Source organism: Streptomyces sp. NPDC060064 (assembly GCF_042736455.1).
Taxonomy (GTDB): Bacteria; Actinomycetota; Actinomycetes; order Streptomycetales; family Streptomycetaceae; genus Streptomyces.
The window spans coordinates 1-111,145 of the sequence record NZ_JBHWWF010000020.1; the positions used below are offsets into that span (position 1 = coordinate 1).

Below are 111,145 nucleotides of genomic sequence, written 5' to 3' on the forward strand. Positions count from 1 at the left end.
ACTATCTGGGTGTCCGTCGCCCCGGGGTGGGGTGCGGGGACGGCCCCGCCCCGCCGGGGGGTGCGGGCCCTTCCGCGAACAGGGGGCCTCTCAGACGCCCAGGTCCTTGATGATCTTGGCTACATGGCCCGTCGCCTTCACGTTGTACAGCGCGCGCTCGACCTTGCCCTCCTCGTCGACCACGATCGTCGAGCGGATCACGCCGGTCACCGTCTTGCCGTACAGCTTCTTCTCGCCGAAGGCGCCGTAAGCCTCCAGCGTCTCCTTGGACGGGTCGCCGACCAGCGTGACCTTCAGGCTCTCCTTCTCGCGGAACTTCGCCAGCTTCTCCGGCTTGTCCGGGGACACGCCGATCACGTCGTAGCCGGCGCCCGTCAGCAGCTCCAGATTGTCCGTGAAGTCGCAGGCCTGCTTGGTGCAGCCGGGGGTCAGAGCCGCCGGGTAGAAGTAGACGATCACCTTCCGGCCCTTGTGCTCCGCGAGCGAGACCTCGTTGCCGTCCGCGTCGGGCAGGGTGAAGTCGGGGGCGATGTCGCCGGGCTGGAGTCGCTCGCTCATGGTTCTCCTTGAGGGGACGTGACGGTGTACGCCGTCGAGCGTAATAGGGGTGCCGTTGGGTGCGGTGGCGGCCGAGCTGACAGACTGTCGAGGAAGGACTACCGGAAACGACCACGGAGGCAGCGCGGTGTCGGATGCCAGGACCCCTGCGCAGATCGAGGCGGATATCGTCCGCAGGCGCGACCAGCTTGCCGAGACGCTCGACGAGATCGGGGTGCGCGTTCACCCGAAGACGGTCATCGGCGACGCGAAGGCGAGGCTCGCCTCGACCGTGGATCACACCGCAGGGCGCGCGGTCGTCGCCGTGAACCGCGCCGTGTCCGACGTCAAGGCGCAGTTCGTCTCGGAGGACGGCGGGCCTCGGCTGGAGCGACTGGTGCCGGTGGCCCTGGTGACCGTGGCGGTTGTGGGGCTGCTCGCCTTCTCGGTGAGAAGGCGCCGGGCGTGACTCAGCGGCGTACGGAACGGTCCCGGGCAGGTAGGTTCGAGGCGTGAGCGACAACACCACCCATGACAAGCTGCCCATCCGCATGCTGCACGACCGCGTGCTGGTGAGGACCGACATCCCGGAGGGTGAGCGGCGTTCCAGCGGCGGCATCGTCATTCCGGCGACCGCCGCGGTCGGCCGGCGCCTCGCCTGGGCCGGAGTGGTCGCGGTGGGGCAGAACGTACGGACCGTGGAGCCGGGTGACCGGGTGCTGTACGACCCCGAGGACCGCGCCGAGGTCGAGGTGCGCGGTGTGGCGTACGTGCTGATGCGGGAGCGCGATCTGCACGCGGTCGCCGCGGACCGTTTCCAGGGGTCCGAGGATTCCACCGGGCTGTACTTGTAGGACGCGCGAAAGGCCTGGTCAGAGGCCGGACTGCAGACAGAAAGTGGGCGGAAGGAGGGCTGGTGGCAGACGTCGCCAGCCCTTTCTGATGGGTCCTTTACGCCGCCTTTGCTAGGTTTGGCCGATCCCGACGAGACGCGCCGTACCGGGTAACGCAAAGACGACGCACCCCGCTGAAAGTCCGCGTCTCGGAGGTGCCGTCATGGCCTGGGTTCTGCTTGTTGTCGCCGGTCTGCTCGAAGTCGGCTGGTCGATCGGAATGAAGTTCACCGACGGGTTCACCCGGCTGTGGCCGAGTCTGTTCACCGGGCTCGGGATCGTCGCGAGCATGCTGCTGCTGTCGCACGCCGCCAGGACCCTGCCGATCGGTACCGCCTACGGCGTCTGGGTCGGTATCGGTGCGGCCGGTGCGGCGGTGGTCGGCATGCTGGTGCTGAACGAGCCGCTGACCGCCGCCCGGATCTTCTTCGTCTGTCTGCTGCTGGTCGCGGTGGTGGGGCTGAAGGCGACCTCGGGTCACTGACGACGGGCCGCGCGGGTGGGCTTGCTGCCCGCCCTGCCATCGGCCGTACCGCCGGTGTCCGTACCATCGTCGTCCCTACCGCCGTCGCTCATCCGTCTACGGGTCGTGGTGCCGCCGCCGTCCGTGCCGCCGCCGTCCGTGCCGCCGTCGGTCTCGCCGCCGGCGTCCGTGCCACCGTCGGTCTCGTCGCCGGTCTCCGTGCTGCCCTCGGTCGGTTCCTGCGTGTCCGGGGTCTCCGGCGTCTCGGACGGTTCCTCCGAAGACTCGGTCGGCTCCGGGGATTCCTCGGGCTCCTCCGATTCCCACGGGGGCCGCACCTCTTCCGCGCCCTCCTGCAGCTTCAGGTCGAACTCCTCGACCTCGGAGCCCTCGAGCGCAGCACCCGTGAACTGGCCCCAGATCTTCGCCGGCGCACCGCCGCCGTTGATCCGCGGCAGCCCGAGCGCCCCGTACAGCGGCTTGTGCACGCCCGTGACCGGGTCCTGGCCCATCACCGCGACCACCGTCGCCAGATCCGGGGTGTAGCCGGCGAACCAGGCGGCCTGGTCCTCTTCCGCCGTGCCGGTCTTGCCTGCCGCGGGGCGTCCCGCGGACTGTGCCGCGGTGCCGGTGCCGCCGTCGACCACGCTCTGCAGCATCGAGGTTGTCGTGTCGGCGGCCTCCCGGCTGACGGCATGCTCCTCGGCCGCCTTGGGGACCGGTACGTTCTCGCCGCCCTTGGTCACCCTCTCGACCAGCGTGTACGTGCCGTGCCTGCCGTGGTTGGCGAGGGTCGCGTACGCCTCCGTCATATCGAGGACGCTGGCGGTGGCCGGGCCCAGCGCGATGGAGGGGGAGGCGGTCAGGTCCGGGGTGTTCTCGGGGATTCCGAGGTGGATCGCGGTCTGCTTGACCTTGCCGGGGCCGACGTCCATGGCCATCTGCGCGTAGACCGCGTTGACGGACTTGTCGGTGGCGGTGCGCACGGTGATGGGGCCGTACGAGAACTCGTCCTCGTTGGCGGGGCTGTAGGGCTTGCCGCTCCAGCCCCGCACGTAACGCCTGTTGGTGCCGTCGTAGACGGTGTTGGGGGTGATGGTTTCGTCGTCCTGGGTGGTGGACTCGTTCTGGACGGCGGCGGTGAAGACGAACGGCTTGAAGGTGGAGCCGACTTGGTAGTCGCGGCGGGTGGCGTTGTTGACGTACTGCTTGGTGTAGTCGACGCCGCCGTACATGGCGACGACCTTGCCGGTGGCCGGGTCGATGGAAGCGCCGCCGACGCGGACGTTGCGGTCGGCCTCGCGGCCCTTGTCGAGCTTGGACATCACCTGGTCGTCGACGGCTTTGGCGAAGGCCTTCTGCTTCTTGCGCTCGAGCGTGGTGGTGATCCGGTAGCCCCCGGCGGCCAGGGTGTTCTCATCGATGATCTTGTTGTTGGTGAGGTAGTCCTCGACGGCCTGGACGAGGTAGCCGCGCTGGCCGGAGAGGTTCGTCGCGGGCTTCGCCGTCTGCGGCACGGGGAACTTCATGGCCGCGCGGTCGGCGGGGCTGAGCCACTTCTCCTTGACCATGCCGTCGAGCACATAGTGCCAGCGCCGCAGCGCCGCGGCCCTGTTCTCGGGGTGGGTGGCGACGTCGTACGCGCTCGGGGCGTTGAGGAGCGAGGCCAGATAGGCGCCCTTCGCGGTGTCGATGTCCTTGATGTCCTGGCCGTAGTACGCCTGGGCCGCGGCCTGGATGCCGTACGCGTTGCGTCCGAAGTAGCTGGTGTTGAGATAGCCCTCGAGGATGTCGCTCTTGCTCTCCTCACGGCCCAGCTTGATCGAGATGAAGAACTCCTTGACCTTCCGGGAGACGGTCTGCTCCTGACCCAGGTAGTAGTTCTTGACGTACTGCTGGGTGATGGTGGAGCCGGACTGCTTGCCCTTGCCGGTCAGCGTGTTCCAGCCGGCGCGGACCATCGCCTGGGGGTCGACGGCGCGTTCGGAGTAGAACTCCCGGTCCTCGGCGGCGAGTACGGTCCGCTGCACCGTCAGCGGAATCTGCGCGAGCTTGACGTTCTCGCGGTTGATCTCGCCGTCGCGGGCGATCTGCGTGCCGTCCTTGAAGAAGTAGACATTGGACTGGCCGGTGGCCGCGGCGTTGGCGGGTGGGATGTCGACGAGCATGTAGCCGGCCAGGAAGCCGCCGATCAGCAGCAGTGCGACGATCAGGAATGTGCCGAGCACCATCCGCCAGGTCGGAATGACACGGCGCCAGCCGGTGCGCCCGGTGCGGCCCTTGCCGGCGTTCTTGCCCCTCTTCTCCTGCTTCCCGGGGGCGGACGCGGGCCCCAGTCCGACGACGGTCGCGTCCTTGGGTGTCCAGCCCTGTTGCTGTGGCTCGTCGCTCATGTCACTCATATTGCCCGTTTCCCCGGCGCAACCCCTGGACCTTGGCGGCCGTAAAGCGGTCGCGGCGGCCGCCCGCCCTGGGCTAGGGTCGTGCGCTTTGGTGCCCGGCGGCGGAGGGGGTCGACATGCGGCTTTACGCGGTCGTTGCGGCGGGTGCGTTCCGGCGCTATGCGACGTACCGGGTGGCCACGGCGGCAGGCGTGTTCACCAACACCGTCTTCGGCTTCATCATGGCGTACACCTATATCGCCCTGTGGGACGAGCGTCCGCACCTGGGCGGGTACGACCTCTCCCAGGCCCTCACCTATGTGTGGCTGGGACAGGCACTGCTGATGACCTGCGCCATGATGGGCGGCGGTTTCGAGGACGAGTTGGTCGAGCGGATCCGTACCGGCGATGTCGCGATCGACCTGTACCGGCCCGCCGACCTTCAACTGTGGTGGCTGGCCGGCGACTTGGGGCGGGCGGCCTTCCACCTCATGGGTCGCGGGATCGTGCCGATGGTGCTCGGTGCGCTCGCCTTCGATCTGGCGCTGCCGCTCTCGCCGTTGACGTGGCTCGCCTTCCTGGTGTCGGTGACCCTGGGCGTGGTGGTGAGTTTCGCGGTCAGGTTCCTGGTGGCGCTCTCCGCGTTCTGGCTGATGGACGGGGCCGGGGTGATGCAGATCTGCGGGCTGGCGGGGATGTTCTTCTCCGGGATGCTGCTGCCGCTGAACCTGTTTCCGGGCACGCTGGGTGAGGTGGCACGGGCGCTGCCCTGGTCGTCGCTGCTGCAGGTCCCGGCGGATGTCTTCCTCGGCAGGCGCACCGGGTGGGGGCTGGTCGAGGCGTACGCCTTCCAGGGCGGCTGGGCGCTGGCGCTGCTGGCCGCGGGGCGGGCGCTTCAGACGATCGCGACACGCAGGGTGGTGGTCCAGGGTGGCTGAGGCGCCGTCGGTGCTGTCGAACGGGCTGCGGGCGTACGGCCTGATCGCGGCGATGTGGATCCGCTCCACGATGACGTACCGCGCGTCGTTCGTGATGACGGCGTTCGGGAACTTCGCGGCGACCGCCTTCGACTTCGTCGCGATCCTGCTGATGTTCTCGCACGTCGACGCGCTGGGCGGCTACTCGCTGCCCGAGATCGCCTTTCTGTACGGGGCGGCGGGCACCTCCTTCGGCCTCGCCGATCTGGTGATGGGGTCGATGGACCGGCTGGGGCGGCGGGTGCGCGACGGGACGCTGGACACGCTGCTGGTGCGGCCCGTTCCGGTGCTCGCGCAGGTGGCCGCGGACCGGTTCGCGCTGCGCCGGCTGGGACGGATCACTCAGGGGCTGCTGGTGCTGGGGTACGGCCTGCTCGTCCTGGACATCGACTGGACGCCGCTGCGGGTGCTGATGCTGCCGCTGATGGTGCTCAGCGGCGGGGCGATCTTCTCGGCGCTGTTCGTGGGCGGGGCGGCGTTCCAGTTCATCGCGCAGGACGCCTCGGAGGTGCAGAACTCCTTCACGTACGGCGGGAACACGCTGCTCCAGTATCCGCCGACGATCTTCGCGAAGGACCTGGTGCGTGGCGTGACGTACGTCGTGCCGCTGGCCTTCGTCAACTGGCTGCCCGCGCTGTATGTGCTGGGCCGGCCCTATCCGCTGGATCTGCCGCAGTGGCTGGCCTTCCTGCCGCCGGTGGTCGCGGCGGTGTGCTGTTGGCTGGCCGGGCTCGCGTGGCGGGTGGGCCTTCGTTCGTACCGGAGCACGGGGAGCTGAGGGGGGACTTCATGGATTTCATCGAGCTCGAGGGCGTCGAGAAGGTCTTCGACGTACGGCGCAGGACGGGCAGGCTGCGCCGCGAGAAGCATCAGGTGCGGGCGGTCGACGGGATCAGCTTCCGTGTGCCGCGCGGTGAGATGGTCGGCTACATCGGTCCGAACGGGGCCGGGAAGTCCACCACCATCAAGATGCTGACGGGGATTCTGACGCCGAGCGGCGGGCGGCTGCGGGTCGCGGGCATCGATCCGTCCCGGGAGCGTACGAGGCTGGCGCAGCGGATCGGCGTGGTGTTCGGGCAGCGCACGACGCTGTGGTGGGACCTGCCGCTGAAGGACTCGTACCGGCTGGTGCACCGGATGTACCGGATCCCCGACAAGCGGTTCCGGGAGAACCTGGACCGCTGTGTCGAACTCCTCGATCTGGCCGAGTTGTTGGACGTGCCGGTGCGGCAGCTCTCGCTGGGGCAGCGGATGCGCGGGGACATTGCGGCGGCGCTGCTGCACGATCCCGAGGTGCTGTATCTCGACGAGCCGACGATCGGGCTCGATGTGATCTCCAAGGCGAAGGTGCGGGAATTCCTGCGGGACCTGAATGCCGAGCGGTCGACGACGGTGCTGCTGACCACGCACGATCTGACCGATATAGAGCAGCTGTGCAAGCGGGTGATGGTGATCGACCACGGACGGCTGATGTACGACGGGGCGCTCGCCGGACTGCACGAGGTGGGCGAGAGCGAGCGGACCCTGGTGGTGGACTTCGAGCGCGAACTGCCGCCGGTGGCACTGGACTCCGCCCGCGCGGTGAAGGTGGAGGGGCCTCGGCAGTGGCTGGCCTTCCCCGCCTCCCAGTCGGCGGCGCCACTGGTGGCGGCGCTGGCGGCGGAGTACCCGCTGGTGGATCTGTCGGTGCGGGAGCCGGACATCGAGGCCGTGATCGCGAAAATGTACGCGGAGAGATCAGGTCTGTGACTGCGTGGCTCCGTGGCTCCGTGGCTCCGTGACTTCGTGACTTCGTGACTCTTTGACTGTGTGACTCTGTGACCGGCACTGGGAGGGCGGATCGGCCTTGACTAGGCTGCCGGTATGACGAGCGAACTCCCTGAGATGCGTGCCTCCGACTCCGAGCGCGAACGGGTGGCCGAGCGGCTGCGTGAGGCGGTGGCGGAGGGGCGGCTCGACATGGAGGAGTTCGAGCAGCGCCTGGACGCGGCCTACAGGGCGCGTACGCACGGCGAGTTGGAGCCGCTGGTCAGCGACCTTCCGGTGGGCGGCCTGCCGGTGGTGGGCACGGCGCCGTCGCCGGTGGCCACCGGGTCCGGTGGCTGGGCGCAGCGTGTCGGCGGACCGGCGACGTCGAACGGGGCGTTCGCGTTCTGGGGCGGGTTCGGGCGGAAGGGCACCTGGACGGTGGGCCGGAAGTTCACCACCTTCACTTTGATGGGCGGCGGCGAACTCGACCTGCGCGAGGCCCGTTTCGAGGACCGCGAGACCGTGATCCGCTGCTTCGCGATCATGGGCGGTGTCCACATCGTCGTACCGCCGGACCTGAACGTCGAGGTCGGCGGTTTCGGCCTGATGGGCGGCTTCGGCGAGCAGGGCCAGAGCGAGGGCCTGCCGGACCCGGCGGCGCCGCGGGTGAGGATCACGGGCTTCGCGATCATGGGCGGCGTGGGCGTGGAGCGCAAGCGCACCCGGGCGGAGAAGCAGCGGCTGAAGGCGGAACGGGCGGAGCGGGCCGAGCTGGAGAAGCAGCCGAGGCTGAAGAAGGGGCTGGAGAAGGACGAGCGCGACGGGCGCAAGGAGCTCGGCTGAGGCCGTTCCGGCGGGCGTTACAGCCGCGCCGGGTCCACGGCCCTGGCCATCCGCGCGTAGCCGGCGTCGCTGGGGTGGAGATGGTCGCCCGAGTCGTACGCCGGGCGCAGCCGGTCGGGTGCGTACGGATCGCGCAGCGCCCGGTCGAAGTCGACGACCGAGTCGAAGATCCGGCCGGTGCGGATGGCCGCGTTGACCTTGTCGCGTACGGCTTCGAGGGCCCGGGTGCAGTGGCGGTGCCCGGCGCAGGGCATCAGGGTCGCGCCGACGACGCGGAGGCCGCGCGCGTGGGCCTGCCGGGTGAGCTCGGCGTAGCCGGCCGTGAGCCGGTCGGCGCTTGTGTCCGGCCCGCGCAGCAGGTCGTTGATGCCGATCGCGACGATCACCGTCCTGACGCCGGCCCGCGCGAGCACATCGCGGTCGAAGCGGGCCAGCGTGCTGGGGCCGCGGCCGTCGGTCAGCAGGCGGTTCCCGCTGATGCCCTGGTTGAGCACGCCGTAGTGGTGCCTGCTGTGGCGGTTGAGCCGGTCGGCGAGTACGTCCGGCCAGCGGCGGTTGGCGTCGGAGGTGGAGGTGACCCCGTCGGTGATCGAGTCGCCGATGGCGACGACCGCGCCGCGTGTGTCCCGGGTCAGCACGTCGACGCCGCTGAGGTGCTGCCAGGCGCCGGTCCGCCGGGTGTACGCGTCTCCGCCGGCGTCCTGCGTACGGTCGCCGTCCGCGATGTACGAGGTCTGGCGCGCCTGCGGGTGGACGGTGACCGGCTCGCCGGGGGAGGTGGTGGCGACGGTGACGAGGAGATCGCCGTCGTACGGGATCCCGAGCGCGACGGGGTCGCTGACGCGCTGCCCGCCGACCGCGAGGGTGACGGCACCCGCGCCCTGGAACGTCACCCGTCGCAGAGTCCCGGCCACGGCCGCGGGACCGTGGCCCGCGCGCACGGCCAGCGAGACCTGGGCGATCTTGAGCGGCTGCTCGCCGAGGAGGTTGGTGAGGGTGATCCGGGCGGCGGTCCCGCCGATACTGGTGTGCACCACATTGCGTACGGACCGGCCGGCGTGGCCTCCGACGGCGGGGGCGGCCTTGGCGGGTGCGGCGGCCCAGGTCCCGACCCAGACCGCGGGCGCGGCGACGGGCGCACGGGCGGCGGTCCGGCCCTGGGCGGCCCCGACGCCGAGGTATATCGCGCCGCTGACGAGGGCGACCACGGTGGTGAGGGCGGCGAGCGTCGCGTACCCACGGCGTTTGTTCATGAGCACATCATCCGACATGGCGCGGGAACTCGATGTGCGCCCCAGGAGTACCTGAGGTAGGGACAATGCGTACGAGGCGCGCGCGGACGGGAGGACCGGATGGAACGTACAGAACCGGATCAGCCGGACCAGCCGAGCGAGTCGGCCGAGCCGGGCCTGAAGGGGCAGTCGGCCGAGCCGAGCGGTGCAGGCGAGCCGGGCCAGGCGGGTGAGGCGGGCCAGTCGGCGCGGCCGCGGCCGACAGAGCAGCCGATCCGGACAGGCCGGCCGGGCGGGCCGGGCCTGACGGGGCAGTCGGCCGAGCTGAGCCAGGCAGGCCAGCCGGGCGGTGCGGGCGAGGCGGGCCAGTCGGCGCAGCCGCAGCCGACAGATCAGCCGGGCCGGTCGTCCGAGCCGAGCCAGGCAGGCCAGCCGGGCCGGGCGGCCGAGCCGGGCCGGGCGGACCAGTCGGGCGTGGCAGACGGCGAGTCGGCGCAGCCGCAGCCGACGGATCAGCCGAGCCGGACAGGCCGGACAGGCGGGCCGGGCCTGACGGGCCAGTCGGCGCAGCTGCGGCCGACAGATCAGCCGAGCCGGACAGGGAGGCCGGGCCAGACCCCCGAGCTGAGCGGGGCAGACCAGCCGAGCCGGTCGGCCGGGCCGGGCCCGGCAGCGGGGCCGGGTCCTCGCCCCCGTATCCCCCTTCCCTCCTTCGCGTACACCGAGGCCGACGCCGAAAAGCAGCGCGGCGTACGACGCATGAAGCTGACCGCGACCGGCCTGCTCCTCCTCGTCGCGGTGATCTTCGCGCTCGCCACCTGGGCGAAGAACTCCGGCGCCGGCCCCTGGGCCGGCTACATCGCCGCCGCCGCCGAAGCCGGCATGGTCGGCGCCCTCGCCGACTGGTTCGCCGTCACCGCGCTCTTCCGGCATCCCCTCGGCCTGCCCATCCCGCACACCGCGATCATCCCGAACAAGAAGGACCAGCTCGGCGCCTCGCTCGGCTCCTTCGTCGGTGAGAACTTCCTCTCCGGCGACGTCGTACGGACCCGGCTGCACGCCCTCGGCATCGGCGGCCGCCTCGGCGCCTGGCTCGCCGAGCCCGCCCACGCAGACAGGGTCACCGCCGAGCTGTCCACCGCGCTGCGCGGCGCGCTCACCGTGCTGCGCGACTCCGACGTCCAGGCGGTCGTCGGCGAGGCGATCACCCGCCGCGCCGACAGTGCCGAGATCGCCCCCGGCGTCGGCAAGACCCTGGAGAAGGTCGTCGCCGACGGCGCACACCACCGCGCCGTCGACCTGATCTGCGGCCGTGCCCACGACTGGCTGGTCCTGCACTCGGACTCGGTGATGGACGCGGTCGAGGGCGGGGCGCCGGGCTGGACCCCGCGCTTCGTGGACAAGAAGGTCGGCGAACGCGTCTACAAGGAACTGCTGCGCTTCGTCACCGAGATGCGTGACATGCCGGGCCACCCGGCGCGCGGCGCGATCGACCGCTTCCTGACCGACTTCGCGGCCGACCTCCAGTCGGACACGGACACCCGCGCCCGGGTGGAGCGTATGAAGTCGGAGCTGCTGTCCCGTTCCGAGGTGCAGGACGTGATCGCCTCGGCCTGGTCCTCCATACGGGGCATGATCATCTCGGCGGCGGAGGACGACCACAGCGAGCTGCGGCTGCGCGCCCGCGCCTCGCTGCTGACGCTGGGCGCGCGGCTGGCGACGGACGGCCGGCTGCAGTCGAAGCTGGAGGGCTGGCTGGAGGACGCGGCGGTGTACGTGGTGACCACGTACCGCGCCGAGATCACCTCGCTGATCTCGGACACGGTCGCGAGCTGGGACGCGGAGCACACCTCGCGCAAGATCGAGGCGCACATCGGCCGCGACCTGCAGTTCATCCGGATCAACGGCACGGTGGTCGGCGCACTGGCGGGCCTGGTCATCTACACGGTGGCACACGCGCTGGGCGCGTGACCGGTTCCCTGCCGTACCCGTACGGTCACGCGCCCAGCCACCTGGGGAGGTGCTGTTGAGTACGTACGGCGGGACGGAAGTGTTCAGTACGGCTGCGGGCCGACGGGCCCACGGGCCGGGCTGCGAGCCGGGCCGGGTGACCGCCCAGGAATCGGCGGCCACCCCTTCCGCGGGGACCGACCGGGCTCAGTGGAGGAGCTGTCCGCGCACCGCACCGTCCGGGAACTCGGCGGTGTGGATGTTGGCGTAGTAGTTGCGCGGGTTGGCGCGGACACGCTTCACCACGTCGGCGTTCTGTCCCTCCAGCTTCCCGGAGACCGCGAAGATCCCGTCCGGCACGGGCCGGTTGAAGAAGTTGAAGACGACGTCGCCGTTCTTCCCGAACGCGCCCTTGTGGATATGGCCGTTGGTGGGGCTCTTGATGTTGACCCAGGCGAGCGAGTAGTCGACGTTCGTCCCCTTCGGCTGCAGGAACGTCACCGCGTGCCCGTCCGGGTCGCCGACCTTGGACGCGTCGTTCTTCGGGACTTCCTGGTCGCCGTCGGACAGCGCCCGCAGCTTGCCGCCCTTGATGATGTCGAGCGGGTTGACGTTCTTGTGCAGCGGCTTCAACTGGCCCCGCACCGCGCCGCCCGGGAACTCCGCGCTGTGCAGGTTCACATAGAAGCCGGAAGGGTTGCTCCGGATGCTGTCGGCCAGCTTGGCGTCGGTGATGGCCACCTGCCCGGCCGCCGAGTGGACGGAGTCCGGCATCGCGGTGCCGAAGAGCGGGACCTTCACATCGCCGTTCTTCCCGGCGGCACCCTGGTGAATGTGCCCGAGGCTCGGCACGAACCCCTTCCACTGCAGGGCGAAGGTCACCCGGTCGCCCTTGACCTTGACGAGGGCAACGGCCCTGCCGTCGGGGTCGTTCACGGCGGGCCCGCCCTTGACCGGCACCTCGTTGGCGCCGGAGAGGTGGGCGGCGAAGGCGAGCGCGTGCCCGCTGGAGGGCTTGGTGAAGGTACTGGCGTCGCCGGCCGAAGCCTGGCCGCCGGCCGATGCGTGCTCCCCGTGGCCGTCATGACCGCTGTGTGCGAGCGCCGGAGTAACACCTGCAACACCAAGCACAATTGCGGCGGCGGTAACAGCCGCATAACGCTTCTGCATTGTTTTGATCCTCCCGTTGGGACCGACTCCGTCTTGGGTCGGTCGCGATGGAGTACGCGGCCCGCAGTCGGCTCGTTCAAAAGAAGATTTCTTGAATTCGATTGAACCGTGGGTCAGTTGCCGTCGTACAACTCTGCGTAACCATCACTCTCGCACCCACTCACCAAACCGGGGGAACCACCATGCGCAGCACCCGTAAAACTTCACTGCTCGCGGCACCGCTCGTAACGGCCGCGCTGCTGACCCTGTCGGCCTGCGGCGGCTCCACGGACGGCTCCGGGGACGACGCGGCCAAGCCCGCGCGGAAGCCCGCGGCCGCCGCCTCCGTCAAGACCGCGGACTCGGCGCTCGGCAAGATCCTTGTCGACGATTCGGGCCGTACGCTGTACGGATTCACCAAGGACAAGCCCGGCGCGGGCAATTGCGACGCCGACTGCATCGCCGTCTGGCCGGCCCTCACCTCCGCGAAGGACGTGAAGGCGGGCGCCGGCGCCGACGCCGCCCTGCTGAAGGAGACGAAGCTCGGCGAGGGCGCGGAACAGGCGACGTACGGAGACTGGCCGCTGTACTACTACGTGGGCGACGCGACGCCCGGGGACGTGAACGGCCAGGGCCTGGACGGGGAGTGGTTCGTGATCGCGGCGGACGGAAAGCTCATCAAGAAGGCGGTCTGACGTCCGCCTGAAGGGCTGCGGAATTTAATCTTCCCTTCATAAACCGTGAGCCTATTGCTCATCGGTTTCGCATTCTCCTTATCTCTCCCATGAACCTGCGACGGCCGTGGCCCATCCCCGGCCGTCGCGGCGATGCCCATTCCCGGTAGTCGCGCGTCCCATCCCCTCGGCGGGTGACTACCGGGAATGCGGTACGCGGATCACTCGCAGCCGACGCCGTCCCCGTCGCGGTCGAGGTGCCGCCCATAGCCGGGATCCCCGGCATGAACGGGAGCGGCACCGGCGGCCCGTGCGGCGGCGCAGTTGGCGTAGTACGTGCCCCCGGACCCGCCTCCGCTGCCGCCCCCACTGCCTCCACTGCCTCCGGTCGTGCCGCCGCTTCCTCCGCCGGACGACTCGCAGCCGACGCCGTCGCCGTCCCGGTCGAGGTGCGGCGCGTAGCCGGGCTCCCCTTCGCGGACGGGATCGGCGCCGGCCGCTCGTACGGCGTCGCAGTTCGCGTAATAGACCTTGGGCGGCGCGGGCTTCTTCGCCTTCGCCTTCGCGGGCGTGGGTGTCGGCGTGGGCGCCGGCGCGGCCACGGTGATCCGTACGACGGCGGTCCCGGTCAGCGCCGGCGAGCCCTGCACATCCACCTGGTACGTGAACTCGTCCGCGCCGCCGTATCCCTTGGCGGACCTATAGACGATGGTCGACCCGTCGACCTTCGCGGTGCCATGACCCGGCAGGGTGGCCAAGTCGATCGTGAACTCACCAGCACTCAGGGCGACTTCCAGGGTGCTGGGCGTACCGCCCTTGCGTGTGAGTGTGTCGTTGTCCAGCACCTTCACCACGACCGGCTTCGCGGAGTCGGCGCTCTCCTCGTCATCGACGAGTGCGAGAGCCGACGCGGGCGAAGGCGTCGCGGCCGGGGCCTTCTTGGGCGCCGCGCTCGTCGTGGCCGCCTCGGACTTCGCGTCGTCGGCAGTGCCCCCACACCCCACGAGCCCGACCGCCATCACCACGGCGCAGGCCGCGATCGCGCTGTTCGCGCGGATACTTCCTCTCCCAGACATGTGCCCCCCAAGGCAGTTGGTTCCGAACTGAGGGCCCGAGCTTGGCACTCCGACGAAGGCCAGGAAGGGGAAATGTGATGGAACGTCGTCCAATTGTGATGAAAGTGTGTGCACAACGGGTGTGCCGCCCGCGACGCCGCAGCCACGGCAGAACAGGCCGCCAAGGACGCACGCGCAGCCGCAACACGTGCCGACGTGGCCGCGACCGCGGCAGAAGAAGCGGCGAAAGACGCCCAGAAGTACGCAGATGACGCGCAGAAAGCCGCGGAATCCGCCGAGCGGAAGGAGGCCAACCAGCAGGTCGCGGCGGGCGCCGGGACGGGGATCGCAGGCACGTTCTACATCGTCGACAAGGTCACCGAGGCGGGACCGGCCAAGCAGCTCAACGCATGCGACTATGTGCCCCAGGGCTGCACGGTGACGTACGAGCTGCGCCTCGATATCACGGTCAGCTACTACTACTGCCTCAACCCCGACGTCCCCGCCACCGAGGCCGGCTGCCCGAAGCCGGACACGCTGTTCCTCGGGACGGAGACGCTCAAGGACCAGAAGAACAACTGGACCCATCACTTCAGCTTCGGTGACATCACCCGGATCGGCTGGCAGAACCTCTTCGGGGAGACGGCTGGCGCCATCCTGTACGAGCTTGTGCTGGGTGACGTCGCCCGGTGCTACCACCACGACAAGTCCAGCTGCGCTTGGGCCGCCGCGATGGTCGTGCCGCCCTCGATGTTCACGAAGCTCGCCGAAGCGGTCAAGCTGGCCGGACGGGTCGAGCAGGCCATCAAGACCGGTGAGAACGCCGCGCAGGTACTCGCAGATCTGAAGAAGATCTACGGGGAGAAGGGCGCCCTCGAGGTCGGCGACGCCGCCAGCGCGGCGGGCATGGGGCTGCGTATCGCGGCCGGCGTGGCGGAACGGGCCAAGATCGCCCGGGGCGCCCTCGACCCCAAGCTGCTGGACAGGCTCAAGGACGCCGGCGTGAAGTTCAACAAGGCGGACACGATCTGGGTGATCGAGTACGCCAAGCCCGGCGTGCCCCTCGCCTGGCTCGAGAAGGGCACCGTCAACGCGGGCCTGATCCACATCATGTTCCGGCACGCGGGAGAGTTCGCGACCGCGGGGGTCCGGGTGGAGGACATCCCGGCCCTCGTGAAGACGGCCCTGACCGAGGGCACGAGGGTCGGGACCCAGGGGGCGGGAAGGCCGATCTACGAGGTCGCCTTCAATGGCAAGACCCAGCGCCTGGCCATTAGCGTGGGCGACAACGGATACGTGATCGGAGCCAACCCCGTATGACCCTCGAAGAACCGCGGCACGTGCTTGTGCAGGCCCGGGGTGAGCCGTCTGCGCTGTACGAGCCGGAGGACCCCGGGGCCTACGAGGACCTCGGCGCCTTCACCCGCAATGTCCCGCTGGACGACAACCGATTGGTTCTCCCGACAGATCTGGCGGAAGCGCTGCGCTCCTGGTCGCTGTCCCGCCCGCTGGAGGGTTTCACCGCCCGCCCGGACCTGCGCAAGCACGTCAAGCAGGGCCTGGCGGTCGCCCAGCGACTGGCCAGGCAGCTCGGGCCATCGTGGTCGGTGCGCTACTGGGACGAGCGCCACCGGACGGCGAAGTGGGTGTGCTGGGGCTGCGACCGCCTCCACTGGGAGCGCGACAGCCACGGCACACCGGCGCACCCGGTCGACCTCACGGTCGAAGGCGAGTACAAGTACGGTCCACTGCGCTCCGACGGATTCGGGGACTTCTTCCCCGACGATCCCGCCGCCGCGCTGGACTTGTCCGACGACCTCGTCGCCGATCTGTACACGTGGGCGAAGAGCATCAACACCACGCTCAACCTGTACCTGCAAGACCGGGAGGAGAGCAAGTACGAGGACGAGTGGCAACGGCTGTTCCGTGAAGGGATGGAGCTGGCGAGACGCGTCGCCCACGAGGTCGGCCCTGCCCGGAAAGTGACCTACAAAGGCATGGCACATGGTGGTCTGGCGGCGCTGACGTCAATCACCTGGCAAGGGGACCGGCAGTTGTAGGCGCGAGCTGAATGTGGCCGGTGGAGGGGAGAGAAGAATCATGGACCTCCGCTCCACCGGCCACACTGCTTCAGCCTCGATGCCAGCACTTTCTTCGTGTTGGCCGGCTCAATGGCGGGTTCTCGCGCTCCGGGATGCGCTGCCGCTCCATCCGCGCCGCAACCCGGGTATCGAGGCTGCCCTCGGTCCGGACGCCGAGCGCAGCACGCGCACACGCCTCCGTCTGCAGCAAGCCGTAAACCAACTGCGCCTGGAACGTGGAGATGTACGCCGCCCGCGCCTGATCCGCTGGAGCGACGGAAAGCGCACCCTCCACCCGGACCTTTCCCCGTCCGGCTTCGGCAGGGCGGTCGAGATGCAGGCCGCCAACTCCCTGTGGAACGCCCAGGTGATGACCGCCGGCAACTACAACACCAACGGCCACCCGACGACCTCGTCATCCGCTGGTCTGGCTTTGTACGCGAGCAATGGGTTCTGGCACAGATCTTGGGGAGCGAACGCGGAGGGTGACCGCAGTGTTCGATTGCGGTACACGGCTCGAGCGTGAGACCGCGTACGCCGTACCGCCGAACAACGAGTAGTGACGCACCGTCAGGTATCTGTAGATCTCCCTCATTTGTGGTAGCAGCCGGTGATGGTGCTGGTCATGCAGGCCGACGCATCGTTTTGGGCTCGGGTCGGCCGCACGGGTGGCCGACCCGCCGCCGTGTCCGCCCGGCTACGGCCTCACGGTCGCCGTGGCGGTGAAGCCGCAGCACTGGAAGGTCTGCACGGGCGCGCCCGACGTCCGCTTGATCCGTACACCGTCGAGCAGCGCGTTCGTGTCGACCGACGACGCGACGACCGCGACCCCGTGGACGCCGCCCTCGATCCGGTCCTTGCGGGCTGTGAACCGGCCGTCCTGAAGTGCCATGCCGACGAACGAACTCCGCACGATGTCGTTGCGGCCGATGTCGATCGACCCGCCGACGGCGTAAATGCCGACCTGGTTGCCGACGAGGCTGTTGTGCTGCACCACGGTGCCCGGCGTGTCGGCGACGATGCCCGAGTGCTGGAACTCGTTGAAGAAGTCGGGGCCGCAGTCCGGATCGGGCTCCCGGCACTCATTGCCCCTGACGACGTTGCGGGTGACGCGTCCGACCGCGCCGGCCACGAACTCGATGCCGTCGGTCGACAGCTGCCGGTGTCCGGTGACGGTGCTGTGGTCGACGGTGGCCCTCGACCCCGAGTTGAGGACGACCACGCCCGCGCCCTGGTAGCCCGAGATCTCGGTGTCGTGGATGGTCGCCGAGCCCGTACCGGTCGGCAGGTCCCCGACGAGGACGGCGTTCGCGCTGCGGAAACAGCGCGCGGCGGGAGTGTCGGTGATGTGGGTGACGGCGGCGCGGCCGAGGTCGAGGTGGGCGCCCCCGAGCACCCGAATGCCGGAGCCGAGCGCACCGGCAGTGCATGTGCCGGAGCCCGGTCCGCTGACGGCGAGTCGGGACAGCTTGACGGATGCGCCGTTGTGGATCTCGACGATCGAGGTGCCGCCGTCGTCGCCGGGGGCCAGCGTTTGCGGGGCCAGAATCGTCGTCCTCCGGGCGCCCGAGCCGGTGATCGTCAGATCCTTGCCGATCACCACCTGCTCACGGAAGACGCCCGGCGGGACAGTGATCCGGTCACCGGGCCGGGCGGCGTCGACCGCCGCCTGGATCGACGGAAAGCCCTTGGCCTTGGAGACAACCAGGTCGCGTGACGGGCCGGCTGACGCCGACCCCGACCCCGACGCCGACGCCGACGCCGACGCCGACGCCGACGCCGGCACCAGCTGGCAGGCGATTGCGGTGACGACGCAGAGGCCCAGACGGGCGGCCGTCCTGATGTGGGGGATTGCCATTCCGAATCCGTTCCCGTGCGGTACTCACACCATGGGTCCGGGGCATTCCGGGACCCGCCTGCCGGACGACCCGGCCGCGCGGTCAACGTATCCACGGCCGTGAGGGCGGGCACTCCGGGACGTCCGACAGGGTTTCCGGCTCCCTCTGACGGCCGATCGACGGGCCCGTCCGGGGGACGAGCACGCGCGCGTCGGCCGTGGGTGCGGTCACCGGACGGCCGTCCCCGGGAGCAGACCGCCCCGACCAGGCCGGACGGTGACCTGGCCTTCGACTGGGAGATGGTGCCGGCCGTCAGGAGGCAGATCGACGTGCCTGACCCCAGGTGGCTGGAGCGACTCAGCGGGATCACCGCCGAGACCCTCGTGGTGGTCGGCGGCCCACGCAGCCATGTGCCCCAGGACGGCATCGTCGAGCTGGCCCGCCGCGTCCCCGGCGGACGGGTGGTCACCATCCCGGTTGGACACCTGATCCACCATGCGGCGCCGGAGGAGTTCACGGAGGCGGTGTCGACCAAGGAGTGGGCCCGTACGGCCCGTCCAGCCGGTCCCGTACCCATGTCGCCGTCGTGCCACCGGGATTGCTCGCCCGCGCCGCCCGCGCCGCCCGCGAAGCCCGCGCCGCCCGCGCCGCCCGCGCGGTCCGGGGCGGAATCCGCGCACCAGAGTGGGGATGGAGAGGCACCGGCTCACCTCAGGGTCGACGGTCGTCCCTCGAAGCCGGCATGAGCCTGCCCAGCGATCACGTAGTTCCGTCCGGGAATCTCAAGGTCCCCGACAGGATCGCTTTCTGACGAGACATCAGTTTCTTCTGTTGCTTGCATCCCTCTTTCACTGCCATGTGAACTGTGAAATTGTACGGTCACACTTTCCGCGGGCATGACAGCTCCGGAAGTGCTCAACTTCCGTTGCCATCACGGTCCGCAACCCCCCACCGCCGTGCCCCACGCACGGCTGCCGACCGGCCTGGAGGCCATCGCCATGCGCAGACCCCCCACCCTCAGGAAGCTCGCCCAACTGCTGATACCCACCGTGGCCGCCGCCGGCCTGGGGCTCACGATGCTCGCCCCCAATGGCGCGGCGGCCCCGGCCGGCGCCGGGGCACCCAAGCCCGCACCGAGGTCCGCCCCCGCTCCACAGCCCGCCTCCGCCACCGTGCTTGCCGCCGATCTCGCACCCGGACACGCCGTCGACCCCGCGCGATCGGCCACGAAGACCTCGAACCCCGCGCAACGCCCTCCGCTCCCCGCGGCCCAGAACGCCGCGGAGCGCAAGCGGGCCCGCTCTGCGGCGAAGGCCGCGGCGGACTGCAACGTCAGCGACTTCACCTCGAAGACCGGCGCCGCCCTGGTCGAGCAGATCAAGCAGTCGGAGACCACCTGCATCAACACGCTGTTCAGCGTGACCGGTGAGGACTCCAAGGCCCTCTTCCGCGAGGAACAGATGGTCACGGTGGCGAACGCACTCAAGGATGTCGCGACCAACTACCCGGGGGACAACAGCACTTTCGCGACCCAGGTGGTGCTGTATCTGCGCGCCGGCTACTACATCCAGTACAACCAGCCGGAGAACGTCGGCGAATACGGCCCGACGCTGAAGAGCGCCATTCAGGGCGCCCTGGATGCCTTCTTCGGCTCGTCCCACGCCTTTGACGTCACCGAGGCCAACGGGGAAACCCTGGCAGAGACGGTCACCCTGATCGACAGCTCCGGGGAGAACACCCGCCACCTCGACGTGGTCAAGCGCCTGCAGAAGGACTACAACTCGTCGTACGACCAGTTCTACGGGATGCTCGCGGCGGTCAACAACACCTACACCGTGCTCTTCCGCGGCCACCAGCTGCCGGAGTTCGTGGAAGCCGTGAAGGCGGACCCGAGCGTCCTCACCGGACTGCGTGACTTCGCCGTCGCCCACGACGATCTGCTCGGCACCGACAAGTCCTACCTGGCCAGCAACGCCGGACGCGAACTCAGCCGCTTCCTGCGGCACGCCGACCTCAAGGACACCGTCAAGCCGTTGGTCAAGGAGCTGCTCGGCCGCAGCGAGATCACTGGACGCACCGCCCCGCTCTGGGTCGGCCTTGCCGAGATGACGGATGAGTTCGACAAGGAGAACTGCGCCGAGTACGACACCTGTGACCTGCAGAACCGCGTGCGCGGCGCCGTGCTGACGGTCAAGCACGTATGCGGTCCGAGCGTGAAGATCCTCGCACAGGAGCTGACCGCGTCCGAACTGTCGGCCACGTGCGACAGCGTCCTCAAGCAGGACCCGGTCTTCCACAACATCGTCAAGGACAACGGTCCGGTCAAGGACGACAACAACACCAGCATCGAGATCGTCGCCTTCAACTCCAGTACCGACTACAAGACCTACGCCGGTGTCGTCTTCGGCGTCGACACCAACAACGGCGGCATATACATGGAGGGCGACCCGGCCGCTGAGGGCAACCAGCCGCGCTTCATCGCCTACGAGCAGCGGGCCCAGGACGGCGCCTTCCAGATCTGGAACCTCAACCACGAGTACACCCACTACCTCGACGGCCGCTTCGACATGTACGGCGACTTCGCGGCCGGGCAGACCACCCCGACCGTGATGTGGATCGAGGGTTTCGCCGAGTACGTCTCCTACTCGTACCGCGGCGTCACCTACGACAGGGCGATCGAGGAGGCGGGCAAGAACACCTACAAGCTCAGCGAGCTCTTCGGGACCACCTACGACAACGCCGACACCACCCGTATCTACCAGTGGGGCTATCTGGGCGTCCGTTACATGCTCCAGTCGCACCCCGAGGACGTGGCCACCCTGCTCGGCCACTACCGCGCCGGCGAGTACGACGCGGCTCACAGCCTGCTCCGCGACACCATCGGCACCAAGTACGACATCGACTTCGCCGACTGGCTGAGCAAGTGCGCCGGCGGCGACTGCGGCCAACTGCCGTCCCGGAGCGGCCGGTGACCGGGGCCTCGGTCACCGGCAAGAACTGAGCCAGGAGAGCCTGGTGTCCCGCGCATCGTTCGTGCGCGGGACACCGGGCTTCTCCACTGTCGACGGCCCGTCCGCGGGCCGGCACCGAACCTGACGGCTCGGACAGACCCGCGCCGGCGGACCGCTCGAGCCGTCATTCGATGGTGAGACGACCCGTGCGCAGGATGTCGTGGTTGGCGAAGAGGCCGTCGAGCTGGACCTCGCGGGTCAGGTGGCCGGTCCACTTCGCGTCAGGCAGATCACGGTACGAGAGGGCCCTGACGGCTCGGGCCCTGGTGCATTGGGTGAGGATCCACCGGGCCTGCGTCTGGCCGGTGGGCGGGTTGGTGTACATGCTCGCGGCCAGCCGCCACAGGTGGTCGCCGGTCGCGGTGTCCGACTCGATGACGCCGACGATGGCGATGTCGCCGAGGCTGCGGGAGTCGCTCGACTGTGTGGTGTACGCGACGGTCAGGCCCTCCAGCGGGAAGACGGTGAGGCGGCTGCGTGCGGAGAGCAGGGTGGCCACGGGGCGGGTTTCCGTTCTGCGCTCGAGGGTGCGCGGCCCGCTGGGGGAGACGGGCCGCGCGGGGGATCGGGTCAGCAGCCGTCGCCGTCGCCGCAGAGGTGACGAGCCGTTCGAAGAGCTCGGCGTCGACGAGCTGTCGGCCGGTGATCTGTTCCGTTGCGAGAGCGGTCATGTGATGCTCCTTGGGTGCGTCCTCGGCGCGAGGCCTCCCCTCACGCCGTCGTGCACGCGGGTCCCTCAGGGGGTCCCGTCACCGCCTCGGCCGGGGTTCCTGGCCGGAGTCGTCGGCCGAGGCGGAGCTCAGATGTCGGTGGCTACGGGCAGCACGGGCCCGCGTACACCTCGATGTCGAGGACGTGGACGCCTTCCCGGCCGCGTGCTGTGCCGACACTGCGCGCGCCGACGGTCAACGGCTTGCCGCACCAGACGCAGGCTCGCCCGGCGTACTGCTCCCAACTCAGATCTCCGGCCGCGGGCAGCACGCGCGCGTCGGCCGTGGACGCGGTCACCGGGCGGCCCTGCAGCGGGGGCAGGCGCACGGCGGGAAGGCGAGGGAATCCGGTAGCCGCTCGGGGTCACCCGTCGGAACTGTGAGCCGCCATGCCTCGCGCCGCCGTCTGGATGCGGCGTCCGCCCGGTACACCTTGATCGTCATCACAGGCCGTCCCCTGTCGAGTCGTCAGAAGCGATGACTCGAACGTAGGGAGGGCATGCACGCGCACACCAGTAATGTGCATCGATGTGCACACAGCCACCCTGGTAGTCGAGTTGACTGATTCGCGGTCTTGACCCAGCGCAACCGATGAATGACGGTGGTGCACATCAGCGCACAATCCGACCGTGGAGGACAGCCATGGCCTTACAGTTCATCGGCATCGACCCGGAGTCAGGACAGACCGGCTCACCGACTGCCTGGGTCGACCTGGAGAACGCAGACATCGTGCTCCAGAGCTACACCGCCGACGACGAGACACGAGACCAGTGCGTCAAGAACACGGCGCCCGGACACGACAAGGGGATCCCCGCCCACGAGTCGGTGATCCGTATCCCCGCCCGCCTGGTCCCCATGCTGAGGGAGGCCTGCGATGCCGCAGAACGAGCTGCGCTTTAACGACCTGCTGGAAGCCGCGCAGCACTCCGCCGTCCACTTGGAGATGCGGGACGTGTACGGAGTCGGCGACGAGGCGGACGACTTCACTCGATGGCAGGAGACCGGATGGCGGGACGGAGACCCCGGCTCCGCCTACTGGGCACCCTGGGTCGATTTGATCTCCCGGGCCAAGGACCGCGGTGTTGCCGTGCGACGGGCGCGCATCGTGTCCGAGCCGGTCACCGACTACATCCGATACGAGCACGCTGGGACTCACGTCAACGTGCACGCCGGCGAGCAGGTGCGCTGGCTGCCGCGCCGGCGGGCAGTCGATCTGATGCTTCCCGGCTGTGACCTGTGGATCTTCGATGAAGCGCAGGTACTGTTCAACCACTTCACTGGCCAGGGGGATTGGGCGTCACCGCCGCTCGAACTGCGCACCGAGCCCGGGATCGTCAAGCAGTGCCTGGATTCCTTCGAGGCGGTATGGGACCGAGCCATACCGCACGACCAATACGAGATCCGCTAACAGAAAGCACCGGACCGGCCAGCTCATGCCCAACTCCCCTTCGTCCTCGGCCCAGGCTGCCCGCAAGAACGTGGCGCGGCAGCTACGCGACCTCCGAAAGGACGCCTGTCTCACGGTCGTCGAGCTGGCCACACGGTGCGGGTGGCACCACGCCAAGACATCCCGTATCGAGAACGCGAGGACGCCGCCGTCGCCGACGGACATTCGACTGTGGTGCCGCACCTGCAACGCCGTCGACCGGGCTCCGGATCTGATCGCGGCGTCGCGGCACGCGGAGTCGCTGTACACGGAGTGGCGGCGCCGGACCCGTGCCGGGCTGCGGCAGCTGCAGGACAGCTACGTGCAGCTGTACCGGTCCACCGGCTTGTTCCGGGTGTACTCCCCGACGCTGGTGCCCGGACTGCTACAGACGGAGGGCTACGCGCGAGCCCTCTTGAGCGCGAACGCCCGTCTCCTCGACGTGCCAGACGATGCCGATCAGGCCGCGGCGGCACGCCTCGAACGCTCACAGATCATCCACGAGCCGGGGCACCGCTTCGTTCTGCTCATCGAAGAGAGCGTCCTCTACTACCAGTTGGGCGACTCGGACGCGATGGCAGCCCAGTTGGGCTACCTGCTGACCGCGGGCGCGCTGCCGGCGGTGTCGCTCGGCGTCGTCCCGATGGCGGCCCGGGAGCGGGTTCTGTGGCCGCAGGAGGTGTTCCACGTGTACGACGACACGCTCGTGTCGGTGGAGCTGCTGTCGGCGCAGGTGAACATCACGCAGCCGAGCGAGATCGCCCTGTACCTGAAGGCATTCGAAGAGCTGCGGAGCATGGCCGTGTACGGGCAGGCGGCACGCGCGCTGATCGTGAAAGTAATCGATGCCCTGAACTGACCCGGATGCATGAATGCGCCCCTCTTACCCGAACGTGGGGGCGTGCCGTGCTCTCGGCCTTCCCGAGCCAACTCCGGGACACCCTTGTGGAGATCACAGCTGGCGCTGCTCCTGCCCCGTGGGGGACGGGGCCGCCGCCGCTATCGGTCAGTGGCGTGGAAGGTCAGCTTCCGGCGTTCCGGCGGCGGCGCCATGAGACCAGGGCTCCACCGGCAGCGGTGAGGGCCGCCGCAATGGCGGCGATCAGAGGTTCCTGTGTCGACTGGGACAAACAGGTTGTTGACGCGGCATGTCTCAACCGGCCTGGAAGGAAAGTCAGTTCGGCCCGTGGTCGGCAGCCCTCTTTACGATGGCAGGCCGTCGCCGTGAGGACGACCCTGCGGCGCGTGTGCATGGAGTCGCAGGACAGACAGGAGTTTGACGACAGGACCTAGCGCGCCACGCGGTAGCGGAGGTAGACGAATCTCGAGCTGAAGGTGCGGGTCTCGACGAGTTCGAGATCCACCCGGCGCTCGCGCTGGGGAAAGAACGGAATGCCACCGCCAACCAGCACCGGGTAGACCATGGCCCGGTACTCGTCGATCAGACCCAACGCGGCCGCCTCGGCGGCGAGAGTCGCGCCGCCGATCGCGATGTCGCCCTCCCCCGGCTCGGCTCGCAACCGCTCGATCTCCTCCGCCAGGCCGCCGGAGGCCAGGCGGGCATTGCCCTGCACCGCCGACAGCGTGGTGGAGAACACCACCTTTGGGAGCGGCTTCCAGAGCGCGGTCCACTCGCGATCTGAGTCGTCGAGCGTTGGATCCTGGTCGGCGGTCTCCCAGTACAGCATCGTCTCGTACAGCCGTCGTCCCAACAGGTGGATGCCGACCTGTCGAATCTCGTCGATCCAGAAGCGAAAGACCTCTTCGTCGGGGGCAGACCAGTCGAAGTCGCCGTCCGGCCCGACGATGTAGCCGTCGAGTGAGACGTTCATCGAATAGGTCACGCTGCGCATCAGAAGTCCTCCTCGGGAACGGGTTCGACAGTCTGACCGCCGGACGCCGCAGGACTCATCGCGGCTCGCGGGATCCCCTGGGCCAAGGCGGTTCCTTCTGGGCCTGGCCGTCCCGGCGTGCCCCGGCGGCGTGCTGGTGAGTCCGGCAGATCGTGGAGTCGACGTTCACCGTCCGCCCGATGCGACCACGCGCGTTGGCTCGCGCCCGGAGCTTGGTGAGCAGCCCTGCCCACACTCCCAGGTGCTGCCAGCGGCGGAACAGTCCGTGGACCGTCTGCCAGGGCCCATAGCAGGGCGGGAGATCCCGCCACGGAGCCCCGGTCCGCACTCGCCACCGGATTCCGTCGATCAGCATCCGCTTCGACCTGGACGGCCTGCCCGTCGTCGCTGCAGCCGGCAGAAGCGGCTCCGGCACGGCCCATTGATCATCTGACAGATCTCCCCGCCCCACGTGAGAGCGACGCCCCGTGCGGGTGACGATGGCGGGGGCGGCTACTCCAGCAGCCGCTGCCTGATCAGCTCCATCACTTCCGCGCGGCTGCGCTTGCCGTTGTCGGCGGCGTTGAAGTGGTTGCCGATGCGCACCGAGACGGCGAGCAGGCAGCGGACCTCGACCTCGTCCTCGTCGGGGCAGAAGGAGGAGAACAGGGAACGCAGGTAGTCCATACGGCGGTTGTCGACGCGGCGCAGGCGCTCGGCGACGGCCGCGTCGCGGCGGGCCCAGTCGCGGATCGCCATATCGGCGGTGGTGCCCCGCACCGGCCCGTCGGTGGTGGCGGCGACGATGGCGAACAGCCGCTCCAGTCTGGCCCTGGCGTCTCCCCCGCCGCTCTCAACCTGCTCGATCACGCTCTCGGCGACCTCGTACTCCCAGGTGTCGAGCATTTCGGTGAGCAGCGCGCCCCGGTTGCGGAAGTACCCGTAGAAGCCACCCTTGCTGACGCCGAGTGCCTGCGCCAGTGCCTCGATCCGGACGGCTTCGGGGCCGCCCGCGACCAGTGCCCGCAAGCCTTCCTCGATCCACTTGCCGCGTGGCGTGCGGGTCGCGCCCATGGTGTGTGCCTCCTCACGTCCATGCCGAGTATACGGGGGCGTATAGATGGGTCTACGCTCGATATATACGCCACCGTATAGACAGGGGCCTGCTCATGCGACTTCCCCGGACCGCCCACACCGACCGCCCCTGGCGGATCCACGAGATCGCCGACGACTTCACGGTCGAGGACGTGTGGGCACTGCCCACCCCCGGCGGACCCGACGACCTTGTGTGGCTGGTGCGCCAGTTCGCCGAAGGACTCAGGAGCGGGGTGAAGGGAGAAGGTCCCGTCTCCCGCGTGCTCTTCGCCGTCCGCTGGAAGCTCGGAGCACTGCTCGGCTGGGACAAGCCCGGTACCGGCATCAGCACCCGGCTGCCTTCCCTGCGCGACCGGTTGCCGGCGGACCTTCGCGAGGGCGCCCAGGGTCCCGACCTCGGCTCGTCCTCGTTCACCTCCCTCTATCAGAGGGACGACGAGTGGGCCGCCGAGATGGGCAACAAGACCGTGCACGCGGTGATGCACATCGGCTGGGTCCCGGACGGGTCCGGCGGCTACCGCGGCCAGATGGCCGTCCTGGTGAAGCCGAACGGGCTGTTCGGCATCCTCTACATGGCCGCCATCAAGCCCTTCCGGTACATCGGGGTGTACCCGGCGCTGATCCGCTCCATCGGCCGCGAGTGGCAGGCGAACGCCGCCGGGCGGAGCCTGCGCTGACCGGCTCCGTCCTCAGCCAACGCGCGGCGCATCTCCGGCAGGTGGTTCACGAACGCAGCCAGAGCCGGATTGACGCAAGAGGCCGCAGGCCGCGTCAGGCTGAGGCGCGTTCGCGAATCCAGGACGCGGCCAAGGTTGTCCAGGTCTCGACGTCCCCCGCGCCTTCCGCCAGGCCGAGACTGTGCGGCCCGTGCGCGAACACGTGAACGGCATGCGGGACGTTGTGGACCGCAAGCGCGGCAGCGAATCGGTAGGTGTGCTCGGGAGGGACGTAGATATCCTCCGCGGTGTGCCACACGAAGAACGGCGGTGACTCAGGCGTCACCAGCGCATCCAAAGATGTGGAGCGTCGCAGCGCCGGGCCGGCTTCCTCCCCCAGCAGGACCAGCCTGGCGGGGCGGTAGGTCTCGGTCTCCATCGACGTGATCGCATATCCGAGGACCACGAACTGCACGGGTTGCGCCTCGGCACCGGTTGCCAGGGCAGCAAGGCCGGCAAGGTGACCGCCCGCGGAGAATCCCATCAGGCCGATGTGCTCCGCTCCACTCGCGCGGAGGCGCCGGATCTCGGCACGGAGGGCATCGAGCGGCACCGGGTGTCTTGCGTTGAGCGGATAGCGGAAGACGCTCGCCTGCACCCCGAGCCCGCTGAGCCAGTCGACGATCGGCTCGGCCTCGTGTGGCACATGCTCGGCGTACCCACCGCCCGGGAGGACGATCACGTGAATTCTTGCCACTGTCGGTCCCTCGCTCCAGTAGCGGTGGCTAAGGCGCCACGGCCACCGCGGCCCGTTTGATGAGGTCGGCCACTGCAGCCGGTTGTGACACGAAGACGGAATGGCTGCCCACGGCCTCGACGGTGGTCGAGCCGGCTCGGCCGGCCATGGTGCGCTGGGCAGGCGGGGGGATCATCTTGTCCTCGGTGGTGAACATGTACCAGCTCGGCTTGGTCCGCCAAGCGGCCTCCGTGACCTGCTGGCCGAGGGCGTCCACCCCCCAGGGGACCTGCGAGTCGGCCATGAACGCGGCCAGATCGGCGGGCAGGTCACCGGCGAACGATGCCGGGAATTTGTCCCGGTCGAGGAAGAGGAAGCCGTCCCTGGGCGGCAAGATCGGCGGTCCGGGCAGGTCGGTGGGGAATCCGGAGATGAGCGTGTTGACCGACTCGCCCGTGTCCGGCACGAACGCCGCGATGTAGACCAGGGCCACCACGTTCGGGCTGGTGCCCGCTTCGGTGATGACTGCGCCGCCGTAGGAATGACCGACCAGTACGACCGGGCTGTCCTGCGCGTCGATGATCAGCCGCGCTGCGGCGGTGTCGCCCTGCAGCGACAGGGTCGGGTTCTGCACCACGCAGACGCGGTAGCCGTCGCGGGTGAGCAGGTCGTAGACCGGCCGCCAGCCGGACCCGTCCACGAAACCGCCGTGTACCAGAACGATTGCGGGTCTGTCAGCCATGGAACGGTGTCCTTTCGCTGGCGACGGAGGTGTCGACCCACCAAGCAAATCTCGGCCGGGCGGCCACCGCACGCTGAGCCCCCCTGGGAGAGCAGCTGAAAGATGGACTTTGCCGGCGCTTCCCCCGCCATCACCTCGGCCCGCCCCTGGACTGCGCAACACCGCTGACGCCGTCGTCGGCGCCGTCACCGGCTCCCGGCAGTTTCCATCCAGTTGGATATGGCTGGCACACCCCCGGGAGGCCCTTCATGACGACCCACGCGAGGCTCCAGACGCTGACTCTCGCCGACGACCTGACCATCACTCGCATGGGATACGGCGCCATGCGGCTGGCCGGACCCGGCGCCTTCGGTCCGCCCAAGGACCGAGATCAGGCGATCGCCGTACTGCGCGAGGCGGTCGAGCTCGGCCTCACCCACATCGACACCAGCGACTTCTACGGCCCGGTCATCGTCAACGAACTGATCAAGGAAGCCCTGCACCCCTACCCTGCGTGCCGAGGTCGCGAGGTCTGCCACCCGCAATGACCCGGAGTTTGTCGGGGTTGGCGACGTTGTGGATCGTGGTGATGCGCCCATCGGCGTCGAAATCGAAGGTGACAGTGGCGATCACGCGGCCCGAACCGCTGAACACCATGCCTGGACCGCCATTGATCTCGACCAACTCGGCCTTCATGTCGGCGGGGTCGACACCCTGGTAGGTGACGGTGCCGATGGCTGCGAACCAGGCAGCCACCGTCTGTGCGCCCACAACCGGGCGCAGGGCCTGCCGGACCTTGCCGCCGCCGTCGGTCCACAGGGTGACGTCCGGGGACAGCAGTTCCATGAGGGTGTTGATGTCACCACCGGTTGCGGCGTCGAGGAACCGCTCGGTGACCTCGCTCTGCCGCGACCGGTCCACGGTGAAGCGTGGCCGCCGGGCCTGCACGTGCTAGCGAGCACGGTGCACGGCCTGCCGCACCGCGGGCTCGGAACGCTCCACCGCCTCCGCGATCTCGGCGTGGCTGAATCCGAAGACCTCCTTCAGTACGAACACCGCGCGCTCGAGCGGGCTCAGCGACTCCAGCACCACCAGCATCGCCATCGACACCGACTCGGCGTTCGTGACGGCGTCGGCCGTGTCGGCGATGGTGAGAATCGGCTCCGGAAGCCACGGCCCGACGTAGGTCTCCCGCTTGTGCCGGGTGGAGCGCAGCCGTTCCATCGCCAGATTCGACACGATCCGCGTCAGATACGCCTTGGGTTCGGCCACCTGCGAGCGGTCGGCGGCCGACCATTTGATCCAGGCGTCCTGTACTGCGTCCTCGGCATCGACCGCGGTGCCGAGGATGCGGTACGCCACCGAGAACAGCAGATTGCGATGGTCGTTGAACACCTGCTGGCCGGGGTCCGGGTACGGATGCGTCATCGCGCGTCCCGGACCCGGGTGAAGCGGCCGCCGCGGGGCCAGAACGCTCCCGAGGAGGGCATCTTCTTCATACGGCCGAAGGTCGGCCAGGGTGAGGCAGTCACCGTCTCCTTGTACCAGGCCGCCTTGCGGCCGGTCAGGTGCACCCGCCTGGGGGTGTCGTCGGGGTGGGTGAACTGGACGACCGCGTCATGCCGCCCCAGGCTCACCGGGGTGTGGTAATAGCCGAAGCGGAACGGCTTGGGCTGCTTGCCCTTCAGCGTGCGGGCGATCGACACAGCGGCATGCACACCGGTCGGCATGCCTCCCTGGCAGGTTCCGTGCATGATGCCGTAGCCCTGACGGATCGCGGCCGCATCGCCCACGGCGTACACGTCGGGGTGGGACACCGACCGAAGTGAATCCTCGGTGACGATGCGACCGCGGCCGTCGACGCTCAGGCCGGCGGCGGCCGCCAGCGGCGAGACCCGCGTACCACTTGTCCACAGGACGGCATCGGCGGCGATGTTCTCCCCGCCTGCCAGCTCGACCGAAGCGGGCAGCACCTTCACCACCTCGCTCCCGCTGCGCACCTGGACACCCAGGCGCCGGAGCGCGGATTGCAGATACGCCTTGGCCTTCGGGTTCATGGTCGCACCGGGTTCCTGCCGGCCCACCAGGACGACCTTGAGCTCCGGGTGCCGCTCGGCGATCTCCGCGGCCGCCTCGATGCCGGTCAACCCGCTGCCCCCGACCACCACCGTGCCACTGCCCAACCGCGCCAACCGGTCGGCCAGCAACTCGGCGTCCTGGGCGCTGTTCAGGGTGTAGGCGTGATCCTCGACGCCCGGCACGGCCGCCGTGTCGGCCACGCTGCCCAACCCGTACACCAGCGTGTCGTAGCGCAGTATCCGGTCGTCGTCGATCCGCACGGTCCTCGCATTCGCATCCACCGCCGTGACCCAGCCGCGCACGAACTGCGCACCCGTACCCTCCAGCAGCTCCGGGATGCTCATCTCGGCGAGCTGCTGCCTGGTCGCCGTCATATGCAGCCGCAGCCGTTCGGTGAACCGCTCCTGCGGATTCACCAAGGTCACCTGCACATCCTGATGCCGCCTGACCCGAGCCGCGAGCTGGATCGCCGCGGACATACCCGCGTACCCCGCCCCCAGGACCAGAATGCGGTGGGTCGTCGCCGGGCCGGTTCCGTTCTGTGCGCTCATCGTTCCGCCTCTCTCCTCTTGCTGACGACCACCAGATGCAAGCTGACCCCGCATTCGTGACATGGAACCGATGTGACGGGCGACACAGTCGACTTCATGGCGGCCCCCGATCCGCACCGCCGACGAGGAACCGGCGATACGTGTCCCCGGCCTTGGTGCCGGCCGGCTGTCGGGCGGCCCCCCGAAGTGCGGCGCCGGTCCGGGAGATTTGGTGCACAACGCGATGGAGAGCCACCTGTCCTGACCGTGTGTGACATGCCGCGTTTGGCGTAATGGGCTCTCCGGGCTGATGAGCCACGTCACTCTGTGCGGGTTGATCACGGTCGTGTCAGGAGCCGTGTGTACGGATCACGTGAGCGGGTCGAGCGGATCCGCCGGGACCGCCGGATGGACCCGAGCGTGTCGGGGCGGGCGCCGGCTCCGCGGCACGAGGTGAGCAGGACACGGTGGCCGAGACTTTGAAGACGCCGGTGCAGGGGTGCGGCTATGGCAGAAGGTGAGCGGCGGCCCGACAAGGGCATGTTGGACCGGTCGGAAGGGTTCGGTGAGCGGCTGCTGGGGGTGCTGCTGGACCGGGCACACGAGATGCCGCCGCAGCTGATCGCCCCGCTGATCGCGGAAGAGGTGTCCAGGGTCGGCGGCCGCGAACTCTCGATCCTGCTGCAGGACTATGCGCAGCTGCTGCTGGTGCCGTTGCCGGGTCGGCGGCTAGTGGTCGGCGAGCCTGAGCCGATCGATGACTCTCCCGCCGGCGCGGCCTTCCTGTACGCGACGACTGTCGAGGTGGCGCAGGCCGGCGGGGTCCGGATGTACCTACCGCTGCTGGACGGCAGCGACCAGGTGGGAGTAATGGCCCTCACCCTGGACACCGTCGATGACGACGACCGGCGCCTGCTGCGCCGGCTCGCCGGCCTGGTCGCCGACATGCTGGTCACCAAGCACAGCTACACCGACCAGTTCTTCCTGGCCCGGCGCCGCGAACCGATGAGCGTGGCTGCGGAGATCCAGTGGTCCCTGCTGCCGCCGCTGGCGATGTCCGTCCCGCAGGTCGCGGTGGCCGGAATCCTGGAGCCCGCCTACAACGTCGGCGGCGACAGCTTCGACTACGCCCTCAACGACGACATCCTGCACGTGGCCATGGTCGATGCGATGGGCCACGGTCTGGACGCCGCCACGATGGCGACCGTCGCCGTCGGCGCCTACCGGCACGCCAGACGTGCCGACATCGGTCTGTCCGAGATCTACACGTTCATGGACCGGGCCATCGCCGGGCAGTTCGGGCCCGACCACTTCGTCACCGCGCAGATGATGCGCCTGAACATCACAACGGGCCACCTGCAGTGGGTCAACGCGGGCCACCCTGCACCGCTGCTGATCCGCAACCACCAGGTCGTCGGGCAACTTCAGGGCCCGACCACGCTGCCGGTCGGCTTCGGCGGTGAAGAGCCCCGGATCAGCGAACAGATGCTGGAACGCGGCGACCGGGTGCTGTGCTTCACCGACGGCCTGATCGAGGAGCACCAAGCCGGCGAAGAGCCGTTCGGCGAGGAACAACTCATCAGCTGGGTCAACCGCATCGAGCCCGAAGAGAAGGGAGTGCGGGCGGTGGTGCGCTCGATCTCCCACACGCTGAAGCAGCAACGGGGCGGGAGCACCAGCGACGACGCGACCCTCTTCCTGATCGAGTGGCGCGGAGGCGCCGCCGACCACCTCGCCGTCCTGGAGTGAGCCGACAACCGCACCACCATGGACAAAGCCGACGGCACGCAGACCAGCTGCCTGGCCAACCGCGGTGCGCACTCGCCACTGACTGTCCGCCGGTGCGCCCCTGACCGCGGCCGGCGCTGATCGTGAAGGCCGTCGACGCTCTGAATCGACCCGGACGCACGAGTGCGCCCGCCACCCCGACGTCCTCGCGGCCCAACAGCGTGAGCGTGTCCGCATCCGCAGAGAGAAGGGCATCCGCTGGGGCGGCAGACCGGCCCTCGCGGCGTGATCAAGAACCCTGCAAGCCTTCTTGGCTAGAGGCGGCGTGCCGCAACAACCGCTGAACTGGCTGGTGTTGTGAGTATTTCAGTGGCGTCCAGGGCTGGATGAGTGAGGTAGAACAGGCGGAGCTCGTCCACTTCGCCTTCGAAGCGAGGCGGCCAGTGGGGCGAGGGGGTGAAGTCGTCCAGGATGAGAAGGCCACCGGGAGCGAGCTGCTCGACCACCCCCTGGGGGTCGTCACGCTTGCCCCCGCCGTCGCAGAAAAAGACGTCGAAGGGGGCATGCTGCTCAAGCAGCCGCCAGTCCCCAGTGAGAACGCTGACGCGCTTGTCGTCCGCGAAGATACTGGCCGCTCGACGGGCCAGCTCCTCGTCACGCTCTACGGTAACCAGGCGTGCACCGGCACCAAGGCCGCTGTGCAGCCAGGCGGTGCCCACTCCCGAGCCGGTGCCGCTCTCCGCAATGATTCCGTGGGGCTTCGCAGCAGCGGCCAGCCTGAGCAGCCTGCCCACTTCAGGGATGCAACTCTTCTTGAATCCGGCCTCGGAGGCGACACGCTCTGCGGCCACCACGCGAGGCGGAACCGCACGTTCTGCCATGATCACGCCTCCTTCACCGTGAACATGACGCTATCCGCCAGCAGACGCGTCCGCACGGAGTTTCGCCTGTCCGGACCCGGCGAACCATCGACGGGCAGGACGAGGGCCAGACCGGCGGTGAGCCTGGGCCCGCCTAGCTGAGGCGTCCCTCGCGCAGGGCGTCCACGAATTCCCCCCAGGCACCCGGTAGAAGGTCGAGTCGCGCCCCGTGCGGGACTTTGGAGTCCCGCACGGATATGTCCACAGCGGACACGGCGACCTCAACGCACTCGGTACCGCTTCCTCCGCTGTACGACGACTTGATCCAGCGGATGTCTTCGTGACCCATCACAGCTCCTTGCAGACCCGATCCAGGAGCGCAGCTGACGCCCCGATGTCCAGCGCCTGCGCGCGCAGGTACTCGAACGCCAACTTATAGCGCTCAAGTTCTTGCGGCTTCTCCATGAACAGCCCGCCGCCGATGATGTCCACGTATACGACGTCGAGTTCGGGCGTAGGCCCACCCAGGAGGACGAAGCTCCCGACTGCGGCAGCATGGGCTCCGGCGGCAAACGGCAGTATCTGAACGGTCACTTGAGGCTCCTCGGCACGCGCGAGCAAGAGACTCAACTGGTCGCGCATGACCTTGCGACCGCCGACCATACGCCGGATAACTGCCTCGTCGATCACGGCCCAGATATGTGGGGGTTCTTCACGATCGAGGAGCTCCTGCCGCTTCATCCGGATGTCGACCATGTGAGAGATCTCTTGATCTGTGCAGCGCATCTCGGATGCGCGGTGCACCGCTTCCGCGTACGCACGGGTCTGAAGCAGGCCGGGTACGTACATGCAGGCGTAGTGGTCCTCACGTACGACCTCGTCCTCGAGGGTCAGCATGAGGTTCATCGAGTCGGGGATCGGGTCGGCGAGCGAGCGCCACCAGCCCTGAATCTTGGCGCCCTTGGCCAACTCGACCAACGTCTCGCGCTCCTGGTCCGACGCCCCGTACTCGCGGCAGAGCGCATCGACAGCGGGCCACTTGACGGTGCCTTCCTTGGTCTCGTAGCGACTCAAGGTGGCCTTGGAGACGCCAACCAACGCCCCGGCTTCCTCCAACGTGAGGCCCTTGCGCTCGCGCAGGCGGCGTAGGTCGGCGCCAAGTTGGCGTCTGCGGGTGGTCGGTCCAACTGCCATGGTCGAGGCCCTTCGTGTCGATCTCCCTGAGCGTGCACGCTGCATGCGAGGCGTACAAGACAGCGCACGCTGGGGGCGCGCGTTAATCGGCGTACACCCTCAAACCCACAATGAGAGTTCCATTTTGAGAGTCTCGCTGTCACTCTCTAGATGCACCGCTCTACGCAGTGCGATCAAGAAGGCTACGGGAAGGGGCGCTTGGCATGGATGGATGTCGATTTGGGGTCCGCAGGAAGCCTTGGGATCTTCCCTTCATGGCAACGCCTGAAGAGTTGGGGGGATTGCGTCGGGTGGTACGAGTGCACCTGGGAGTCTGGGGCCTGCCTGACCTGGTGGACTCTGCACAGTTGTGCGTGACGGAGCTGGTGACCAACGTCATCACGCACGTCGGTCCCGGGACGCCAACAACCCTTGCTGTCTCTATGAATGGAACTCATCTCCGCATCGAGATCCACGATCCTGATCCCCAAGCGCTTCCGACGCTCGTAGCGGCGAAGGGGGAGGCGGAGGCTGGGCGCGGTTTGGTGCTGGTGGATGCGACTGCGGAGCGCTGGGGCGTGATTCTGCGTGCCGACAGCAAGGTCACGTGGTGCGAGTTGGCAACGGGGCTCCCATCCCCAAATGGCCACATGGAGGGTCCGAGAGTCGCCAAGGCTGAGGCACTGCTGGGGCTCTACTGTTGGGACAGTCACCTGCCGGCGCCAGGTGCCGGTCAACTCGGTGTAGGCCGGGCCCAGCAAGCCGCGATTGGCATGATTGTTGACATCCTTCACTGGTTTCGCGCCCATGGCTGCGATCCGGACGAAGCTCTGGACCGTGCCCAGTCCCATTTTGAGGAAGAGATCAGCGAACGGACTTGCAGTGTCTAACAGCTGATGCCAGACGGTGGGTATGGGAAGGGAAGTTTGCCTATGTGCTTTCGGTGGTAGTCGAGGTGAACGTCGCTGATCTCATGCTCGGGCACAGTGCGGAGGCTTGTACGTTCCCCGGAAGCGTTTCTTACGACCGTCATGTCGCTGCAAATGGTCAACATCCCGAAGTCGAATTCCACGTGGTGATTCGGGCAAAGGCAGAGGATGTTGTCTGGTTCGTCCGGCCCCTCGTGAGGCTGTCCCAATGGGCGTATGTGGGCAGCCTCGGAGTAAGCGCCGGTTGGCGTCTCGATTCGCAATCCGCATATTTGACATGTGTGCCCGTGAGCACGCTTCACCCAGTTCGCCCTCGCCGTGCTTCGGACTATCCGCTGCACCTCAGTCTTTCGACGGTCGGGCTTGGAGTTCCCCCCAGTGGGCGGTGGGTCGACGGGTAAGGGAGTCGTCGTGGGTACCTTCGTGGGATCCGTCGTGGGCTCAGGCCATACCTTGCGCAGTCGAAATCGCCAGATGACGAATCCCTCGGCGCACTTGTCCTGCCAATGTGCCTCAACTCGGAAGAGCCCGTCGTATCTCATGCCGGAGGGCGGGGCGTGCTCCGAGTGGCTGCCAGCACCTCGTAGAACCCGGACGGGGCGACCGGATGCGATGCTGTTCACCAGCGATGCGTTGCCACGGGTGAGGGTTTGGTCGTGCGTATGTCGTCCGTCTGTTAGGCCGCCTTGGCCGGTGTAGATGATTTCGTCGCCGTAGTCCCTGTCATCGACGTAACCGCCAGACAGGACTATGGACTTTGCATCCTCGCTTTGTTTGCCAGATATTCCCCCTTGTCTCTGGCCATGTACCTTGGCCTCGAATGCGGCGACCTGGCCAGCAAAGACTGAGCCAACCGGGATGTGCGGGGGGTGCCCGTAGCCGTCAAACTCCTTTTCCTGTAGACCAACTTCGAGCAGTATCTCTTCCCACGAGATCGCTGGGAAGTATGTCTTTAGGAGGGAGTAGGTTGCCTCTTGGCGAAAGGTTTCGTCTGAGCCGATCAGGTTGTAGAGACTCTCCTCAAGACCCCCTTGCGGGTTGTGCTGATCGAGCCATGGGCGGACGCTCGAGCCGCGGGCTTGCGGAACCTCTGATTTTACGTCTTCGAGTCGCCAGAGCGGAGATCGGTGCAGCGCGACGAAGGGATAGGCGGGCTCAGCCGTCGAGCCGGGGTGGCCGTGCCTTTCAAGGAGCGGTCGTAAAGACTTCTGCGCATCACGCCAGAAAAGGAGTCGCTGCTTACGTTGAAATGCACGCCCCATCGCCCAGAGGAGGACGATTGGCTGATGGCGCGCTGGGGTTCCGCTGGATCGGTCGACTTTCAGGGAATCGAAGGCATGCAAGTAGCCAGTTGTGCTGCTGGTGGGAGCATCAGGCACGGTTGAACTATCCTCCTCGCTTCGGGGCGGCTGTTAAGCCCCAACGGCAGATTGGAACTCTGGAGACCTGAGCCGACGGTCGCCGCTCACCCCTGGACCGTACCCCCGTGGCAATCCCGGTACGCCGCCCCCGACCCGCACCAGCACGCCGCCCCCTTCGCCGGCGGCCATGCCACCGCACGGCCCCGCGCCGCCAGTGTCGTTGCGTACTGCGGGAGCAGGTCCGCGTTCGCCGGCGAGGACTGTTCCGAGGCCGCGAACGCCTCGTACGACGGGACCGTCGCCGTCACGATGCCCAGGTTCTCCGTGCCCGTCGACGACAGGTCCCGCAGCGAGGCCTCGATGTCCGTCAGGTGGGCCGTCTGGGTCGGGTACTCCGATTCCAACTCGGGGTAGGCCGCGAGCAGTTCGTTCAGTTCGGCCTCGGGCCAGTGGAGGACGGCCACCGGAAACGGGCGCGACAACGCCGAGCGGTACGAGCCCAGTTCGGACCTCAGGCGGGCGATTTCCGCCTTGAGTTCGGCCGGGTTTTCCGAGCCCAGGGCCCACAGGCGTTTCGGGTCGTGGAGTTCGTCCAGGGAGATGTCCGCCGTGTGGGCCGTGTGGATCGTGTCGGCCAGGGCGTCCCGCTCGTCGTGCGGCAGGCCCAGGAGGCGGCGGACACGGTGGCGGCCCGTGAGGAGGGACTGGGTCGCGTAGGGGACCTCGTCCTCTCCCGGGGGGAGGAGCAGGGTGAGGGCCGCGGTGAAGCAGTCGTGGGACGCCTCGAGCTCGTCGTGGGACTCCAGCGTCTCCGCGACGATCTCCCAGGGCGCCGGGTCGGCCGGGGCCGAAGTGCGGATGCCGCTGATCAGGGCGCGGGCCTCCGCCTCGTGGCCGTACTCCCAGAGGTTCGCCGCCTGCAGGGCCTTGATCAGCAGAGGGTGCTCGGGGTCGGCCGCGAGCAGGCGGTCGTAGAGGGTGGAGGCCTGTTCGCGGTCGCCCGCCAGTTCCAGGTGGGCCGCGGCCTGGAGCAGCAGTGGCTCATGGTCCTCGGGGTACTGCGCCGCGGTACGCAGCAGGCGCTCGGCTTCGGTGGTGTGATCGGCAGGCGTGTCGGGGCGCATGGTGGACACCGTACTGCTGTACGGGGGTTCAGAGGGATGAGCCGATTCTCACGAGTACCGCCATGAGCGATCCGAGCCAGAGCGCCGTGCCCAGGGCCAGCGTGAGGAGCGCCGACGAGCGGGCGGCCGGCGAGTCGATCTGGGCGTGTTGCGGATTGTGCGGGGTGTAGAGGACGCGGACCTGCGAGCCCTCGGGGAGCCGGTGCGGGCTGCCGCTGTTGTCGATCAGCGGCTGCTCGACCTCCGTGCCGTCGTCCGTCGTCCAGCGCACGACGGGATGAGCCGTGGAGTAGGAAGCCTCGCGCGTGGCTATGTGGCCCGTCACCGTGCCGAGCGCGCTGCGGCCGGTGCTGCGTACGAGCTCCGCAAGGATGTAGTTCGTGCCTTGCACGGCGCAGATCGCCAGGCCTGCGAGGAAGGGCACGAGGGTCAGAAGCCAGAAGGGACTCATACGGCGCCATCGTAGGAGGTCGTGGCTCTGGTGAGTTGGCGGACCAGCACCTATCGTGCCGCCGTGCGGCAGCGGGCGAGGGAGCGGGAACGGATACCGGTCGTGGTGCAGGGGCGCGGCTCGCGGCGTCGGGCCCGGTTCGCCCGTGGGCTGTGGACGAGTGCCGAGGTCACCGTCACCCTCGGGGTCGTCGTACTCCTCCTCGTCGTACATCAGCTGTGGTGGACCAATCGGCAGGCCCGGCAGGGCGCCGAGCACAAGGTCCAGGCCCTGGAGCGGGAGTGGGGGAGAGAAGGGGGACGGGGGAGAGAAGGGGAAGGGGAGGCGCGGTCCGTCGAGGTGCCGGGCCGGCCCCTTCCGGTCGGGACGCCCACGGCCGGGGAGGCAGGGAGCGGCACCGGGACCGAAGCGCCCGACGCGCCGGCCGCCCGCGCTCCCCGCTGGGACCAGGCCTACGCCGTCCTCCGCATCCCACGGCTCGGCGTCGTCGCGCCCGTCGCCCAGGGCATCGCGAAGAGGGGCGTACTCGACAAGGGGTACGTCGGGCACTATCCGCAGACCGCCCAGCCCGGCCAGGCCGGGAACTTCGCCGTCGCCGGGCACCGCAACACCCACGGAGAGCCCTTCCGGTACATCAACCGGCTGCGCGGCGGTGACGAGGTACAGGTCGAGACCCGGGAGGGGGTCTATGTGTATGTGGTGGACAAGGGGGTGGCGCAGACCTCGAGCCGGGACACCGGAGTGATCGCGGCCGTGCCGCGCAGTCTCGTGAAGACCGGCGCCGGGTACAGCGCGCCCGGGTACTACCTCACTCTCACCACCTGCACGCCGGAGTACTCCTCCACGTACCGGCTCGTCGTGTGGGCGAAGTTGACGTCGATGCGGCCGCGCTAGGGTCCCGGACGGCTCAAACGCCGCCCTCAGCTGGTGTGGCTGCTCGGCCGGAGCGGTGAGCGGGCTCGCGGCCGGAGTGGCGATCGTCTGCGTGCTGGTCTTCACCGGGCGCGATCCGGTGTGGGGCGTGAACGCGGGGATCGTCGGGCTCGCCGCCAACCTGGTCGTGGCGCCGGCGGTGACGTACGCCGGTCCGCCCGATCGTGATCCGCGGCCGGACGAGGACGTACTTGCGGAGGATCCGCTCCCCGATGCCGATCGTGTATAACGGCTGGAGGTTCGAATTCGACAAGTGCGTCAGTGACGAGTACGTCAGTGACGAGTGCGTGAGCGAGAGGAGGAGCATGACCGGTCGTACGACGCGGCTGCTCCAGCCCGCCGCGCTGCTGATCCTCCTCCTCGTCGAAGTGCTGCTGATCGACGGTGGCAGCCTCTCCGCCGCGGTGGCGCTCGCCGCGACCGCCACCGCTGCCGCCGGTTCCGCGCTCGTCGTCTGCGCCGTCATCAGCGCGCGCTGCGCGCCTGCCGTGCCACGCACCCGGGTCCGCACCGCCATCCGCGACCGCGAGCAACGCACCGCGTTCCTGCCGCAGCGCGATCCCGACGCGAAGGGCCGGACCCGGCCCCGAGCGCCCGGCCGTTCCCTCCTGACGGCCGCGTAGGGGTACCCCCACCTCGTACAACACCCCTCGCGGGTCGTCATGCCGCCATGTCCTCATCAGGGCATGTCCTCATCCCGGCACGACGAGACCCTCGGAGGGCTCACCCATGTCCGTTTTCGCCAGCCTGGTCGCACACCTCGCCGACCTGCTCCAGCCGCTCTTCCACGCGTCCGCCACGGCCGCCGCGATCATCGTCTTCACCGCGCTCGTACGGCTCGCCGTCCATCCGCTCTCCCGGGCGGCCGCCCGCGGCCAGAAGGCCAAGGCCAGGCTCTCGCCGCAGATCGCCGAGCTGCGCAAGAAGCACGGAAAGAACCCGGAGCGGATGCAGAAGGCTGTCATGGAACTGCACGCGAAGGAGAAGGTCTCGCCGCTCTCCGGGTGCCTGCCGAGCCTGCTGCAGCTGCCGGCGTTCTTCCTGATGTACCACCTGTTCTCCAGCACGCGGATCGGCGGCGAGCCGAACGGTCTGCTCAGCCACACGCTTGGCGCCGCGCCCCTCGGCGACCGCTGGTCGGACGCGCTCGCGCACGGCGGCGTCTTCGGCGGCGCGGGACTCGTGTACGTCGCGCTCTTCGCGATCGTCGCCGCCGTGGCCACCTTCAACTACCGGCGTACGAAGCGTCAGATGGCGGCCGCGCCGCTCTCGTCCGACCCGCAGATGCCGGGCATGGCCGCGATGGGCGCGATGACGAAGGTCATGCCGCTGCTCTCCTTCGCCACGCTCCTGACCGTGGCCTGGGTGCCGCTGGCCGCCGCGCTCTATGTGGTCACCACCACGACCTGGACGGCGGTCGAGCGGGCCTTTCTCTACCGGGACATGCCCGTCGCGGGCGCGCTTGCTACTGCCGCGTAACGGTCCAGGTTGTGAACGGGGTCTTGCAGAGTGGTCCGATGTCTTGGAGGATCGGCCAATCCTCCGATCCCCCCGATGGCCGCTACCCATCGACCGGGCTCACACACGACCAGGGGAGATTGACCATGAAGCTGCTGCGAGTCGGTACGGCGGGCGCCGAGCGCCCGGCTCTGCTCGACGAGGACGGGACGACGCTGCGCGACCTGTCCGGCCTTGTCGCGGACATCGACGGTGAGCTGCTCGCCGACGCCTCGGCGCTCGCCCGGATACGGGCCGCGGCCGACGCCGGTGAGCTGCCCGTACTGGACGCCGACGGCCTGCGTACGGGTGCGCCGCTCGCCCGTATCGGCAAGGTCGTGTGCATCGGGCTGAACTACCACGACCACGCCGCCGAGACGGGCGCGGAGCCTCCGGCCGAGCCGGTCGTCTTCTTCAAGGCGGCCGACACGGTCGTCGGCCCGTACGACACCGTGCTCGTACCGCGCCGCAGCCGGAAGACCGACTGGGAGGTCGAGCTCGCGGTCGTGATCGGACGTACGGCCCGCTATCTGGAGGACGACGAGGACGCGCTGTCGTACGTCGCCGGGTACGCGGTCTCGCACGATGTCTCGGAGCGCGAGTTCCAGATCGAGCGCGGCGGCACATGGGACAAGGGCAAGAACTGCGAGACGTTCAACCCGCTGGGCCCGTGGCTGGTGACGGCGGACGAGGTGCCGGACCCGCAGGCGCTCTCGCTCAGGCTGTGGGTGAACGGCGAGCTGAAGCAGAACGGCACGACCGGCGACCAGATCTTTCCGGTGACGGAGGTGGTGCGGTACGTCAGCCAGTTCATGACGCTGTACCCCGGGGACGTCATCAACACGGGTACGCCGGCGGGCGTCGCGCTGGGGCAGCCGGAGCCGAAGCCGTTCCTGCGGGCGGGTGATGTGGTGGAGCTGGAGGTCGAGGGGCTTGGGCGGCAGCGCCAGGAGCTGAAAGACGCGTAGCGCCTTCCGGCGGGGGCGTGGGGGGCGGGCTGCGTTGGTGCGGGCTGGGTTGGAGGGCCGGGTCTGTCCGGGGGCGGCTCGTCCTCAATCGCCGAATGGGCTCAAATGTCGGCCACCGGAGATCAGTGAACCGCTCGTCCTGCTACCGCTGGTACAGGACGGTGAGTACCTTGTCCGTGGCCATGGCGCCGTTGGCCAGCGCAGCAGCTTCGGTGGGAAGTCCCCGTAGGTGATGATCACGCCACCGAGGCGGACGTAGATCGAATACGAGGACTCACTGCCACTCGGTCCGCTCGACGGCGCTGCGTCACCGCTGGTGTGTGTCGTCGTGGCCTCGACCTGTGGTGGCTCTCGGCCAGCGGCCGCCCGGAAGTGCTGCGACACGGCGCCGGCCATGACACAGGGAACTCACGCAGAAACTGAGGCGCTGGAGGTAGCTACGGCAAAGGCGCTGCCGAGCGGGACAGCGACTTAGGCCGTGTCTCTTTGGCCGACGAGGCGGTCGGTTGATCGTTTCTGCCGTAGCACACCAGTTCAGTCCAAGGTGAGGTCGGAGCGCATGGCCGAGCGAAGGGTACCGAGTGCCTCGCCGAGGGCGCTCTGGGTTGATGGCCATTCGGGATCTGCGCTTATGTCGGGCTCGTCGAAGCGGTCCCGTAAGTCCCGGACTCGCGTGAACGCCTGGTCGGCCATGTCGCCGAGATGCTCGGGAGCGATGATCAGCATCTGATAGCGGAGATGGTAGGCGTTGGTGGATCCGAGGATCTCGCCTGCCTGCTCCATGCGCTCTTCCCTGGTCAGGCCGGTGCTGCGCTTCAGGTCTCGGAGGCGGTGCGTGGTGAGCGAGAGCGCCCCGAGGTATTCGGCATACAGCTGCTGTTTAACGGCGCGTTCGCGGGCTGTGTTCTCCCGCTGCCAGCGCGACCGTTCAGCCAAAAGGGTGGTGCTGACGCCCAGGATGGCGCCAAGTGCAGTGCCTGCGAGAGTCCCCCAGTCCACGGTCTGATGGTAGGGGCGGGCTGCGATATGGCCCAGGGGCGTGTTGCGGTGGGCTACGTTCCACTTCCTTGGTCGGCTGCGGGTCCAGATGAGGATCGCGGCGAGGTGGAGTGCAGCCTGGTAGGCGAGGGCAAGTTTGTCGGTTCGCATGGCCAGACCGCGCCATTGCTTGAGGCGGTTGATGCAGGGTTCGACGTTGTTGCGCTGCTTGTAGGTCTCGGCATCGAAGTCGGGTGGTCTGCCTCCAAGCCGGCCGCGCCGCAGGCGGTGGCCGACCTGGTCGGCTGGCTCTAGTGCTGATGAGCTCCGGCGCAGCCCGGCCCCGCGCGTCCTCAGTCTTCACTAGGTATCCAGGAGCGGTTCCCTAACGGTGTGACAGGCGCGATGTGGTCATTGTCGACCGGCCACTGCCGCATCGCGGCGGCGATGTCCCCCCACTGTGGGCTGGTACACGCATGACACAAGTCACAGTTGACCAAGCCTGGTCTGCGACGGATATTTACTGCTCGTAAAGATCGCGTAAGGCTGGGGTGGGGTTTGTGAAAAGTAGGGTGTGGCCTAGCGCCCGCCACTGTGTCGGATTGCTGGCGGCTGCGACGTTCATAGCCAGCAGCCTTCCGCCGATCGTCGGTGAAGCGTCTGCCACCGAGTCTGCTCCCGGTGCGGGAGTGGTGGCGTCTGAGCAGACTCCGGAGTCGGAGGCGGCTGAACGGGCTGTGGAGACGGGGGAGCGCGCCGAAGTCGTCGAGCGTCGCAGTGAGATCGTGCAGCTCTTTGCGAACCCGGATGGCACGTTCACCCAGACGACGAGTGCGGCTCCAGTACGTGTCCGGAAGGGTGACGGTTCGTGGGCTGGGATCGACACAAGCCTCGAGCACACCGGAAACGGCCGCGTCCGAGCGAAGTCGACGGCCACTGGTGTGTCGTTCTCCGGCGGCGGCGTCGGCAGCGGCATGGTCAACCTTGAGAAGGACGGTAAGACCCTGCAGTTGGGTTGGCCGGGTCCGCTGCCCGAGCCGAAGCTCGACGGTGACGAGGCCACATACGCCGAGGTACTACCAGACGTCGACCTGCTGCTCACCGCCACGAGTACCGGCTTCACTCAAGTCCTCGTTGTCAAGACGCCTGATGCAGCCGTCAACCCGGAACTCGAACGGCTGCGGATGTCGGTGACGGCTACCGGCGTACGCATGCTGCCCGGCGAGGGCGGCGGGCTGCGCTTCGTCGATGACAACGGGGCCAAGGTTTTCGAGGCGCCGGCCGGTCACATGTGGGACTCGACCGGGGATACTCCTGCAGCCTCCGAGTCCCGTGCCTCCAGAACGGTTACTCGCGTGGCGGCCTCGGCCGAAGAACCCTCTCCCAACCCTGACAACCCTGCCAATCCTGAGGACGCCTCCGCAGGCCCGAGTAGCGGCGACAAGACCGCTGTCCTTCCCGTGAAGATTGCAGGACCCGGGAGCCTGGAGATTGCCCCCGACCTGAAGCTCCTGCGATCGAAGGACACCGTTTTCCCGGTCTATGTCGACCCGCCCGTGTCGGGACTCGTGCGCTCGGACTGGACAGCCCTGTCTTCAGACGGTGACAAGTTCTGGGAGTTCAAGGGAGACAAGGGCGCCGGCTACTGCAAGGACTACGCCGGATATCTGTGCTCCTACAGTGCCTACACGCAGCGGCTGTTCTTCGAGTACCCGCTCGCGTCCCTGCACGGGAAGAAGATCGTTGATGCGACGTTCTCGGCCTACCAGACGTGGACGTTCACGTGCACTCCACGTTGGTATGACCTGAACCTGGTCGAGGACAGAGGCAGCGGCGTGTCGTCCACGACCACGTGGGGTACGCAGCCGAAGGCGATTGATCTGCTGGGCGACCGCAGTGTGTCCAACGGGCGTGGTTCGCTTTGCTCGCCGTCGCAGCCGGCGAACTGGGTCGAGTTCAGCGACAATGTCAAGGATCCGGACGAGGCGAACGAGAACCTCACGCCGACCGTGCAGAGGTTGGTCGACGAGAAGAAGTCGCAGATCACGATGTCTTTGACGGCGCACGATGAGTCGTCGACCGCGTCTTGGGCCCGATTCCGCGACGACGCGAAGCTGTCGGTCACCTACGTATCGCCTCCGACCACGCCTTCTGGGACTTCTCTGGGTATACGTCAGGGCACCACGGGCACCAAGTGCGGCACGGCTACGGCACCGTTTGTCACCAGCGATACCACGCCACAGGTGCTGGCCCCCGTGAATTCGCCGGATGGGTCCCAGGCCCAGCTGCGGGCCCAGTTCGAGGTGTGGAAGAACGGCGCGACTGCCAAGACGTGGGGTGTCAGTTCACCGAGTACCACATGGGCAGCGCCCTCGATTCGCGGTGCGGACAGCATCGCACTTGCCCCTCAGACGCTCTACAAGATGCGTGCCCGGAGTGAGGCGTACTACAAGACCGACCGAGGAGTCACCGGTTCCCTGATCTCGGGCTGGTCGACGTGGTGCTACTTCAAGATCGACACCGACAGCCCGCCCGAGCCGCTGATCACCAGCAAGGCCCCCGACCTCTACCAGCCTTCCGCGACTCACCCGGCTTCGGGCGGTGTAGGCGTGAAGGGCACGTTCACCTTCACTCCGGGAGACGCCAACCCGGCGACCCCCGCCATTGACTCGGACGTTGTGTCCTACCGATACCGGCTGAACAGCAACGCCATCTCGGCCCCGATCACGGTGCCGGTCGGTACGGCCAAGGATGTCGACATCACGCCCGATCAGCCGGGTGAGAACGTCATCCGAGTTTGGGGTTACGACGCCGCCGGCCACTCCTCGCTGGAAGGCGAGTACCGGTTCCGGGTCGCGGGCGCCGAGGCACCGTCCGGCGTTTGGCACCTGGACAACTCCGGCACGGACACCACGATCGCCACGGAGCACACGCTGACGCCCGCCGGGTCCGCCGCCTACACATCAACTGCCCGCGCAGGCTCACACGCGCTGAGGCTGAACGGCACCACTGCGTATGCGGCGACCAGCACCGCGACCCTCGACACCTCCAAGTCGTTCGCCGTCTCTGCGTGGGTGAAGATCAGCGATACCTCCCGCAGCCAGACGGTTCTGTCCCAGGAAGCGACGACTCTGTCGGGGTACGCCCTGCACTACTCCAACAGTGCGAAGAAGTGGGCTTTCAGCCGCTACGCCAGCGACATCGCCGCGCCGCCGGCGGCACGCTCCCTCTCAGATTCGCCTCCCACGCTCAATGTGTGGACTCAGCTGACCGGTGTCTACGATGCCGGAGCACAGGCGGTGCAGCTCTACGTCAACGGCCGTGCTCAGGGCGCACCCGTTGCCTTCAGCACCCCTTGGAAGGCCACCGGCCCCATGCAGGTGGGCCGCTTTCACACCAGCACTGGCTACGTCGAGCCCTTCGCTGGTGACGTCGACGACATCCATATCTGGTCTCGGTCCCTGAGCGAGGCCGAGGCCGTCGCACACGCGCGTCTTGAGGACACCGACGACAGCGACGGCACGGCTGGCGCCCCGATTGCGGCCAATGTCGGTGACTGGGACGCGACAGACACCACCAAGGCCACGGGAACCACGATCGCCGACGGCTCCGTCTACGGCCGCGCGATGACACTGAACGGGGCAACGCTCGCCACCGACCCTCAATCGCTGATCGACCAGGAAATCGACCCGAGCGTCCCCTCCCGCCAGGTCATGGCCCTGAGCGGAAGCGCCAGTAGCGCCGCCGGCCCGGGCCCCGTCGTCGACGAAACCGGATCCTTCACAGCAACCGTTTGGGCCCGCATCGACGGCAACAAGCTCTCCGACATCTCCAAGGCCCACACGGTCCACGTCCTGGGAACACCCGGCACGACCCAGTCCTCCTGGAGCCTTTGGTACGAGCAGCCCGCCGGAAGCAGTGTCGGCCGCTGGAAGTTCGGCCGCACTAACAAGGACGCAGCGAGCCCGACCATGACGACGGTTGAGTCCAACGCGGCACCCAAGGACGAGTGGGTGCGCCTGACGGCCGTCTACGACGCTCAGCAGCAGGCCAAGGACGACGACGGCGAAATGCGCCAGGGCGCACTGTTCCTCTACGTCAACGCGCAGCGCTTCAGCGACGAAGACGGCGAAGTCTTTGAAACGCCCTGGCAGGCGACGGCCAAGCTCAACATTGGCCGGACGTGGAAGGACAGCCTGGCGCAGAACTACTTCCCTGGCTGGGTAGCCGGCGTCCGTGTCTGGGCGGGTGCCATGGACGAAGGCTCGGTCGGCGACCTGTACTACGCCGAGCAGTAGCAGCCTCAGACCTCACTGCCTTCTTTTGCTGACTCATGGGAGCCCGGCCGCCGTGCGGGCCGGGCTCTCCTCAGCCCTCTTGACGCGGCCCCTTTGAAGAGGGTGCTCGCCCGACAGGCAAGGAACTCAAGAATCGTGATTCCCCCCAACCGCGGCCGACACGCTGCGGGAGCTCGGCGCTGGATCGCGCGTGGCGCCTTGGTCGTCGCGCTGGTGTGTCTACCGCAGGTGGCCATACCAACAGGCTTCGACTTCACAACAACGTCGGCAGCAGCGGCCGGCCGTAAGGACTTTCCCAAGCCGCCCAAGGACAGAATCGACAAGGTTCTGCCCTTCAAGGTGAAGAAGTCCAAGGCTCCCGCGGACAAGGCCCGGCCCGCCGAAGCCGACACTTTGAGGCGCCTGCAGAGCACCCACTGGCCCAAGGCTGCCAGCGCGAGCATCACTTTGCCTTCTGTGGGCGGTAAGCCTGTGAAGGCCGGTGATCTCCCAATCACGGTCAAGACCCTTGCTGCCGCGGGCAAGGGCAACGACAAGACAGTCCGGGCGAAGCCAGCCAAGGGCAGCCCGTCACCCAGCGTGGCGAAGGTGGAGCTGCTGGGTCGTGATGCGGCCCAGAAGGCCGGCCTCAATGGCCTCCTGTTCACCCTGCACCCCAACGGGCAGACCACCGACGCGGGCAAGCTGCAGGTCTCCCTCGACTACGCCTCGTTCGCCTCCGCCTACGGCGGCTCCTACGGAGCCCGCCTCAAGCTCGTCCAGCTCCCCGCTTGCGTGCTGACCACGCCGAGCAAGCCGGTCTGCCGCAAGCCGCAAGACCTGCGCTCGACCAACAGCACCGAGGAACGACAGCTCACCGCCGAAGTCTCCACCGCCCCCGCCAGCACGCAGCCCAGCGCACGGGCGATGGTATTCGCCGCCGCGGCAGGCGCCGAATCCGCTGGCGGTGACTTCAGCGCGACCAGCCTGTCGCAGTCCGCCTCATGGGACAGCGGGGGCAGTACCGGCAGCTTCACCTGGAACTACCCGCTGCGAGTGCCCCCGGCCACCGCAGGACCTGAACCACACCTGAACATCAGCTACGACTCCAGCAGCGTCGACGGACGCACCGCCTCGGAGAACAACCAGACCTCGGTCGTCGGAGAAGGGTTCTCCGTCACCGAGTCCTACGTGGAGCGCAAGTACGGCTCCTGCAAGGACGACGGCCAAGCCGGCAAGGGCGATCTGTGCTGGAAGTACGACAACGCCACCCTCGTCCTGAACGGCAAGGCCAGCGAACTCGTCAAAGCCTGTGCTACGGCGTCCGCCTGCCGAACCGACGAAAAGTCCCAGAATGCCTCCACTAACTGGCGCCTCAAAGGCGACGACGCATCCCGAGTCGAGCGCCTGACGAACACGGCCTTGGGCAACGGCGACGCCAACGGCGAGTACTGGAAGGTCACTACCGGCGACGGCACGCAGTACTTCTTCGGCCAGCACAAGCTGCCCGGATGGAGCGACAACGGCACTGCCGCCGACGACCGCGTCACCAACTCCGTCTGGACCGCCCCCGTCTTCGGCGACGACCCGGGCGAGCCCTGCAACGCCTCCACCTTCGCCAGCTCATACTGCACTCAGGCTTGGCGCTGGAACCTCGACTACGTCGCGGACGCGCACGGCAACGCCAGCAGCTACTGGTACGCCAAGGAGACCAACAACTACGCCAAGAACGCCACCACTGGCACCAGCACCCCCTACATTCGCGGCGGCTACCTCGAGCGCATCGAATACGGCCAGCGTGGCACCAGCCTCTTCAGCAAGCCCGCATCCCAGCGCGTCTCCTTCACCTACACCGAACGATGCATCGTCACCAACGGCTGCAGCAGCCTGACCGAAACCACCAAGAAGAACTGGCCCGACGTACCCTTCGACCAGATCTGCGCCGACGGCAAAGCATGCCCGCTGCAGGTCAGTCCCTCCTTCTTCACCCGCAAGCGCCTCACCGACGTCACCACCTCCGTCTGGAAAGGCACCGGCACCGGAATCGGCACCGAAGCCGACTTCCGCTCCGTAGACGGCTGGCGCCTGGAACATTCTTTCCCCAGTGCCGGTGACGTCAGCCAGCCGGCCCTGTGGCTGGAGTCCATTCAGAACACCGGCAAGGCAGGCACTGCAATCGCGCTGCCCAAGGTGACCTTCGGCGGCATCCAGAAGTCCAACCGTGTCGACCACCCCAACGACGACATCGCACCCTTCATCAAGTGGCGTGTGCGGACCATCAAGTCCGAGACCGGCTCGGTCATCACCGTCAACTACTCCGACGTGCAGTGCATCCGCGGCACCCTGATGCCCGCCTCGGAGGACAGGAACGACCTGCGCTGCTACCCCGTCTACTGGGCCAGCGATGGCGGCGAACCCACACTCGACTGGTTCCACAAGTACGTCGTCGAATCCGTCTTCCAGGACGACCCGACCGGCGCCGGCCGCACCATCGAGACCTACAACAGCTACGGCGTCAACGACCGAGGCGCAGGCTGGGGCTACAACGACGATGAAGGCCTGACCAAGGACAAATACCGAACATGGTCCCAGTGGCGCGGCTACGCCAAGGTCACCACCACCGTCGGCGACACCAGCGGCCCGCGGAGCAAGAAGACCGACCTGTTTATGCGCGGTCTGGACGGAGAGAAGGAGAACGACGGAACCCCGCGCGACGAGAAGACAACCGACTCCACAGGCCATCGAGGACTCCCGCCAGTACGCCGGCTTCCTCCGCGAAACCACCACGTACAACGGCGATGACGTCGTCGGCACCACCATCAACGACCCCTGGTCCCACCGCACCGCCACACACGCCTACACCTGGGGTGCCACCGAGGCCTGGTTCGTCAACACCGCCACCGTCCACGCCCGTGAACGCCAGCCGGACGGCTCCTACCGGAGCAAATCCTCGACCACCACGTTCGACACCACCTACGGCAGCCCCCTCACCGTCGACGACGCCGGCGACGACGCGGTCACAGGCGACGAATCCTGCACTAAGACCACCTACGTTCCCAACACCGCAGCGTGGCTGATCAACCTCCCGTCGCGAGTGGAGTCCTACGCGGTCGACTGCGACACCACCCCGGGGCTGCCCAAGGACACCCTCTCCGACACGACCACCGCCTACGACAACCAGCCAGTCGGAACCGCCCCGATCAAGGGCAACACCACATCCGCTGCCAGGGTCAAGGGCTACACCTCAGGCAAGCCCGACTACCAGACGGTCGCCACCACCACCTATGACGCGCTCGGACGCGTCGCCTCCGTCACGGACGTCCTCAATCGCACCACCACCACGAAGTACACCCCCAGTGACACTGGCTACGGTCCGGTGACTGGCAACGTCGTCACCGATCCCAAGGGCTACACGGTCACGAGCACGATCGATCCGGCCTGGGGCGTGGTCAGCAAGAGCGTCGACGTCAACGGCAGCACCACCGAGTACGCGTTCGACGCATTGGGCCGCGTCGCGCAGGTCTGGCAGCCTGACCGTCTCCGTGCCCTGGCAGACGCCGCAAGTATCGAATACGAGTACCGCGTCTCCAACACGGACGAGTCCTGGGTCCGTACCGGCACCCTCAAGGCCGACGGCAAGACCTACAACAGCAGCTACGAAATCTTCGACTCACTGCTGCGATCCCGGCAGAAGCAGGGCCCCTCGCCTTCCGGCGGCCGGGTCATAGCCGAAACCCTCTACGACGACCGCGGCCTCCCGGCCATCACGAACACCGACGTCCACGACGCCGATGCCCCCGAGGGTCAGCTCGTTAACACCCTGCCCGGTTCCGTCCCCGCATCCACGGAGACCGTATTCGACGGCGCCGGCCGCGCTACCGAATCGATCTTCAGGATCTACGACCAGGAGAAGTGGCGCACCAAGACCGCCCACCTGGGCAACCGGGTCGCCACTACCGCCGCCGCTGGCGGAACCGGCACGTTGACCATCACCAACGGCAGGGGCCAGACCCTCGAACGCCGTGAATACGCAGGCCCCAAGCCAGAAGGCGACAACTACACCAAGACCACCTATACGTACTGGCCCTCCGGCCAGGTCAACACGATGACCGGCCCAGACCAGTCGGTCTGGACCTACACCTACGACGTACGCGGCCGCCAGGTAGAGAAGACCGACCCGGACTCCGGCAAGACCACGACGGCCTACAACGACGCCGACCAGATCGCCTCTATCACTGACGTCCGCAACAAGACCATCCTCTTCGATTACGACGTACTCGGTCGGACGACCGGAACCTGGGACGGCATCAAGGACAACGCCCACCAGCTGACCAAGTTCACCTACGACTCTGTCTCCAATGGCAAGGGCAAGCCCGCCGCAGCCGTCCGCTACGTCGGCGGCCTTGGGCAGACCGGCAGCAAGGTCTATTCGAGCCAGGTAGTCAAGTACGACAGCCTCTACCGCGCCACCGAATCAAAGACCACGCTCGCGGCGACCGACCCCCTCGTCCTCGCCGGCGCACCCAGCACGTACACCACGAACCAGATCTTCAACGCTGACGGCACCACTCAGAGCACCCGCCTACCAGCGGCAGGCGGCCTGCCCGCAGAGACCGTCACCTACGCGCACAACGGCCTTGGCATGGTCACCGCGGTAGGTGGCGATACCGACTACATCCGATCCGTGGGCTACTCCCCACTCGGCGACGTCGAAGAGACCCTGCTCGGTACCTCGTCCACCGCCAAGCACATGCAGGTCCTCAACGGGTATGAGGACGGCACACGCCGCCTGGCCAACTCGCGAACCGTCGACGACACCAACGCCGGCTACACCAGCGATGTCGACTACACCTACGACGTCAGCGGCAACGTCACCTCCGTCATCGACAAGGCCACCTCCGACGCCCAGTGCTTCACCTACGACGGGCATCGTCGCCTGAGCCACGCCTGGACGCCCGCCGACAGCAAATGCGCCGCAGAACCAGCCGCCGACAAGCTCGGCGGCCCCGCACCGTACTGGACCAGCTGGACCTACACCGGATCCGGCCTGCGTGAAACACAGACCAAGCACAAAACGTCCGGCGACACCCTGACCAGTTACACCTACCCGAACGTTTCCGCCAATGGCGGGGGTCAGCCGCACACGCTGACCAGCCGTACCACGTCCGGCGAGACCAGCAGCTACACGTACGACGAAAGCGGAAACACCCAGACCCGGCCGGGCCCCGAGGGTCCCCAGGACCTCGACTGGGACATTGAGGGCCGCCTTGCCACCCTCACCGAGGGTGGCAAAACAACCACGTACCTCTACGGCGCAGGCGGTGACCTGCTCATCCGCAGCAGCCCCGCCGAGACCGTCCTCTACCTCGGCGGCCAGGAAGTCCACTACGACCCCAGCACACAGAAATTCACCGGCCAGCGTTACTACGGAGCTGGCGACGGCACAGCCGTCCGCACAAACGCGGGCCTGTCCTGGAAGGTGGCCGACCACCACAACACGGCATCCCTCGCCGTTGACGCCACGACGCAGGCCCTCACACGCCGCTACACGGCACCGTTCGGCGAATCCCGCGGAACCGCTCCCCAATCGTGGCCTGACGACAAGGCATTCCTCGGGAAGACCCACGACCCAGGCACACAGCTGACACACATCGGCGCTCGCCAGTACGACGCCGAGACCGGCCGCTTCATCAGCGTCGACCCAGTCCTCGCCCCCGGCGACCATGAATCCCTCAACGGCTACGCCTACGCCAACAACACCCCCGTCACCCTCTCTGACCCGACTGGCCTCCGGCCCGACGGCTCATGCGGCGGATCCGGCCCATGCGTCGTCGGCAAGACCAAAGACGGTGACAACAAATACGAGACCTGGACCTACAACGGTGGCGGCAGCTGGTCTTGGGGCTGGAGCGCAACCAACACCAAGAAGGTGTCCTACGCTGATCAGCCGTACACCCTCACCACGTATGTGTCTTACAACCGCAAGTCGGGCTATGCCATCAATGCCAGTCTCCAGGCTGGCCCAAAGCCAAAGAAGGAACGCGTCTTCCATGGCTGGGCAATGGGCACCAACCCAAACTACAATCCGAATATTGATGACGACTGGATCAAGCGACCACCGCTTGAGACGTGGCAGAAGGTCGTCCTCGGTGTTGTTGTCGGAGTATTTGCCGCTGTAGTCGCGGCTCCAGTGGTCGCTGCGGTCGGACCGGAGATCACAGCAGTATGCCTAGCCAACCCCGCCGGCTGCGCACTTACCGCCTCAGACATCGCAACGGGAGGAGCTGCTGGCGGCAGCATGCCAGCTGCTGGGGCAGCAGGCGCGACGAGTGCCCAGGCGACTGAGTCCGTCGCTGCCAGAATTTCCGCCACGCAAGGGAATTACGCGGGCACAAGCCTTCCGAAATCGTTCAATCTGACGACCTCAGGTGGACGTCAGGTTTGGGTTCACCCGAATTCTACAAAGCACATCGAAGAGGAGATTCGGCGCTCGGGCTTCGCCAAGAATCTTTTGACCGAAGATCTCCTCGCAAGCCTTGCGCGGTCTGTGGACGCGGCGACTTTCGATGGGTTCCAGTATGGTCGCAAGGTGATGAGCATGGGTTGGGAACTGATCATTGTTCCTTCGAAGAGCGGGACGGGAAATCCAGTCCTGAAGCACGCGAGAAGGGTGTAGTGGCAGTGGGGCTTGTTCTGAAGGGGATCCACAGTCCTGCCGATCCGGAAGTTTCTGTGGACCCCTACGTGCCGCTGACGCTCCAATGGCCGAAGTATTTGGCCACCTTGAGCCAGCCTGATTCGGTAGTTCTTTCCGAACGCGGGGTGACTGTCGAGATCAAAACTTCCCCTGTCGATGGGGAGATCTTGGAGTTCATTCTTGTGGAAGGGGGCAGCGTCCGTGTTGATCGCTCTGTTTCAATGACCATGCCCGAGTACACGCCCGGTGTTCCTCTGCTGGTCGGCGCTACCGAGGTCGGGTACGAACCCAGTGTCCATCTGTACGCCAACGGGATAAGAGTTCAATTCAACTTGCACGCTCCCATGAAAAACATTGGAAGCGCTAGGGCTGTATTTGGCTTTTCCGAAGCAGGTCAGATGGTCTGCCTGGACGTTCCGCTAAGTCCGTCCGAGGCTGAAGTGGTGTCGCCCTAGAAGACTGATGACGATGTCGGGCTCTGGCCCCGCCGCAACAGCGGTGGGGCCAGAGTTGTTGATGCGGTGATGGGGGAATGCGCGGAGAGACGGTCGGGTGTGTTTGCGTTCTTGGCCGAGCACCAGGGCGAGCTGTTCCCGGCACTGCGTCCGAGGACATGTATCCCTTCAGGCAATGGGGCGGCCTTCTACGCCGCCGCAGATTCTGGCTGCTGCCGGCACGCTTCACGTGTTGCACGGGCTGGCGATTTTCGAGACGGTCGAGGAGCTGCAGTGGAAGGCCGCATGCGGGCTGGGTTACACGACAGGGCGTGTGATCCGTCATTGCTGGCCTATTTCCGGCGTCGGCCGGCTCGCTCGCCTCGGCCGAACTGGTTGATCACGGCCGTGCGTGAGGTCGTCAGTGCCACCGGTCTCCTCAAGGGCAAGCACCGGCGGGCGCTGGATTTTCACAATGCTGTGCCTCCGGCCGCCGCCTCGGCTCCAGCCGGTCCGGCACCCGCGGACGGCGGCCATCATCAGCAGCCGGTCCCCGACGGCCAGCAGCAGCGCGTCCTTGTCCGCGAAATGCCTCCATACCGCGGACAGTCCACCCCCAGCTCCCTCGCCCAGGGCGCGTCCGGTCAGCTCGTCCGGCCGCCCCGCGACGCGATCGCACTTGCCGCCTCCACGATCGCCTCCGGCGACAACCGCGCCGGCGCCCAGCCCCTCAACCGTCGACCCTCAGCCCAATCACCGCATCATCGATGTCATGATGTCTGCGCAGGTCTTGGGCGGACGGGGTGTGGGACACCTCACCACGGCTTGACGGCGTCGCCGTTGCCTGTGGTGGCTGCTGGGGGGATGGGTCCGCCCGCGCCGCGTGGCCCGGGCATCGTCTGCGCGCGCCACGGCGCGGGGGCAGGGGCCACGGGTGTCCCCGCGGCCCCTGCCCCCTCGCCTCACGCCGCGATGAAACGCTCCAGCGCCTCGACCACCATCGCGTGGTCCTCCGCCTGCGGCAGGCCCGAGACCGTGACCGAGCCGATGACGCCCACGCCCTCGACCGTGATCGGGAACGAGCCGCCGTGGGCCGCGTACACGTCCGGGTCGAGGCGCGAGGACTCCTCGAACGTCGTGCCCTTCGCGCGGTGGCGGGTGCCGACCAGGAACGAGCTCTGGCCGTACCGCTCGACGACCCGCCGCTTGCGGTCGATCCATGCGTCGTTGTCGGCGCTCGAGCCCGGCAGCGCGCAGTGGAAGAGTTGCTGTGCTCCGCGCCGGATGTCGACCGCGACCGGCGACCGGCGCTCGCGGGCCAGCTCGACGAGCAGGCTGCCGAGCATCCAGGCGTCCTCGTATGTGAACCGGCGCAGGGTCAGTCGGTGCTCCTGGGCGACGAGCTCGTCGACGCTGAGCGGTGCGGGCGCGGCCGGGCCGGAGGGGATCGGCGAGGCGGACGGGGTGGGCGAGGCGGTCATGCGGAGACCTCCACGGTGATGCCCTCGCGGGCGGAGCGGCGCGCGGCCTCCAGGACGTCCAGCGTGGCCGCCGCCTCAAGAGCGGTGACCGGCGGGGCCGTGCCCTCGCGCAGGGCGGTGGCGATGGCCGCGTAGTACGCCGGGTAGTCGCCCGGAACCGTCTCGACGGGGCGGCCGCCGCCGGTCAGCGGGGACTCGCCCGCGCCGACGCGGCCCCACAGCGACTCGGGCTCGACGCCCCAGCTCGCGTCCGAGTCGGGACGCCTGTCCTCGCGGAGGGCGGCCTCCTGCGGGTCCAGGCCGTACTTCACATAGCCCGCCGTCGAGCCGAGCACCCGGAAACGCGGGCCGAGCTGCGCGGTCACGGCGCTGACGTGCAGATGGGAGCGGACTCCGTTCGCATGCGTGAGCGCGATGAACGTGTCGTCGTCGGTTTCGGCGCCGGGGCGGCGGACATCGGCCTCGGCGTACACCCGCACGACCGGGCCGAACAGGGTCAGCGCCTGGTCGACGACATGGCTGCCCAGGTCGTACAGCAGACCGCCGATCTCCTGCGGGTCGCCCGACTCGCGCCAGCCGCCCTTGAGCTGCGGGCGCCAGCGCTCGAAGCGCGACTCGAAGCGCAGTACGTCGCCGAGCTCGCCGTCCGCGATCAGCTTCCTGAGAGTGAGGAAGTCGTTGTCCCAGCGGCGGTTCTGGAAGACGGAGAGCAGCAGACCGCGCTCCTCGGCGAGGGCGGCGAGTTCACGCGCCTCGGCGGCGGTGCCGGCGATGGGCTTGTCGACGACGACCGGGAGGCCGGCCTTGAGGGCGGCCGTGGCGATCGGGACATGTGTCTTGTTGGGAGAGGCGATCACGATCAGATCGAGCTCGTCGGCCCGCTCCCACAGCTCGTCGGGCGAGGCCGCGAAGCGTACGTCGGGGAACTCGGCGCGGGCCTGCTCCCGCCGCTCCGGGTTCGAGGTGACGATCGTGTCGAGGGCGAGACCCTCGGTCGCGGCGATCAGCGGGGCGTGGAAGACGGAGCCCGCCAGGCCGTAGCCGACGAGTCCGACGCGGAGGGGGGTACGGGTGCCGGTGCCAGTCATGCATTCCACTTAAGCAACGGTGTTGCCAAAGTGCAAGCGGAGGGGACAATGGGGTCCGTGAACAGGACTGTGAGGAGCAGTACGGGAGCTATGGGCGCTACGGGAGCTGCGGGAGCGAACCTGCTGGCGCTGCGCAGTCATAACGCGGCGCTGGTGCTCGACCTGCTGCGTACGGCGGGTGAGAGCGGCATCAGCAGGATGGAGCTCGCCGAGCGCACCGGGCTCACCCCGCAGGCGGTCAGCAAGATCACGGCCCGGCTGCGCGAGGAGGGGCTGGCGGTGGATGCGGGCCGCCGCGCGTCGACCGGCGGCAGACCGGGCACGGTGCTGCGGCTGGTCCCGTCGGCGGGCCACGCGGTCGGGCTGCACCTGGACCGCGACGAGCTGACGGTGGTGCTGCTGGACCTGGCGGGCGCTCCGGTCGCGGTCCGCACGGTGCCGCTGGACCTGGGCGCGGGGGCGGAGGCGGTCGTGGAGCGGGTGGCGACGGAGGTCGAGGCGCTGTCGGCGGGGGCCGGGGCCGCCGCCCACCCCTTCCCGAAACTTGGGGCGGCCCAGCCCCCCGGGCCGGCGGCGCAGGCTTCGCCGCGTCGGGGCGAAACGACGGGGTCGGGGCCCCAGGCCGTGGGCCCGGCCGAGCATGCGCCTGCGGCGCCTGCGGCCGTCCCGCGCGGGTCCGGGCCCGCCGTGCGGGCCGGGGCCACGGATACGCCCGGCGCCCTACCCACTGCCGGGCGCGAACCCGCAGCACCCGCGGTCGCCTCCCGCCGGCCCGGGGATGTTCCGCCGCTCGTGCTGGGTGTTGGCGTGGCCATGCCCGGGCCGCTTGATCACGCCACCGGTGTTCCGCATCGCGTCACCGGGTTTCCGCAGTGGGACGGGTTTCCCCTCCGTGACGCGCTCGCCGCGCGGCTCGGGTTGCCCGTCGTCCTTGACAAGGACACCAATGCCGCCGCCCTCGGGCTCGCACTGCGCGGGCCCGGTGACTCCTTCGCGTATCTCCATCTGGGTACGGGACTCGGCGCCGGTCTCGTGCTCGGCGGCGCTCTCTACCGCGGCGCGCGCACCGGCGCGGGGGAGTTCGGGCATCAGGTCATCCAGCTCGACGGGCCCGAGTGCGGGTGCGGAAAGCGGGGCTGTATCGAGGCGCTCTGCCTGGCGGCCGTCGACCGCGGCGATCTCGACCTGGCCGCGCGCGTCCTCGGCACCGGCGCCGCGAACCTTGTCGAGCTGCTCGACATCGACCGGGTGCTGCTCGGCGGCCGGGTCGTCGCCGCGGCCACCGAGCCGTTCGTACGGGGAGTCGGCGAGCGTGTCCGCGTCCCGGTCGACCTCGCCGAAGGCGGCGCACACGTCGTCGCGGAGGGCGCCGCGCAACTGGTCCTCGCGCCCGTCTTCGGACGCGCCGAAGTGTCCACCGCCGCACCGAAAATAGGCTGATAGGGCGAAATTGCGAGGCCGTGCGGCCGCATCAGGCCCTGGCGTCCGCGTACGACCGCGCGCGCGTGGCAGGGTCTCGGAGTACGACCGGGTGATCCCCCGGCGGTTCGTGAGCAGCCGAGCAGCAAAGGTCATCCATGCGACTGCGCAATGCCCTCGCCGTCGGAGTCACCGCAGCCACGATCGCGCCCGCGGCGCTCACCGGCTCGGCCGCGGTGGCCGCCGCCGTGACCGCACATGCCGCCGCCGAAACGCTCGCCGAGCCTGCCGAGGCGCCTGAGCGGGCAGCGGCACTCGAGCAAGCAGGGGCGCCTGAGCAGGCAGCGGCACCTGAGCAAGCAGGGGCGCCTCAATCGGCCACGGTGTCCCAGTCGGCCGCGGCACCCGGGACCGCCGCCGCGCAGGTGCCGGGACCCGGTGCCGGAAAGCCCGCGGCCGACAAGCCCGCGGCCGACAAGCCCGGAGAGCAGCAGCCCACCTGCGGCAAGGTCTCCGACCCCGACTTCCCCATCGACACCCGCATCCACGGCGGCCCCACCGTCCACCGCCCCGGCGGCGGCTTCCAGGAGTGGTCCGTCGACCTCGCCAACACCACCGACGAGAGCTGCCGCAGCATCCACCCGGTGATCATCTTCAGTGGGCGCGACCGCGGTCTCACCCCGGCGCGGATCACCTTGGAGTTCCACGACGACAACGCGGCCCTCTGGCGCCCCGTCACCCTCGAGACGACCGCCGAGGACGAGGTCGTCGGCGTCCTCGACGGTGGATTCCCCGGCTTCGTCGTCCCGGCCCGCAAGTCGGTCACCGTCAAGGTCCGGCTCTCCCTCGCGCCCGACACCCCGCCCAACCAGGTCACGGTCAACGCCGCGGTCGTGCAGCGGAAGGGCAACGACGGCGACTGGGTGGGTGAGTCCGGCGACTACCGCTTCGCCGTTATGGACGACGACGGTTCCGGGGCCTCCGTCACCCTCGACGAGCTCGCCACGACCGGCATCGGCTCTCTGCTCCGCCTCGGGGCCGCCCTCGGTGCCGTACTGCTGTGCAGCGGGGCGCTGGTCCTGGCCTCCCGGCGGCTGCGTGCCGGGCGGCGCTGAGCGTTCACATCCGTCTGCGAGCATTCCCGGGTGGACTACCCGAACGACCAGGCGCTCGGCGCCGCTGTCCGCTCCGGCATCCCGGAGCACGGACGCATCCCCAAGTACTACGCCGTCAAGGCCCGTGTCTCCCTCCTGATCGAGGAGTTGGGCGAAGGGGGACTGCTGCCCACGGAGCGCGATCTCGCCGTGCGGTACGAGGTCTCGCGCGAGACCGTGCGCCAGGCGCTGCGCGAACTGCTCCTGGAGGGCCGGCTGGGCCGCCAGGGCCGCGGCACGGTCGTCGCGGGCCCCAAGCTGGAGCAGCCCCTCTCGGCTTCTCCGCCCGTACGGACGTCAAGGCCACCGACGCCAACGCCATCGAGCTCACCAAGCTGATCGACGGTGTCGACATCTTCGAGCCCGACTGGCGGGACATCGACAAGAACCTTCCGTCGTACGTCGACGCCTGGAAGTCCGCGACCGGCAGCTGACAACGGGTACCCGGTATCGACGGGGTCAAGATCAGCACTACCTGACTAGGCTGGGGTGCCGGAGGGCCACAGAGCCGTGCCTCCGGCGTCCCATGCACAGCACACTGCACAACTGCGTACGGCAGGAGTCCCAGTCTGATGGCAGAGCGCAAGCCGATCGAATCCTGGCTCACCGACATGGACGGCGTCCTGATCCACGAGGGCGTGCCGATCCCCGGCGCCGACGCCTTCATCAGGAGGCTGCGGGAGACCGGGACACCGTTCCTGGTGCTGACCAACAACTCCATCTACACCGCTCGCGACCTGCACGCACGGCTCGCCCGGATGGGCCTGGACGTGCCCGTGGAGAACATCTGGACCTCGGCGCTCGCCACCGCGCAGTTCCTGGACGACCAGCGTCCCGGCGGCACGGCGTACGTCATCGGCGAGGCGGGTCTGACCACCTGCCTGCACGACATCGGCTATGTGCTGACCGACCACGAACCCGACTATGTGGTGCTCGGCGAGACCCGTACGTACAGCTTCGAGGCGCTCACCAAGGCGATCCGGCTGATCAACGGAGGGGCCCGGTTCATCTGCACCAACCCCGACGAGACGGGCCCCTCCGCCGAGGGCCCGCTGCCCGCCACCGGAGCCGTCGCCGCGCTGATCACCAAGGCGACCGGCAGGGATCCGTACTTCGCGGGCAAGCCGAACCCGCTGATGATGCGGACCGGACTGAATGCCATCGGTGCGCACTCCGAGACCAGCGCCATGATCGGCGACCGGATGGACACCGACGTGCTGGCCGGCCTGGAAGCGGGTATGGAGACGTTTCTGGTGCTGACCGGGCTCACGGACCGCGAGACCGTGGACAAGTACCCGTTCCGGCCGTCCACGGTGGTCGACTCGATCGCGGATCTCGTCGACCGCATCTGAGCACGTCAGAGGGCCATACGGAGCAGTGGGCCGCTCCTGCGGATGCGAAAACGCCCGGCGCGAGTGAATCTTTTCGGTATCAGGAGGTTCACGATGCGTTCAGGTTTGATTGCTCTCCGTGCCGTCGGGGCGGCCACCGTACTCGTCCTGGCGCCCGCCGCCGCCACCGCCGCATACGCAGACGATTCCGTGACGGTCACGGTCGCCCCGTCCTCCGCCGCACCCGGCGGCAAGGTGGAGCTCCGTGTCTCGGGCTGCAAGGGCACGACGGGAGCCGTCGCGTCGCAGGGTTTCGTCGTGGACGCCGAGCTGTCGCGCCGGGTCGGACAGAACACCCTGCTGTTCGGGAACACGATGGTCAAAGCCGGCGTGAAGCCCGGCGCGTACGACGTGAACGTCACCTGCGACGGCCAGGGCCACTCCGCCTCGGGCCGCGTCCAGGTCGTCCAGCACCAGCCGGCCCAGCAGCCGACGAACCAGGCGACCCCGCAGTCGACGCAGCAGCCGACGAATCAGCCGTCCCAGCAGCCGACGCCCGTCGCGCCGGTACGGGCGGGCGGCGGTGGCGCCGCCGCGCAGCTCGCCGCCCGGGACGCGAGCGTGAACCGGCAGAACGCGGGCCCCGGAGTCCCGCACACCGTGATCGGCCTGGTCCTCGCGGGCGTGGCGGCGGTCGCCGTGGCCTCCCGCACCTCGCGGCGCCGGCGTACGGACGCTGACTGACATGTCCACCGCCGAACGTCCGGCGGGCAACGGCCGACTGCTCATCGGAGTGGCCTGGGCGGTACTGCTGCTCGGGCTGTGGCTGTGGGGCCGCGAGGTCGCCGACAGCCCCGGCGGCAGCTCCGCCCCCACCACCGGCGATGTGGCCGCGGTCGGCCGTCCGCTCGGCGTCCCCCTGCCGCCCGCCCACGACCCGATCCAGCCGGCGAAACCGCACCAGGTGGACATACCGTCGATAGGTATCACCGCGGCGGTGGTCCCGCGCGGCCTGGATGCCACGGGCGCCGTGGACCCGCCCCCGTACGCGATGCCGCGCACGGTCGGCTGGTACGGCAGCGGTACGCAGCCGGGCGCGGTGGGTGCCGCGCTGCTCGTCGGCCATGTCGACACCGAGTCGAAACCTGCCGTCTTCTACGGTCTGAGTGCCGCCAGGCCGGGCGAGAAGGTGCGGGTGACCAGGACCGACGGCTCGGTCGCCGAGTTCACCATCGATGACGTCCAGGTCTTCGGCCGGGACCGGTTCGATCCGCGGAAGGTCTACGGGCCGCGCAAGGACGGGCGCGCCGAGCTGCGGCTGATCACCTGCGGCGGCACCTTCGACCGGGCGACACGCACGTACAGCGCCAATGTGGTGGTGTCGGCCTATCTCACCGGCGTCGCCAAGAAGTGAAGCAGCTGCGGAGGGCGGCAACCTGGCTCGACCGACGACGCGCTCCCCCCGGAGCCGCCGGCCGAGCCGGTCCTCTACCGCGGGTGCCCGGGCTGCGGGAGAAGCCCGGGGGCCGGCACAGGAGGCCGTGTGGTCCGGTTGCGCGTGAGCCGGGGACCGGGGCCGTTGCCCCACACTTTAGGCCGGGGAGATGGTCCGGCCTAGAGGGCGGATGACGCTTTGTCGCGAGGCCGTCGCCCTCAGTTCCCGTCGGCGGCCTCCCGCAGCGCCTCGGAGGGCAGTGAGCCGTCGGCGATCTGCTGCGCAAGGCGGGAGAGCGGCTCCCGCTTCGTCCGTGCGAACCGGCGCAGTGTCTCGAACGCCTCGTCCACGGAGACGCCCCACCGTTCCGCGAGCATGCCCTTGGCCTGCTCCACCCGGATCCGGTTGGTGAGCGCCGACTGCAGCTGTTCGGCGAGGAGTTCACTCTGCTGTATGGTCCGCTGCTGCAGAATGCCGATCGTGGCGGCGTCCGCGAGTGCCTGCGCCAGTGTCACCTGCCCCTGTGACCGCTGTTTCTGATGTTTCGTCAGAAAGAGATTCAGCGCGCCGATCACGTTCTCGCGCAGCCGCAGGGGTACGGCGTAGGTGGCCTCGAAGCCGTACTGCTGGGCCTGTGCGGCGAACTGCGGCCAGCGGAGCTTCGCTTCGCGGCTGTCGAGCGAGATCGGCGGCACTGCCGTACCGGTGCCGTAGGTGTCGAGGCAGGGCCCCTCCCTGTGCTGGAGCTCCAACAGCTCGAGCAGCCAGGACCGTTCGTCGGAGGACGCGGCGGTCTGCAGCTGGCCGCGCTGGTTCACCAGCATCAGTCCGGCGGCCTCGACGTCCAGCAGGTCGACGCAGTGGCCCGAGAGTCTGTGCAGGAGTTCGATCACGTCGAAGTCGGCGACGAGCGTGTCGGCGAGCTCCACGAAAGCCGAGGCGATCCGTTGTTCGCGCAAGGTGCTGTCCATCCTTGTCACCCACCTCCGTCGGGGCTTCGGGTGCCGGTGTCGTCGCCGTCCCGCTCCGCCCCATCGGCGGGAAGCCGAAGCTTCCGCGCCACGATGTCCCTCGCCACATCCACGATGGGGCGTTCTGTCGCGTATGCGTACGCTCGCAGTCGTACGAGCGCCACGGCAGGTGTGACACCCAGCCGTACTGCGATCATCCCAGTCGCCTGGTGCACTTCGGCACGGTGCAGCGAGGCATGCTCGGCGAATCCGTGTGCCACGTCTCCCAGCAGGGTCAGGGTCAGCGCGTCCGCGAACACCAGGGCATCGGACAACGCGGTCGCGTCGAGCGGTCCCGGCGTGGACCGCCGACAGGTGAGTACGCCCACCTGAATGGCTCCGATCTGCAGGGGAAAGGCAAAGACCGCGCGCAGTCCCAGTGTTTCCGCGCTGGAGAGAAAACCCGGCCAGCGTGCGCGCGGGACCAGCCGGAGATCGGCGTCGAGTATCAGCACGCCGCCGTCCACCGCGTCCATGCCGGGTCCTTCACCGAGGGTGAACTGGAGGTCGTCCAGCTGGGCGCTCAGCGGGTCGCTCGCCCACACCAGTTCGCCGAAGGAATCGTCGCCGGAGAGTGTGACCGCCAGTCCGTCGATGCCGAGGGCATCGGTGCACCGGCGCGCGAAGGACGCGTCGAGTCCGTCAGTCCGCTGAACCGCCAGCTCGTCCAGCAGTGCAGTCATACGAGCACTGACCAAACCCTCCTCCAGGGAGTGCGACGGAACAGCTGGCACATCGTATCCCCGCTACCCGGTCACAGGATGTCCACGAAGAGAACCGGTCTCGTGACGCTCACGGCGGTTGTGTCAGGATGGATTCGACCGGTCTTGTCCGGGACGGGGCGCCTGGAGACGGCCTGGGAGTGAGTGCACCCAAGGGGGAGTGGATGTACGGGAGTTGCACCGGGCGTGCCCGGCTGTGCGGGGCCGCGGCGGGGGCGGTGCTGCTCCTGGCGGGCTGCTCGTCCGACGGGGAGAAGGACACGGACAAGAAGCCGGTGGTGAGCCAGCAGCCCAAGGCGAAGGATCCGTACTGGGTCAATCCCGACGGGAACGCCGCCAAGCAGGTCGCCTCCTACCGGAAGGACGGCGACGACAAGAACGCCGAGCTGATCAGGAAGATCGCGGATCAGCCGGTCGGCGAGTGGATCGGCCCGGACAATCCGGAGGCCGAGACAAAGGGCTTCACCGAGGCGGCCGCCAAGGCCGACCGGGACGCGCTGCTGGTCCTCTACAACATCCCGCACCGCGACTGCGGGCAGTTCTCCAAGGGCGGCGCGGCCGACGGCGACGCCTACCGGGCGTGGGTGGACAAGGTCGCGGGAGGTATCGGCGACCGGCGGGCCACGGTGATCCTGGAGCCGGACGCGGTGCTGCACCTGGTCGACAGCTGTACGCCGCAGGAGTTCCATGAGGAGCGCTTCGACCTGCTCAAGGGCGCGGTCGAGCGGCTGAAGAAGCAGCCGAACACAAAGGTGTACCTGGACGCGGGCAACGCCGGCTGGTCCCAGCCCGACGCGCTCTTCGAGCCGCTCCAGCGGGCCGGCGTCGACAAGGCGGACGGCTTCTCCGTCAATGTCTCCAACTTCTTTCCGACCGCGGTGAGCAAGGACTTCGGCAAGAAGCTCTCGGCGAAGGTCGGCGGCAAGCACTTCGTCATCGACACCAGCCGCAACGGCAACGGCCCGTACACCGGCGGCGACCCGAAGGAGAACTGGTGCAATCCGCCGGGCCGCGCGCTCGGCGAGGAGCCCACCGCCAGGACCGGTGACCCGCTGGTCGACGCGTATCTGTGGGTGAAGCGGCCCGGTGAGTCGGACGGGGACTGCAAGGGCGGGCCCAAGGCGGGCGAATGGTGGCCGGAGTACGCGCTCGGTCTGGCGCGCGGCACCAAGTAGCTTTCGCGGTAGCGGTACGGGGGAGGGGCGGCAGCGGAGGAAGCTGCCGGCCCTCTCACGTACGGTCAAGCGCTACGGACCTGCGGGCCTACGGCCCCACGGCCCCGACCTGTGGACCTGTGGACCTACGGCACCTCGACCCACACGCCCTCGGACGGCGTGCCCTTGTCGTCCGTCACGAAGAGCATGTACCAGCCGGACGGCACCAGCGCCCGGTTCTTCGGCACGGTGACCTGGATTCCGTCCGCCGTCTTCTTCATGTCCAGCGCGATCGAGCGCTGGTCGGTGTCGGTGACATGCGTGACGGCGCTCGGCCGCAGCAGCTTCGCCGTCTTGACGGACGCGGCGTTCTTGACCTTGAACGTGCCGGTGTCCCCGCGCTTGATGGCCTTCGGCCCGCCGCTCACCTCGGGCTTGGAGTCCCGGTAGAGGTACGGCGGGGTGTAGATCTCGATGCGCTGCTCGAAGACGCCCGGCTTGGTGTTGGCCTTGTCCGCGAAGAGCGAGTCCGAACCGAAGATCATGACGCGGCCGTCGGGGAGCAGCACCGAGCCGGAGTGGTAGTTGCGCCCCACCGCGGGGTCGGCGACCCGCTTGTACGTGCCCGTCTTCGGGTCGTACGTACGCGCCTGGAGGACATTGGAGCCGCCGCGCCCGCGGTAGTCCGCGGAGCCGCCGGTGACCAGGACCGAGTCGTCGGGCAGCAGCGAGGCACTCGGGTAGCGGGTGCCCTTCTCCAGCGAAGCGCCGTCCTTGAAGCGGGGGTTCGCGGCCTTGAGGTCGACCAGCCGGGACTTCTCACTGGCCTTCTCGGACTCGCCGACCCCGCCACCGCCGATGACCATGAACCGCTGGTCCTGGGCGGGCGGCAGCATGACGGTCGCCGAGGTCTCCATCCTGTCCGGGTCGCTGAGGCCCGGGATCTTGTCGAACTTGTTCGTCTTCAGATCCCAGACGCCCGGAACACGGCCGACGTTGGCGGGCCCGTACCCGGCGTTCGAGCCGGAGTAGAAGAGCTTGCCGTTGTCCATCAGGAAGATCGCCGGGTAGGTGGGGAACTTCCGGATGATCCCGGTGTACTTCCAGGTCTTGGTCTTCGGGTCGTAGATCTCGTCCTTGCCGGGGACGATCTGCCCGATCTCGTCGAGACCGGAGAGCGAGAGGACCTTGCCGTCCTTGAGCGTGGTCAGTGTCGGGTACCAGCGGGCCTCGTTCATCGGGTCGACGGTGATGTACTTCTCCGCCACCGGATCGAACTCGTAGGCCTCCTTGATGCCCTGGAAGTCCTTCTTGTCGAGCGCGAGCTTCTGCGCGATGCCGTAGACATTGCGGGCGTCCGCGCCGTTGAGGCCCTGCACCCGGTAGTTGTCCTCGGTGCCGGTCTCGTATTCCTTCCCGGACTCCTCGGCCTCGACATAGATACGGCCGAGCCCGGGGTCGTTGCGCAGGAACTTGCCGGTCTTCTTGTCGAAGACCTTCTTCGCTTTCTCCACCAGGACCGGGTCCTTGGAGACGAAGGTCTTGCCGCCCTGCTTGCCGGTGAACTTCGTCCCGGCGGGCAGGGTCTTGGGCTCGTCCGGGTCCTCGTTGTGGACGACCATCAGGCCGCCTGCCTTGGTGGCGTCGCCCTGGAGCTTCTCGTACCGCTTGGTGCCGCCCGCGACCAGCAGCTTTCCGTCGGGCAGCTGGGTGTGCCCGGCGCAGAACATGTCCTTGGGCGTGGGGATCATCTTGAAGTCGTTGGTCTTCGGATCCCACAGCACCGACTCGAACTTCTTCGCGTCGAAGTTCTTCTGGTTGTTGCCGGAGCCCGCTATCAGCAGCACCTTGCCGGTGTGCAGCAGCGCGGCGTGAATCGTATTGATCTTGTACTCGGCGGGGACGTCCAGAAAGTCCCAGTGGCCGTTGGCTGCCTTGTACTCCGGCTTGTTGATCTTGTAGTCGTGGTACTGCTCCGAGCCGAAGCGCCACATCGCCGGCCCGTTGAACCCGGCCACCACGACGACCACCGCCGCGCTTATCGCCACACGACGGGCGCGGTTCTTGCGGTGGTTCGGCCGCACGGGCATCGTGCTCATTTCTTACGTCCCCCAAGGGCGATCTGTATGGTCTGGTCGGTGATGGCAGGCTGCGGCCGCTGCTGCGGCACATGGGCCTCCGAGGTGGCGGCGGGCGGCTGTCCGCCGCCGTGCCGCCTTCTGCGCTTCTTCTTCTCCTCGCGGATGCCGTGCCGCCAGGCAAAGATGGGGGCCGCGGTGATCAGCAGGGCCAGCGTGGCCCAGGTGATCATCGCCGGATGGTCGTGCCCGAAGTAGAAGGACGAGCCGAGCGATCCGCCGAAGACGAGGATGAAGAAGAGGTGGATCCGGAACGTGCCGAAGAGGGTGTCCGGGCTGGACGAGTCGCCCTTGGGGGTCACGACGAACTTGCTCTTGCGGCGCAGTACGGCGTCCATCAGTGAGCGGGCGTAGATCGGCGCGGAGAGCGCGGACATCACCATGCCCGCGAGTCCGCCGGAGCCCTCGGGCTCGTGCGGCGAGACGTTGTGGCGGCGGTTCCAGATGTAGAGGCCGATCTGGAGCGCCGAGGCGTTGCCGTACAGCATCATCCAGATCGTCGGGTCGATCTGCACACCGGAGGCGCCCATGCCCAGGAACAGCGCACAGCTCAGCGCCGCCAGGATCCAGTTGAGGGCCGACATCGGGTAGAAGATGATCATCATCGTGTAGTTGAAGAGCTTGCCCGGCGGCAGGGAGTAGAAGCCCTTCCAGTACTGCTTCATGATCGTTTCGTATGTGCCCCGCGACCAGCGCAGCTGCTGGGTGAAGAAGTCGGTCCAGGCCGTGGGCCCCTCGCCGACGGCCAGCACGTCCGGGGTGTAGACCGAACGCCACTTGTTCCCGGTGTCCGGGTTGCTGGCGCGGTGCATCTCGAAGCCGGTGGCCATGTCCTCGGTGATCGAGTCGTACAGGCCGCCGATCTGCTTGAGCGCCTTGATGCGTACGGCGTTGGAGGTGCCGACGAACATGGGCGCGCCGTAGCGGTTGCCCGCGCGCTGGATCAGGGCGTGGAACAGGAACTGCTGCGACTCGGCGGCCTTGGTGACGAAGGTGTCGTAATTGCCGTACACCTGCGGGCCGATGACGAAGCCGACGTCCGGGTCGCGGAAGTAGCCGAGCATCCGCTCCAGGTAGTTGGGCAGCGGGATGTGGTCGGTGTCGACGGAGGCGAAGAAGTCGTAGTTGCCGCCGTGCGCCTCGAGCCAGGCGTTGTAGTTGCCGTGCTTGGTCTTGGCCCGGTGCGGTCCCTTGGCCTGGTTCCAGTGCGCAACGCCCTTGCGGGAGAAGTGGTGGACGCCGAGCCGCGCGCAGACCTCCTTGACGGCGGGGTCGTCGCCCTCGTCGAGCAGCCAGACGTGCATCAGCCCGCGGTGCCGGATCCGCACGGCCGCCTCGAGCGTCTTCGTCACCATCTCCAGGGGCTCCTTGCCCGGTACGAAGGAGGTGAGGAAGGCGACCTTGGTGCCGGTCTCGGGCACCACGGGGACCGGGTCGCGGGCCACCAGCGTGGCGTGCGCGTTCGACAGGACGTTCATCGTGCGGAAGAGCTCGATCAGACCGATCGAGACGAGCATGACGACGTCGAGGATGAGCAGCGTGTCGTTCTTGAGGTTCGGGTCGCGCTCGGTCCAGTGCTGGGGCTGCATCAGCCAGGCGAACAGGCCCAGCGAGACCAGCGGCGCGGCGCCGAGCAGCAGGGCGGCCCGGATGCGGTGCGGCTCCTGCGAGAGCAGCGAGCGGTACTGCACGGTGTACGGCTTGGCCGGGTCGGGCTGGGTCAGGGGTCCGGCGAGCCTGCTGTAGTGCTCGTAGTCGTACCGCGGCAGTGCCTTCTTGGGGCGCAGCCGTTGCCCGGCGGTGCGCAGATGCGCCGGTATCCGGAGCTGAGTCGTCCGGGAAGGGTCGTTGGGCTGCCGGGCGCCGTCTGGCGTCGACGTCATGAGTCATCCCCCCGCACGCAAGCTGGCTGCGTGAGCTGTGGTCGGTCGTTTCGTCCTGACCGCCGGTCCCCCTTGACCATGAGTCCTGGACGCATCAGTGGCGGGCCACCGTCACTACAGACACGAAACGGTCACCTGCTGGTTGCATGATGCCCGTAGCGTGTTCGATCTGTGAACGGGACCCCTATCCCGTGTCCCTGCAACGGGATTATCCCCTCCAAATACGCCCAACTGTGCTAAAAGGATGCCCCATTGAGGGTATTGGCTCCAGGACAGGGTCTACGACCCCCCGTCATGATCGCAAGGGTGAAACGGGGCGTTAATCGGCTATATGTGCGATTTGAGGCCCTCTTGCGAGAAGATCGCGCCGGGGCTGGAGTGGCTGAAAACGTCTGTATGTACGACCAAAGCCCCCTCATGTGTGGTGAGGGGGCCTCAGTTCTGCGTGCGCCGCCAGGGACTCGAACCCCGGACCCGCTGATTAAGAGTCAGCTGCTCTAACCAACTGAGCTAGCGGCGCCTGCTGACCTGGAGAACTCTACCCGACAGCCGCGGGTGCTGATGACCATTCTCTGATCATTCCGGCCTGTCGAATCGTCTTTTATTACCTTCATTCCGTCAAAATGCGATGAGACGGGACAGTTGGCGGCTGACAGGGGGCGCCGGCAGTGGACGCCGGCACCCGTGCGTCAGAGCCAAAAGAACTTGATGAGTGCGGAGGGTCCGTATGACCGTGCCGGTGTTCGAGGAGTACGAGCCCGCGGCCGACTGCGGCTGCGCGGGCTGTGCCCAGCAGCGCCGCATCCTCGCGTCCGGAGGCCACCCGAACGCGCACGGCTTACGCCGGGCGCTGGCCGTGCTCGCCACGGCGGGCGTGGTGCTCGGCAGCGGTGGAGCAGGAGTGGCGGACGCCGTCGGCCCCGCGGCTGCCGGTACCGCGCGGCCGGGCGAGGCCGTCGACGCGCAAGCCACCGCCGACCCGGTGCCCGTGACCGAGCAGGGCCGCAGCGGACCGCTGCACGGACCCACGGGCAAGTCGGCCACGGCCGCCGCGCAACTGCGCAAGACGACCCGGGCCGAGATCATCAACCGGGCCAAGAAATGGGTGAGCGCGGGGGTCCCGTACAGCATGGAGCTGTACTGGACCGACGGATACCGCCAGGACTGCTCGGGCTATGTCTCGATGGCATGGGGTCTGGCAGGCAACGAGTGGACGGGGAGCCTCGCCGAGTACGCCACCCTGATCACGCGCGAGGAGCTGCAGCCCGGCGACATTCTGCTCTTCCACAACCCGGACAATCCGACCCGGGGCTCGCATGTCGTGCTCTTCGGCGGCTGGACCGACTACACGCACACCTCCTACATCGCGTACGAGCAGGTGAAGCCGCAGACCCGTAGGCAGGCCACGCCCATGGCGTACTGGACCAACTCCAGCAAGTACCTGCCCTACCGCTACAAGGGCGTCACCGGCGCCGCGGTGCAAGTGCCGTCCGTCGCCACCGTTCCGGGGACGGGCGCCAAACCCGGGACAGCCAACAATCCTGGGACGGGCGCCAACCCCGGCACGGGCGCCAACCCCGGGACGGACGCCTATCCGGGGAGGACGGCCTTCGGACCCGGTGCGAACAACAAGTACGTCACGCGGCTCGCCGAGCTGCTCTCCACCCGCGGCGGACAGCACTTCTACCCTCAGGGACCCGAACCGCGCTGGGACGACATGGACCGGCTGGCCACGCGGGCGTTCCAGCTCTCCCAGGGCTGGCAGGGCGCGGAAGCGGACGGGATGCCGGGGCCGGGCACCTGGCGGCTGCTGGTGACCAAGAAGGGCCGGAACATCATCGGCGGGGCGAGCGGGCCCGGAGGTAAGAGCGCGGTCGCGCCCGCCTACCCGGGGCGCGGCTACTTCCTTCCCGGCCGGTCCAGTAGTTACGTCACCCAGCTCGGCCGGCAGCTGGTGAAGCGCGGCTACGGCAAGCACTACGCATCGGGGCCCGGACCGGCATGGAGCGAGGCGGACCGGCGCAATGTCGAGGCGTTCCAGCAGGCCCAGGGCTGGCGCGGCGCCGCTGCCGACGGCTTCCCGGGCCCCGAGACCTGGCGGCGGCTCTTCGCCTGACGGCGCGACTGTCCGGCGCAGTCGGCCGACGGAGCCGACCGGCATAGCTGACCGGCAGAGCTGCGCGGTGGAGCTGACCGGCACGGCGACGGCAGTACGGAACGACCAGTGGAGGTGGCAGTCATGAACACCACGACCCCGGAGCCGGACGGCACCGTGCCGTCCGACAGCCCGCGGCACACCCCGGTCATCGCCCAGGAGGTCACCACCGAGATCCCGGTGCATCTCCTCTTCCGCGAAGACGACTCCCTGCCGCTCGCCCCGCGGTCCGCCGTCGTCGGATGGCGGCACGGCACCGGCGAGCAGCCGAAGGTCGGCCGCAGAACCGCGGTTCCGCGGTCCGCTGTGGTCCCACCGCGGCCCGCGCCGCCCGTCGATCCGGACCTGGTCGAGCGGGCCGCGCCCGCGCTGCCCGGCTGGACCGGGGTGGTCGCCGGGCTGTGCGCGCTGGCCGGGATCGGCGCGTTGCTGTGGGGGGTCGGAGCGCTGCCGGGCAGGGTGACGAGGCTGCTGGGGCTGCCCTCGTATCCCTTCAACGGCATCGGGATCGGGCTGTGGTGCCTGCTCACGCTGGGCGTGGTGCTGGTGCTCTTCGCCTTCGGCGGGCTGGGATGCGGCCGGGTCGGACACGCCTGGGTGCTGACGATCTTCGGCGACTACCAGGGGAGTGTGCGGCGTACGGGGCTGGTGTGGGTCAATCCGTTGCTGCTGCGCCGCGGGGTCGACGTACGGCTGCGGCACTGGCGCAGCGAACCGATGCCGGCGGTCGACGCGGACGGCACGGCTCTGCGCGTCGTGGTGCTCGTGGTGTGGCGGGTCAAGGACACCGCGCGGGCGGCGCTCGGCGTCGAGAACCACGAGAACTATCTGAGCGAGCAGGTCGAGGCGGCGATGGCGCGGGTGCTCTCGCAGCTGCCGGCCGATGCCTTCCACGAGGACGCGCCCACCCTGCGCGATGCCGAGGCGGTCGGCGACGCGTTGACGCGTCTGCTGTCGGCGGAGTGCGCTCCGGTGGGGATCGAGCTCTTCTCGGCGCAGCCGACGGGGATCGAGTACGCGCCGGAGGTGGCGGTCGCGATGCAGCGCCGACGGATCGCCGCGATCGACGCCAAGCACCGGGACAGCGAGCTGACTTCGGTGGTGAAGGCGGTGGACGACGCGGTGAACCGGCTCACCGAGCGTGGGCTCGTCGCGCTCGGTGACCACGAGCGCAAGGCTCTGGTGAAGGACCTCACCGTCGCCTTCTACCAAGGGGGTTCGGGGCCCGCGGAAGGTGCGTGATTGGTCTGGACATGTTCAAGTTCTGTTAATACTCTGGGACTTGGTCTAGACCGGAAACCGGAATGTGTACCACCGCACGCGTGCAGCACGGCCCACAGAACTCCCCCACGTTCTCCTGGAGCGAAGCATGCGCAAGAAGATATGCGCGGGCGTGGTCGGCCTCGTAGTGGCGGGCACCACCATGCTCGCGACCGGCAGCGCCAGCAGCCATGGCTACACCGACTCGCCCATCAGCCGCCAGAAACTCTGCGCCAACCGCACGGTCGCCAACTGTGGCGAGATCATCTACGAACCCCAGAGCGTCGAAGGCCCCAAGGGCTTCCCCGCGGCGGGTCCGGCCGACGGAACGATCTGCGCCGGTGGCAACAGCCGCTTCGCGCAGCTCGACGACCCGCGCGGCGGCACCTGGCCCACCACCAAGGTCTCCTCGGGGCAGAACTACACCTTCCGGTGGCAGTTCACCGCCATGCACGCGACGACCGACTTCAAGTACTACATCACCAGGAACGGCTGGAATCCGAGCCAGAAGCTCACCCGTGCCTCGCTCGAGTCGCAGCCGTTCCTGACCATCCCGTACAACGGCCAGCGCCCGCCGTCCACGCTCAGCCACTCCGGGACGCTGCCGTCGAAGTCCGGCCGGCATCTGATCCTCGCGGTGTGGACGGTGCACGACACCGGCAACGCCTTCTACGCCTGCTCGGATGTTCAGTTCTGACGGATAGTCAGTTACCGTGCGGCGCCATGAGGAACGCGGAAGCAGGCACTCTCGCGGAGCTCGTACAGCGCCAATGGGGCGACCACCGGGTGGGGCTGAGCGGCCAGGACTTCGCACTCAGCCACCACCAGGTCGCCGCGGGCGCCGCCGCACGGGCCGCGCTCCTCGTGGATCTCCTGCCGCGCGGAGCCGAGCCGCACCTCGGGGTACTGCTCGACAACACCCCGGAGTTTCCCCTGTGGCTCAGTGCGGCGGCCCTGGCCGGGGCCGCCGTGGCGGGCATCAACCCGACCCGGCGCGGGCCCGAACTGGCCCGCGACATCCTGCACACCGACTGCCGGGTGCTGGTCACCGAACGCGCCCACCTTCCCCTCCTCGACGGGCTCGGCCTGCCGGGGGTCCGGGTGCTGGTGACCGATCCCGACAACGCCGCCTACGCCGAGCTGCTCGCCCCGTACGCCGCCGCGGAACCCGGCGACGCCACGCTCGGTCCTGTCGGGCCCGGCAGTCGGCTGCTGCTCTACTTCACCTCCGGGTCGACGGGCGCGCCCAAGGCCGCGATCTGCACCCAGGGCCGGGTGGCGGCGGCGGGCGCGTCGCTGGTGCGGCACTTCGGCGTGCGCGAGGACGACGTCCACTACATCTGCATGCCGATGTTCCACGGCAACGCGGTGATCGCGGACTGGGCGCCGGCGCTCGCGGGCGGAGCGGGGGTCGCGCTGCGCCGCCGCTTCTCGGCGTCCGGTTTCCTCGACGACGTACGGACGTATCGTGCGACCTATTTCACTTACGTGGGGCGGGCGGTGCAGTACCTGCTGGCCACGCCCGAACGGGACGACGACCGCGAGCACAGGCTGCGGCTCGGCTTCGGCACCGAGGCCGGCGCGGTGGACGCGGCGCGCTTCGAGGCGCGCTTCGGGGTGCGGCTGGTGGAAGGCTACGGCTCCTCCGAGGGCGGCGCGGCGATCCAGCGCACCCCCGACACCCCGGCCGGCGCTATCGGCAGGGCGAGCCCGGGGGACGACCTGGCGGTGGTCGACCCCGACACGGGGAAGGAGCGGGCGGCCGCGGTACTGGACGCGGGTGGACGGCTGCTGAACGGGGCGGATGCGATAGGGGAGCTGGTGAACCGGGGGCCGAGCCCGTTCGAGGGCTACTGGCACCACCCGGAGGCGGACGCGGCCCGGACCCGCGGCGGCTGGTACTGGACGGGCGACCTCTTCTTCCGCGACGCGGACGGCTTCCTGTACTTCGCGGGACGCACGGACGACCGGTTGCGGGTGGACAGCGAGAACCTCGCCGCCGCGATGATCGAGAACATCCTGGCCCGGTGGCCGGACGCGGCGGGGGTGGCGGTCTACGCGGTGCCGGACCCGGTGGCGGGCGATCAGGTGATGGCGGCGGTCGCGTTGCGGGACGGTGTCTCGTTCGATCCGGTGGGATTCGGGGACTTCCTGGCGTCGCAGCCGGACTTGGGTACGAAGATGGCGCCGCGCTTCGTGAGGGTGCTGCGGCAGCTGCCGGTGACCGCGACGAACAAGATCCACCGCGTGGCGCTGCGGCGCGAGGGCTTCGGCGGCGGCGAGGGCGGCGACGAGGCCAGCGGTGAGGCCAGCGGTGAGGCCAGCGGCGAGGTGTGGTGGGCGGAGCCGGGCAGGAGCGGCTACCGCCGGCTGACGGAGGCGGACAGGACGACGCTGCTGGCCCGGTACGGGCACCACGGCAGGGCGGGTCTGCTCACGCCCTGAACGATGTGGGTTCCGGTCCGGAAACGCATCTGGGGCTTCTCGGATGACCGAGAAGCCCCAGATGATCAGTTGTGCGCCGCCAGGGACTCGAACCCCGGACCCGCTGATTAAGAGTCAGCTGCTCTAACCAACTGAGCTAGCGGCGCTTACTGGCACCAGCCGCGCGGCGGCTGATGACTCGGTAATACTACCTGGTCCCGAGGGGTGCTTCGGACACCTGGCGGCGTCCGACCTAGATCGCCAGCGACAGCACCACCGGCGCCGCCTTGCGGTTCAGCGTGTCCGCCGCCGAGCGCAGCCGGTGCGCGTGCTCGATCGGGAGGGACAGTGCCAGGCAGCCCACTGCCGAGCCCGCCGTCAGTGGAACCGCCGCGCAGACCGTGCCCACCGCGTACTCCTGGAGGTCCAGCATCGGGACCGTCGGGGGCTGGCTGTCCAGTTTGGAGAAGAGCAGCTTCTCGCTGGTGATCGTCCGCGAGGTGAGGCGGGCGATCTTGTGGCGCGACAGGTGGTCGCGGCGGCCGTTCTGGTCGAGCTGGGTCAGCAGGCATTTGCCGACGGCGCTCGCATGGGCCGCCGAGCGGAAGTCCACCCACTCGTTGACCTTCGGCGTACGAGGACTGTCGGCGAACTGGGTGATCTTCACCTCGCCGTCTATGTACCGGCTGATGTAGACCGCCGCGCCGACCGAGTCGCGCAGCTCGGCGAGGGTCTCCTGCAGTTTCGCCTGAAGTGCCTGCTGACGGGTGACCCCGGAGCCCAACAGGATCAGTGAGTCGCCGATCACATAGGCGCCGTCCGCGACCTGTTCCACATAGCCCTCGCGGCGCAGCATCGCCAGCATGGGGGCCAGGTGGCCGGTCGGCAGACCTGTCTCGCGCGCGACCTGGACATCGGTGACACCGCCACCGTGCTTGGAGATCGTTTCCAGCACGCGCAGGACATACTGTATTGAATGGAACGGCGCGGTCGGCTCGGGCTTCAGCGCCACGGTTTCCCCCTAGCAGGTTGTGACCGCAAGTTTCCCTACCACGATAGCGGCCAAGAGCCGTTTAGAGGGCTGCTGTTGGCGAGAATGATGGTGCGCCCCAGCCTCATACGCTGGGGCGCACTCGCTTGGCATATGCCAGGGTCACACTTATCGGTAGGAGTAAGTGGTCAGAGCACCGCACCGAGAAACTCGCGAGTACGTTCGTGCTCCGGTTCGGAAAAGATTTTCTCCGGCGATCCGGACTCGATGACCTTGCCGGAGTCGAACATCAGCACCTCATCCGAGATGTCGCGGGCGAAGTTCATCTCGTGCGTGACGCAGAGCATCGTGATGTCGGTGGAGCGGGCGATGTCCCGCAGCACGTCCAGCACACCGGCGACCAGTTCAGGGTCGAGCGCCGACGTGACCTCGTCAAGGAGCAGCACCTGCGGCCGCATCGCCAGCGCCCGGGCGATCGCCACCCGCTGCTGCTGGCCGCCCGACAACTGCGTCGGCTTCGCGTCGCAGCGGTCGCCGAGACCCACCAGGTCCAGCAGCCCCTTGGCGCGCTCCTCCGCCTCGTCCTTGGACATGCCGAGCACCCGCACCGGAGCCTCGGTGATGTTCCGCAGGGCGGTCATGTTCGGGAAAAGATTGAACTGCTGGAAAACCATGCCGATCTGCTTGCGTGCCTCGCGGCGTTCCTTCGCGGCGGCCGGAAACAGGCGCTGCCCATTTACCTGGATCGTGCCCCGGTCGGGCGACTCCAGAGTCATCAGCAGCCGCAGGATCGTGGTTTTGCCGGAGCCGGACGGGCCGATCAGCGTGACGTGTTTCCCGGGCTTCACCGAGAAACAGAGGTCGTCCAGCACGGTGTTGTCGCCGAAGCTCTTCGTCACATTCTCGAAGCGGATCAGCTCACCGGACGTGCCGGGGGTCGTGGTGTCGAGGGTGGTGGTGTCGGGGGTGCTGTCAGGAGACAAGGCGGCGCTCCAGGGCTCGTACGAGAAGAGAAGCCGGGTAGGCGATGAGGATGAAGGCGATGCCGATCACGGTCAGCGGCTCGGTGTACTGGAACGTCGCGGCGCTCTCCAGCCGGGACTGCTGCAGCATCTCCAGTACGCCGATCGCGGCGAGAAGCGGTGTGTCCTTCAGCATCGCGATGACGTAGTTGCCGAGGGCCGGAGTGATGCGCCGGACCGCCTGCGGCAGGATCACCGCGAACCAGGTGCGGTGGGCGGGCAGGCTCAGCGCCTTCGCCGCCTCCCACTGACCGGCCGGCACGGCTTCGATACCGGCCCGGTAGACCTGTGCGGTGTACGTCGAGTAGTGCAGCCCGATCGCGATCGTGCCGGTGGTCAGCGCCGAGAACTGCACGCCCCACTCCGGCAGTACGAAGTAGAGGAAGAAGAGCTGCACCAGCAGGGGTGTGGTGCGGATGAACTCCGTGACGACGTTCACCGGCCACCGTACGAAACGGGTCGGCGCCCTGAATCCGATCGCCCAGACCAGGCCGAGCGTGAAGGAGATCAGCGAGCCGAGCACCAGGATCTGCAGCGTGACGAGCACGCCGTCCCAGAAGCGCGGCATGAAGTCCGCGACCGCGGACCAGTCCCAGGTCACTTCGAACCACCTCCGGAGGTGGTAGTGGTGACGGCTCGCCTGGCGAACCACGCACCGGGGCCGCTTCCGGGAACCGCGATGCCGATGTTCCGCTTGGTCTTCTTCTCCAGCGCCTTCATGGAGCGCGTCACGACGAACGCGAGCACGAAGTAGATCACCAGGCTGATGGTGTAGATCTGCGCGCTCTCCTGCGTGGCCAGGCGCACCAGGTACGCGGCGAAGGAGACATCACCCACGCCGAGCAGCGACACCAGCGCCGTGCCCTTGAGCAGCTCGATCAGCAGATTGCAGAACGGCGGGATCATCTCCGGCACCGCCTGCGGCAGCAGGATCAGCCGCATCCGCTGCCAGGGTGTGAAGCTGAGCGCGACCCCCGCCTCGCGCTGCGCGGGAGTCACCGAGTTCAGCGCGCCACGCACGATCTCGGCGCCGTACGCACCGTAGGAGAGGCCGAGCGCGAGCACCGCGGCCCACATCGGGACCAGTTGCCAGCCGAGCAGCGGCGGCAGCACGAAGAACAGCCAGAACATCAGCACCAGCGCCGATGTGCCGCGGAAGATCTCGGTGTAGAAGCCCGCGAGGAAGCGGACGAAGCGCGAGCGGTGGGTGCGGGCGATACCGACCGTGAAGGCGACCGCGGCGGCCAGCGCCGCGCTGTACACCAGCAGTTGGACGGTTATCCAGATACCCGGGAGCACCCAGGTCTGCCAGAGTCCGGCTGTCATCGGCACAGCTCCTTGGCAGTGAGCTCGGTCATCTCGTTCTCGGTGAAGCCGAACGGCCGCAGAATGCGGAAGAGTTCGCCGCTCTTCTTCATCTTGTGGATCTCGAGATTGAAGGCGTCGCGCAGCTCCGTGTCGGTGGGCCGGAAGGCGAACCCGCCGCCGTCGATCTTCTTCTTGCCGTCGACCACGGCCGCGAACGGCTCGGTCGCCTCCGCCTTCGCGCTCTTCTTCACCACCTCGCGGGTGGTGAGCGCGGTGCCGGCGAAGACGTCGACCCGGCCCGACTCGACCGCGTTCAGCCCCGCCACCTGGTCCTGGAGGATGACGATGTCCTTCTCCGGGTAGCCGGCGGCGACCGCGTAGTCGATCTCCGCGTAGCCGGTGCCGGTGGCGAACTTCGCCTTGGCCTTCACCACGTCCTCGTACGTCTTCAGGTTCTTGGGATTGCCCTTGCGCACGATGAACGAGTCGAGCATCTGGTACTCGGGGTCGGCGAATATGACCTGCTGGCAGCGCTCCTTGTTGATGTACATCCCGGCCGAGACGACATCGAACTGCTGGGAGTTGAGCCCGGGGATGAGCGAGGCGAAGTCGGTGGCGACGGGCTGGACGGTGTCGATGCCCAGCCGCTTGAAGATGACACGGGCCAGCTCAGGGGCCTCGCCGGTGAACTCGCCGTTCTTGTCGACATAGCCGTAGGGCACCTCGCCCGCGATGCCCAGGCGCACCGTGCGCTGGGACTTCAGCCGGGCCAGGGCGTCCCCGGAAGGGACCCGGGCGCAGCCCGCCGCGCCCGCGGCGCCGAGCGCGCCGGCAGCAGCGGTACCGAGCAGCAATGTGCGTCTGCGTATCGATCCTGGTTGTCTTGTACGAGCCATGGCCGCGCGGCTACCCGGCTCCAGGCGGGGTATGCGTACGAGATGGCCGACCGATACGTGACCGTAGCCCTCGACAAGCGCGGTGTGCAGTGCACCGCGAAACTGCTGACCGACAAGGCCCCGCTGACCTGCGCTGCCGTGTGGGACGCGCTACCCCTGGCCGGGGATGTCTACCACGCGAAGTATGCCCGTAATGAGATCTATGCACTGCTGCCGGCGTTCGCGGAGCAGGAACCACCGCTGGAGAACCCGACGGTGACTCCCATTCCGGGCGACCTCTGCTATTTCACCTTCTCCGACGTGCAGTTGGGCACGGCGTCGTACGGATACGGGGAGCAGGCCGCCCACCACGGCCGCCGTACCGTCGTCGACCTCGCCCTCTTCTACGAGCGCAACAACCTGCTGCTCAACGGCGACACCGGCTGGGTCCCCGGCATCGTCTGGGGCTCGGTGGTCGACGGCCTCGACCGGATGGCCGAGGCCTGCCACGACCTGTGGCGGGCGGGTGCGCTGGGCGAGACGCTCAGCTTCCGCCGGGCCCAGTAGGAGAGGGCACGGGCATCGCGGCCGCGCCCGACTCGTACAGGGCGTGCGCCGCCCGCAGTACCAGCCCGTCCGCGTGCCGCGGCCCGATCAGCTGGATGCCGATCGGCAGCCCGTCCTCGTCCACGCCGCACGGCACCGTCGCGGCGGGCTGCTGAGTCATGTTGAAGGGGTACGTGAACGGCGTCCACCCCGTCCAGCGGCGGTGCCCCGAGTGCGCCGGCGCCTCGACCCCGGCCTCGAAGGCCGTGATCGGCAGGGTCGGCGTGACCAGCAGGTCGTACGAGGTGTGGAAGCGCCCCATGCGCCGGCCCAGCTCCATCCTGGTGTCCACGGCCGCCAGATACTCCAGCGCGCTGTACCGTGCCCCGATCCCGGAGATCTCGCGCAGCCCCGGGTCCAGCAGCTCCCGCTGCTCCGCGCCGACATGCTGCAGCAGCCGGGCCGCGCCGCTGAACCACAGGGTGTGGAAGGCCTCCACCGGGTCGGCGATATCCGGATCGGACTCCTCGATGTACGCGCCGAGCTCCGCCAGCGCCCCCACTGCCCGCCGCACCGCGGACGCGACCGCCGGAGTCACCGCGACCTGACCGCCGAAGGACGGTGAGTAGGCGATCCGCAGCCCCTTCACCCCGTCCGCGAGGCCGTCGCGGACGCTGTCCGCCGGGCCCAGATGCGACCAGTCCCGCCAGTCCTCGCCGCTGATCACATCGAGCATCAGCGCGGCGTCGGCGGCGTCCCGTGTCATCGGGCCCGCGTGGGCGAGCGTCCCGAAGGGGCTGGACGGATACAGCGGCACCCGTCCGTACGTCGGCTTCAGGGCGAAGATCCCGCAGAAGGACGCGGGGATGCGGACCGAGCCGCCGCCGTCCGTGCCGATCGACAGCGGACCCGCGCCGAGCGCCACGGCCACCGCGCTGCCGCCGCTGGAGCCGCCGGATGTCCGCGCCGGATTGTACGGATTGCGCGTCACCCCGTGACGTGGTGAATCGGTGACGCCCTTCCAGCCGAACTCCGGCGTCGTCGTCCTGCCGAGGAAGACCGCGCCGTGCGCGCGCAGCCGGGCGACGGACGGTGCGTCCTCGTCCCAACTGCCCTCCGCCCGTACGGTTCGGGAGCCGCGCAGGTTCGGGACGCCGCGCTGCAGCAGGAGATCCTTCACCGTCACCGGCACTCCGTCGAGCAGCCCCTGCGGCTGTTTACTGTGCCACCGCTCGGCGGACGCCCGCGCCTGGGTCAGTGCCTGCTCGGCATCGACCCGGACGAAGGCATTGACCAGCGGTTCCACCACCTCGATCCGTTCCAGCGCAGCGAGGGTCGCGTCGACGGGGGTGAAGTCGCCCTTCTCGTAGCCGGCCAGCAGTTGGCGTGCGGTCAGGTCAGTCAGCGGAGACATCATGCATGGGGACGTACCCACGTTTCTTGTCCACCACGTTCGGGAACGGCTTTCCGGCCTCCCACAGTTCGTACAACTCGACGAACTGTTCACCCAGACGGTCCCGCCAGCCGACCGTGTCGCCGCTCATATGCGGCGAGACGATCAGCCCGGGGACGTCCCACAGCGCACTGTCGGGCGTGAGCGGCTCGGACTCGAACACATCGAGGGCCGCGCCCGCGATCCACCGGTTGTTCAGCGCCGTGACGAGATCGTCCTCCACGACCAGCGGACCGCGCCCCACATTGATGAAGCGCGCCGACGGCTGCATCACTCCGAAGCGCCGCCCGTCGAACATCCCGCGCGTCGCATCGGTGAGCGGTGCGGCGCAGACGACCCAGTCGGCGCGGGCGAGCAGCCGGTCGAGATCCTGCGTGCCGTGGATTCCGGGCCGCTCGGTGCGGCCCACGACCGCCACGGTGACGCCGAGGGCCTCCAGCGTTCGGGCCACTGCCCGGCCGATGGGGCCCGCGCCGACGACCGTCGCCCGGGTGCCCGCGACCCGCAGTCCCTCGCGGTGGCGCCAGCGCCGCTGCCGCTGGAGCTCCAGGGTCCCGGGGATGTCCTTGGCCATGGCGAGCACCAGTCCGGCCACATATTCGGCGATCGGTTCCTCGAAGACCCCGCGGGCGTTGGTGACGACCGTGTCGGAAGCGATCAGCTCGGGGCACAGCAGCCGGTCCACGCCCGCGCTCGGGGTGTGCACCCAGCGCGGCCGCGAGCCCCCGCCGGGCCAGCCGACGCGTACCGCGTCGGAGGTGAAGTCCCATACCAACAGGACGTCTGCGTAAGGGAGTTGAGAGGCGAGCGTCTGCTCGTCGGCGTACTGGACGCGGACCCGTCCGGTCAGCCGGCCGAGGCGCGGCGGGGGATCGGCCGCGAGTACGAGGAGGGTGGGTTCAGACATCAAGCGGAAGCCGTTTCGTAACGTCTGACATGTACGGATTGACCCACGCTCGCACCCGAACCTAACGTCGTCAATAACACGCTAAGGGGGCCTGCGATGGATGTCTCCTTTCTCGGCGGACCACGGCCACAGCGCGGAGTCGGTGTGGTCGCCCCGTTCGATTTCGCCCTGGACCGGGAGCTGTGGCGCTGGGTCCCCGACGATGTCTCGCTGCGTCTGACCCGTACGCCGTATGTGCCCGTCGAGGTCTCGTTGGACCTGGCCCGCCTGGTGAGCGAGCACGAGACGCTGCGCGAGGCGGTACGGGCGCTGGGCGCGTCCGAGCCCGAGGTGGTCGCCTATGCCTGTACCTCGGGAAGTTTCGTCGGCGGCCTGGCCGGGGAGCGGGCCATGTGCGAGGCGATGAGCTCGGCGGGGGAAGTGCCCTCGCTGACCACCTCCGGCGCCCTGCTCGAAGCACTCGACGAGCTGGGCGCCGGCCGCATCGCCCTCGTCACGCCCTATACGGAATCGGTGACCCAGGCGTTGGAGGAGTATCTGGGAGAAGCTGGGGTAACGGTCACGGGCCGCGCTTTTCTGGGACTGACCCGGCACATCTGGAAGGTGCCGTACCGGTCGGTCGTCGACATGGCGCGGCAGGCGGTGGTGGGCGCGGCGGACGCGCTCTTCATCAGCTGCACGAATCTGCCGACGTACGACGCGATCCCGCAGCTGGAGGCCGAATTGAGGATGCCGGTGCTCTCGGCGAACCAGGTCACGATGTGGGCGGCGCTGCGCGGAATCGGGGTGCACGCGGTCGGCCCGTACCAAGGGCTGCTGCTGCAGCCGGAAGCCCTGGAGCCGGAGCCGCCGCAGGTGCCGCCGGCTCACCAGGCGCCGCAGCCTCAGCAGGCCCAGCAGGCTCAGCCCGAAGAACAGGAAGGCTGGACATGACCACGGTAGGACTTCTCTACCCCGGACACTCGGCCGAGGACGACTATCCCCGGTTCGAGGTGCTGCTCGACAGCGACATCAGACTGCCCGTCGTCCACACCGACATCGGCGAGGACGCACACCGCGTCGACGCGCTGCTGGAGATGGGCGCGTCGCAGCGGCTCGCCGCGGGAGTGGAGGAGCTCCGGCTCGAAGGAGCGGAGTCGGTGGTCTGGGCGTGTACCAGCGGGAGCTTCGTGTACGGCTGGGAGGGGGCGCACGAGCAGATCCGCTCCCTCGCCCGGGCCGCGGGCCTGCCCGCGTCGAGCACGTCCTTCGCCTTCGCCCACGCGGTACGGGAGCTGGGCGCGGCACGCGTCGCGGTCGCCGCGACCTATCCGGAGGACGTCACCGCGCTCTTCACCGCCTTCCTCAAGGCGTCCGGCGCCGAGGTGGTCGCGGACAGGGCGAGCGGGATCATCACAGCGGCTGAGGTGGGCAGCTGGGGCCGGGCGGAGGTGCTGGAGCTGGCGCGCGCGGGCGACCATCCGGACGCGGAGGTGGTGCTGCTGCCGGACACGGCCCTGCACACCGCGGCGTACCTCGCCGAGCTGGAGGAGATGCTGGGCAAGCCGGTGCTCACCGCCAACCAGGTGACGGTGTGGGAGGGGCTGCGGCTCGCTGACCGCAGGGCCTGGGTGTGGGGGCCGAAGCTGGGCACGCTGTTCGCCAGGCGGGAATAAACGGAGAGTCCCTCCTGTTGATCTGCGCTGTACGTATCTTCATGCGCAGGAGGGCCCCACCGGTGGACGAGATTCGAGGCACGGCGAACGGAACCGCACCCGTACCGCTGTCGGTACTGGACCTGGTGACGGTCGGCAGCGGCCGCACCGCGACCGACGCCCTGCGCACCAGCGTGGACATCACACGGCTCGCCGAGCGCCGCGGCTTCCACCGCCACTGGGTCGCCGAGCACCACTCCATGCCGGGCGTCGCCTCGTCGTCCCCGGCCGTGATCCTCGCCCACCTGGCCGCCCATACCGAGCGCATCCGCCTCGGCTCCGGCGGTGTGATGCTCCCCAACCACGCGCCGCTCGTGATCGCCGAGCAGTTCGGCACGCTCGAGGCCCTGGCGCCCGGCCGGGTCGACCTGGGCCTGGGCCGCGCGCCGGGCACCGACGGTGCGACCGCCGCGGCGTTGCGGCGCAGCGACCGGCTCAGCGAGGGCGCGGACGAGTTCCCGCAGCAGCTCGCCGAGCTGACCCGGTTCCTCGACGACGACTTCCCGGACGGCCATCCGTACGCCCGTATCCACGCGGTCCCCGGTCCGGTCCAGGGCCCCTCGGCCCGCCCGCCGATCTGGCTGCTCGGCTCCTCCGGCTTCAGCGCGCGGCTGGCCGGCGTACTCGGACTGCCCTTCGCCTTCGCCCACCACTTCTCGGCGCAGAACACCGTCCCGGCGCTGGACCTCTACCGCGACTCCTTCCGCCCCTCGGAGCTCCTGGACGCCCCGTACGCGCTGATCGGCGTCTCCGCGCTCGCCTCCGACGACGAGCGGGAGGCCCGCCGCCAGGTCCTGACCGGCGCGCTGTCGATGGTCCGGCTGCGCACCGGCCGCCCCGGGCTGATCCCCACCCCCGAGGAGGCGGCGGCATACGAATTCAGCGCCATGGAGCGGGAGTTCGTGGACAGCTGGCTGTCGAACGTCATCCACGGCACGCCGGACGCGGTGCGCAGCGGCCTGGACGACCTCCAGAAGCGCACCGGCGCCGACGAGTTGATGATCACGGCCAATGCGCACGGCGGCGATGCGCGGCTGCGTTCGTACGAACTGATCGCGGATGCCTACGATTTGGCCGTCGCGTGAGCCCGTGCGGGCGAAGGTGCGCATATGGATGCGGTTGGCGAACGTCGTACGGGTACACCGAAGGTGGGGCGTGGTCAACATCCCCAAGGTCGGCCGGGTGCGGTTTCGTTGGACGAAGGAATTGCCGGGTGTGACCAAGGGCAGTCCACAGGGACGGATCACCGGTGCTCGGTTGGTCAAGGATGCGCTCGGCTGGCACATCGCCTTCCGCACTGACACTGTCGTGCCCGCTCCCGAACCACGTCGGTGGACGGCCTCTCATGTTGGCATCGACCGGGGCGTAGCGGTGCCGCTCGCACTGTCCGACGGCTCCACGTTCGACCACGATCACTGGCTGACGGAGAAGGAGCACGCTCAACTGCGGTGCGCTGAGCAGAAGGCCGCGCACCGCAAGAAGTATCGCAAGCCCAGCGAACGGACCTCCAAGAGACTGAACGCTGTCTACGACGAGATCAGCAGCCTGCGCGCAGGAGCCAAGCGCCGGGCGTTGGACTGGCAGCACAAGACCACCACCAAGATTGCCGACGCCTTCGCCTTGGTGTCGGTGGAAGATCTCCGCATCGTCAGCATGATCAAGTCCGCGAAGGGCACCACTGCCAAGCCGGGCACCAATGTGGCGCAAAAGTCAGGACTCAACCGCAAGATTGCGGGCGAGTCCTGGGCCCGTACGGTCGAGTTCCTTGACTACAAGACTGCCGACCGCGGCGGGTTGCTGGTCAAGGTACCCGCTGCCGGGACATCCCTGCGCTGCTCGGAGTGCCGCACGATCACCCCGGGCAACCGGGAGTCCCAAGCGGTGTTCGTGTGCAAGAACCCGGCCTGCGGCTGGTCGGGTAACGCCGACCACAACGCGGGCCGAAATATCGACTGGGCGGGTCTGGCACTCGCCCCGGCTGCCGGGAGGGCAGTCGTCGGGCAGACATAAGCGCTGCCAAACTCCCCGGAGCGATCCTGGGGAGAGTCCCCCGCGCACAGGCGAGGGAGAACTCCAATACCGGGGCTGGAAGGGCGGGCATGGGCACAAGCGAGCAATCCAGGCCGCCGCGGACCATGCGCATGGACGGGGCCTGGTTGGCGTCAGACCGCCAGCGCGCCGACACCGATCAACTCCGCGATCCGCTCCGGCGCCACCGCCCGTGAGTACAGCCAGCCCTGACCCGTGTCGCACCCGATCCGCCGCAGACGCGACGCCTGGCCCGCCGTCTCCACGCACTCCGCCGTGACCGTCAGGCCCAGCCGGTGCGCCAGTTGCACCATCGCCTCGACGACCGTCTCGTCCGCCGGGTTCGGGTGCGCCTCGTCCTGGAAGCCGCGAACAAACGATCCGTCGAGCTTCAGTACGGATACCGGCAGCCGGCTCAGATACGCCAGGTTCGAGTACCCGGTCCCGAAGTCGTCGATCGCGATCTGCACGCCCATGTCGCTCAGCGCCTGCAGCGCCTGGAGCGGGCGGCCCGCCGAGCCCATCACCGCTGACTCGGTGAGCTCCAGCTGCAGCAGATGCGGTGCCAGACCCGTCTCGGCCAGGATCTCCGCCACGTCCGCGACCAGGTCGGAGTCCCAGACCTGCCGAACGGCGACATTGACGCTCACGAACAGCGGCAGGGCGTCCGGGTGGTCCGTCTGCCACTGGCGGGCCTGACGGCACGCCGTACGCAGCACCCACCGGCCGAGCTGGACGATCGAGCCGTCCTCCTCCGCGATGGCGATGAACCGATTCGGCGCAAGGGTGCCGAACTGCGGGTGGTTCCAGCGCACCAGCGCCTCCACGCCCCGCGGCACCCCGTCCGCCATCCCCACCAGCGGCTGGTACTCCAGCGCGAACTCGCCGCGCTCCACGGCCGGCCGGAGTGTGGAGGAGAGCGCCTGCCGTGTCATCCGGTGCGCGTTGCGCTCGGGGTCGAAGAGGGTCCAGCGAGCCTTGCCGTCCGCCTTCGCCCAGTACAGCGTGGTGTCCGCGGCCTGCATCAGACCCGTCGCGCTCGTCCCGGCCGCCGCCCGCTCCACGACCCCGATCGACGCCGAGACCGAGAGCCGCTGTCCCGACAGGTCGAACGGCTGCTGCAGCGCGACCAGTACGGACCTGGCGAGATCGGCGAGCTGCTCCGTACCGGTGGAGTCCTCGACCAGGATCGCGAACTCGTCGCCACCGAGCCGCGCCACCAGATGGCTGCCGCTGCGGGTGTGGGCGTCGCTGTCCGCGCACTCGGTGAGCCGGGTGGCGACAGCGGCCAGCAGCCGGTCGCCGACCCGGTGCCCGAGCGTGTCGTTGACCGCCTTGAAGCCGTCCAGATCCAGGTAGCAGAGCCCGATCCGGCCGGTGGAGCCCTGGTCGTACGCCGATGACTCCAGCGCCGCCGAGAGCCGCTCGAAGAAGAGCGTGCGGTTGGGCAGCCGCGTCACCGGGTCGTGCATCTGGACCTGCCGCAGCCGCGCGAGCAGCTCGCGCCGGTCACTGATGTCCGTGATGGAGAGCAGCACATTGCGGCTGTCCGGCACCGGCGCGACGGTGACCTCTGCCCAGAGCGTGCGCCCGTCCGGGTGCTTGAGACGGCGCGTGCAGCGGAACCGGGAACGGCGGCCGCGCAGCACTTCGCGGTACGCGTGCCAGGTGCGGCCGTCCGACGCCAGGTCGACGAGATCGGCCGCGGACTGCTCCAGCAGGGTGACGGGCTCGGTGCCGAGCAGCGCGGCAAAGGCCTTGTTCGCGGTGACCACGACGCCCTCGTGGTCGACGACGGCCATCGCGAGGTGCGCGGCGTTGAACGCGGCGCGGTAGTCACGCAGTTCGGCGGCCGTCCGGCCGACGCTGTGACGCTCTGTGATCAACGGCCGGTTGCTACCGGGGACTGCGACTCCGGCCGGCCCTGTTCCTTCGGAGGTTCCGCTCACCGCTCGCTCCCGCAGTGCAGTTGTTTCGTACAGGGTCCGTACAGGTGTGGTCGGTCCGGCCGCCCCATGCGATCGGCGATGAAGCCGGTATGAACTCGGGGAAGACGCCGGGAAAGTGTGCCGATCATAGAGGCCGCCCGGCGGCTGTTCCAGCTGTGGCGCAGTGGATCAGCCCGCCCCGGGGCTACGGACGATCGTTTCTGCACAGGTCTGCGCGGTGGCCGATTCCGTCCTGACCGAATGTGACGTTCCGTGAGCCATCGGAGTGTCGGCGGGTCTCGGGTCGGTGTCGGCCCGGTGTCGGGTCGGTCACCCGAGTGGGGCAGTCGGCAGGGCGTACCAGCTGAAATCAACACAGGGTGGGTGAGGTGTCTCGCATTCCTCAGCCGGAGGTCCACGTGGAGGGTCAGCAGTCACCCGAGGGAGCACCCGTGGGAGTGGCGCCGGGAGCGGCCCGAAGAGTGGCCCAGGGGGCGGAACGCAGCCGCCTGCGCAGCGCCGCGGCCGCCTTCACCTCCCTGATGGCGCTCGCCGCCACGGGCCTGGTGGCCGGCCCGGCCGTGGCCGAGTTGTCCGGGGGGCCCTGCGCGCTGCCCCGCACCGCTGCCCACCACTCGCTCGGGGTCGACTCCTGGAACTCCGCCTACCCGCGACCTGTCGGGAGCATGGACGCGGTCATGATCTTCCTGTCGTTTCCGGACTCGGTGCCGCTGAACTCACCGGACGAGCTCGCGGCCGACCACTTCCCGGCCACCAGCCAGTTCTTCGAGAGTGCCTCGTACCGGCAGTTCGCGCTGCGCCCGCATCCGCAGCGCCAGTGGGTGAAGATGCCGAAGTCCTCGACCGCGTACGGGATAAAGCGGGACTGGGACTCGGCGCGGCGCAGCGGGTATCTGCGCGACGCGATCGCCGCGGCGGACTCGACGGTCGACTTCTCCCGCTACGGAATCGTCTATCTGGTCGCCGACCCGGACGCGCCCGGTGTGGACGCCGACGCGACGAAGGTCGTCAACCTCGATCGGCCGCTGCATGCCGACGACACTGACATCGAACGGGTCGTCACCGTCTTCGAGAGTCATCCGCCGGACCACAATGTGCTGGCCCACGAGACCGGCCACGCCTTCGACCTGCCGGATCTCTACCACCGGCCGACGGACGGCAAGGGCGACTGGGACACCTATGTCGGGGACTGGGATGTGATGGGCAGCCAGTTCGGGCTCGCACCGGACCTCTTCGCCTGGCACAAGTGGAAGCTGGGCTGGCTGGACCAGCGGGCCGTGCGGTGCGTGCAGAAGTCGGAGCTGATCACGCTGGAGCCGGTGGACGCCGCGCGGGCCCCCGGCGGGAGCCTCGGCACGCGGCTCGCGGTCGTCAGGACCGGGGAGGACACCGCGCTCGCGATCGAGGCGCGCGGCTCGACCGGCAACGACCGGGAGACCTGTACGGAGGGGGTGCTGCTGTATCGCGTACAGGCCGAGACCGCGTCGGGCGGCGGCCCGGTCGAAGTGGTGGACACACATCCGGCCACCGAGGCGTGCTGGGACCGGTCGGTCTATCCGCCGCTCGCGGACGCGCCGCTGGGGGTCGGCGAGACGTTCACGATGCCGGGGACGCCGGGCGAGCGGACGAGGGTGCAGGTGGCGGACCGGACGCGGTCGGGCGCGTGGACGATCAGGGTCACGACGGCGTAGTACGGCGCAGGTGCGGGTCGCCGGGGTGCGGCGTCCGAGGGTGCGGTCGCCGGGTCGCCGGGGTGCGGCGTCCGAGGGTGCGGGTCGCCGGGTCGCCCTGGTGCAGGCACACGAAAAAGCCCCTCGCTCTCGCGAGGGGCTTTTCCCGTCTGTGCGCCGCCAGGGACTCGAACCCCGGACCCGCTGATTAAGAGTCAGCTGCTCTAACCAACTGAGCTAGCGGCGCCTGCTGACGTCGTAGACCTTAGCATCCTGATCGGCGGGAGGAAAAATCGATATACGCACGGTCGGGGGCGAGGCCGCACGGACCGCCCGCACGCACGACCAGAGCAGTACCTCGGGCCCCGGCAGCCATGGATGGCGGGCGTCCGGGGCCACCAGCCAGCGCGGGTCGGCGGTGTCCTGGCCCTGCGCCAGTGGCGGGACGGTCACCGCGTCGCCGATGCCGTGGCAGAGCATCGGCGGTACGGAATCGCCCCACTCCTCCCAGTCGAGCAGGGACGGCAGGCGCTGGGCGGTGCCGGGCGCGGCGAAGAGCATCATCCGGCCGCGGTGCATGGCGACGGGGCCGGATCCCGGCCCCTCCTCCCACAGCCGGTCGAGCATCCGCCGGCCGAAGACCGTGGGCACGTTCACGACGTCGAAGACGGCGCCGCAGGGCAGTACGGCGGGAGCGGTCGGCCGGGTCTCCCAGAGGGCGAGCATCGAGCGCGGATAGGCCCCGGCGGAGGTGAGCCAGCGGGCGCCGGGGGCGGTGACCTGTGCCGCGCGATAACGGCCCTCCTCCTGCAGGAGGGCGAGGATGTCCGTACGGCGCTCGTCGTCAGGGGCGCCGGGGTCCCGCAGGGGTTGGTCTCGCAGCCATGCGCTCATGACACAAGATCTACCGGGAGTGACGGTTCCGTTCCTGAGAGTTGGCGGAAATCGGGACAGGGCAGGGCGGGGAGGCGTATCTTGCGCCCCGGCATATGCCAGGCGCGAGGTTGGCCGGCGGTGCGTGCGGGTGCGGACGGGTGCGAGCGTGCCTGTTCGGCGGCCTGCGGTGGCTACGGAGTGGTGTTCCGGAGGAGGTCGCGGCCGAACTCGATCATCTTCTTGGCATAGTCCTCGGTCCACTCCGCCCGCTGGGCGATGTCCGCGGAGGTGAGCCGGTCGAAGCGTCGCGGGTCGGCGAGCTGGGCCGCCGCGAGCGCCTGGTACTCCGCCGCCCGGTCGGTCGCGGCGCGGAACGCCAGGGTCAGTTCCGTGGCCCGGGCCAGCAGCTCCCGCGGGTCCTCGATGGACTCCAGGTCGAAGAAGTGCTCGGGATCGGCGGCAGCCTCCGACGGCTCGAAGAGCAGCGGGGCCGGTCGCAGCTTCCGCTCACTCCGTTCGGGATCCGCCATGTGGTTCTCCTCCTCGTACAGGTGCGGCCCCTGATCCGGCCGCCTTTCATTGAATCGCGCGCTTGGCCGGACTCCGCCCGGTGCCCGTGGCCACCGTCCATTGTCCCGTTCTCCGCAAGGGGGTCTACGGTTGCCGGCTCATGCGGTGTTGCGGGGGTGCTCACGGTTGCCAGCTCACGCGGTGTTCCGCCAGGTGAGCGAGCACCGCATGGTTCGCTTCCCATCCGTCCGGGAACTTGACCGTGACGCCCAGCTGGACCGGCTCCGTCGACGGGTGCTCGTCCAGGAGGTCCGTGACGCCCGCGCGGCACACCACGATGCACGCGTGCCGGTGGCGGGAGGCCAGTACGCACAGCCGGCCCGTCTCCAGATGGAACGCCGTAGCGTCCGGGCGGCCCGACAGGGGGTGGAGGACCACCGTGACGTCGAACTCCCGGCCCTGGAGACGGTTCGCCGTGTCCACGGTGACGCCGGTGACGCCCACCTCGGCCAGCGCCGCCCGTACCGCCGCCGCCTGGTCGCGGTGGGCCGTGCCGACCGCGATCCGCTCGGCGGTCACCGGGACCGGGTCCGCGGACCGCTCGCTGGTCGCCGCGCCGCCGCGGTCCAGCAGCCGGCGGACCACCTGGGCCACGGCCCGTACCGCCTCGGGGTCCGTACGGGGCGTACTTCGCGCGGGCAGCTCCAGCAGGCCCCACCCCGACTCCGCCGCCTCGTCCAGCACCCGGTCGGGACCCGAGCCGTCCGACGGCACACCGAAGGTCAGCTGCCGGTCGTCCGGGCCCGTACCGCTGCGGAAGGGTGTGTACGGGTAGAACGCGTCCGAGACCAGTGGCGCGGCGGACGCCGGGAGCCGCCAGGAGACCGGCAGCCGGTGCTGCGGAAGCTCCGGGTTGTGCGCGAGCAGCGTCGAGACCGCGCTTGCGGACGGGTCGTACGACAGCCCGGCCCACTGGTCCGCGCCCACGATCGAGAACGGGTCCAGCTGGCCGGGGTCACCGACGAACAGCGCCCGTTCGAAGAGGCCGGCGACGGCGAGCAGTGCGTCGGAACGCATCTGGTACGCCTCGTCGACGATGGCGTGCCGCCAGGGCTCCACACCCTGCACATGCGCCCACTTCGCGGCGGTCGAGATGACGATGTCCAGGCCTGCCAGGTCACCGGCCTTCGCGGACTTGCGTACGTTGTCGAGCTGGTCGAGGGCTTTGTCGTACGGGTCGGCGTCGTTGCTGTGCAGTCGCCCGACCGGCAGGTCGGGCTCCTTCTCGGCGAGCCGGACCACCAGGTCGTCGACCTGCGCATTGGTCTGCGCGACGACCATCAACGGCCGCCCGGCAGCCGCCAGTTCACGCGCGGCGTGCACGACGAGCGTCGACTTGCCCGCGCCGGGCGGCGAGTCCACGACGACGCCGCGGTGCGTCCCGTGCAGCGTGTCGGCGAGGATCGCGTCGGTGGCCCGCGCGGCCTCGGCAGAGGGATCGAAGACGCGCCCGCTCACAGCGCACCTCCATGGGCGAGCTCCCGGGGCGGCGCGAAGCCACTGCCACCTGCAGTGGCGGACGGGGCAAAGATGGCCGTCACAGAATGTCCTCCGGGGTCACGGGGTCCGGGCTCTCCGCGTCCGTGCCCGGAGGGCCGCCGTGGGTCCATGGGGTTTCCTCCGGGTCCGGCAGCTTCGGGCCGCCCCGCTGGTCGTGCTCGAACAGGGTCCACGCGATCCGCTCGCCCTTCTCCGGTACGGAGCCTTCCGCAGGGTCCTTGGACCGGCCCATGCGGTCGGTCAGCCGCAGCACCAGAACTCCCTCGGCTTCGTACCGTACGAACTCAGCGGTCTGCGGCTTGCCCTCCAGCGAGCGGTACACCTTCACCCGCTCGCCCAGATGCGGGCGGTCGTCCGTACGGACGGTCAGCAGAGGGCGCGGGCTCGGCCGCTTCGACTCGGACCAGGCCATCACGACCTCGGTCACCTCGCTCGTGAACGCCTCGCCCGCCAGCCGGCGCCCCGCCAGCACCAGCGGGTCGTCCAGCGCCTCCTGGGCCTCCAACTGCGCCTGTGCCGTCTCGCGGGAGGCGAGTTTCTGCGCGGCCGTCACCGCGTCGTCGCGCCGGGGCTGCGGCGGCTCCCCGGCCCGTACGCGATCGCGGTGCGCCGTGAACGACCAGCGGTCGCGCGTCCAGCGGTCCGCCGCCCGCGGCCCCTGCGGCAGCTCCCGCAGCAGCTCCAGGCCACGCCACACCGCGTGCCATGTGGGCTTGAGCTGGGTCAGCAGGAGGCGGCGGATCTCCCGCTCGGCGAGGGTCAGTTCACCCAGCCGGACATCCGCCTCGGCGCCGTCCTCAGCAGCGCCGAGCGCCTGGCGCGCCCGGTCGTACCGCTCCACGGCGGGGGCCAGCAGCCGGTTGTCGAAGGCCGGGTCGGTGGCCGGTCCTGCGGGCGGGCACAGCAGCTGGCCGCGGGCATCACGCGCCAGCTCCGCCCGCAGCGCCGCCTCCGCACCCGTCTCGCCCTCGGGCGGGTCGATCCAGGCGAGCAGTGCGCCCAGGTGTTGGTCCTCCAGGCTCGACTGGCCGGTCGCCCAGTGCCGGTTCAGCAGATCGGTCGCCGCGAGCAGCAGCGAGGAGCCGGGCACCCGGGCCCGCTCGCCGTAGTGCGTCAGCCAGCGGCCGAGCAGCGGGACGTGCGGCGGCGCGGGGTAGGGCGCGTCGGGGTCCTGCTCGGCCGTACGCCGGAAGCGCATCGAGCGGCCCAGCAGCCGCACGAAGTCGATGCCCGCCCGGCCCGGCACAATCAACTGCGGTGCATCAGCGCACAGTTCGACCTCGACCTTGACCCTCTTGCCGGTCTCCGGGTCGGTCTCGTTGCGCTCGGCGGGCTCGACATCGTCGGCGTACGCGTCCAGATGCGGCAGTACCGCGTCGGCGAGCTCGGCGAGGAAGGCGAAGCGCAGATCGCGGTCGCGGGGCTGCGCCACGACCAGCAGCCGCGGCTCCTCCTCGTCCGTGCCGACCAGCGCGCCCAGCGGCGCCCCCGCCTCACCGGCCGTCGTCAGCGGTACGAGGACCAGCGGACGCTCGGACAGATGCCGGTGCCGCACGGTCGCCAGCGGCGTGGCCCGTCCCGACTCGACGGCCTCCAGCCGGGCGAGGGTGGAGATCAGCGACATCCGGCAGCCTCCAGGGCCTCGGCCCGCAGCGCGGCGGCGCGGCGCAGGGCCACGACCGCCGGGTCGTCCGGATCACCTGCTTCGCTCCGTGCCGCCGCCAGCACCTCGCCGATCGTCGTCAGTCCGCCCAGCTCGCCGCGCACCCCGCGCCCCAGCGCCTCGACCACGCCCGCGTCGCGGGCCCGGTCGCGGCAGTGGAAGGCCAGCTCGCAGGCGGCCAGGCACTCGGGCGCGTATGCCGCGGACACCGACTCGACCGCCGCGGTCAGCTCATCGGCCGGGCGCTCCAGGTCGAAGGTGGTGCCCTCGGGAAGCGCGGCGGCGATGTCCTCGATCCGGGTCAGCCGGGCCAGCTGGCGGCGGGTCACCGAGAGCTGCTTGCGTACGTCGACGACGGACGCGGTCGGCAGGTTCGAGAAGTCCTTCGGGCAGACCAGCAGGATGCTGTGCGCGACCTGCGCGCCGTCCGTCAGCGCGGCGACCCGCTCCAGCGCCAGTACGTACACCGCGGACTGACGTGCCGCCGCGCCCACCTTCGCAGCGTCCGCCGAGCCGTCGATCATCGGGAAGGACTTGATCTCGACGACCGTCCACCGTCCGTCGGGGTGCACGACCACCGCGTCCGGCTCCAGATAGGCGGGGGAGCCCGCGACCTGCAGCGCCAGCATCGGGTGGTCGAGCAGCGTCCACTCGCCGGCCGCGGTGGCCTCGCGCAGCGCCAGTGCCGTACGCGCCGCACGGCCCTCGGGACCGGCCGCCGTCAGATCGGGCACCCGGACCTGTGCCGATGCGTCCACGCCCAGCAGCCGCATCAGTTCCGTACCGCCGTCGGCCTTGACCTTCGCCTCGAAGGCGTTGCCGCGCATGAAAGCGAACTGCGACTGCCCGAACGCGGCCGGCGACCCCAGCGCGGAGGCGAGCGCCGCCTTGTCCACCCCGGCGCCGTCCAGCAGCGCCCGCCGTTTGCAGCCGGGGTTGGCTGCGAGGGCGGCCAGCGCGCGGGCGTCGAGCGGATGGGGCTGGGCGGCGGGGCCGCGCAGCTCAGCGAGCCGTTGCCGGAGTGCTGTCGTCGGCGCCTGCGGAGGAGGTCCGCTGTCCAGGGATTCGCTCACCCGCGGAAGTCTCGCATCCGGCACTGACAATCGGGGACTTCGAGCCGGAAGGGGCGGTGAAGCGCGTACGCACCCGGTCGGCGATGCGCAGCGCGGGCCGGGTCAGCAGCGCGCCGACGCCCATCACGGCGCAGCCCGCGACCGCGTCCAGGAAGTAGTGGTTCGCCGTCCCCATCACCACGAACGTGGTGAGCAGCGGGTAGGCGACGCCGAGGACCTTCATCAGGGGCGTACGGCCGTGCCGCCACAGCATCACACCGCACCACAGGGCCCAGCCGACGTGCAGACTCGGCATCGCCGCGTACTGGTTGGTCATCCCGCCCATGCCGCGCGGCGCACTCGCCTCGCCGCCCCACCAGCCGTACGAGCTGTACTGGGCCATCGTGTCGACGAACCCCTGGCCGGCGTCCAGCAGCCGCGGCGGGCAGGTCGGCAGCAGCGTGAACCCGACGAGGCCGAGGAGCGTGGAGAGCATCAGCCAGGTGCGGGCGGCCCGGTAGCGGGCGGGGCGGCGGCGGAAGAGCCAGACCAGAATGGCCGGAGTGACCAGGTAGTGCAGGGACGCATAGGCGAAGTCGGCGGGAACGCCGAGGGCCGGGGTGCTGGTGAAGAGGCGGTTGAGCGGGTGCTCGGCGTTGAGGAGGAGTGCCTTCTCGGCCCGGAGTATCGCCATGCCGTGGTCGACCGCGGCCGACTCATTGCCGCGCGCGAGCAGCCGGCCGGCCGAGTACGCGGCGTAGACCACGACGATGAGCATCAGTTCGGTCCACCAGCGTGGCCGATGACGGGGCGCGGTGTGCGGCATCCGAACGATCTCCATTTTGTATTCAGGGGGCCATCGGCCACCGTTCAACCGTACGGTGTACAAGAAGGCGCGCGTTCATCGGGTACCCGACCTGTACGAGGACGTCGAGATCGCCCGAGAGGTTGCCCTGCGTTCAGGTGCGCGATGATGGAGTGCCACCGAATGTGAACCTCAGGGAGAGCCCTTCATGGCACCGCGCATCCTGCTGGCCCGGCACGGGCAGACCGAATGGTCCTTGCTGGGCAAGCACACCGGCAGGACGGACATCCCTCTTCTCGAGGAGGGCCGGCGCGGCGCGAAGCTGCTGGGCGAACGGCTGCACCGGGCGCCGTGGTCGGGCCTGGAGGGTGTCGAGGTCCGCACCAGTCCACTCGTTCGGGCCAGTGAGACCTGCGCGCTCGCGGGTTTCGGGGACCGGGCCTCCGACTGGGGCGCGCTCATGGAGTGGAACTACGGGGACTACGAGGGCCTGACCCCGGCGGAGATCCACGCGGACCGGCCCGACTGGTTCATCTGGCGCGACGGGGTCCCGGGCGGCGAGGCGCTGGCCGATGTCGGCGCCCGCGCGGACAAGGTCATCGACTGGGCGCGCTCGGCCGACCGCGATGTGCTGGTCTTCGCGCACGGCCACATCCTGCGGGTCCTCGGCGCACGCTGGCTGGGCCTGGACCCGTCCTTCGCGGCCCGTATCCGCCTGGACCCGACCAGCCTGTCGATCCTGGGCTGGGCCTACGGCTCGCCGGCGATGGACCGCTGGAACGACACGGGCCACATGGAGGTCTGAGTCCGCGACCGCGACCGCGACCGCGGCTGTAGCCCAGCCCGGGTGCTATGCCTCGCGGAGTGTCTCCGAGTGGCGGTCCAGGAACGCCCCCACCCCCGCCGCCCGCCGCTGCGGCAGCAGCACCCTCGCCGTGTCCGACAGCATCGACTGGATGCGCGAGGACTGGACCCGGTCCAGCAGGTCCAGCACCTGGTGGCCCGCCTCCGCCGCCTCGTCCGGTGCGCCCGCCCGCGCCAGGTCCGCCGCCAGTTCGGCCCGGTACAGCGCCAGGTTGCGCGTGAAGCGGCGGTCCTGGAGCGCCGCCGCCCGGCGGGCGTGGCGGGCCGCTCGCGACCATTCGCCGAGCGCCGAGCAGCACTGTGCCTGGAGCGCCTCCAGCTCCGGCTCCCCGAAGAACGACATCCACTCCGGGTCCGCGTCCGTCACGCCCAGGTCGAAGTACGAGTGCGCCCGCGACAGCGACTGTTCGCAGCTCGCGCGGTCGCCGAGCCCCGCCCAGCCGCCCGCCTCCCGAAGTGAGAGCAGCGAGAGCAGTCGTGGCGAGGCCAGCTGCCGCGCGGCGCGCTGCCCGGCCTGCGCCGAGCGCACCGCCTCGCGGTACCGCCCCGCGTCCCGCGCCAGGAACGACGTATTGCAGAAGGCGTGTGCCTCCAGCGCCGGGTCGCCCGCGACCCGCGCCGTCGCCAGCGCCTCCGCGTAGTGCGAGCGGGCGTCGTCGAAGCGGCCCGAGTCATGGGCCAACCAGCCCACCGAGATGGCGAGTTCGCCCGCTCCGGCGTGCAGTCGGCCGGTGGTCGAGGCGCGGGCCGTCGTCCCCGCGTCGAGCAGCGCGTACGCGGCCCGCAGCGGCTGCGCGGCCCGCTGATAGAGCCCGTCCGCGCCGTGCCGGTCGTCGAGCAGCCGGATCCGGCGTACCGCCTCTTCGACGGCGCTCACCTCCGCCTCGCCGACTCGCCGCTGAGCGGGCACGGTGCGGGAGAGGCCGGGCGTGGAGCCGGGCCTGCCGGGTACGGGCCCGAGTCCGAGCCCGAGGGACGCGGCCGCCACCGTGGCGGAGCCGCTCGTCATGAATGCGCGACGCAGCACGTCGCTCTCCTCGTCGATGTCGCTGTCACTGTTGCCGTCGAAGGGGCATAAGGGATGAGCCGGCACGAGCGGCCGGCCCCGGCTGCCCCGTACTTGTTCCCGCGCCGTGAAGCCCAAATCCGCCAGCGTCAGACCGGGGAACATGTGCAGGAACACCCGCTCGTACGCGTAGTTCGGACAGCGGATCTCGCCGGCCTCGACGCGCCCGATGTAGCGGGCGTCGCAGGAGACCTGCTCACCGATCTCCCGAGCGGCCTTGCGTACGGCCGCCGCGAACTCTCCGGGCGAGCGTTGCCCGCGCAGTCCGCGGAAGGCGAGGTTGGGAACTGCCCGTGATGCCTGTGACGACGACGCCATGGCCGAGCCCTCTCTTGGTGCAGCCGTGTTCCGGCGGAGCAAGAACGTACCGGCTGTGACGGGCCGCGCACGCTGAGTTTGCCTACAAAAGGGATATGTCCCCCTCGATCTGCCATGAACTGCCATCCTTTGCGGCGGCGTGCCGCCGTAGCCATTGACGCCAACGGGCGTTGAACCATGCGGAGACCCGCTACGTGTCTCCACTCGAGCGAGGAGGGATCCCCTTGTTGGAGGTCGGCATGGAGAACAGCGTCAACGGCGCCCCACGGACGACTGCGACGACGGCGACGACTGCTCGGCACACGCCCACCCAGGACAGCAGCGCACCACCCGGGGACGGCGCCGCTGCCGAACCCTGCGATCTGGTGACCGTCCCCGCCCGGCAGGGCCTCGAGGCGGTGGACATCCTGCGCCGGGCGGACGCTCCGGCCGTCGGCCCGGTTCTCCACGACGGCGCCTGCGACACTCTCGGCTTCCTCGTGCCGCCCGGCACCGCGGACGGCTGGGACATGCCGGGCAGTGCCTGTACGCAGACGTCGGGGCGCGGTCTGCGCATCCCGGCCGAGCCGCCGGTCACCGGCAGCGGCTGGCTGCTGCCGCCGGACGACGCCGACCCGGTCACCGACCCCGCGGTCCTGCGCAAGGCGCTCGGCGAGGCGGCCCGCCTCATCGAGGCCGCCGACAACTGCAGCTGAGCCGCGGCCGCCGCCGAGCCGTGCACGCCCGCCGAATCGTGCACGCCTGCCGAGCCGTGCACGCCCGCCGAATCGTGCACGCCCGCCGAGCCGCGCTCGCCGCCGAATCGTGCACGCTGCTGAGCCGTGCCGGCCGCCGGGCCCTGCGCGGGCAGCCCACCCGGATCGGTGCCGATAATGGGCTGATGGCAAAAAGTAAACGGCGCGGCCGTACGGGCGGGGGCGGCAGCCCCGAACCCGTCGTCGAGCAGGTGGACGGCGGGCTGGCCGAGCTGATACCCGACCGCGAGCGCCCCCGCGCCTGGACGCTGCTCCTCGACGGTGCGCCGCAGTCCCATGTCGACCTCGACGACCCCGCGTATCTCTCCTTCGAGTACCAGCGCCGCCTCGGCCACATCATCGATCTCGTCGCCCCGCCCGGCCGCCCCCTCCAGGTCGTCCACCTCGGTGGCGGAGCCTTCACGCTCGCCCGCTACATCGCCGCCACCCGCCCCCGATCCACCCAGCAGATCGTCGAGTTGGACGCCGGGCTGGTCCAACTGGTCCGCAAACAGCTCCCGCTGGACCCCACTGCGCGCATACGCGTCCGGTCCGGCGACGCCCGCGAGGGCCTCGGCAAGATCCCGGACGGCTGGGCGGACCTGGTCATCGCCGATGTCTTCAGCGGCGCCCGCACACCCGCGCATCTGACCAGTACGGAGTTCCTCACCGAGGTGCGAAGGGCCCTGAAGCCGGGCGGACACTACACAGCGAACCTCGCCGACGGTCCGCCGCTCGCCCATATCCGAGCCCAGGTCGCCACCGCCGCCACCGTCTTCCCCGAACTCGCGCTCGCCGCGGACCCGACCGTGCTGCGCGGCCGCCGCTTCGGCAACGCCGTGCTCCTCGCCTCGGACGTACCGCTGCCGGTCGCCGAACTGACCCGCCGCGTCGCGAGCGACCCGCACCCCGGCCGGGTCGAACACGGAAGGGCACTCGCCGACTTCACGGGCGGCGCGGCCGCGGTCACCGACGCCAGCGCCAAGCCCTCACCCGTACCGCCACCGGCGGCGTTCCGCTAGCTCCGGCTGCGTTCCGCCAGCTCCGCTAGCGGTCGTCGAACTCGACCATCGGCGGATGGCCGTTCCAGGTGCAGAACACCGAGACCTCGCGGCCGTTCTGCGTGAACGTCACCCGGATCCACGACGGCTGCTTCCACACCTGCATCTGCCAGCCGGCGTCCGGGGTCGCCGAGACCAGCTCGGCCGAGACCTGGCCGATGTCGAAGACGACCCGGCCGCCGTCGACCGTGTAGCTCTTCACATTCCCGGACGTCGGCGTCGACGAGGGCGACGTGGACGGCGGCTTCGTCCTGCTCGGCCTGGCGGCGGGAGACGTGGCCGACGGCTTACTGCTCCTGTCCGGCGCGGACGGCTTCGACGGCGAGGGGGTCGGTGGCCGTTGAGTGGAGGAGACCTGCGGCCTCGCTCCCTGCGTGGTGGCGCTGTCCGCGCTGATCGGCAGTGCGCGCGGCCGGTCGTACGCCGTCCCGGACATGACGGTATGGACGCCCCACCAGGACAGCGTCACCGCCGCGCCGGTGGACAGCGACCACGCCATGGCATGTACGAGTCCTCGATGCATCCGGGCCATAGTGCACCACGCGCTCCGCGTCCGTCCTTAGGGGGACCCGGGTACTCCGGATGGCGTACGGTGCCGCCCATGGCAAGTGTGCTCGTGGTCGAGGACGACCAGTTCGTGCGCTCCGCCCTCATCAGGCACTTGACCGAGGCCTCCCACACGGTACGGAGCGTCGGCACGGCCCTCGAGGCGCTGCGCGAGGTGGCCCATTTCCGTTTCGACGTGGTCATTCTCGACCTCGGCCTGCCCGATCTGGACGGGTCCGAGGCGCTGAAGATGCTGCGCGGTATCACCGACGTGCCGGTCATCATCGCCACCGCGCGCGACGACGAGGCGGAGATCGTCCGGCTGCTCAACGACGGCGCCGACGACTACCTCATCAAACCCTTCTCGGTGGAGCATCTTTCGGCGCGAATGGCCGCCGTCCTGCGCCGCTCGCGCGCCGCTGCCGGAGAGGCCCCGCCCTCGCGCGTCATCCAGGTCGGCGGGCTCTCCATCGATCCGCTGCGCCGGCAGGCCGACCTGGACGGCGCCGCCCTCGACCTGACCCGTCGCGAGTTCGACCTGCTGGCCTTCCTGGCCGGTCGGCCCGGCGTGGTCGTACCGCGCAAGGAACTGCTCGCCGAGGTCTGGCAGCAGAGTTACGGCGACGACCAGACCATCGACGTACATCTGTCCTGGCTGCGGCGGAAACTGGGCGAAACGGCGGCCAGGCCCCGGTACCTTCACACCCTGCGCGGAGTCGGCGTCAAGCTGGAGCCGCCGCACGGACCGCAGCCCCACGGGCCGCAGCCCAACGGTCAACAGCCAGGCGGACCACAGCCGAACGGACACCGGCCATGAGATGGGCACTCGTCAAGGTCTCCCTGGCCGTCACGGCGATGGTCGTGGTGGCCTTCGCCGTGCCGCTGGGGCTCGTCGTCCAGGAGATGGCCAAGGACAGGGCTCTCTCCAACGCCGAGCGGCAGGCCGCCGCCATCGGCCCCACCCTCTCCATCACCGCCGACCGCGATCCGCTGGAGCGGGCCGTCATGTCCACCCAGGCCGGTGCGGCCGGGCGGATGGCCGTGCACATCCCGGCCTCCGGCGAGGCGGGCAGCCAGCCGGTGAACATCGGCACCCGCCGGGCCGCGCAGAAAGACCTGGAGGCCACGCAGCGGCTCGGCCGTGCCTCCATCACCGAGGTCACCGACGGCTCCGCGCTGCTCCAGCCGACCGCCATCAGCACCGGTCAGATCGCCGTCGTCGAGGTTTTCGTGCCCGAGGGCGAGGTCTCCAACGGCGTCGACACCGCCTGGCTGGTGCTCGCCGGCGTCGGCATCGCGCTGATAGTCGGCTCCGTCGCCGTCGCCGACCGGCTCGGCGTCCGGATGGTGCAGCCCGCCCAGCGGCTCGCGGGCGCCGCGCACGATCTGGGGGAGGGCAGGCTCGGCGCGCGCGTCCCGGAGGAGGGGCCGACCGAGCTGCGCTCCGCCGCCGTAGCCTTCAACTCCATGGCCGACCAGGTGGTCCAACTCCTCGCCAATGAACGCGAGTTGGCAGCCGATCTCTCGCATCGGCTGCGTACGCCGCTCACCGTGCTGCGCCTCAACGCGGCCTCGCTCGGCGAGGGCCCGGCCGCCGACCAGACCCGGGCCGCGGTCGCCCAGCTCGAGCGCGAGGTCGACACGATCATCCGTACGGCACGGGAGGCCAAACCGCAGACCGCGGCAGTGGGTCCCGGTGCCGGCTGCGACGCGTCGGAGGTCGTCCGGGAGCGGATGGACTTCTGGTCGGCGCTCGCCGAGGACGAGGGCCGCAAGGTACGGGTCGCGGGTGTCGACCGTCCCGTACGCATCCCGGTCGCGCGCCCCGAACTGGCCGCCGCGCTCGACGCGCTGCTCGGCAATGTCTTCCGCCACACCGCGGAGGGGACGGCGTTCTCGGTCGACGTCCACAACGGCGAGGACGCGGTGATCGTCCTGGTCTCGGACGCGGGTTCCGGCATCGCCGACCCCGAGGCGGCGATGGCCCGCGGCAACAGCGGTGGCCGGGACGGCTCGACGGGCCTCGGCCTGGACATCGTGCGCAGGGTCGCGGAGTCGACGGGCGGGGACGTACGGATCGGGCGTTCGGTGCTCGGCGGCACGGAGATACGGATCTGGATCGGGCTCGACGGCCGGGAGGGCGCGGGCGGTGAGCGCAGGCGCGGCCACCGCGGAACGGTCAAGCGCCGCAAGCGCGCAGGTCTGGTGCGGTGATCGCGATGCGTGACGGGGTCCGTCCGGCAGCCCGTTCCGCCCCCGGGAACGCACCGAATGGTCTCGACCATTAATCCGCTCCCATGCCTTCCTTAAGGCCGTCCTAAGAAGCTCAACCTCCGCCCCGAACGGGCCATTTGTCCGTTTCCAGGCCGCTAGCGTGCTGCCACACCCCCACCCCCCGTAACGCAGAGGCAGGCACGCAATGGGCAGCACTACGCACCGGCGCAGGGCGAGCGTCAGGACCAAGGCGGTCGGCGCGGTCGTCGCCGCCGCGGTGATCGGTGGCGCGGCGTTCGCGCTCACGGGCACGGCCCAGGCCGCCGCGGTAGGCGCCGCATACACCAAGACCAGCTCCTGGAACGGTGGTTACACCGGCCAGTACGTCATCACCAATGACACCGACAAGGCGCAGTCGGGCTGGACGCTCGAATTCGATCTGCCCACGGGAACCACGATCGGTTCGCTGTGGAACGGTGAGCACACCGTCAAGGGGCAGCACGTCACGGTGACCCCCGCGAGCTGGAACAAGGAGATCGCGCCCGGCACGTCGGTCACCGTCGGCTTCGTGACCTCCGCGAGCGGTACGGGGACGGCCGCCGACCCGACCTCCTGCACGATCAACAAGATCAAGTGTTCGGTCGACGACGGCGCGACGCCGCAGCCGAGCGGCCGGCCCACCGGGAAGCCCACGCCCACCCCGACGGCGACCGCCACCCCCACGCAGAAGCCCACACCCACGCCCACCGACCCCACGCCGACGCCGACCGGGACCCCCGGCGGCGGCACCGCGGCAGGCGCCGGCTTCGCGCCGTACGTCGACACCTCGCTCTACCCGGCCTACGACCTGGTGGACACCGCGACCAAGGCCGGGATCAAGGAGTTCAACCTCGCCTTCATCACCTCCGGCGGCAGCTGCGCGCCGCTCTGGGGCGGCGTCACCGACCTCGCCGGCGACAAGGTGGCCTCCCAGATAGGCGCGCTGCGCGCCAAGGGCGGCGACGTCCGGGTCTCCTTCGGTGGCGCGGCGGGCTCCGAGCTCGGACTCAAGTGCTCCTCCGCCGACGAGCTCGCGAAGGCGTACGGCAAGGTCATCGACGAGTACAAGCTCACCAAGGTCGACTTCGACATCGAGGGCGCGGCCCTCCCGGACACCGCCGCCAACACCCGCCGCTCGCAGGCGATCGCGCAGCTGCAGAAGTCCCACCCGGGGCTCGATGTCTCCTTCACCCTTCCGGTCATGCCCGAGGGCCTGACCCAGCCCGGCGTGGACCTGATCGCCGACGCCAAGAAGAACGGCGTGAAGGTCGACGCAGTCAACATCATGGCGATGGACTACGGACCGGCGTACAGCGGTGACATGGGCGACTACGCGATCCAGGCCGCGACGGCGACCCAGGCGCAGATCAAGGGCGTGCTCGGACTCTCCGACGCCGCCGCGTGGAAGGCCGTCGCCGTCACGCCGATGATCGGTGTCAATGACGTCGCGACCGAGATCTTCAAGGTCGACGACGCGACTCAGCTGGTCGACTTCGCGAAGTCGAAGGGCCTCGGCTGGCTGGCGATGTGGTCCGCGGCCCGCGACAAGGCGTGCCCGGGCGGCGCGAAGAACACCGCGGACGCGACGTGCAGCTCGATCGTCCAGGAGCCGCTGGCCTTCACGAAGGCGTTCGCCGCCTTCAAGTAGGCACCACGCACCACCCGCCCCCCACCCGCGCGTCCCGGCCGGACCTCCCCCCATCCGGCCGGGGCGCGCGCCCCTGCGTCGTCCTTCAGTGGCCGAGGACGGCGACGGCCCGGTCGAAGGCCGAGTCGCGGCCCTTCGCGAACTCCTCGTCGGTGAAGACCGGTTCGCGCAGCTGCGGCGGGATTCCCGGGCCGTCGAACGTACCGCCCGAGCGGGTCAGGAACTCCTCGTTCGGCAGCCGGATCTGCCAGCCTCCGGGCAGCTCGCGCTCCATCGCGTCGGAGAAGACGCCCTGCGTGTTCTCGCCGATCCGCACGGTCCGGCCGGGCCGCTCCATCAGCGCCTGTGTGAAGGTCTCTCCGGCACTGACGGTCGAGCCTCCGGTCAGCACCGCGATCGGGCCGGTGTACCGGGGTGCGGCCGCGGGCTGTACGTACTGCGGCTGCGGGCGGGTGAACCGGCCTGCGTCGGCGGGGTCGTTACGGGCCCGCTTGGCGTAGGCGAAGTACGGGCGGCCGGTGAAGCGCCCGGCGAGCTGGAGCCCGAGCGAGTCGGAGCCACCGCCGTTGATCCGCAGATCGATGATCAGGCCGCGCAGCCGGGCGGTGCTCGCGCGGGTGAAGATCGTGTCCAGAGCCTCATCCAGTACGGCGCTGTTGGCGGCGAAGTCGTTCGCCTCGGCGTAGCCGGCGAATCCGGAGATACGCAAGTAGCCCTGGCCGCCGGGCAGTTCGGCGTAGCCGATCCGGCCGCGCGCGAACTTCCTGAGCTCGGTGCCCTTGAGATCGCGCTTCTCGATGTACGAGGTGACCTTGGTGTCCAGCTCCTCGCCGGGCATCACGGTGCCGGGCCGGGTCATGCCGAAGCGGCCGGTCTCGCCGGCGAACACGGCGACATGCGCGTCATGCAGCGGTGAGACCATCTCCCGGAAGACCGCGAAGAGTTCGGCGTCGGTGGTGCGCGGGCCGATTCGGGGGCGGTAGCGGTCCCGGACCGCCTGCCAGTCGATGCCCTTGGCCGCGAAGAAGGGGTAGTTCTCCTCGAAGGTCTGCCAGAAGACGTCGAAGGCGGCGACCGGTCCGCCGGGCTTCTCCTTGAGGCAGTCGGCGGGCAGGGCGGCGATGCGCCGCAGACCGCGGTCGCCGGGTGAGCCGTCGATATGCATCGCGGCCCGGTCGGGACGGCCCGTGGACCGTACGCTGAAGACATCGCCGCCTGCGTTGGCGTACCGGGCGGTTCCCGCCTGCCCGCCCGCGCGCCCGGCCGCAACGCCCTTGATGCAGCTGACGCCGGTGACCTGGTACTCCTGCAGCCGGCTCCCGTTCAGCGAGAACACCTCGCCGTAGCCGTCGACCTGCCACACCCCGGCGGGCGGCTGCGGCGGCTGCGACGGCTGCGCGCCGGCGGGGGCGAGCGGCAGGGCCACGCTCGCGGTCACGGCCAGCAGCGCCGCCGCCGCGATCGTCCTGCAGATGGTGCCCGAACCACTCCTGAGCTGCATGATGGTGCCTTCCCCTTACGTCGTCCTACGTCGTCGATCACGTACCACCACGATCGACGGTCCGACCTGTCGGGGACAGCCCGCTGTCCGGTCACTCCGGGGTGGGGAAAACCCCCACGACTTTTGAGTGATGTGTGGCGGCACCTCGTATTGATGGGCATGAACGAGACGGTTGTCCCGATCACTCCTGTCGCCGCCAAAACCCGCCAAGTCCCACGCAAGGCCGCATTCTTCGACGTGGGCGGCACGCTGGTGCGGCGGGCACTGTGGAACGAGCCCGGCCTCACCGCGTATCTGCGGCACGCGGTGGCGGGCGATCTGATGGTGCTGGTCTCCAGCTCTCCGCTGCCCGTGGTGGCGCCGCTGGCCGCGCGCCTGGGCGCGGACGAGATGCTGACCTGCACGCGGGGCCACGGGAAGGGGTACGCCGCACGCACGCTGATGCGGGAGTACGGCTTCGACCCGGCGGACTGCTCGGCGTACGCGGACGAGGCGGCCGACCTCGCCCTGCTGACCGAGGTCGGCAACCCGGTGGTCGTGGGCGACGACCCGGTGCTGCTGCGTCACGCCCGCCGGGGTACGTGGAGAGTGCTCAGCGACGACTGAGGTCGCCGGCCTTGACGTGTCCTGGTGCGTCGCCGGATCCCTTTTGTGTGCAAGTGTCGCTTTGTCATGGCCGTGATTCTCTACCAGAGAGACAGTGTCTTGCGCTCACGTTGGCTGCTCGCACTCACGCTGATCGTCTTCGCGGGAGTGCTCCGCCCCGGCCCTGCCACGGCAGCGACCCTCACCGAGGACGAGCGGTTCTGGACGGCCGAGCGCATGGCGGACGCCGCATCTGTCGACGCGGACCAGTACGGGCCGAGGCGGGCGGACACGCCTGTCGGCACCAAGAACGGGACGTACTTCGGCGGCCTGCCGATGGTGGGCACGTTCTTCTACGACGGCAAGCCGTTCGGCGGCAGGGAGACATCCTGCACGGGAAGCGTCGTCCACAGCCGCGGGAAGGACCTGGTCCTCACCGCCGCCCACTGCGCCATCGGCCTCAAGAGCGCCACGCACCCCATCTTCGTACCGCAGTACCGCCACGGATCCTCCGCCGCCGACCAGCCGAGCGGCGTCTTCGAGGTGAAGAGGATCTTCGTCGACCCGAGGTACCGGCAGAACACGACGGAGCCCGTCTCCGATCTGGACTTCGCCTTCGCGCGGCTCGCGCCCAACGGCAAGGGCAAGGCCGAGAACGTCACCGGTTCCCTCACCTTCACCCGGGCGTCCGGGTACCGCCACAGCCCCACCGTGATCGGCTATCCCGGCGACGAGGACGTCAACAGGAAGCACCAGGCGCTCCGTTGCGATGTCACCACCTCCCGACTGTCCGGCTTCCGGCAGATGCAGATGGTCTGCGGCGGCTTTGACGGTGGGGTCTCCGGCGGCCCGTGGATCACCGACTACGACTCCCGCACCCGCACCGGCAAGGTCATCGGCAACACCGGCGGCTACAACGGCGGCGGCAACGACCAGAACGTCGACTGGATCACCTACTCACCGCTCTACGCAGCCGACGCGCAGGCCCTCTACGACGACGCCGTCGCGGGCACGAAGGACGCGGACATCAAGCGTCCGCCGTATGTGTCAGGCCTCGGGCAGCTCGGGCAGCTCGGGTAGCGCCGGCAGTTCCGGCAGTTCCGGCAGCACTCCGGTCCGCGCCAGCGCGGCGTACCAGTGGGCGCTGGACTTGGGCGTACGGGTCTGGGTCTCGTAGTCGACGTAGACCGCGCCGAAGCGTTTGCCGTAGCCGTAGGACCACTCGAAGTTGTCCATCAGCGACCAGAGGAAGTAGCCGCGTACGTCCGCGCCGTCGGCGATCGCCCGGTGGACCGCCGAGAGATGGCCGTGCAGATAGCGGATGCGGTCGGGGTCGTGGACCGTGCCGTCGGCGGCCGGCTTGTCGACGTACGCGGCACCGTTCTCGGTGATCACCAGCGGTAGTCCCGGCGCCTCGCGGGTGTAGTGGAGCAGCAGGTCGTACAGGCCGGTCGGGTCGACCGACCAGCCCATCTCGGTGCGTTCGCCGGGCGGCTGGTGGAAGGAGACCGCGTCCGCGCCGGGCCACGGCGAGTGCGCGGCGGCGGCGTGGCCGTCGCTGCGCTCGGCGTGACTGTCAGTGGCGTCCGATACAACTGCAGGTGCGTAGTAGTTCAGTCCGAGCGAGTCCAGGGGGTGCTTGATGACGGCCAGATCGTCGCCGTGGACGAAGGACCAGTCGGTCAGAGCCGCCGTGTCCGCGAACAGATCCTGCGGATACGCGCCCTTGAGGAGCGGGCCCGCGAAGATCCGGTTCGCGAGCGCGTCGATACGGCGCCGGGCGTCCAGGTCACCGGGGCTCTGGCTCCTCGCCCTGACGACGCTCGGGTTGAGGCTGATGGAGAGCTTCGCGCGGGCGGGGAGCACGGAGCGCAGCGCCTGGGCGGCCAGACCGTGGCCGAGGTTGAGATGGTGGGCGGCACGCAGGGCGGCGACCGGGTCGGTGCGGCCGGGTGCGTGGACCCCGGAGCCGTATCCGAGGAAGGCGCTGCACCAGGGCTCGTTGAGGGTGGTCCACATATCGACGCGGTCGCCGAGCGCTTCCGCGACGATACGGGCGTAGTCGGCGAAGCGGTGCGCGGTGTCCCGCTCCGGCCAGCCGCCCGCCGCCTCCAGCTCCTGGGGCAGATCCCAGTGGTAGAGGGTGAGCACGGGACGGATGCCGTGGTCGAGCAGATCGTCGACGAGGCCGCGGTAGAAGTCGAGGCCGCGCTGGACGGCGGGGCCGCGGCCGGTGGGCTGCACCCGCGGCCAGGAGACCGAGAAGCGGTACGCGTTGACGCCGAGGCCGGCCATCAGCTCGACGTCCTCGGCCCGGCGGTGGAAGTGGTCGACGGCCGTGTCCCCGGTGTCACCGCCCTCCACCTTGCCCGGCGTATGGCTGAAGGTGTCCCAGATCGACGGGGTGCGGCCGCCCTCGCGTACCGCGCCCTCGATCTGGTAGGCGGCGGTGGCGGTGCCCCACAGGAAGGCGGGAGGAAAGGTCACAGGCATGACGGACATGTGTGTGCTCCCAACATGTGTGTGGATAGGGGAGTGTGAGGGGGCATCAGCCCTTGACCGCGCCCTGCATGATGCCGCCGACTATGTGCTTGCCGAAGACGACGAACGCGATCAGCAGCGGCAGCGTGCCCAGCAGTGCGCCGGCCATGATCACCGACTGGTCGGGGATATAGCCGCGGCCGAGCCCGGTCAGCGCCACCTGCACCGTGGGGCTGCCGTTCTGGGTCAGCGCGATGATCGGCCAGAAGAAGTCGTTCCACGCCATCACGAACGTCAGCATGCCCAGCACCGCCATCGCGGGCCGGGCCGCGGGGAAGACGACATGCCACACCACGCGCCAGCTGTTCGCGCCGTCCACCCGGGCCGCCTCGATCAGCTCGGTGGGCAGCGCCTCGATCAGGTACTGCCGCATGAAGAACACTCCGAAGGCGCTGACCAGGGTGGGGAGGATGACGGACTGCAGCTGATCGGTCCAGGACAGCTCGGCGATCAGCATGTACAGCGGTACGACGCTGAGCTGCGGCGGCACCATCATCGTGCCGATCACCAGCAAGAGGAGGAGGTTCTTGAAGCGGAAGCGGAGTTTGGCGAAGGCGAAGCCGGCGAGCGTCGAGAAGACCACGGTCCCGGTCGCGATCGACCCGGCGACGATCGTCGTGTTGAGCAGGGCAGCGCCCATATTGGCGTCGGTCCAGGCGATCTCGAGATTCTTGAAGAGATTGCCGCCGAACCAGAAGGGCGGGGGAGTCTGCGCGAGCCGGGAGCTGTTGCGGGAGGCCGCGATCGCGGTCCACACCAGCGGAAGGAGAGAGCCGGCAGTGAACACGATCAGTACGGCATAGGTGATCCGGCCACCGTGGAACTGGCGTCCGGCACGTTTGGCGCTGAACATGTCGTCCCCCTACGCGCTCTTGTTCAGACGGCGGGCGAGCAGCCAGTTCACCGCGCCGATCACCAGCAGGATCAGGAACATCGCCCAGGCGATCGCCGAGGCCCGGCCGAGGTGGAGATTGACCCAGCCCTGCTCGTACAGATAGAGCCCGAGCGTCTGGAACTGGTGGTCGGCGCCACCGGTCGCGCCCGCGCCGCCGTTGAACAGCAGCGGCTCACCGAACAGTTGGGTCGCGCCGATCGTCGAGACCACGCAGGTGAACAGGATCGTCGGCCGCAGCGAAGGGATCGTGACATGGATGAACTGCTGCCGGCGCGAGGCACCGTCCAGCGCGGCCGACTCGTACAGATCCTTCGGGATGGCCTGCATCGCGGCGAGATAGATCAGCGCGTTGTAGCCCGTCCACCGCCAGATCACGATGGTGGAGACCGCCAGCTGGGAGGTCCATTCGCCGTTCTGCCAGTCGATGTTGTCGAAACCGATCAGCCCCAGCGCCCAGTTGATCATCCCGTAGTCGCGTCCGAAGAGGAGCACGAAGACGAGCGTCGCCGCGGCCACCGAGGTGGCATAGGGAGTCAGCGCGGCCACCCGGAAGAACATCGAGCCGCGCAGCCGGTAGTTGAGCAGATGCGCGATGCCCAGCGCCATCAGCAGCTGCGGCACCGTGGAGATCAGCCCGATGGTGACGGTGTTCTTCAGCGCGTTCCAGAAGAACTCGTCCTCGAGCAGTCGCGAGAAGTTCCGCAGACCCACCCACTCCATGTCGGTGGGCGCCGTCAGCTCCACCCGGTGCAGCGAGGCCCAGCCGGTGTAGAGCAGCGGGAAGAGCCCGAATGCCATGAAGAAGACGAAGAACGGCATGACAAAGGCGTACGGGCTCCACTTCACATCCAGCCGGTAGCGGCGGCTGCGCCGGGCGCGGCGCCGCTCCTCGGCCGCGGACGACACCTGCGCGCGCGGCGGGGCCGCGCCCTCCTCCCCCGGGGAGGGCACGGCGGTTTCCGGAGTGGTGCTGTGTTCTATCGGGGGACGACCACTGGACCCCGGCATGCTCATGGTCACCGGCGCTCACTGGTCCAGAGCGTTGTCGATCGCCTTCACCGCCGCGTCCCAGCCTTCCTTGGGTGAACGGCCCTTCTGGTCGACCTGGAGCATGCCGATGTCCGCCAGGTTCTGCGCGATGATCAGGTCTTTCGGCCCGATGATCTGGACCGGCACACCCTCGGCGGCCTTCGAGAAGATCTGCCCGATGGGCGCGCCCGCGAAGTAGGCGTGCTTGGCACCGGAGACGGCGGGCAGGGAGTACGCGGCCTTGGCGCTGGGGAAGCTGCCGCGCTTGGCGAAGAGCTTCGCCTGCTGCTCGGGCGCGGTCAGCCAGGCCGCGAGCTTCGCCGCCTCGACCTTGTTCCTGCCTGCGTCGGGGACGGTCAGGAACGAGCCGCCCCAGTTGCTGGGCCTGGGCGCCGCGGCCACGTCCCACTTGTCCTTGCCAGCCGCCCCGGCCTTGTCCTGGATATAGCCGAGCATCCAGGCCGGGCAGGAGACGGTGGCGAAGGTGCCGTTCGCGTAACCCTGGTCCCAGGC

The 111,145-nt window shown here is 69.1% G+C and carries 98 protein-coding genes, 3 tRNA genes, 8 pseudogenes and 1 riboswitch (1 of these 110 cut by a window edge); of the genes and pseudogenes, 56 read left to right on the plus strand and 53 right to left on the minus strand.

What is annotated here, in order from left to right; genetic code table 11:
* Positions 1-90: 90 nt before the first annotated feature.
* Positions 91-558, minus strand: a complete 468-nt coding sequence (bcp, locus tag ACFWDI_RS23285; protein WP_327323842.1) for a thioredoxin-dependent thiol peroxidase — start codon at positions 556-558, stop codon at positions 91-93.
* A gap of 127 nt (positions 559-685) precedes the next feature.
* On the opposite strand from bcp, the gene ACFWDI_RS23290 reads away from it, so the two are divergent.
* The 3 genes from ACFWDI_RS23290 to ACFWDI_RS23300 all read left to right on the plus strand — a co-directional run bounded on the left by ACFWDI_RS23290 (position 686) and on the right by ACFWDI_RS23300 (position 1,914).
* On the plus strand, positions 686-1,006 hold the full coding sequence (locus tag ACFWDI_RS23290; protein WP_385306497.1) for a DUF3618 domain-containing protein: 321 nt from the start codon (positions 686-688) through the stop codon (positions 1,004-1,006).
* An 82-nt stretch (positions 1,007-1,088) separates the two neighbouring features.
* Positions 1,089-1,391, plus strand: a complete 303-nt coding sequence (locus ACFWDI_RS23295) for a co-chaperone GroES (protein WP_153485104.1) — start codon at positions 1,089-1,091, stop codon at positions 1,389-1,391.
* 105 nt (positions 1,392-1,496) lie between these two features.
* Positions 1,497-1,561: riboswitch (guanidine-III (ykkC-III) riboswitch) on the plus strand.
* Positions 1,562-1,593: 32 nt separating this feature from the next.
* Positions 1,594-1,914, plus strand: coding sequence for a multidrug efflux SMR transporter (locus tag ACFWDI_RS23300; protein ID WP_327323840.1), 321 nt, complete (start codon positions 1,594-1,596; stop codon positions 1,912-1,914).
* On the opposite strand, the gene ACFWDI_RS23305 is transcribed toward ACFWDI_RS23300, so the two are convergent.
* The gene (locus tag ACFWDI_RS23305) at positions 1,908-4,286 is read right to left on the minus strand and encodes a transglycosylase domain-containing protein (protein WP_385306500.1); all 2,379 of its coding nucleotides are present in this window, start codon (positions 4,284-4,286) and stop codon (positions 1,908-1,910) included. The genes ACFWDI_RS23300 and ACFWDI_RS23305 overlap by 7 nt on opposite strands.
* A 125-nt stretch (positions 4,287-4,411) precedes the next feature.
* Here ACFWDI_RS23305 and ACFWDI_RS23310 point away from each other — a divergent pair, with 125 nt between their 5' ends.
* The 4 genes from ACFWDI_RS23310 to ACFWDI_RS23325 all read left to right on the plus strand — a co-directional run bounded on the left by ACFWDI_RS23310 (position 4,412) and on the right by ACFWDI_RS23325 (position 7,843).
* Positions 4,412-5,212, plus strand: a complete 801-nt coding sequence (locus tag ACFWDI_RS23310; protein WP_385306502.1) for an ABC transporter permease — start codon at positions 4,412-4,414, stop codon at positions 5,210-5,212.
* The gene (locus ACFWDI_RS23315; protein ID WP_385306504.1) at positions 5,205-6,029 is read left to right on the plus strand and encodes an ABC transporter permease; all 825 of its coding nucleotides are present in this window, start codon (positions 5,205-5,207) and stop codon (positions 6,027-6,029) included. Before ACFWDI_RS23310 ends, ACFWDI_RS23315 begins: the two co-directional genes overlap by 8 nt.
* Positions 6,030-6,040: 11 nt before the next feature.
* Positions 6,041-7,000 (plus strand): ATP-binding cassette domain-containing protein, encoded by a 960-nt coding sequence (locus tag ACFWDI_RS23320; protein WP_362687183.1) that lies wholly within the window; start codon positions 6,041-6,043, stop codon positions 6,998-7,000.
* 114 nt (positions 7,001-7,114) lie between these two features.
* The gene (locus tag ACFWDI_RS23325) at positions 7,115-7,843 is read left to right on the plus strand and encodes a DUF1707 domain-containing protein (RefSeq protein WP_385306506.1); all 729 of its coding nucleotides are present in this window, start codon (positions 7,115-7,117) and stop codon (positions 7,841-7,843) included.
* A gap of 17 nt (positions 7,844-7,860) precedes the next feature.
* On the opposite strand, the gene ACFWDI_RS23330 is transcribed toward ACFWDI_RS23325, so the two are convergent.
* Positions 7,861-9,096, minus strand: coding sequence for an SGNH/GDSL hydrolase family protein (locus tag ACFWDI_RS23330; RefSeq protein WP_385306508.1), 1,236 nt, complete (start codon positions 9,094-9,096; stop codon positions 7,861-7,863).
* A 528-nt stretch (positions 9,097-9,624) separates the two neighbouring features.
* On the opposite strand from ACFWDI_RS23330, the gene ACFWDI_RS23335 reads away from it, so the two are divergent.
* On the plus strand, positions 9,625-11,046 hold the full coding sequence (locus tag ACFWDI_RS23335) for a DUF445 domain-containing protein (protein WP_385306689.1): 1,422 nt from the start codon (positions 9,625-9,627) through the stop codon (positions 11,044-11,046).
* A gap of 186 nt (positions 11,047-11,232) precedes the next feature.
* Here ACFWDI_RS23335 and ACFWDI_RS23340 read toward each other — a convergent pair whose 3' ends face one another.
* Positions 11,233-12,195, minus strand: a complete 963-nt coding sequence (locus ACFWDI_RS23340) for a CHRD domain-containing protein (RefSeq protein WP_385306510.1) — start codon at positions 12,193-12,195, stop codon at positions 11,233-11,235.
* A 182-nt stretch (positions 12,196-12,377) separates the two neighbouring features.
* On the opposite strand from ACFWDI_RS23340, the gene ACFWDI_RS23345 reads away from it, so the two are divergent.
* Positions 12,378-12,869, plus strand: coding sequence for a hypothetical protein (locus ACFWDI_RS23345; protein WP_385306512.1), 492 nt, complete (start codon positions 12,378-12,380; stop codon positions 12,867-12,869).
* Positions 12,870-13,069: 200 nt separating this feature from the next.
* Here ACFWDI_RS23345 and ACFWDI_RS23350 read toward each other — a convergent pair whose 3' ends face one another.
* Positions 13,070-13,924: an excalibur calcium-binding domain-containing protein gene (locus ACFWDI_RS23350; RefSeq protein ID WP_385306514.1), complete on the minus strand. Its 855-nt coding sequence runs from the start codon at positions 13,922-13,924 to the stop codon at positions 13,070-13,072.
* Positions 13,925-14,032: 108 nt separating this feature from the next.
* Between ACFWDI_RS23350 and ACFWDI_RS23355 the strand changes: the two genes are divergently transcribed.
* Both ACFWDI_RS23355 and ACFWDI_RS23360 read left to right on the plus strand, forming a co-directional pair.
* On the plus strand, positions 14,033-15,223 hold the full coding sequence (locus ACFWDI_RS23355) for a hypothetical protein (RefSeq protein WP_385306515.1): 1,191 nt from the start codon (positions 14,033-14,035) through the stop codon (positions 15,221-15,223).
* A complete protein-coding gene (locus tag ACFWDI_RS23360) occupies positions 15,220-15,963 on the plus strand; it encodes a hypothetical protein (RefSeq protein WP_385306516.1) in 744 nt (247 codons plus the stop codon). Before ACFWDI_RS23355 ends, ACFWDI_RS23360 begins: the two co-directional genes overlap by 4 nt.
* Positions 15,964-16,072: 109 nt before the next feature.
* Here the strand turns inward: ACFWDI_RS23360 and ACFWDI_RS23365 are convergent.
* Together ACFWDI_RS23365 and ACFWDI_RS23370 are read right to left on the minus strand one after the other, a co-directional pair.
* Positions 16,073-16,246: pseudogene (locus ACFWDI_RS23365) on the minus strand (Scr1 family TA system antitoxin-like transcriptional regulator); the annotation flags it as partial.
* Between the two features lie 435 nt (positions 16,247-16,681).
* Positions 16,682-17,842, minus strand: coding sequence for a nitrous oxide reductase family maturation protein NosD (locus ACFWDI_RS23370; RefSeq protein WP_385306518.1), 1,161 nt, complete (start codon positions 17,840-17,842; stop codon positions 16,682-16,684).
* Between the two features lie 309 nt (positions 17,843-18,151).
* On the opposite strand from ACFWDI_RS23370, the gene ACFWDI_RS23375 reads away from it, so the two are divergent.
* Both ACFWDI_RS23375 and ACFWDI_RS23380 read left to right on the plus strand, forming a co-directional pair.
* Positions 18,152-18,568: an alpha/beta fold hydrolase gene (locus tag ACFWDI_RS23375; RefSeq protein ID WP_385306519.1), complete on the plus strand. Its 417-nt coding sequence runs from the start codon at positions 18,152-18,154 to the stop codon at positions 18,566-18,568.
* A gap of 150 nt (positions 18,569-18,718) precedes the next feature.
* Positions 18,719-20,794: a collagenase gene (locus ACFWDI_RS23380; RefSeq protein ID WP_385306520.1), complete on the plus strand. Its 2,076-nt coding sequence runs from the start codon at positions 18,719-18,721 to the stop codon at positions 20,792-20,794.
* A 163-nt stretch (positions 20,795-20,957) separates the two neighbouring features.
* Here the strand turns inward: ACFWDI_RS23380 and ACFWDI_RS23385 are convergent, their stop codons facing one another.
* Positions 20,958-21,332: a hypothetical protein gene (locus tag ACFWDI_RS23385; RefSeq protein WP_385306522.1), complete on the minus strand. Its 375-nt coding sequence runs from the start codon at positions 21,330-21,332 to the stop codon at positions 20,958-20,960.
* Positions 21,333-21,646: 314 nt separating this feature from the next.
* Complete coding sequence (locus tag ACFWDI_RS23390) at positions 21,647-21,871, minus strand: hypothetical protein (protein ID WP_327323823.1); 225 nt, start codon at positions 21,869-21,871, stop codon at positions 21,647-21,649.
* A 314-nt stretch (positions 21,872-22,185) separates the two neighbouring features.
* Here ACFWDI_RS23390 and ACFWDI_RS23395 point away from each other — a divergent pair, with 314 nt between their 5' ends.
* From ACFWDI_RS23395 to ACFWDI_RS23405, 3 genes are read left to right on the plus strand one after another with little or no spacing between them, the layout of a single operon-like run.
* Entirely contained in the window at positions 22,186-22,443 is a 258-nt protein-coding gene (locus tag ACFWDI_RS23395; protein WP_385306524.1) for a hypothetical protein, read from the plus strand.
* Complete coding sequence (locus ACFWDI_RS23400; protein WP_385306526.1) at positions 22,418-22,951, plus strand: DUF6879 family protein; 534 nt, start codon at positions 22,418-22,420, stop codon at positions 22,949-22,951. The genes ACFWDI_RS23395 and ACFWDI_RS23400 overlap by 26 nt, the downstream gene beginning before the upstream one ends.
* A 25-nt stretch (positions 22,952-22,976) precedes the next feature.
* The gene (locus tag ACFWDI_RS23405) at positions 22,977-23,828 is read left to right on the plus strand and encodes a helix-turn-helix domain-containing protein (protein WP_385306528.1); all 852 of its coding nucleotides are present in this window, start codon (positions 22,977-22,979) and stop codon (positions 23,826-23,828) included.
* Between the two features lie 430 nt (positions 23,829-24,258).
* On the opposite strand, the gene ACFWDI_RS23410 is transcribed toward ACFWDI_RS23405, so the two are convergent.
* From ACFWDI_RS23410 to ACFWDI_RS23420, 3 genes are read right to left on the minus strand one after another with little or no spacing between them, the layout of a single operon-like run.
* Entirely contained in the window at positions 24,259-24,822 is a 564-nt protein-coding gene (locus tag ACFWDI_RS23410; protein ID WP_385306530.1) for a dihydrofolate reductase family protein, read from the minus strand.
* A gap of 55 nt (positions 24,823-24,877) precedes the next feature.
* The gene (locus ACFWDI_RS23415; RefSeq protein WP_385306532.1) at positions 24,878-25,273 is read right to left on the minus strand and encodes an IS5 family transposase; all 396 of its coding nucleotides are present in this window, start codon (positions 25,271-25,273) and stop codon (positions 24,878-24,880) included.
* A 41-nt stretch (positions 25,274-25,314) separates the two neighbouring features.
* The gene (locus ACFWDI_RS23420) at positions 25,315-25,875 is read right to left on the minus strand and encodes a TetR/AcrR family transcriptional regulator (protein WP_385306534.1); all 561 of its coding nucleotides are present in this window, start codon (positions 25,873-25,875) and stop codon (positions 25,315-25,317) included.
* A gap of 95 nt (positions 25,876-25,970) precedes the next feature.
* On the opposite strand from ACFWDI_RS23420, the gene ACFWDI_RS23425 reads away from it, so the two are divergent.
* On the plus strand, positions 25,971-26,573 hold the full coding sequence (locus tag ACFWDI_RS23425) for a DUF2867 domain-containing protein (RefSeq protein WP_385306536.1): 603 nt from the start codon (positions 25,971-25,973) through the stop codon (positions 26,571-26,573).
* Between the two features lie 94 nt (positions 26,574-26,667).
* On the opposite strand, the gene ACFWDI_RS23430 is transcribed toward ACFWDI_RS23425, so the two are convergent.
* Positions 26,668-27,309 (minus strand): alpha/beta hydrolase, encoded by a 642-nt coding sequence (locus ACFWDI_RS23430; RefSeq protein ID WP_385306537.1) that lies wholly within the window; start codon positions 27,307-27,309, stop codon positions 26,668-26,670.
* Positions 27,310-27,337: 28 nt separating this feature from the next.
* Positions 27,338-28,030: an alpha/beta fold hydrolase gene (locus ACFWDI_RS23435; protein ID WP_385306539.1), complete on the minus strand. Its 693-nt coding sequence runs from the start codon at positions 28,028-28,030 to the stop codon at positions 27,338-27,340.
* 248 nt (positions 28,031-28,278) lie between these two features.
* Between ACFWDI_RS23435 and ACFWDI_RS23440 the strand changes: the two are divergent.
* Positions 28,279-28,521 (plus strand): annotated as a pseudogene (locus ACFWDI_RS23440) (aldo/keto reductase); the annotation flags it as partial.
* Here ACFWDI_RS23440 and ACFWDI_RS23445 read toward each other — a convergent pair.
* Both ACFWDI_RS23445 and ACFWDI_RS23450 read right to left on the minus strand, forming a co-directional pair.
* A pseudogene (locus tag ACFWDI_RS23445) lies at positions 28,496-29,437 on the minus strand (RNA polymerase sigma-70 factor). The pseudogenes ACFWDI_RS23440 and ACFWDI_RS23445 overlap by 26 nt on opposite strands.
* Positions 29,434-30,639 (minus strand): NAD(P)/FAD-dependent oxidoreductase, encoded by a 1,206-nt coding sequence (locus ACFWDI_RS23450; protein WP_385306541.1) that lies wholly within the window; start codon positions 30,637-30,639, stop codon positions 29,434-29,436. The pseudogene ACFWDI_RS23445 and the gene ACFWDI_RS23450 overlap by 4 nt, the downstream one beginning before the upstream one ends.
* A 486-nt stretch (positions 30,640-31,125) precedes the next feature.
* Here ACFWDI_RS23450 and ACFWDI_RS23455 point away from each other — a divergent pair, with 486 nt between their 5' ends.
* Both ACFWDI_RS23455 and ACFWDI_RS23460 read left to right on the plus strand, forming a co-directional pair.
* Positions 31,126-32,367 (plus strand): PP2C family protein-serine/threonine phosphatase, encoded by a 1,242-nt coding sequence (locus ACFWDI_RS23455; RefSeq protein ID WP_385306543.1) that lies wholly within the window; start codon positions 31,126-31,128, stop codon positions 32,365-32,367.
* Positions 32,368-32,533: 166 nt separating this feature from the next.
* Positions 32,534-32,635, plus strand: a pseudogene (locus tag ACFWDI_RS23460) (integrase); the annotation flags it as partial.
* A 25-nt stretch (positions 32,636-32,660) separates the two neighbouring features.
* Here the strand turns inward: ACFWDI_RS23460 and ACFWDI_RS23465 are convergent.
* The 3 genes from ACFWDI_RS23465 to ACFWDI_RS23475 all read right to left on the minus strand — a co-directional run bounded on the left by ACFWDI_RS23465 (position 32,661) and on the right by ACFWDI_RS23475 (position 34,400).
* Complete coding sequence (locus tag ACFWDI_RS23465; protein WP_385306545.1) at positions 32,661-33,233, minus strand: O-methyltransferase; 573 nt, start codon at positions 33,231-33,233, stop codon at positions 32,661-32,663.
* A 127-nt stretch (positions 33,234-33,360) separates the two neighbouring features.
* A complete protein-coding gene (locus ACFWDI_RS23470) occupies positions 33,361-33,555 on the minus strand; it encodes a DUF397 domain-containing protein (protein ID WP_385306547.1) in 195 nt (64 codons plus the stop codon).
* A complete protein-coding gene (locus tag ACFWDI_RS23475) occupies positions 33,555-34,400 on the minus strand; it encodes a helix-turn-helix domain-containing protein (protein WP_385306549.1) in 846 nt (281 codons plus the stop codon). Before ACFWDI_RS23475 ends, ACFWDI_RS23470 begins: the two co-directional genes overlap by 1 nt.
* 254 nt (positions 34,401-34,654) lie before the next feature.
* Here ACFWDI_RS23475 and ACFWDI_RS23480 point away from each other — a divergent pair, with 254 nt between their 5' ends.
* Positions 34,655-35,269: an ATP-binding protein gene (locus ACFWDI_RS23480; protein WP_385306551.1), complete on the plus strand. Its 615-nt coding sequence runs from the start codon at positions 34,655-34,657 to the stop codon at positions 35,267-35,269.
* Here ACFWDI_RS23480 and ACFWDI_RS23485 read toward each other — a convergent pair.
* From ACFWDI_RS23485 to ACFWDI_RS23495, 3 genes are all read right to left on the minus strand, one after another.
* On the minus strand, positions 35,266-36,570 hold the full coding sequence (locus ACFWDI_RS23485; RefSeq protein ID WP_385306691.1) for a YDG/SRA domain-containing protein: 1,305 nt from the start codon (positions 36,568-36,570) through the stop codon (positions 35,266-35,268). The genes ACFWDI_RS23480 and ACFWDI_RS23485 overlap by 4 nt on opposite strands.
* 203 nt (positions 36,571-36,773) lie before the next feature.
* Complete coding sequence (locus tag ACFWDI_RS23490) at positions 36,774-37,793, minus strand: SEC-C metal-binding domain-containing protein (protein WP_385306553.1); 1,020 nt, start codon at positions 37,791-37,793, stop codon at positions 36,774-36,776.
* 28 nt (positions 37,794-37,821) lie between these two features.
* Positions 37,822-38,244, minus strand: a complete 423-nt coding sequence (locus ACFWDI_RS23495) for a DUF3592 domain-containing protein (RefSeq protein WP_385306555.1) — start codon at positions 38,242-38,244, stop codon at positions 37,822-37,824.
* Between the two features lie 63 nt (positions 38,245-38,307).
* On the opposite strand from ACFWDI_RS23495, the gene ACFWDI_RS23500 reads away from it, so the two are divergent.
* The 5 genes and pseudogenes from ACFWDI_RS23500 (at position 38,308) to ACFWDI_RS23520 (ending at position 41,642) form a co-directional block, all read left to right on the plus strand.
* Positions 38,308-39,138 carry a class E sortase gene (locus ACFWDI_RS23500; protein ID WP_385306557.1) on the plus strand — a complete coding sequence of 277 codons (831 nt, stop codon included), beginning with the start codon at positions 38,308-38,310 and terminating at the stop codon, positions 39,136-39,138.
* A gap of 49 nt (positions 39,139-39,187) precedes the next feature.
* Positions 39,188-39,406 (plus strand): annotated as a pseudogene (locus ACFWDI_RS23505) (sodium:solute symporter family protein); the annotation flags it as partial.
* A 76-nt stretch (positions 39,407-39,482) separates the two neighbouring features.
* Entirely contained in the window at positions 39,483-39,800 is a 318-nt protein-coding gene (locus tag ACFWDI_RS23510; RefSeq protein ID WP_385306693.1) for a DUF6412 domain-containing protein, read from the plus strand.
* 106 nt (positions 39,801-39,906) lie between these two features.
* Positions 39,907-40,656: a YidC/Oxa1 family membrane protein insertase gene (locus tag ACFWDI_RS23515; RefSeq protein ID WP_385306558.1), complete on the plus strand. Its 750-nt coding sequence runs from the start codon at positions 39,907-39,909 to the stop codon at positions 40,654-40,656.
* Positions 40,657-40,781: 125 nt separating this feature from the next.
* Complete coding sequence (locus tag ACFWDI_RS23520; RefSeq protein ID WP_385306560.1) at positions 40,782-41,642, plus strand: fumarylacetoacetate hydrolase family protein; 861 nt, start codon at positions 40,782-40,784, stop codon at positions 41,640-41,642.
* Positions 41,643-42,713: 1,071 nt separating this feature from the next.
* Here ACFWDI_RS23520 and ACFWDI_RS23525 read toward each other — a convergent pair.
* A pseudogene (locus ACFWDI_RS23525) lies at positions 42,714-42,932 on the minus strand (IS5/IS1182 family transposase); the annotation flags it as partial.
* A 380-nt stretch (positions 42,933-43,312) separates the two neighbouring features.
* Between ACFWDI_RS23525 and ACFWDI_RS23530 the strand changes: the two are divergent.
* The 4 genes from ACFWDI_RS23530 (at position 43,313) to ACFWDI_RS23545 (ending at position 54,049) form a co-directional block, all read left to right on the plus strand.
* The gene (locus tag ACFWDI_RS23530; RefSeq protein ID WP_385306561.1) at positions 43,313-46,918 is read left to right on the plus strand and encodes a LamG domain-containing protein; all 3,606 of its coding nucleotides are present in this window, start codon (positions 43,313-43,315) and stop codon (positions 46,916-46,918) included.
* 228 nt (positions 46,919-47,146) lie between these two features.
* The gene (locus ACFWDI_RS23535; RefSeq protein WP_385306563.1) at positions 47,147-49,699 is read left to right on the plus strand and encodes a hypothetical protein; all 2,553 of its coding nucleotides are present in this window, start codon (positions 47,147-47,149) and stop codon (positions 49,697-49,699) included.
* Between the two features lie 292 nt (positions 49,700-49,991).
* On the plus strand, positions 49,992-53,573 hold the full coding sequence (locus ACFWDI_RS23540; RefSeq protein WP_385306565.1) for an RHS repeat domain-containing protein: 3,582 nt from the start codon (positions 49,992-49,994) through the stop codon (positions 53,571-53,573).
* Between the two features lie 5 nt (positions 53,574-53,578).
* Positions 53,579-54,049 (plus strand): hypothetical protein, encoded by a 471-nt coding sequence (locus ACFWDI_RS23545; RefSeq protein ID WP_385306567.1) that lies wholly within the window; start codon positions 53,579-53,581, stop codon positions 54,047-54,049.
* Between the two features lie 941 nt (positions 54,050-54,990).
* Here ACFWDI_RS23545 and ACFWDI_RS23550 read toward each other — a convergent pair.
* A complete protein-coding gene (locus ACFWDI_RS23550; protein ID WP_385306569.1) occupies positions 54,991-55,509 on the minus strand; it encodes a heme-degrading domain-containing protein in 519 nt (172 codons plus the stop codon).
* Positions 55,506-56,597 (minus strand): Gfo/Idh/MocA family oxidoreductase, encoded by a 1,092-nt coding sequence (locus tag ACFWDI_RS23555; protein WP_385306571.1) that lies wholly within the window; start codon positions 56,595-56,597, stop codon positions 55,506-55,508. The genes ACFWDI_RS23550 and ACFWDI_RS23555 overlap by 4 nt, the downstream gene beginning before the upstream one ends.
* Positions 56,598-56,687: 90 nt before the next feature.
* Between ACFWDI_RS23555 and ACFWDI_RS23560 the strand changes: the two genes are divergently transcribed.
* The 7 genes and pseudogenes from ACFWDI_RS23560 to ACFWDI_RS23590 all read left to right on the plus strand — a co-directional run bounded on the left by ACFWDI_RS23560 (position 56,688) and on the right by ACFWDI_RS23590 (position 61,915).
* Positions 56,688-58,037 carry an ROK family protein gene (locus tag ACFWDI_RS23560; protein WP_385306573.1) on the plus strand — a complete coding sequence of 450 codons (1,350 nt, stop codon included), beginning with the start codon at positions 56,688-56,690 and terminating at the stop codon, positions 58,035-58,037.
* A 137-nt stretch (positions 58,038-58,174) separates the two neighbouring features.
* Positions 58,175-59,131 carry a hypothetical protein gene (locus ACFWDI_RS23565; RefSeq protein ID WP_385306575.1) on the plus strand — a complete coding sequence of 319 codons (957 nt, stop codon included), beginning with the start codon at positions 58,175-58,177 and terminating at the stop codon, positions 59,129-59,131.
* 30 nt (positions 59,132-59,161) lie between these two features.
* A pseudogene (locus ACFWDI_RS23570) lies at positions 59,162-59,446 on the plus strand (GntR family transcriptional regulator); the annotation flags it as partial.
* A pseudogene (locus ACFWDI_RS23575) lies at positions 59,446-59,604 on the plus strand (2-aminoethylphosphonate ABC transporter substrate-binding protein); the annotation flags it as partial. The pseudogenes ACFWDI_RS23570 and ACFWDI_RS23575, both read left to right, overlap by 1 nt.
* Before the next feature lie 138 nt (positions 59,605-59,742).
* Positions 59,743-60,522 (plus strand): HAD-IIA family hydrolase, encoded by a 780-nt coding sequence (locus tag ACFWDI_RS23580; RefSeq protein WP_385306576.1) that lies wholly within the window; start codon positions 59,743-59,745, stop codon positions 60,520-60,522.
* A gap of 93 nt (positions 60,523-60,615) precedes the next feature.
* Complete coding sequence (locus ACFWDI_RS23585) at positions 60,616-61,245, plus strand: PT domain-containing protein (protein ID WP_385306578.1); 630 nt, start codon at positions 60,616-60,618, stop codon at positions 61,243-61,245.
* A gap of 1 nt (position 61,246) precedes the next feature.
* A complete protein-coding gene (locus ACFWDI_RS23590) occupies positions 61,247-61,915 on the plus strand; it encodes a class F sortase (RefSeq protein WP_385306579.1) in 669 nt (222 codons plus the stop codon).
* A gap of 239 nt (positions 61,916-62,154) precedes the next feature.
* Here the strand turns inward: ACFWDI_RS23590 and ACFWDI_RS23595 are convergent, their stop codons facing one another.
* Both ACFWDI_RS23595 and ACFWDI_RS23600 read right to left on the minus strand, forming a co-directional pair.
* On the minus strand, positions 62,155-62,907 hold the full coding sequence (locus ACFWDI_RS23595) for an ANTAR domain-containing protein (RefSeq protein ID WP_385306581.1): 753 nt from the start codon (positions 62,905-62,907) through the stop codon (positions 62,155-62,157).
* A 5-nt stretch (positions 62,908-62,912) separates the two neighbouring features.
* Positions 62,913-63,629, minus strand: a complete 717-nt coding sequence (locus ACFWDI_RS23600; protein ID WP_385306582.1) for an ANTAR domain-containing protein — start codon at positions 63,627-63,629, stop codon at positions 62,913-62,915.
* Positions 63,630-63,832: 203 nt separating this feature from the next.
* Between ACFWDI_RS23600 and ACFWDI_RS23605 the strand changes: the two genes are divergently transcribed.
* Entirely contained in the window at positions 63,833-64,843 is a 1,011-nt protein-coding gene (locus ACFWDI_RS23605; protein WP_385306694.1) for a glycoside hydrolase family 6 protein, read from the plus strand.
* Between the two features lie 125 nt (positions 64,844-64,968).
* On the opposite strand, the gene ACFWDI_RS23610 is transcribed toward ACFWDI_RS23605, so the two are convergent.
* The 3 genes from ACFWDI_RS23610 to ACFWDI_RS23620 form a co-directional block, all read right to left on the minus strand.
* Positions 64,969-66,921: a galactose oxidase-like domain-containing protein gene (locus ACFWDI_RS23610; protein ID WP_385306584.1), complete on the minus strand. Its 1,953-nt coding sequence runs from the start codon at positions 66,919-66,921 to the stop codon at positions 64,969-64,971.
* Complete coding sequence (locus ACFWDI_RS23615) at positions 66,918-68,843, minus strand: glycosyltransferase (RefSeq protein WP_385306585.1); 1,926 nt, start codon at positions 68,841-68,843, stop codon at positions 66,918-66,920. Before ACFWDI_RS23615 ends, ACFWDI_RS23610 begins: the two co-directional genes overlap by 4 nt.
* A 446-nt stretch (positions 68,844-69,289) precedes the next feature.
* A tRNA-Lys gene (locus tag ACFWDI_RS23620) sits at positions 69,290-69,363 on the minus strand.
* 207 nt (positions 69,364-69,570) lie between these two features.
* On the opposite strand from ACFWDI_RS23620, the gene ACFWDI_RS23625 reads away from it, so the two are divergent.
* The 4 genes from ACFWDI_RS23625 (at position 69,571) to ACFWDI_RS23640 (ending at position 74,703) form a co-directional block, all read left to right on the plus strand.
* The gene (locus ACFWDI_RS23625) at positions 69,571-70,959 is read left to right on the plus strand and encodes a peptidoglycan-binding protein (protein ID WP_385306587.1); all 1,389 of its coding nucleotides are present in this window, start codon (positions 69,571-69,573) and stop codon (positions 70,957-70,959) included.
* Positions 70,960-71,082: 123 nt separating this feature from the next.
* Positions 71,083-72,240 (plus strand): SPFH domain-containing protein, encoded by a 1,158-nt coding sequence (locus ACFWDI_RS23630; protein WP_385306589.1) that lies wholly within the window; start codon positions 71,083-71,085, stop codon positions 72,238-72,240.
* 127 nt (positions 72,241-72,367) lie between these two features.
* The gene (locus ACFWDI_RS23635) at positions 72,368-72,955 is read left to right on the plus strand and encodes a lytic polysaccharide monooxygenase (RefSeq protein WP_385306591.1); all 588 of its coding nucleotides are present in this window, start codon (positions 72,368-72,370) and stop codon (positions 72,953-72,955) included.
* Between the two features lie 26 nt (positions 72,956-72,981).
* Positions 72,982-74,703: an AMP-binding protein gene (locus ACFWDI_RS23640; protein WP_385306593.1), complete on the plus strand. Its 1,722-nt coding sequence runs from the start codon at positions 72,982-72,984 to the stop codon at positions 74,701-74,703.
* A gap of 72 nt (positions 74,704-74,775) precedes the next feature.
* On the opposite strand, the gene ACFWDI_RS23645 is transcribed toward ACFWDI_RS23640, so the two are convergent.
* From ACFWDI_RS23645 to ehuB, 6 genes are all read right to left on the minus strand, one after another.
* A tRNA-Lys gene (locus ACFWDI_RS23645) sits at positions 74,776-74,849 on the minus strand.
* An 86-nt stretch (positions 74,850-74,935) separates the two neighbouring features.
* Positions 74,936-75,694, minus strand: coding sequence for an IclR family transcriptional regulator (locus tag ACFWDI_RS23650; protein WP_385306595.1), 759 nt, complete (start codon positions 75,692-75,694; stop codon positions 74,936-74,938).
* 167 nt (positions 75,695-75,861) lie between these two features.
* Positions 75,862-76,656, minus strand: a complete 795-nt coding sequence (locus ACFWDI_RS23655; RefSeq protein WP_385306597.1) for an amino acid ABC transporter ATP-binding protein — start codon at positions 76,654-76,656, stop codon at positions 75,862-75,864.
* Positions 76,646-77,296 carry an ectoine/hydroxyectoine ABC transporter permease subunit EhuD gene (ehuD, locus tag ACFWDI_RS23660; protein ID WP_362687031.1) on the minus strand — a complete coding sequence of 217 codons (651 nt, stop codon included), beginning with the start codon at positions 77,294-77,296 and terminating at the stop codon, positions 76,646-76,648. The genes ACFWDI_RS23655 and ehuD overlap by 11 nt, the downstream gene beginning before the upstream one ends.
* On the minus strand, positions 77,293-78,021 hold the full coding sequence (gene ehuC / locus ACFWDI_RS23665; protein ID WP_385306599.1) for an ectoine/hydroxyectoine ABC transporter permease subunit EhuC: 729 nt from the start codon (positions 78,019-78,021) through the stop codon (positions 77,293-77,295). The genes ehuD and ehuC overlap by 4 nt, the downstream gene beginning before the upstream one ends.
* On the minus strand, positions 78,018-78,899 hold the full coding sequence (gene ehuB / locus ACFWDI_RS23670) for an ectoine/hydroxyectoine ABC transporter substrate-binding protein EhuB (protein WP_385306601.1): 882 nt from the start codon (positions 78,897-78,899) through the stop codon (positions 78,018-78,020). Before ehuB ends, ehuC begins: the two co-directional genes overlap by 4 nt.
* A gap of 42 nt (positions 78,900-78,941) precedes the next feature.
* On the opposite strand from ehuB, the gene ACFWDI_RS23675 reads away from it, so the two are divergent.
* The gene (locus ACFWDI_RS23675; RefSeq protein WP_327323771.1) at positions 78,942-79,445 is read left to right on the plus strand and encodes a DUF3830 family protein; all 504 of its coding nucleotides are present in this window, start codon (positions 78,942-78,944) and stop codon (positions 79,443-79,445) included.
* On the opposite strand, the gene ACFWDI_RS23680 is transcribed toward ACFWDI_RS23675, so the two are convergent.
* Positions 79,423-80,838 carry an amidase gene (locus ACFWDI_RS23680; protein ID WP_385306695.1) on the minus strand — a complete coding sequence of 472 codons (1,416 nt, stop codon included), beginning with the start codon at positions 80,836-80,838 and terminating at the stop codon, positions 79,423-79,425. The genes ACFWDI_RS23675 and ACFWDI_RS23680 overlap by 23 nt on opposite strands.
* Positions 80,822-81,784: a D-2-hydroxyacid dehydrogenase gene (locus ACFWDI_RS23685; RefSeq protein WP_385306603.1), complete on the minus strand. Its 963-nt coding sequence runs from the start codon at positions 81,782-81,784 to the stop codon at positions 80,822-80,824. Before ACFWDI_RS23685 ends, ACFWDI_RS23680 begins: the two co-directional genes overlap by 17 nt.
* A gap of 96 nt (positions 81,785-81,880) precedes the next feature.
* Here ACFWDI_RS23685 and ACFWDI_RS23690 point away from each other — a divergent pair, with 96 nt between their 5' ends.
* The 4 genes from ACFWDI_RS23690 to ACFWDI_RS23705 are packed head-to-tail and all read left to right on the plus strand — an operon-like array spanning position 81,881 to position 85,488.
* The gene (locus ACFWDI_RS23690) at positions 81,881-82,717 is read left to right on the plus strand and encodes a decarboxylase (protein ID WP_385306605.1); all 837 of its coding nucleotides are present in this window, start codon (positions 81,881-81,883) and stop codon (positions 82,715-82,717) included.
* Positions 82,714-83,439 carry a decarboxylase gene (locus ACFWDI_RS23695; protein WP_385306606.1) on the plus strand — a complete coding sequence of 242 codons (726 nt, stop codon included), beginning with the start codon at positions 82,714-82,716 and terminating at the stop codon, positions 83,437-83,439. Before ACFWDI_RS23690 ends, ACFWDI_RS23695 begins: the two co-directional genes overlap by 4 nt.
* Positions 83,440-83,480: 41 nt before the next feature.
* Entirely contained in the window at positions 83,481-84,563 is a 1,083-nt protein-coding gene (locus ACFWDI_RS23700) for an LLM class flavin-dependent oxidoreductase (protein ID WP_385306608.1), read from the plus strand.
* A gap of 28 nt (positions 84,564-84,591) precedes the next feature.
* Entirely contained in the window at positions 84,592-85,488 is an 897-nt protein-coding gene (locus ACFWDI_RS23705) for an RNA-guided endonuclease InsQ/TnpB family protein (RefSeq protein ID WP_385306610.1), read from the plus strand.
* 152 nt (positions 85,489-85,640) lie between these two features.
* On the opposite strand, the gene ACFWDI_RS23710 is transcribed toward ACFWDI_RS23705, so the two are convergent.
* Positions 85,641-87,455, minus strand: a complete 1,815-nt coding sequence (locus ACFWDI_RS23710; RefSeq protein WP_385306612.1) for a putative bifunctional diguanylate cyclase/phosphodiesterase — start codon at positions 87,453-87,455, stop codon at positions 85,641-85,643.
* Between the two features lie 398 nt (positions 87,456-87,853).
* On the opposite strand from ACFWDI_RS23710, the gene ACFWDI_RS23715 reads away from it, so the two are divergent.
* A complete protein-coding gene (locus ACFWDI_RS23715; protein ID WP_385306697.1) occupies positions 87,854-89,146 on the plus strand; it encodes a M6 family metalloprotease domain-containing protein in 1,293 nt (430 codons plus the stop codon).
* Positions 89,147-89,298: 152 nt separating this feature from the next.
* Here ACFWDI_RS23715 and ACFWDI_RS23720 read toward each other — a convergent pair.
* The 7 genes from ACFWDI_RS23720 to ACFWDI_RS23750 form a co-directional block, all read right to left on the minus strand.
* Positions 89,299-89,372 (minus strand) — tRNA-Lys (locus ACFWDI_RS23720).
* Positions 89,363-90,019, minus strand: a complete 657-nt coding sequence (locus tag ACFWDI_RS23725; RefSeq protein WP_385306614.1) for a bifunctional DNA primase/polymerase — start codon at positions 90,017-90,019, stop codon at positions 89,363-89,365. Before ACFWDI_RS23725 ends, ACFWDI_RS23720 begins: the two co-directional genes overlap by 10 nt.
* 173 nt (positions 90,020-90,192) lie before the next feature.
* The gene (locus tag ACFWDI_RS23730) at positions 90,193-90,531 is read right to left on the minus strand and encodes a hypothetical protein (protein WP_385306615.1); all 339 of its coding nucleotides are present in this window, start codon (positions 90,529-90,531) and stop codon (positions 90,193-90,195) included.
* 160 nt (positions 90,532-90,691) lie between these two features.
* Complete coding sequence (locus ACFWDI_RS23735) at positions 90,692-92,029, minus strand: AAA domain-containing protein (RefSeq protein WP_385306617.1); 1,338 nt, start codon at positions 92,027-92,029, stop codon at positions 90,692-90,694.
* A gap of 79 nt (positions 92,030-92,108) precedes the next feature.
* Positions 92,109-93,695, minus strand: a complete 1,587-nt coding sequence (locus ACFWDI_RS23740) for a hypothetical protein (protein ID WP_385306618.1) — start codon at positions 93,693-93,695, stop codon at positions 92,109-92,111.
* Positions 93,686-94,807 (minus strand): hypothetical protein, encoded by a 1,122-nt coding sequence (locus ACFWDI_RS23745; RefSeq protein WP_385306620.1) that lies wholly within the window; start codon positions 94,805-94,807, stop codon positions 93,686-93,688. The genes ACFWDI_RS23740 and ACFWDI_RS23745 overlap by 10 nt, the downstream gene beginning before the upstream one ends.
* A complete protein-coding gene (locus ACFWDI_RS23750) occupies positions 94,737-95,612 on the minus strand; it encodes a phosphatase PAP2 family protein (protein WP_385306622.1) in 876 nt (291 codons plus the stop codon). The genes ACFWDI_RS23745 and ACFWDI_RS23750 overlap by 71 nt, the downstream gene beginning before the upstream one ends.
* Before the next feature lie 187 nt (positions 95,613-95,799).
* Here ACFWDI_RS23750 and ACFWDI_RS23755 point away from each other — a divergent pair, with 187 nt between their 5' ends.
* Positions 95,800-96,396, plus strand: a complete 597-nt coding sequence (locus tag ACFWDI_RS23755; RefSeq protein ID WP_385306623.1) for a histidine phosphatase family protein — start codon at positions 95,800-95,802, stop codon at positions 96,394-96,396.
* A 45-nt stretch (positions 96,397-96,441) separates the two neighbouring features.
* Here the strand turns inward: ACFWDI_RS23755 and ACFWDI_RS23760 are convergent, their stop codons facing one another.
* Positions 96,442-97,839 (minus strand): tetratricopeptide repeat protein, encoded by a 1,398-nt coding sequence (locus tag ACFWDI_RS23760; RefSeq protein ID WP_385306625.1) that lies wholly within the window; start codon positions 97,837-97,839, stop codon positions 96,442-96,444.
* A 239-nt stretch (positions 97,840-98,078) separates the two neighbouring features.
* Here ACFWDI_RS23760 and ACFWDI_RS23765 point away from each other — a divergent pair, with 239 nt between their 5' ends.
* Both ACFWDI_RS23765 and ACFWDI_RS23770 read left to right on the plus strand, forming a co-directional pair.
* Positions 98,079-98,534, plus strand: a complete 456-nt coding sequence (locus ACFWDI_RS23765) for a hypothetical protein (RefSeq protein WP_327323755.1) — start codon at positions 98,079-98,081, stop codon at positions 98,532-98,534.
* Between the two features lie 185 nt (positions 98,535-98,719).
* The gene (locus ACFWDI_RS23770) at positions 98,720-99,595 is read left to right on the plus strand and encodes a spermidine synthase (protein WP_385306627.1); all 876 of its coding nucleotides are present in this window, start codon (positions 98,720-98,722) and stop codon (positions 99,593-99,595) included.
* Between the two features lie 25 nt (positions 99,596-99,620).
* On the opposite strand, the gene ACFWDI_RS23775 is transcribed toward ACFWDI_RS23770, so the two are convergent.
* Positions 99,621-100,166, minus strand: a complete 546-nt coding sequence (locus tag ACFWDI_RS23775) for a hypothetical protein (RefSeq protein WP_385306629.1) — start codon at positions 100,164-100,166, stop codon at positions 99,621-99,623.
* 69 nt (positions 100,167-100,235) lie between these two features.
* Here ACFWDI_RS23775 and ACFWDI_RS23780 point away from each other — a divergent pair, with 69 nt between their 5' ends.
* The 3 genes from ACFWDI_RS23780 to ACFWDI_RS23790 all read left to right on the plus strand — a co-directional run bounded on the left by ACFWDI_RS23780 (position 100,236) and on the right by ACFWDI_RS23790 (position 104,081).
* The gene (locus ACFWDI_RS23780; protein ID WP_385306631.1) at positions 100,236-100,997 is read left to right on the plus strand and encodes a response regulator transcription factor; all 762 of its coding nucleotides are present in this window, start codon (positions 100,236-100,238) and stop codon (positions 100,995-100,997) included.
* Positions 100,994-102,394, plus strand: a complete 1,401-nt coding sequence (locus tag ACFWDI_RS23785; RefSeq protein ID WP_385306632.1) for a sensor histidine kinase — start codon at positions 100,994-100,996, stop codon at positions 102,392-102,394. The genes ACFWDI_RS23780 and ACFWDI_RS23785 overlap by 4 nt, the downstream gene beginning before the upstream one ends.
* A gap of 205 nt (positions 102,395-102,599) precedes the next feature.
* Positions 102,600-104,081 (plus strand): cellulose binding domain-containing protein, encoded by a 1,482-nt coding sequence (locus tag ACFWDI_RS23790; protein WP_385306633.1) that lies wholly within the window; start codon positions 102,600-102,602, stop codon positions 104,079-104,081.
* 85 nt (positions 104,082-104,166) lie between these two features.
* Here the strand turns inward: ACFWDI_RS23790 and ACFWDI_RS23795 are convergent, their stop codons facing one another.
* Complete coding sequence (locus ACFWDI_RS23795; protein ID WP_385306635.1) at positions 104,167-105,582, minus strand: S41 family peptidase; 1,416 nt, start codon at positions 105,580-105,582, stop codon at positions 104,167-104,169.
* 159 nt (positions 105,583-105,741) lie between these two features.
* On the opposite strand from ACFWDI_RS23795, the gene ACFWDI_RS23800 reads away from it, so the two are divergent.
* Complete coding sequence (locus ACFWDI_RS23800) at positions 105,742-106,188, plus strand: HAD family hydrolase (RefSeq protein ID WP_385306636.1); 447 nt, start codon at positions 105,742-105,744, stop codon at positions 106,186-106,188.
* 99 nt (positions 106,189-106,287) lie between these two features.
* Positions 106,288-107,247: a trypsin-like serine peptidase gene (locus ACFWDI_RS23805; RefSeq protein ID WP_385306637.1), complete on the plus strand. Its 960-nt coding sequence runs from the start codon at positions 106,288-106,290 to the stop codon at positions 107,245-107,247.
* Here the strand turns inward: ACFWDI_RS23805 and ACFWDI_RS23810 are convergent.
* The 4 genes in view from ACFWDI_RS23810 to ACFWDI_RS23825 are tightly spaced (at most 55 nt apart) and all read right to left on the minus strand, a layout consistent with a single transcriptional unit that may run on beyond the window.
* A complete protein-coding gene (locus ACFWDI_RS23810; protein ID WP_385306699.1) occupies positions 107,215-108,660 on the minus strand; it encodes a GH1 family beta-glucosidase in 1,446 nt (481 codons plus the stop codon). The genes ACFWDI_RS23805 and ACFWDI_RS23810 overlap by 33 nt on opposite strands.
* A gap of 55 nt (positions 108,661-108,715) precedes the next feature.
* On the minus strand, positions 108,716-109,561 hold the full coding sequence (locus ACFWDI_RS23815; protein WP_385306639.1) for a carbohydrate ABC transporter permease: 846 nt from the start codon (positions 109,559-109,561) through the stop codon (positions 108,716-108,718).
* 9 nt (positions 109,562-109,570) lie between these two features.
* The gene (locus ACFWDI_RS23820) at positions 109,571-110,611 is read right to left on the minus strand and encodes a carbohydrate ABC transporter permease (RefSeq protein ID WP_385306700.1); all 1,041 of its coding nucleotides are present in this window, start codon (positions 110,609-110,611) and stop codon (positions 109,571-109,573) included.
* 18 nt (positions 110,612-110,629) lie between these two features.
* On the minus strand, positions 110,630-111,145 hold the 3' end of the coding sequence (locus ACFWDI_RS23825) for an ABC transporter substrate-binding protein (protein WP_385306641.1). Its footprint extends 798 nt past the window's final position; 516 of the gene's 1,314 nt are visible here — the last part of the coding sequence; its start codon lies off the right edge, out of view; it ends in the stop codon at positions 110,630-110,632.

Excerpts from the sequence above, each read along its gene's own strand:
- ACFWDI_RS23555 (WP_385306571.1), bottom strand. The coding sequence starts at position 56,597 with ATGACTGGCACCGGCACCCGTACCCCCCTCCGCGTCGGACTCGTCGGC.
- ACFWDI_RS23400 (WP_385306526.1), top strand. The coding sequence starts at position 22,418 with ATGCCGCAGAACGAGCTGCGCTTTAACGACCTGCTGGAAGCCGCGCAG.
- ACFWDI_RS23795 (WP_385306635.1), bottom strand. The coding sequence starts at position 105,582 with ATGCAGCTCAGGAGTGGTTCGGGCACCATCTGCAGGACGATCGCGGCG.
- ACFWDI_RS23360 (WP_385306516.1), top strand. The coding sequence starts at position 15,220 with ATGACCCTCGAAGAACCGCGGCACGTGCTTGTGCAGGCCCGGGGTGAG.
- ACFWDI_RS23305 (WP_385306500.1), bottom strand. The coding sequence starts at position 4,286 with ATGAGCGACGAGCCACAGCAACAGGGCTGGACACCCAAGGACGCGACC.
- ACFWDI_RS23625 (WP_385306587.1), top strand. The coding sequence starts at position 69,571 with ATGACCGTGCCGGTGTTCGAGGAGTACGAGCCCGCGGCCGACTGCGGC.
- ehuB (WP_385306601.1), bottom strand. The coding sequence starts at position 78,899 with ATGGCTCGTACAAGACAACCAGGATCGATACGCAGACGCACATTGCTG.
- ACFWDI_RS23815 (WP_385306639.1), bottom strand. The coding sequence starts at position 109,561 with ATGTTCAGCGCCAAACGTGCCGGACGCCAGTTCCACGGTGGCCGGATC.
- ACFWDI_RS23515 (WP_385306558.1), top strand. The coding sequence starts at position 39,907 with ATGTCCGTTTTCGCCAGCCTGGTCGCACACCTCGCCGACCTGCTCCAG.
- ACFWDI_RS23630 (WP_385306589.1), top strand. The coding sequence starts at position 71,083 with ATGAACACCACGACCCCGGAGCCGGACGGCACCGTGCCGTCCGACAGC.
- ACFWDI_RS23340 (WP_385306510.1), bottom strand. The coding sequence starts at position 12,195 with ATGCAGAAGCGTTATGCGGCTGTTACCGCCGCCGCAATTGTGCTTGGT.
- ACFWDI_RS23700 (WP_385306608.1), top strand. The coding sequence starts at position 83,481 with ATGCGCAGGAGGGCCCCACCGGTGGACGAGATTCGAGGCACGGCGAAC.
- ACFWDI_RS23310 (WP_385306502.1), top strand. The coding sequence starts at position 4,412 with ATGCGGCTTTACGCGGTCGTTGCGGCGGGTGCGTTCCGGCGCTATGCG.
- ACFWDI_RS23675 (WP_327323771.1), top strand. The coding sequence starts at position 78,942 with ATGGCCGACCGATACGTGACCGTAGCCCTCGACAAGCGCGGTGTGCAG.
- ehuC (WP_385306599.1), bottom strand. The coding sequence starts at position 78,021 with ATGACAGCCGGACTCTGGCAGACCTGGGTGCTCCCGGGTATCTGGATA.
- ACFWDI_RS23320 (WP_362687183.1), top strand. The coding sequence starts at position 6,041 with ATGGATTTCATCGAGCTCGAGGGCGTCGAGAAGGTCTTCGACGTACGG.
- ACFWDI_RS23640 (WP_385306593.1), top strand. The coding sequence starts at position 72,982 with ATGAGGAACGCGGAAGCAGGCACTCTCGCGGAGCTCGTACAGCGCCAA.
- ACFWDI_RS23425 (WP_385306536.1), top strand. The coding sequence starts at position 25,971 with ATGCGACTTCCCCGGACCGCCCACACCGACCGCCCCTGGCGGATCCAC.
- ACFWDI_RS23690 (WP_385306605.1), top strand. The coding sequence starts at position 81,881 with ATGGATGTCTCCTTTCTCGGCGGACCACGGCCACAGCGCGGAGTCGGT.
- ACFWDI_RS23495 (WP_385306555.1), bottom strand. The coding sequence starts at position 38,244 with ATGAGTCCCTTCTGGCTTCTGACCCTCGTGCCCTTCCTCGCAGGCCTG.
- ACFWDI_RS23325 (WP_385306506.1), top strand. The coding sequence starts at position 7,115 with ATGACGAGCGAACTCCCTGAGATGCGTGCCTCCGACTCCGAGCGCGAA.
- ACFWDI_RS23330 (WP_385306508.1), bottom strand. The coding sequence starts at position 9,096 with ATGAACAAACGCCGTGGGTACGCGACGCTCGCCGCCCTCACCACCGTG.
- ACFWDI_RS23350 (WP_385306514.1), bottom strand. The coding sequence starts at position 13,924 with ATGTCTGGGAGAGGAAGTATCCGCGCGAACAGCGCGATCGCGGCCTGC.
- ACFWDI_RS23450 (WP_385306541.1), bottom strand. The coding sequence starts at position 30,639 with ATGAGCGCACAGAACGGAACCGGCCCGGCGACGACCCACCGCATTCTG.
- ACFWDI_RS23300 (WP_327323840.1), top strand. The coding sequence starts at position 1,594 with ATGGCCTGGGTTCTGCTTGTTGTCGCCGGTCTGCTCGAAGTCGGCTGG.
- ACFWDI_RS23490 (WP_385306553.1), bottom strand. The coding sequence starts at position 37,793 with ATGCGCCCCGACACGCCTGCCGATCACACCACCGAAGCCGAGCGCCTG.
- bcp (WP_327323842.1), bottom strand. The coding sequence starts at position 558 with ATGAGCGAGCGACTCCAGCCCGGCGACATCGCCCCCGACTTCACCCTG.
- ACFWDI_RS23580 (WP_385306576.1), top strand. The coding sequence starts at position 59,743 with ATGGCAGAGCGCAAGCCGATCGAATCCTGGCTCACCGACATGGACGGC.
- ACFWDI_RS23750 (WP_385306622.1), bottom strand. The coding sequence starts at position 95,612 with ATGCCGCACACCGCGCCCCGTCATCGGCCACGCTGGTGGACCGAACTG.
- ACFWDI_RS23765 (WP_327323755.1), top strand. The coding sequence starts at position 98,079 with ATGGAGAACAGCGTCAACGGCGCCCCACGGACGACTGCGACGACGGCG.
- ACFWDI_RS23790 (WP_385306633.1), top strand. The coding sequence starts at position 102,600 with ATGGGCAGCACTACGCACCGGCGCAGGGCGAGCGTCAGGACCAAGGCG.
- ACFWDI_RS23435 (WP_385306539.1), bottom strand. The coding sequence starts at position 28,030 with ATGGCTGACAGACCCGCAATCGTTCTGGTACACGGCGGTTTCGTGGAC.
- ACFWDI_RS23370 (WP_385306518.1), bottom strand. The coding sequence starts at position 17,842 with ATGGCAATCCCCCACATCAGGACGGCCGCCCGTCTGGGCCTCTGCGTC.
- ACFWDI_RS23480 (WP_385306551.1), top strand. The coding sequence starts at position 34,655 with ATGGCAACGCCTGAAGAGTTGGGGGGATTGCGTCGGGTGGTACGAGTG.
- ACFWDI_RS23775 (WP_385306629.1), bottom strand. The coding sequence starts at position 100,166 with ATGGCCCGGATGCATCGAGGACTCGTACATGCCATGGCGTGGTCGCTG.
- ACFWDI_RS23770 (WP_385306627.1), top strand. The coding sequence starts at position 98,720 with ATGGCAAAAAGTAAACGGCGCGGCCGTACGGGCGGGGGCGGCAGCCCC.
- ACFWDI_RS23780 (WP_385306631.1), top strand. The coding sequence starts at position 100,236 with ATGGCAAGTGTGCTCGTGGTCGAGGACGACCAGTTCGTGCGCTCCGCC.
- ACFWDI_RS23605 (WP_385306694.1), top strand. The coding sequence starts at position 63,833 with ATGTACGGGAGTTGCACCGGGCGTGCCCGGCTGTGCGGGGCCGCGGCG.
- ACFWDI_RS23520 (WP_385306560.1), top strand. The coding sequence starts at position 40,782 with ATGAAGCTGCTGCGAGTCGGTACGGCGGGCGCCGAGCGCCCGGCTCTG.
- ACFWDI_RS23635 (WP_385306591.1), top strand. The coding sequence starts at position 72,368 with ATGCGCAAGAAGATATGCGCGGGCGTGGTCGGCCTCGTAGTGGCGGGC.
- ACFWDI_RS23615 (WP_385306585.1), bottom strand. The coding sequence starts at position 68,843 with ATGACGTCGACGCCAGACGGCGCCCGGCAGCCCAACGACCCTTCCCGG.
- ACFWDI_RS23595 (WP_385306581.1), bottom strand. The coding sequence starts at position 62,907 with ATGGACAGCACCTTGCGCGAACAACGGATCGCCTCGGCTTTCGTGGAG.
- ACFWDI_RS23810 (WP_385306699.1), bottom strand. The coding sequence starts at position 108,660 with ATGCCTGTGACCTTTCCTCCCGCCTTCCTGTGGGGCACCGCCACCGCC.
- ACFWDI_RS23820 (WP_385306700.1), bottom strand. The coding sequence starts at position 110,611 with ATGCCGGGGTCCAGTGGTCGTCCCCCGATAGAACACAGCACCACTCCG.
- ACFWDI_RS23410 (WP_385306530.1), bottom strand. The coding sequence starts at position 24,822 with ATGCGCAGCGTGACCTATTCGATGAACGTCTCACTCGACGGCTACATC.
- ACFWDI_RS23560 (WP_385306573.1), top strand. The coding sequence starts at position 56,688 with ATGGGCGCTACGGGAGCTGCGGGAGCGAACCTGCTGGCGCTGCGCAGT.
- ACFWDI_RS23550 (WP_385306569.1), bottom strand. The coding sequence starts at position 55,509 with ATGACCGCCTCGCCCACCCCGTCCGCCTCGCCGATCCCCTCCGGCCCG.
- ACFWDI_RS23600 (WP_385306582.1), bottom strand. The coding sequence starts at position 63,629 with ATGACTGCACTGCTGGACGAGCTGGCGGTTCAGCGGACTGACGGACTC.
- ACFWDI_RS23705 (WP_385306610.1), top strand. The coding sequence starts at position 84,592 with ATGCGGTTGGCGAACGTCGTACGGGTACACCGAAGGTGGGGCGTGGTC.
- ACFWDI_RS23380 (WP_385306520.1), top strand. The coding sequence starts at position 18,719 with ATGACAGCTCCGGAAGTGCTCAACTTCCGTTGCCATCACGGTCCGCAA.
- ACFWDI_RS23475 (WP_385306549.1), bottom strand. The coding sequence starts at position 34,400 with ATGGCAGTTGGACCGACCACCCGCAGACGCCAACTTGGCGCCGACCTA.
- ACFWDI_RS23420 (WP_385306534.1), bottom strand. The coding sequence starts at position 25,875 with ATGGGCGCGACCCGCACGCCACGCGGCAAGTGGATCGAGGAAGGCTTG.
- ACFWDI_RS23510 (WP_385306693.1), top strand. The coding sequence starts at position 39,483 with ATGACCGGTCGTACGACGCGGCTGCTCCAGCCCGCCGCGCTGCTGATC.
- ACFWDI_RS23680 (WP_385306695.1), bottom strand. The coding sequence starts at position 80,838 with ATGTCTCCGCTGACTGACCTGACCGCACGCCAACTGCTGGCCGGCTAC.
- ACFWDI_RS23585 (WP_385306578.1), top strand. The coding sequence starts at position 60,616 with ATGCGTTCAGGTTTGATTGCTCTCCGTGCCGTCGGGGCGGCCACCGTA.
- ACFWDI_RS23685 (WP_385306603.1), bottom strand. The coding sequence starts at position 81,784 with ATGTCTGAACCCACCCTCCTCGTACTCGCGGCCGATCCCCCGCCGCGC.
- ACFWDI_RS23485 (WP_385306691.1), bottom strand. The coding sequence starts at position 36,570 with ATGGGGCGTGCATTTCAACGTAAGCAGCGACTCCTTTTCTGGCGTGAT.
- ACFWDI_RS23760 (WP_385306625.1), bottom strand. The coding sequence starts at position 97,839 with ATGGCGTCGTCGTCACAGGCATCACGGGCAGTTCCCAACCTCGCCTTC.
- ACFWDI_RS23695 (WP_385306606.1), top strand. The coding sequence starts at position 82,714 with ATGACCACGGTAGGACTTCTCTACCCCGGACACTCGGCCGAGGACGAC.
- ACFWDI_RS23800 (WP_385306636.1), top strand. The coding sequence starts at position 105,742 with ATGAACGAGACGGTTGTCCCGATCACTCCTGTCGCCGCCAAAACCCGC.
- ACFWDI_RS23590 (WP_385306579.1), top strand. The coding sequence starts at position 61,247 with ATGTCCACCGCCGAACGTCCGGCGGGCAACGGCCGACTGCTCATCGGA.
- ACFWDI_RS23740 (WP_385306618.1), bottom strand. The coding sequence starts at position 93,695 with ATGTCGCTGATCTCCACCCTCGCCCGGCTGGAGGCCGTCGAGTCGGGA.
- ACFWDI_RS23455 (WP_385306543.1), top strand. The coding sequence starts at position 31,126 with ATGGCAGAAGGTGAGCGGCGGCCCGACAAGGGCATGTTGGACCGGTCG.
- ACFWDI_RS23785 (WP_385306632.1), top strand. The coding sequence starts at position 100,994 with ATGAGATGGGCACTCGTCAAGGTCTCCCTGGCCGTCACGGCGATGGTC.
- ACFWDI_RS23405 (WP_385306528.1), top strand. The coding sequence starts at position 22,977 with ATGCCCAACTCCCCTTCGTCCTCGGCCCAGGCTGCCCGCAAGAACGTG.
- ACFWDI_RS23755 (WP_385306623.1), top strand. The coding sequence starts at position 95,800 with ATGGCACCGCGCATCCTGCTGGCCCGGCACGGGCAGACCGAATGGTCC.
- ACFWDI_RS23610 (WP_385306584.1), bottom strand. The coding sequence starts at position 66,921 with ATGAGCACGATGCCCGTGCGGCCGAACCACCGCAAGAACCGCGCCCGT.
- ACFWDI_RS23295 (WP_153485104.1), top strand. The coding sequence starts at position 1,089 with ATGCTGCACGACCGCGTGCTGGTGAGGACCGACATCCCGGAGGGTGAG.
- ACFWDI_RS23345 (WP_385306512.1), top strand. The coding sequence starts at position 12,378 with ATGCGCAGCACCCGTAAAACTTCACTGCTCGCGGCACCGCTCGTAACG.
- ACFWDI_RS23470 (WP_385306547.1), bottom strand. The coding sequence starts at position 33,555 with ATGGGTCACGAAGACATCCGCTGGATCAAGTCGTCGTACAGCGGAGGA.
- ACFWDI_RS23730 (WP_385306615.1), bottom strand. The coding sequence starts at position 90,531 with ATGGCGGATCCCGAACGGAGTGAGCGGAAGCTGCGACCGGCCCCGCTG.
- ACFWDI_RS23725 (WP_385306614.1), bottom strand. The coding sequence starts at position 90,019 with ATGAGCGCATGGCTGCGAGACCAACCCCTGCGGGACCCCGGCGCCCCT.
- ACFWDI_RS23395 (WP_385306524.1), top strand. The coding sequence starts at position 22,186 with ATGGCCTTACAGTTCATCGGCATCGACCCGGAGTCAGGACAGACCGGC.
- ACFWDI_RS23565 (WP_385306575.1), top strand. The coding sequence starts at position 58,175 with ATGCGACTGCGCAATGCCCTCGCCGTCGGAGTCACCGCAGCCACGATC.